123 protein-coding genes, 1 tRNA gene, 1 pseudogene and 1 riboswitch (2 of these 126 cut by a window edge) are annotated in these 109,071 nt (G+C 64.4%); of the genes and pseudogenes, 85 read left to right on the top strand and 40 right to left on the bottom strand.

Annotated features, from left to right (window positions below; genetic code table 11):
- Both ACZZZM_RS08180 and ACZZZM_RS08185 read right to left on the bottom strand, forming a co-directional pair.
- Positions 1-222 carry the start of a glycine zipper 2TM domain-containing protein gene (locus ACZZZM_RS08180; RefSeq protein WP_463594610.1) on the bottom strand. It extends 339 nt beyond the left edge of the window, so only the first 222 of its 561 coding nucleotides appear in the window; its start codon is at positions 220-222; the stop codon falls past the left edge of the window.
- Between the two features lie 100 nt (positions 223-322).
- Complete coding sequence (locus ACZZZM_RS08185; RefSeq protein ID WP_463594611.1) at positions 323-1,147, bottom strand: class I mannose-6-phosphate isomerase; 825 nt, start codon at positions 1,145-1,147, stop codon at positions 323-325.
- A 123-nt stretch (positions 1,148-1,270) separates the two neighbouring features.
- Between ACZZZM_RS08185 and ACZZZM_RS08190 the strand changes: the two genes are divergently transcribed.
- The 3 genes from ACZZZM_RS08190 to ACZZZM_RS08200 all read left to right on the top strand — a co-directional run bounded on the left by ACZZZM_RS08190 (position 1,271) and on the right by ACZZZM_RS08200 (position 4,320).
- Positions 1,271-2,071, top strand: a complete 801-nt coding sequence (locus ACZZZM_RS08190) for an outer membrane protein assembly factor BamD (protein WP_463594612.1) — start codon at positions 1,271-1,273, stop codon at positions 2,069-2,071.
- A 58-nt stretch (positions 2,072-2,129) separates the two neighbouring features.
- Positions 2,130-3,794, top strand: a complete 1,665-nt coding sequence (gene recN / locus ACZZZM_RS08195) for a DNA repair protein RecN (protein WP_463594613.1) — start codon at positions 2,130-2,132, stop codon at positions 3,792-3,794.
- Between the two features lie 139 nt (positions 3,795-3,933).
- Positions 3,934-4,320, top strand: coding sequence for a hypothetical protein (locus ACZZZM_RS08200; RefSeq protein ID WP_463594614.1), 387 nt, complete (start codon positions 3,934-3,936; stop codon positions 4,318-4,320).
- Positions 4,321-4,381: 61 nt separating this feature from the next.
- On the opposite strand, the gene ACZZZM_RS08205 is transcribed toward ACZZZM_RS08200, so the two are convergent.
- A complete protein-coding gene (locus ACZZZM_RS08205) occupies positions 4,382-5,380 on the bottom strand; it encodes a cell wall hydrolase (protein WP_463594615.1) in 999 nt (332 codons plus the stop codon).
- Between the two features lie 108 nt (positions 5,381-5,488).
- Positions 5,489-6,634, bottom strand: coding sequence for a tRNA guanosine(34) transglycosylase Tgt (gene tgt, locus ACZZZM_RS08210; protein ID WP_463594616.1), 1,146 nt, complete (start codon positions 6,632-6,634; stop codon positions 5,489-5,491).
- A 44-nt stretch (positions 6,635-6,678) separates the two neighbouring features.
- On the opposite strand from tgt, the gene ACZZZM_RS08215 reads away from it, so the two are divergent.
- Entirely contained in the window at positions 6,679-6,894 is a 216-nt protein-coding gene (locus ACZZZM_RS08215) for a hypothetical protein (RefSeq protein ID WP_463594617.1), read from the top strand.
- 219 nt (positions 6,895-7,113) lie between these two features.
- Positions 7,114-7,299, top strand: a complete 186-nt coding sequence (locus ACZZZM_RS08220) for a cupin domain-containing protein (RefSeq protein WP_463594618.1) — start codon at positions 7,114-7,116, stop codon at positions 7,297-7,299.
- A 227-nt stretch (positions 7,300-7,526) separates the two neighbouring features.
- On the opposite strand, the gene ACZZZM_RS08225 is transcribed toward ACZZZM_RS08220, so the two are convergent.
- The 8 genes and pseudogenes from ACZZZM_RS08225 to ACZZZM_RS08260 all read right to left on the bottom strand — a co-directional run bounded on the left by ACZZZM_RS08225 (position 7,527) and on the right by ACZZZM_RS08260 (position 13,184).
- Positions 7,527-8,195: an HAD hydrolase-like protein gene (locus ACZZZM_RS08225; protein ID WP_463594619.1), complete on the bottom strand. Its 669-nt coding sequence runs from the start codon at positions 8,193-8,195 to the stop codon at positions 7,527-7,529.
- Entirely contained in the window at positions 8,188-9,129 is a 942-nt protein-coding gene (locus tag ACZZZM_RS08230; RefSeq protein ID WP_463594620.1) for a cation diffusion facilitator family transporter, read from the bottom strand. Before ACZZZM_RS08230 ends, ACZZZM_RS08225 begins: the two co-directional genes overlap by 8 nt.
- A gap of 35 nt (positions 9,130-9,164) precedes the next feature.
- Positions 9,165-9,689, bottom strand: a complete 525-nt coding sequence (locus ACZZZM_RS08235) for an EF-hand domain-containing protein (RefSeq protein WP_463594621.1) — start codon at positions 9,687-9,689, stop codon at positions 9,165-9,167.
- Positions 9,690-9,699: 10 nt separating this feature from the next.
- Positions 9,700-10,723 (bottom strand): annotated as a pseudogene (gene queA / locus ACZZZM_RS08240) (tRNA preQ1(34) S-adenosylmethionine ribosyltransferase-isomerase QueA).
- Between the two features lie 19 nt (positions 10,724-10,742).
- Entirely contained in the window at positions 10,743-11,444 is a 702-nt protein-coding gene (locus ACZZZM_RS08245) for a peptidylprolyl isomerase (RefSeq protein WP_463594622.1), read from the bottom strand.
- A 71-nt stretch (positions 11,445-11,515) separates the two neighbouring features.
- Positions 11,516-12,019, bottom strand: a complete 504-nt coding sequence (gene coaD / locus ACZZZM_RS08250) for a pantetheine-phosphate adenylyltransferase (protein ID WP_463594623.1) — start codon at positions 12,017-12,019, stop codon at positions 11,516-11,518.
- 10 nt (positions 12,020-12,029) lie between these two features.
- The gene (locus ACZZZM_RS08255; protein ID WP_463594624.1) at positions 12,030-12,929 is read right to left on the bottom strand and encodes a polyprenyl synthetase family protein; all 900 of its coding nucleotides are present in this window, start codon (positions 12,927-12,929) and stop codon (positions 12,030-12,032) included.
- 9 nt (positions 12,930-12,938) lie between these two features.
- Positions 12,939-13,184, bottom strand: a complete 246-nt coding sequence (locus ACZZZM_RS08260) for an exodeoxyribonuclease VII small subunit (protein WP_463594625.1) — start codon at positions 13,182-13,184, stop codon at positions 12,939-12,941.
- A gap of 91 nt (positions 13,185-13,275) precedes the next feature.
- Between ACZZZM_RS08260 and ACZZZM_RS08265 the strand changes: the two genes are divergently transcribed.
- Entirely contained in the window at positions 13,276-14,661 is a 1,386-nt protein-coding gene (locus tag ACZZZM_RS08265; protein WP_463594626.1) for an NAD-dependent succinate-semialdehyde dehydrogenase, read from the top strand.
- A 107-nt stretch (positions 14,662-14,768) separates the two neighbouring features.
- The gene (locus ACZZZM_RS08270; protein ID WP_463594627.1) at positions 14,769-15,953 is read left to right on the top strand and encodes a tetratricopeptide repeat protein; all 1,185 of its coding nucleotides are present in this window, start codon (positions 14,769-14,771) and stop codon (positions 15,951-15,953) included.
- Between the two features lie 30 nt (positions 15,954-15,983).
- On the opposite strand, the gene ACZZZM_RS08275 is transcribed toward ACZZZM_RS08270, so the two are convergent.
- The 7 genes from ACZZZM_RS08275 to ACZZZM_RS08305 form a co-directional block, all read right to left on the bottom strand.
- Positions 15,984-16,817, bottom strand: coding sequence for a phosphatase PAP2 family protein (locus ACZZZM_RS08275; RefSeq protein WP_463594628.1), 834 nt, complete (start codon positions 16,815-16,817; stop codon positions 15,984-15,986).
- 232 nt (positions 16,818-17,049) lie between these two features.
- Positions 17,050-18,726, bottom strand: coding sequence for a long-chain-fatty-acid--CoA ligase (locus ACZZZM_RS08280; protein ID WP_463594629.1), 1,677 nt, complete (start codon positions 18,724-18,726; stop codon positions 17,050-17,052).
- A 31-nt stretch (positions 18,727-18,757) separates the two neighbouring features.
- Positions 18,758-18,961, bottom strand: coding sequence for a hypothetical protein (locus ACZZZM_RS08285; protein ID WP_463594630.1), 204 nt, complete (start codon positions 18,959-18,961; stop codon positions 18,758-18,760).
- 73 nt (positions 18,962-19,034) lie between these two features.
- Positions 19,035-20,723: a GGDEF domain-containing protein gene (locus ACZZZM_RS08290; protein WP_463594631.1), complete on the bottom strand. Its 1,689-nt coding sequence runs from the start codon at positions 20,721-20,723 to the stop codon at positions 19,035-19,037.
- 101 nt (positions 20,724-20,824) lie between these two features.
- Complete coding sequence (locus ACZZZM_RS08295; protein WP_463594632.1) at positions 20,825-22,039, bottom strand: hypothetical protein; 1,215 nt, start codon at positions 22,037-22,039, stop codon at positions 20,825-20,827.
- Positions 22,040-22,313: 274 nt separating this feature from the next.
- On the bottom strand, positions 22,314-24,641 hold the full coding sequence (gene clpA, locus ACZZZM_RS08300) for an ATP-dependent Clp protease ATP-binding subunit ClpA (RefSeq protein WP_463594633.1): 2,328 nt from the start codon (positions 24,639-24,641) through the stop codon (positions 22,314-22,316).
- A gap of 134 nt (positions 24,642-24,775) precedes the next feature.
- Positions 24,776-24,973 carry a DUF1192 domain-containing protein gene (locus ACZZZM_RS08305; protein ID WP_463594634.1) on the bottom strand — a complete coding sequence of 66 codons (198 nt, stop codon included), beginning with the start codon at positions 24,971-24,973 and terminating at the stop codon, positions 24,776-24,778.
- A 78-nt stretch (positions 24,974-25,051) separates the two neighbouring features.
- Between ACZZZM_RS08305 and ACZZZM_RS08310 the strand changes: the two genes are divergently transcribed.
- From ACZZZM_RS08310 to ACZZZM_RS08335, 6 genes are all read left to right on the top strand, one after another.
- A complete protein-coding gene (locus ACZZZM_RS08310; protein ID WP_463594635.1) occupies positions 25,052-26,053 on the top strand; it encodes an NAD(P)H-quinone oxidoreductase in 1,002 nt (333 codons plus the stop codon).
- Positions 26,054-26,180: 127 nt separating this feature from the next.
- Entirely contained in the window at positions 26,181-26,798 is a 618-nt protein-coding gene (locus ACZZZM_RS08315) for a glutathione S-transferase family protein (protein ID WP_463594636.1), read from the top strand.
- A complete protein-coding gene (locus tag ACZZZM_RS08320; protein WP_463594637.1) occupies positions 26,798-27,811 on the top strand; it encodes a glycosyltransferase family 4 protein in 1,014 nt (337 codons plus the stop codon). Before ACZZZM_RS08315 ends, ACZZZM_RS08320 begins: the two co-directional genes overlap by 1 nt.
- Before the next feature lie 99 nt (positions 27,812-27,910).
- A complete protein-coding gene (locus ACZZZM_RS08325; RefSeq protein ID WP_463594638.1) occupies positions 27,911-28,591 on the top strand; it encodes a cell cycle transcriptional regulator TrcR in 681 nt (226 codons plus the stop codon).
- Between the two features lie 161 nt (positions 28,592-28,752).
- Positions 28,753-29,610 (top strand): dienelactone hydrolase family protein, encoded by an 858-nt coding sequence (locus ACZZZM_RS08330; protein ID WP_463594639.1) that lies wholly within the window; start codon positions 28,753-28,755, stop codon positions 29,608-29,610.
- A 71-nt stretch (positions 29,611-29,681) separates the two neighbouring features.
- Positions 29,682-30,293, top strand: a complete 612-nt coding sequence (locus tag ACZZZM_RS08335) for a glutathione S-transferase family protein (protein WP_463594640.1) — start codon at positions 29,682-29,684, stop codon at positions 30,291-30,293.
- Here the strand turns inward: ACZZZM_RS08335 and ACZZZM_RS08340 are convergent.
- The 4 genes from ACZZZM_RS08340 to ACZZZM_RS08355 form a co-directional block, all read right to left on the bottom strand.
- A complete protein-coding gene (locus ACZZZM_RS08340) occupies positions 30,290-30,478 on the bottom strand; it encodes a DUF1289 domain-containing protein (RefSeq protein WP_463594641.1) in 189 nt (62 codons plus the stop codon). The genes ACZZZM_RS08335 and ACZZZM_RS08340 overlap by 4 nt on opposite strands.
- A complete protein-coding gene (locus ACZZZM_RS08345) occupies positions 30,475-30,990 on the bottom strand; it encodes a thioredoxin family protein (protein WP_463594642.1) in 516 nt (171 codons plus the stop codon). Before ACZZZM_RS08345 ends, ACZZZM_RS08340 begins: the two co-directional genes overlap by 4 nt.
- Entirely contained in the window at positions 30,987-32,522 is a 1,536-nt protein-coding gene (locus ACZZZM_RS08350; protein ID WP_463596409.1) for a DEAD/DEAH box helicase, read from the bottom strand. Before ACZZZM_RS08350 ends, ACZZZM_RS08345 begins: the two co-directional genes overlap by 4 nt.
- An 89-nt stretch (positions 32,523-32,611) precedes the next feature.
- A complete protein-coding gene (locus ACZZZM_RS08355; protein WP_463594643.1) occupies positions 32,612-33,067 on the bottom strand; it encodes a hypothetical protein in 456 nt (151 codons plus the stop codon).
- A gap of 87 nt (positions 33,068-33,154) precedes the next feature.
- Here ACZZZM_RS08355 and ACZZZM_RS08360 point away from each other — a divergent pair, with 87 nt between their 5' ends.
- From ACZZZM_RS08360 to ACZZZM_RS08370, 3 genes are all read left to right on the top strand, one after another.
- Entirely contained in the window at positions 33,155-34,603 is a 1,449-nt protein-coding gene (locus ACZZZM_RS08360) for an FAD-binding oxidoreductase (RefSeq protein WP_463594644.1), read from the top strand.
- Positions 34,604-34,664: 61 nt separating this feature from the next.
- Positions 34,665-35,447 (top strand): SapC family protein, encoded by a 783-nt coding sequence (locus tag ACZZZM_RS08365; RefSeq protein WP_463594645.1) that lies wholly within the window; start codon positions 34,665-34,667, stop codon positions 35,445-35,447.
- Positions 35,447-35,995: a cytochrome b gene (locus ACZZZM_RS08370; protein WP_463594646.1), complete on the top strand. Its 549-nt coding sequence runs from the start codon at positions 35,447-35,449 to the stop codon at positions 35,993-35,995. Before ACZZZM_RS08365 ends, ACZZZM_RS08370 begins: the two co-directional genes overlap by 1 nt.
- A 179-nt stretch (positions 35,996-36,174) precedes the next feature.
- Here ACZZZM_RS08370 and ACZZZM_RS08375 read toward each other — a convergent pair whose 3' ends face one another.
- Positions 36,175-37,020 (bottom strand): N-formylglutamate amidohydrolase, encoded by an 846-nt coding sequence (locus ACZZZM_RS08375; protein WP_463594647.1) that lies wholly within the window; start codon positions 37,018-37,020, stop codon positions 36,175-36,177.
- 117 nt (positions 37,021-37,137) lie between these two features.
- On the opposite strand from ACZZZM_RS08375, the gene cpdR reads away from it, so the two are divergent.
- Together cpdR and ACZZZM_RS08385 are read left to right on the top strand one after the other, a co-directional pair.
- Positions 37,138-37,512 carry a cell cycle two-component system response regulator CpdR gene (gene cpdR / locus ACZZZM_RS08380; RefSeq protein WP_463594648.1) on the top strand — a complete coding sequence of 125 codons (375 nt, stop codon included), beginning with the start codon at positions 37,138-37,140 and terminating at the stop codon, positions 37,510-37,512.
- A gap of 59 nt (positions 37,513-37,571) precedes the next feature.
- Positions 37,572-37,646: transfer RNA gene (locus ACZZZM_RS08385), tRNA-Val, on the top strand.
- Between the two features lie 128 nt (positions 37,647-37,774).
- Here the strand turns inward: ACZZZM_RS08385 and dld are convergent.
- Positions 37,775-39,445, bottom strand: coding sequence for a D-lactate dehydrogenase (gene dld, locus ACZZZM_RS08390; protein ID WP_463594649.1), 1,671 nt, complete (start codon positions 39,443-39,445; stop codon positions 37,775-37,777).
- A 4-nt stretch (positions 39,446-39,449) separates the two neighbouring features.
- A complete protein-coding gene (locus ACZZZM_RS08395; protein WP_463594650.1) occupies positions 39,450-40,124 on the bottom strand; it encodes a nitroreductase in 675 nt (224 codons plus the stop codon).
- 142 nt (positions 40,125-40,266) lie between these two features.
- Here ACZZZM_RS08395 and ACZZZM_RS08400 point away from each other — a divergent pair, with 142 nt between their 5' ends.
- A complete protein-coding gene (locus ACZZZM_RS08400; RefSeq protein WP_463594651.1) occupies positions 40,267-41,175 on the top strand; it encodes a methyltransferase in 909 nt (302 codons plus the stop codon).
- Here ACZZZM_RS08400 and ACZZZM_RS08405 read toward each other — a convergent pair.
- The 3 genes from ACZZZM_RS08405 to ACZZZM_RS08415 are packed head-to-tail and all read right to left on the bottom strand — an operon-like array spanning position 41,165 to position 45,317.
- Complete coding sequence (locus ACZZZM_RS08405; RefSeq protein WP_463594652.1) at positions 41,165-42,919, bottom strand: response regulator; 1,755 nt, start codon at positions 42,917-42,919, stop codon at positions 41,165-41,167. The two genes, ACZZZM_RS08400 and ACZZZM_RS08405, sit on opposite strands and share 11 nt — an antisense overlap.
- The gene (locus ACZZZM_RS08410; RefSeq protein ID WP_463594653.1) at positions 42,916-43,410 is read right to left on the bottom strand and encodes a YfiR family protein; all 495 of its coding nucleotides are present in this window, start codon (positions 43,408-43,410) and stop codon (positions 42,916-42,918) included. The genes ACZZZM_RS08405 and ACZZZM_RS08410 overlap by 4 nt, the downstream gene beginning before the upstream one ends.
- 44 nt (positions 43,411-43,454) lie before the next feature.
- Entirely contained in the window at positions 43,455-45,317 is a 1,863-nt protein-coding gene (locus tag ACZZZM_RS08415) for a TonB-dependent receptor plug domain-containing protein (RefSeq protein ID WP_463594654.1), read from the bottom strand.
- A 181-nt stretch (positions 45,318-45,498) separates the two neighbouring features.
- Positions 45,499-45,686, top strand: a riboswitch (cobalamin riboswitch).
- Positions 45,687-45,804: 118 nt separating this feature from the next.
- Here ACZZZM_RS08415 and ACZZZM_RS08420 point away from each other — a divergent pair.
- The 13 genes from ACZZZM_RS08420 (at position 45,805) to ACZZZM_RS08480 (ending at position 59,879) form a co-directional block, all read left to right on the top strand.
- Complete coding sequence (locus ACZZZM_RS08420; protein ID WP_463594655.1) at positions 45,805-47,676, top strand: TonB-dependent receptor plug domain-containing protein; 1,872 nt, start codon at positions 45,805-45,807, stop codon at positions 47,674-47,676.
- Positions 47,673-48,512: an ABC transporter substrate-binding protein gene (locus tag ACZZZM_RS08425; protein WP_463594656.1), complete on the top strand. Its 840-nt coding sequence runs from the start codon at positions 47,673-47,675 to the stop codon at positions 48,510-48,512. The genes ACZZZM_RS08420 and ACZZZM_RS08425 overlap by 4 nt, the downstream gene beginning before the upstream one ends.
- The gene (locus ACZZZM_RS08430) at positions 48,512-49,483 is read left to right on the top strand and encodes a FecCD family ABC transporter permease (RefSeq protein ID WP_463594657.1); all 972 of its coding nucleotides are present in this window, start codon (positions 48,512-48,514) and stop codon (positions 49,481-49,483) included. Before ACZZZM_RS08425 ends, ACZZZM_RS08430 begins: the two co-directional genes overlap by 1 nt.
- Positions 49,474-50,241 (top strand): ABC transporter ATP-binding protein, encoded by a 768-nt coding sequence (locus tag ACZZZM_RS08435; RefSeq protein WP_463594658.1) that lies wholly within the window; start codon positions 49,474-49,476, stop codon positions 50,239-50,241. The genes ACZZZM_RS08430 and ACZZZM_RS08435 overlap by 10 nt, the downstream gene beginning before the upstream one ends.
- Positions 50,242-50,319: 78 nt before the next feature.
- Complete coding sequence (locus ACZZZM_RS08440; RefSeq protein WP_463594659.1) at positions 50,320-51,819, top strand: CoA-acylating methylmalonate-semialdehyde dehydrogenase; 1,500 nt, start codon at positions 50,320-50,322, stop codon at positions 51,817-51,819.
- 4 nt (positions 51,820-51,823) lie between these two features.
- The gene (locus ACZZZM_RS08445; RefSeq protein ID WP_463594660.1) at positions 51,824-52,804 is read left to right on the top strand and encodes a polysaccharide deacetylase family protein; all 981 of its coding nucleotides are present in this window, start codon (positions 51,824-51,826) and stop codon (positions 52,802-52,804) included.
- Positions 52,801-53,142 carry a hypothetical protein gene (locus tag ACZZZM_RS08450; RefSeq protein ID WP_463594661.1) on the top strand — a complete coding sequence of 114 codons (342 nt, stop codon included), beginning with the start codon at positions 52,801-52,803 and terminating at the stop codon, positions 53,140-53,142. Before ACZZZM_RS08445 ends, ACZZZM_RS08450 begins: the two co-directional genes overlap by 4 nt.
- A complete protein-coding gene (locus ACZZZM_RS08455; RefSeq protein ID WP_463594662.1) occupies positions 53,139-54,281 on the top strand; it encodes an acyl-CoA dehydrogenase family protein in 1,143 nt (380 codons plus the stop codon). The genes ACZZZM_RS08450 and ACZZZM_RS08455 overlap by 4 nt, the downstream gene beginning before the upstream one ends.
- An 8-nt stretch (positions 54,282-54,289) precedes the next feature.
- On the top strand, positions 54,290-55,942 hold the full coding sequence (locus ACZZZM_RS08460) for a PHA/PHB synthase family protein (protein ID WP_463594663.1): 1,653 nt from the start codon (positions 54,290-54,292) through the stop codon (positions 55,940-55,942).
- Between the two features lie 8 nt (positions 55,943-55,950).
- Entirely contained in the window at positions 55,951-56,976 is a 1,026-nt protein-coding gene (locus ACZZZM_RS08465; RefSeq protein ID WP_463596410.1) for an enoyl-CoA hydratase/isomerase family protein, read from the top strand.
- Between the two features lie 113 nt (positions 56,977-57,089).
- Positions 57,090-57,866, top strand: coding sequence for an enoyl-CoA hydratase (locus ACZZZM_RS08470; RefSeq protein ID WP_463594664.1), 777 nt, complete (start codon positions 57,090-57,092; stop codon positions 57,864-57,866).
- A gap of 114 nt (positions 57,867-57,980) precedes the next feature.
- Positions 57,981-58,856: a 3-hydroxyisobutyrate dehydrogenase gene (gene mmsB / locus ACZZZM_RS08475; RefSeq protein WP_463594665.1), complete on the top strand. Its 876-nt coding sequence runs from the start codon at positions 57,981-57,983 to the stop codon at positions 58,854-58,856.
- A gap of 99 nt (positions 58,857-58,955) precedes the next feature.
- Complete coding sequence (locus ACZZZM_RS08480) at positions 58,956-59,879, top strand: right-handed parallel beta-helix repeat-containing protein (RefSeq protein ID WP_463594666.1); 924 nt, start codon at positions 58,956-58,958, stop codon at positions 59,877-59,879.
- 28 nt (positions 59,880-59,907) lie between these two features.
- Here ACZZZM_RS08480 and ACZZZM_RS08485 read toward each other — a convergent pair whose 3' ends face one another.
- Positions 59,908-61,530: an alkaline phosphatase family protein gene (locus ACZZZM_RS08485; RefSeq protein ID WP_463594667.1), complete on the bottom strand. Its 1,623-nt coding sequence runs from the start codon at positions 61,528-61,530 to the stop codon at positions 59,908-59,910.
- A gap of 81 nt (positions 61,531-61,611) precedes the next feature.
- Here ACZZZM_RS08485 and ACZZZM_RS08490 point away from each other — a divergent pair, with 81 nt between their 5' ends.
- The 4 genes from ACZZZM_RS08490 to ACZZZM_RS08505 all read left to right on the top strand — a co-directional run bounded on the left by ACZZZM_RS08490 (position 61,612) and on the right by ACZZZM_RS08505 (position 66,912).
- Positions 61,612-63,618 (top strand): protein-disulfide reductase DsbD family protein, encoded by a 2,007-nt coding sequence (locus tag ACZZZM_RS08490; RefSeq protein WP_463594668.1) that lies wholly within the window; start codon positions 61,612-61,614, stop codon positions 63,616-63,618.
- 68 nt (positions 63,619-63,686) lie between these two features.
- The gene (locus ACZZZM_RS08495; RefSeq protein WP_463594669.1) at positions 63,687-65,159 is read left to right on the top strand and encodes a circularly permuted type 2 ATP-grasp protein; all 1,473 of its coding nucleotides are present in this window, start codon (positions 63,687-63,689) and stop codon (positions 65,157-65,159) included.
- An 8-nt stretch (positions 65,160-65,167) separates the two neighbouring features.
- Positions 65,168-66,103 (top strand): alpha-E domain-containing protein, encoded by a 936-nt coding sequence (locus ACZZZM_RS08500; RefSeq protein ID WP_463596411.1) that lies wholly within the window; start codon positions 65,168-65,170, stop codon positions 66,101-66,103.
- A complete protein-coding gene (locus ACZZZM_RS08505; RefSeq protein ID WP_463594670.1) occupies positions 66,103-66,912 on the top strand; it encodes a transglutaminase family protein in 810 nt (269 codons plus the stop codon). The genes ACZZZM_RS08500 and ACZZZM_RS08505 overlap by 1 nt, the downstream gene beginning before the upstream one ends.
- 4 nt (positions 66,913-66,916) lie before the next feature.
- Here ACZZZM_RS08505 and ACZZZM_RS08510 read toward each other — a convergent pair whose 3' ends face one another.
- Positions 66,917-67,705 carry an arginyltransferase gene (locus ACZZZM_RS08510; protein ID WP_463594671.1) on the bottom strand — a complete coding sequence of 263 codons (789 nt, stop codon included), beginning with the start codon at positions 67,703-67,705 and terminating at the stop codon, positions 66,917-66,919.
- 269 nt (positions 67,706-67,974) lie between these two features.
- The gene (locus tag ACZZZM_RS08515) at positions 67,975-69,219 is read right to left on the bottom strand and encodes a threonine ammonia-lyase (RefSeq protein ID WP_463594672.1); all 1,245 of its coding nucleotides are present in this window, start codon (positions 69,217-69,219) and stop codon (positions 67,975-67,977) included.
- Between the two features lie 55 nt (positions 69,220-69,274).
- Between ACZZZM_RS08515 and ACZZZM_RS08520 the strand changes: the two genes are divergently transcribed.
- Positions 69,275-70,927 carry an amidohydrolase gene (locus tag ACZZZM_RS08520; protein ID WP_463594673.1) on the top strand — a complete coding sequence of 551 codons (1,653 nt, stop codon included), beginning with the start codon at positions 69,275-69,277 and terminating at the stop codon, positions 70,925-70,927.
- A 31-nt stretch (positions 70,928-70,958) separates the two neighbouring features.
- Here the strand turns inward: ACZZZM_RS08520 and ACZZZM_RS08525 are convergent, their stop codons facing one another.
- The 3 genes from ACZZZM_RS08525 to ACZZZM_RS08535 all read right to left on the bottom strand — a co-directional run bounded on the left by ACZZZM_RS08525 (position 70,959) and on the right by ACZZZM_RS08535 (position 73,017).
- Complete coding sequence (locus tag ACZZZM_RS08525; RefSeq protein WP_463594674.1) at positions 70,959-71,315, bottom strand: argininosuccinate lyase; 357 nt, start codon at positions 71,313-71,315, stop codon at positions 70,959-70,961.
- Positions 71,316-71,516: 201 nt separating this feature from the next.
- Entirely contained in the window at positions 71,517-72,080 is a 564-nt protein-coding gene (locus ACZZZM_RS08530; protein WP_463594675.1) for an OsmC family protein, read from the bottom strand.
- A 22-nt stretch (positions 72,081-72,102) separates the two neighbouring features.
- Complete coding sequence (locus ACZZZM_RS08535) at positions 72,103-73,017, bottom strand: diiron oxygenase (RefSeq protein WP_463594676.1); 915 nt, start codon at positions 73,015-73,017, stop codon at positions 72,103-72,105.
- Between the two features lie 245 nt (positions 73,018-73,262).
- On the opposite strand from ACZZZM_RS08535, the gene ACZZZM_RS08540 reads away from it, so the two are divergent.
- On the top strand, positions 73,263-74,213 hold the full coding sequence (locus ACZZZM_RS08540) for an AraC family transcriptional regulator (RefSeq protein WP_463594677.1): 951 nt from the start codon (positions 73,263-73,265) through the stop codon (positions 74,211-74,213).
- Positions 74,214-74,282: 69 nt separating this feature from the next.
- Here ACZZZM_RS08540 and ctrA read toward each other — a convergent pair whose 3' ends face one another.
- Both ctrA and ACZZZM_RS08550 read right to left on the bottom strand, forming a co-directional pair.
- On the bottom strand, positions 74,283-74,990 hold the full coding sequence (gene ctrA, locus ACZZZM_RS08545; protein WP_463594678.1) for a response regulator transcription factor CtrA: 708 nt from the start codon (positions 74,988-74,990) through the stop codon (positions 74,283-74,285).
- 174 nt (positions 74,991-75,164) lie between these two features.
- Positions 75,165-76,076 (bottom strand): LysR family transcriptional regulator, encoded by a 912-nt coding sequence (locus ACZZZM_RS08550; protein WP_463594679.1) that lies wholly within the window; start codon positions 76,074-76,076, stop codon positions 75,165-75,167.
- Positions 76,077-76,156: 80 nt separating this feature from the next.
- Here ACZZZM_RS08550 and ACZZZM_RS08555 point away from each other — a divergent pair, with 80 nt between their 5' ends.
- The 8 genes from ACZZZM_RS08555 to ACZZZM_RS08590 all read left to right on the top strand — a co-directional run bounded on the left by ACZZZM_RS08555 (position 76,157) and on the right by ACZZZM_RS08590 (position 82,776).
- The gene (locus tag ACZZZM_RS08555; protein ID WP_463594680.1) at positions 76,157-76,867 is read left to right on the top strand and encodes a pirin family protein; all 711 of its coding nucleotides are present in this window, start codon (positions 76,157-76,159) and stop codon (positions 76,865-76,867) included.
- A 64-nt stretch (positions 76,868-76,931) separates the two neighbouring features.
- A complete protein-coding gene (wrbA, locus tag ACZZZM_RS08560) occupies positions 76,932-77,534 on the top strand; it encodes an NAD(P)H:quinone oxidoreductase (RefSeq protein WP_463594681.1) in 603 nt (200 codons plus the stop codon).
- Positions 77,535-77,653: 119 nt separating this feature from the next.
- On the top strand, positions 77,654-78,445 hold the full coding sequence (locus ACZZZM_RS08565) for a mannan-binding protein (RefSeq protein WP_463594682.1): 792 nt from the start codon (positions 77,654-77,656) through the stop codon (positions 78,443-78,445).
- 37 nt (positions 78,446-78,482) lie between these two features.
- Complete coding sequence (locus ACZZZM_RS08570; protein ID WP_463594683.1) at positions 78,483-79,133, top strand: RluA family pseudouridine synthase; 651 nt, start codon at positions 78,483-78,485, stop codon at positions 79,131-79,133.
- Positions 79,126-79,527, top strand: coding sequence for an alternative ribosome rescue aminoacyl-tRNA hydrolase ArfB (arfB, locus tag ACZZZM_RS08575; protein ID WP_463594684.1), 402 nt, complete (start codon positions 79,126-79,128; stop codon positions 79,525-79,527). Before ACZZZM_RS08570 ends, arfB begins: the two co-directional genes overlap by 8 nt.
- Positions 79,528-79,588: 61 nt before the next feature.
- Positions 79,589-81,193 carry a M28 family peptidase gene (locus tag ACZZZM_RS08580; protein WP_463594685.1) on the top strand — a complete coding sequence of 535 codons (1,605 nt, stop codon included), beginning with the start codon at positions 79,589-79,591 and terminating at the stop codon, positions 81,191-81,193.
- Between the two features lie 23 nt (positions 81,194-81,216).
- Positions 81,217-81,705 carry a GAF domain-containing protein gene (locus ACZZZM_RS08585; RefSeq protein ID WP_463594686.1) on the top strand — a complete coding sequence of 163 codons (489 nt, stop codon included), beginning with the start codon at positions 81,217-81,219 and terminating at the stop codon, positions 81,703-81,705.
- 114 nt (positions 81,706-81,819) lie between these two features.
- Positions 81,820-82,776: an RcnB family protein gene (locus tag ACZZZM_RS08590; RefSeq protein WP_463594687.1), complete on the top strand. Its 957-nt coding sequence runs from the start codon at positions 81,820-81,822 to the stop codon at positions 82,774-82,776.
- 4 nt (positions 82,777-82,780) lie between these two features.
- Here the strand turns inward: ACZZZM_RS08590 and ACZZZM_RS08595 are convergent, their stop codons facing one another.
- Positions 82,781-83,236: a universal stress protein gene (locus ACZZZM_RS08595; protein ID WP_463594688.1), complete on the bottom strand. Its 456-nt coding sequence runs from the start codon at positions 83,234-83,236 to the stop codon at positions 82,781-82,783.
- Positions 83,237-83,352: 116 nt separating this feature from the next.
- Here ACZZZM_RS08595 and ACZZZM_RS08600 point away from each other — a divergent pair, with 116 nt between their 5' ends.
- The 9 genes from ACZZZM_RS08600 to ACZZZM_RS08640 all read left to right on the top strand — a co-directional run bounded on the left by ACZZZM_RS08600 (position 83,353) and on the right by ACZZZM_RS08640 (position 89,098).
- On the top strand, positions 83,353-84,657 hold the full coding sequence (locus ACZZZM_RS08600) for a pyruvate dehydrogenase complex dihydrolipoamide acetyltransferase (protein WP_463594689.1): 1,305 nt from the start codon (positions 83,353-83,355) through the stop codon (positions 84,655-84,657).
- 13 nt (positions 84,658-84,670) lie between these two features.
- Positions 84,671-84,889, top strand: coding sequence for a hypothetical protein (locus tag ACZZZM_RS08605; protein WP_463594690.1), 219 nt, complete (start codon positions 84,671-84,673; stop codon positions 84,887-84,889).
- Positions 84,882-85,262, top strand: a complete 381-nt coding sequence (locus ACZZZM_RS08610) for an acyl-CoA thioesterase (protein WP_463594691.1) — start codon at positions 84,882-84,884, stop codon at positions 85,260-85,262. Before ACZZZM_RS08605 ends, ACZZZM_RS08610 begins: the two co-directional genes overlap by 8 nt.
- Positions 85,263-85,276: 14 nt before the next feature.
- The gene (lpdA, locus tag ACZZZM_RS08615; protein WP_463594692.1) at positions 85,277-86,677 is read left to right on the top strand and encodes a dihydrolipoyl dehydrogenase; all 1,401 of its coding nucleotides are present in this window, start codon (positions 85,277-85,279) and stop codon (positions 86,675-86,677) included.
- Between the two features lie 135 nt (positions 86,678-86,812).
- On the top strand, positions 86,813-87,433 hold the full coding sequence (locus ACZZZM_RS08620) for a hypothetical protein (protein WP_463594693.1): 621 nt from the start codon (positions 86,813-86,815) through the stop codon (positions 87,431-87,433).
- A 14-nt stretch (positions 87,434-87,447) separates the two neighbouring features.
- On the top strand, positions 87,448-87,690 hold the full coding sequence (locus ACZZZM_RS08625; protein WP_463594694.1) for a hypothetical protein: 243 nt from the start codon (positions 87,448-87,450) through the stop codon (positions 87,688-87,690).
- Positions 87,687-87,956 (top strand): hypothetical protein, encoded by a 270-nt coding sequence (locus ACZZZM_RS08630; RefSeq protein ID WP_463594695.1) that lies wholly within the window; start codon positions 87,687-87,689, stop codon positions 87,954-87,956. The genes ACZZZM_RS08625 and ACZZZM_RS08630 overlap by 4 nt, the downstream gene beginning before the upstream one ends.
- Before the next feature lie 91 nt (positions 87,957-88,047).
- Positions 88,048-88,395, top strand: coding sequence for a DUF3140 domain-containing protein (locus ACZZZM_RS08635; protein ID WP_463594696.1), 348 nt, complete (start codon positions 88,048-88,050; stop codon positions 88,393-88,395).
- A gap of 112 nt (positions 88,396-88,507) precedes the next feature.
- Positions 88,508-89,098 (top strand): DUF4142 domain-containing protein, encoded by a 591-nt coding sequence (locus ACZZZM_RS08640; protein ID WP_463594697.1) that lies wholly within the window; start codon positions 88,508-88,510, stop codon positions 89,096-89,098.
- Positions 89,099-89,175: 77 nt separating this feature from the next.
- On the opposite strand, the gene ACZZZM_RS08645 is transcribed toward ACZZZM_RS08640, so the two are convergent.
- A complete protein-coding gene (locus ACZZZM_RS08645; RefSeq protein WP_463594698.1) occupies positions 89,176-89,655 on the bottom strand; it encodes a bactofilin family protein in 480 nt (159 codons plus the stop codon).
- Positions 89,655-90,248, bottom strand: coding sequence for a hypothetical protein (locus ACZZZM_RS08650; RefSeq protein WP_463594699.1), 594 nt, complete (start codon positions 90,246-90,248; stop codon positions 89,655-89,657). The genes ACZZZM_RS08645 and ACZZZM_RS08650 overlap by 1 nt, the downstream gene beginning before the upstream one ends.
- Before the next feature lie 279 nt (positions 90,249-90,527).
- On the opposite strand from ACZZZM_RS08650, the gene rpsL reads away from it, so the two are divergent.
- From rpsL to rpsM, 30 genes are all read left to right on the top strand, one after another.
- On the top strand, positions 90,528-90,899 hold the full coding sequence (rpsL, locus tag ACZZZM_RS08655) for a 30S ribosomal protein S12 (RefSeq protein WP_029936467.1): 372 nt from the start codon (positions 90,528-90,530) through the stop codon (positions 90,897-90,899).
- A 58-nt stretch (positions 90,900-90,957) separates the two neighbouring features.
- The gene (gene rpsG, locus ACZZZM_RS08660; protein WP_463594700.1) at positions 90,958-91,428 is read left to right on the top strand and encodes a 30S ribosomal protein S7; all 471 of its coding nucleotides are present in this window, start codon (positions 90,958-90,960) and stop codon (positions 91,426-91,428) included.
- A 65-nt stretch (positions 91,429-91,493) separates the two neighbouring features.
- On the top strand, positions 91,494-93,590 hold the full coding sequence (gene fusA, locus ACZZZM_RS08665; protein WP_463594701.1) for an elongation factor G: 2,097 nt from the start codon (positions 91,494-91,496) through the stop codon (positions 93,588-93,590).
- Positions 93,591-93,669: 79 nt separating this feature from the next.
- A complete protein-coding gene (gene tuf, locus ACZZZM_RS08670; RefSeq protein WP_463594702.1) occupies positions 93,670-94,866 on the top strand; it encodes an elongation factor Tu in 1,197 nt (398 codons plus the stop codon).
- Between the two features lie 126 nt (positions 94,867-94,992).
- The gene (locus ACZZZM_RS08675; RefSeq protein ID WP_463594703.1) at positions 94,993-95,325 is read left to right on the top strand and encodes a hypothetical protein; all 333 of its coding nucleotides are present in this window, start codon (positions 94,993-94,995) and stop codon (positions 95,323-95,325) included.
- Positions 95,326-95,628: 303 nt separating this feature from the next.
- Entirely contained in the window at positions 95,629-95,940 is a 312-nt protein-coding gene (rpsJ, locus tag ACZZZM_RS08680; protein ID WP_010545719.1) for a 30S ribosomal protein S10, read from the top strand.
- A gap of 338 nt (positions 95,941-96,278) precedes the next feature.
- Complete coding sequence (gene rplC, locus ACZZZM_RS08685) at positions 96,279-97,142, top strand: 50S ribosomal protein L3 (protein WP_463594704.1); 864 nt, start codon at positions 96,279-96,281, stop codon at positions 97,140-97,142.
- A gap of 2 nt (positions 97,143-97,144) precedes the next feature.
- Positions 97,145-97,774: a 50S ribosomal protein L4 gene (gene rplD / locus ACZZZM_RS08690; protein WP_463594705.1), complete on the top strand. Its 630-nt coding sequence runs from the start codon at positions 97,145-97,147 to the stop codon at positions 97,772-97,774.
- Positions 97,767-98,084, top strand: coding sequence for a 50S ribosomal protein L23 (locus ACZZZM_RS08695; RefSeq protein ID WP_463594706.1), 318 nt, complete (start codon positions 97,767-97,769; stop codon positions 98,082-98,084). Before rplD ends, ACZZZM_RS08695 begins: the two co-directional genes overlap by 8 nt.
- Positions 98,085-98,086: 2 nt before the next feature.
- Positions 98,087-98,941 carry a 50S ribosomal protein L2 gene (rplB, locus tag ACZZZM_RS08700; RefSeq protein WP_463594707.1) on the top strand — a complete coding sequence of 285 codons (855 nt, stop codon included), beginning with the start codon at positions 98,087-98,089 and terminating at the stop codon, positions 98,939-98,941.
- 1 nt (position 98,942) lies between these two features.
- On the top strand, positions 98,943-99,218 hold the full coding sequence (rpsS, locus tag ACZZZM_RS08705; protein WP_463594708.1) for a 30S ribosomal protein S19: 276 nt from the start codon (positions 98,943-98,945) through the stop codon (positions 99,216-99,218).
- Entirely contained in the window at positions 99,218-99,595 is a 378-nt protein-coding gene (rplV, locus tag ACZZZM_RS08710) for a 50S ribosomal protein L22 (protein WP_463594709.1), read from the top strand. The genes rpsS and rplV overlap by 1 nt, the downstream gene beginning before the upstream one ends.
- The gene (rpsC, locus tag ACZZZM_RS08715) at positions 99,595-100,302 is read left to right on the top strand and encodes a 30S ribosomal protein S3 (RefSeq protein ID WP_463594710.1); all 708 of its coding nucleotides are present in this window, start codon (positions 99,595-99,597) and stop codon (positions 100,300-100,302) included. Before rplV ends, rpsC begins: the two co-directional genes overlap by 1 nt.
- Before the next feature lie 15 nt (positions 100,303-100,317).
- Positions 100,318-100,749, top strand: a complete 432-nt coding sequence (gene rplP / locus ACZZZM_RS08720) for a 50S ribosomal protein L16 (protein WP_463594711.1) — start codon at positions 100,318-100,320, stop codon at positions 100,747-100,749.
- A gap of 5 nt (positions 100,750-100,754) precedes the next feature.
- Positions 100,755-100,958 (top strand): 50S ribosomal protein L29, encoded by a 204-nt coding sequence (rpmC, locus tag ACZZZM_RS08725; RefSeq protein WP_463594712.1) that lies wholly within the window; start codon positions 100,755-100,757, stop codon positions 100,956-100,958.
- A gap of 11 nt (positions 100,959-100,969) precedes the next feature.
- Positions 100,970-101,239 (top strand): 30S ribosomal protein S17, encoded by a 270-nt coding sequence (gene rpsQ / locus ACZZZM_RS08730; protein ID WP_463594713.1) that lies wholly within the window; start codon positions 100,970-100,972, stop codon positions 101,237-101,239.
- An 81-nt stretch (positions 101,240-101,320) separates the two neighbouring features.
- Entirely contained in the window at positions 101,321-101,689 is a 369-nt protein-coding gene (gene rplN / locus ACZZZM_RS08735) for a 50S ribosomal protein L14 (RefSeq protein ID WP_463594714.1), read from the top strand.
- Position 101,690: 1 nt separating this feature from the next.
- Positions 101,691-102,008 (top strand): 50S ribosomal protein L24, encoded by a 318-nt coding sequence (rplX, locus tag ACZZZM_RS08740; RefSeq protein ID WP_463594715.1) that lies wholly within the window; start codon positions 101,691-101,693, stop codon positions 102,006-102,008.
- Positions 102,001-102,582, top strand: coding sequence for a 50S ribosomal protein L5 (rplE, locus tag ACZZZM_RS08745; protein WP_463594716.1), 582 nt, complete (start codon positions 102,001-102,003; stop codon positions 102,580-102,582). The genes rplX and rplE overlap by 8 nt, the downstream gene beginning before the upstream one ends.
- 18 nt (positions 102,583-102,600) lie before the next feature.
- Complete coding sequence (gene rpsN, locus ACZZZM_RS08750; protein ID WP_463594717.1) at positions 102,601-102,906, top strand: 30S ribosomal protein S14; 306 nt, start codon at positions 102,601-102,603, stop codon at positions 102,904-102,906.
- 12 nt (positions 102,907-102,918) lie between these two features.
- A complete protein-coding gene (gene rpsH / locus ACZZZM_RS08755; protein WP_463594718.1) occupies positions 102,919-103,314 on the top strand; it encodes a 30S ribosomal protein S8 in 396 nt (131 codons plus the stop codon).
- Between the two features lies 1 nt (position 103,315).
- Positions 103,316-103,849: a 50S ribosomal protein L6 gene (gene rplF, locus ACZZZM_RS08760; RefSeq protein WP_463594719.1), complete on the top strand. Its 534-nt coding sequence runs from the start codon at positions 103,316-103,318 to the stop codon at positions 103,847-103,849.
- Positions 103,849-104,205 (top strand): 50S ribosomal protein L18, encoded by a 357-nt coding sequence (rplR, locus tag ACZZZM_RS08765; RefSeq protein WP_463594720.1) that lies wholly within the window; start codon positions 103,849-103,851, stop codon positions 104,203-104,205. Before rplF ends, rplR begins: the two co-directional genes overlap by 1 nt.
- A gap of 2 nt (positions 104,206-104,207) precedes the next feature.
- Complete coding sequence (gene rpsE, locus ACZZZM_RS08770; protein WP_463594721.1) at positions 104,208-104,951, top strand: 30S ribosomal protein S5; 744 nt, start codon at positions 104,208-104,210, stop codon at positions 104,949-104,951.
- A gap of 5 nt (positions 104,952-104,956) precedes the next feature.
- Positions 104,957-105,133 carry a 50S ribosomal protein L30 gene (rpmD, locus tag ACZZZM_RS08775; RefSeq protein WP_112381138.1) on the top strand — a complete coding sequence of 59 codons (177 nt, stop codon included), beginning with the start codon at positions 104,957-104,959 and terminating at the stop codon, positions 105,131-105,133.
- 105 nt (positions 105,134-105,238) lie between these two features.
- Positions 105,239-105,784 carry a 50S ribosomal protein L15 gene (rplO, locus tag ACZZZM_RS08780; RefSeq protein WP_463594722.1) on the top strand — a complete coding sequence of 182 codons (546 nt, stop codon included), beginning with the start codon at positions 105,239-105,241 and terminating at the stop codon, positions 105,782-105,784.
- Between the two features lie 177 nt (positions 105,785-105,961).
- The gene (gene secY / locus ACZZZM_RS08785; protein ID WP_463594723.1) at positions 105,962-107,323 is read left to right on the top strand and encodes a preprotein translocase subunit SecY; all 1,362 of its coding nucleotides are present in this window, start codon (positions 105,962-105,964) and stop codon (positions 107,321-107,323) included.
- A gap of 31 nt (positions 107,324-107,354) precedes the next feature.
- Complete coding sequence (locus ACZZZM_RS08790) at positions 107,355-108,005, top strand: adenylate kinase (RefSeq protein WP_463594724.1); 651 nt, start codon at positions 107,355-107,357, stop codon at positions 108,003-108,005.
- Between the two features lie 69 nt (positions 108,006-108,074).
- On the top strand, positions 108,075-108,386 hold the full coding sequence (locus ACZZZM_RS08795) for a hypothetical protein (protein WP_463594725.1): 312 nt from the start codon (positions 108,075-108,077) through the stop codon (positions 108,384-108,386).
- Positions 108,387-108,708: 322 nt separating this feature from the next.
- On the top strand, positions 108,709-109,071 hold the 5' portion of the coding sequence (rpsM, locus tag ACZZZM_RS08800; protein WP_463594726.1) for a 30S ribosomal protein S13. It continues 6 nt past the right edge of the window; the window shows 363 of its 369 coding nt (coding positions 1-363); it begins with the start codon at positions 108,709-108,711; the stop codon falls past the right edge of the window.

The raw sequence follows: 109,071 nt of genomic DNA on the forward strand, positions 1-109,071 counted from the left end.
ACGATTGTTGTTCTGGCGCATGTCGCGACGATCGTCCTGACGTGCTTCGCGGATGTCTTCGCGGCAATCGCGGGCTTCACGCCGCACTTCGCGGCGGGTGTCGGCATTGCGCAGGTCACGCGCGCAATCGGCGCGGGCTGCACGTTCATTGTGGTTCTGGGCCATCGCCGGCAAGGCCGGGATGGTGACCGCCGCGATGGCCGCGGCAATAAGGATACGCATGGAAACTCTCCTGTTCGTTTCAGGTGCGGTTCTAACGTACCGACGCGGGACGAAGTTGCGTGAACCCGAAACTACATCCCGTTCATCGTGCCGCCATGCATCAGATTCGTGCGTCTCCGGGATAGGCGAACAGCAAGTCGCTGCCGGCCTCGGCCACCAGCTTCGCCGAGCCCTGAACGGTCAGGCATTGCCCCGCCTCGAACGCGACCCCGTCGATGCTGCCGGCGCCAGCCAGCGGCACCAGCCATGCCGTGACCCCTTCGGCAAGCACGATATCGCGCTTTCCCGCACCCCAGCGTTCGAGCACGAACTTGGGGCCCTCGACCAGGATCGTCCGTCCCTCGCCGACCTTGCCCGGCATCGGATGCGGCACGAAGGGCACCGGCTCGGAAACTGCGACGCCGTCCTCCAGATGCAATTCGCGCGGGCGGCCATAATCATAGAGCCGATAGGTGGTCTCGCTATTCTGCTGGACCTCGACCAGTGTGATACCCGCACCGATCGCGTGGATCGTGCCCGAGCCCGAATAAAAGAAATCGCCGGCCTTTACCGGCTTCCAGTCGAGCAGGTCCTCGATCGATCCGTCGAGCGCCGCCTCGCGCAGCGTTTCGCGGTCGGTGGGGAATTTGGTGCCCAGCGCGATCGTCGAATCGGGCTCGGCATCCAGGATCACCCAACATTCGTCCTTGCCACGCGGCAGCCCGGCGGCGTGCGCCTGCTCGTCGTTCGGATGGACCTGGACCGACAATTTCTCGCTTGTGAACAGATATTTGATCAGCAGATCCGGCGTGCTGTCCCCCGGCGTCTGGAACCAGATTTCGCCCACCGGCTCACCGTCGGGCGAGGGGTCCTCAAATCCCGGCCACAGCTTGTGGCGGCCCCAGGGCTTTTCGACGCGGTGGGTGGCGAGAAGCGTAGCAGTCACTCGGAATCCCTCATCTCGATTGGTGTTTCCTGGGCAACGCGCATAGCGCGCAAGCGCTCCCGCCCCAATCCCGCCGCGAAAAGGATTGTTTGAAGCCATGCGCCCGGTCTAAGACCACCCCATATGCGTACATCATTCCGTCGCGCCCTCGCGCTCGCCATCGTTCCCGTGCTCGCTTTCTCGGTCGCCGGGTGCGCCAAGAAGGGCAAGACCGATCTCCCCTATGTCGCGCGCGACGTGGGCACGCTCTACAGCACGGGCAAGGAAAAGCTCGACCAGCATCAATACAAGCTGGCCGCCGCCCTGTTCGACGAAGTCGAGCGCCAGCATCCCTATTCGATCTGGGCGCGCCGCGCGCAGCTGATGGGTGCGTTCAGCTATTATCTGAACCAGGATTACACCGACGCGATCGCCTCGGCGCAGCGCTTCCTGGCGGTCCATCCCGGCAACCGCGACGCGCCTTATGCCTATTATCTGATTGCGGTCAGCTATTACGAGCAGATCAGCGATGTCACGCGCGATCAGAAGATCACGCAGCAGGCGCTCGATTCGCTGGGCGAACTGACTCGCCGCTATCCGACCTCGCGCTACGCATCCGACGCGCGCCTGAAGATCGACCTTGTCCGCGACCATCTCGCCGGCAAGGAAATGGAGATCGGACGTTTCTATGAAACGCGCGGCCAGTGGCTCGCGGCGTCGCTGCGCTTCCGCGCCGTGGTCGACAATTACGAGACGACGACGCACGTTCCCGAAGCGCTGCTCCGCCTGACCGAAGTCTATCTCGCGCTCGGCGTGCCTGCAGAGGCGCAGAAATCGGCCGCGGTGCTCGGCGCCAACTATCCCGGCACGGACTGGTATGAGCGCGCCTTCAAGCTGATGCAGCAGAATCAGGACAAGCTCGCCAAGGCGACGCCGACAAGCTGATCGCGAAGTGGTTGATACCACTTCCGTTCTTCCTGTGTTCCTGCGATAGGCTGCGCCCATGCTGACGGCGCTTTCCATCCGCGACGTAGTGCTGATCGAGGCGCTCGACCTCGAGTTCGGCCATGGGCTCGGCGTGCTCACGGGCGAGACGGGGGCGGGCAAGTCGATCCTGCTCGACGCGCTGGGCCTTGCATTGGGCGCGCGCGGCGAGACCGGGCTGGTCCGCCAGGGCGCAGCACAGGCCGTGGTCACCGCGACTTTCGATACGCCGAATGCCGAAGGCGAGGTCGCCAATATCTTCGCCCAGAACGGGCTTGAGCTTGAGCCCGTTGAACCATTGATCGTGCGCCGCATCGTCAAGTCGGATGGGGGCAGCCGGGCGTTCCTCAACGATCAGCCGGCATCCGCCGGACTGCTTCGCGAGCTGGCGCCGCATCTCGTCGAGATCCATGGCCAGCACGACGATCGTGGGCTGCTCAACGCGCGCGGCCACCGTGCGCTGCTCGATGCTTTCGGGCGGTGCGATTCGGGGCCGGTGGCGATTGCGCATCGCGCGTGGCGCGATGCCGAGGGTGCGCTGGCCGCCGCGCTTGCCGAGCAGGATATCGCCGAGCGCGACCGCGAATGGCTCGAACATGCCGTCGCTGAACTGCGCACGCTCGCGCCCGAACCGGGCGAAGAGGAAAGCCTGGCCGAGCGCCGGGCGGCGATGCAGCGCGGCGAGAAGATCGCCGGCGAGTTGCAATCGATCGCTGACCTGCTCGAAGGCTCCGATGGCGGCCTCACCAAATTGCGCCAGGCCGCACGCGTCCTCGACCGGATCGGCGAGGATCATCCGCTGCTCGGTGAAGCGCTGACTGCGCTTGATGCCGCGATCAACAATGCTGCCGAGACGCAGGACAAGGTCGATGCCGCGGCGGAGGCGCTGGCCTTCGATCCGGCTGCGCTGGAAGCCGACGAGACCCGGTTGTTCGATCTGCGCGGAGTTGCGCGCAAGCACCGCGTCCAGCCCGATGATCTCGCCGCCTTGCTCGACGAGCTGTCGGCCAAGCTCGAACGGCTCGAGAGCGGCGGCGCCGGAATTGGAGCGCTCGAAATGGCGGCGCAGGAGGCGCATCGCGTCTATCGCGACGCCGCGCAGGCGCTGTCCCGGGCGCGGACCGATGCGGCGTCGCGGCTCGACCTCGCCGTGGAAGGCGAACTCAGGCCCCTCAAGCTCGATGCCGCGCGCTTCCAGACCCGAATCGAGCCGCTCGAAGAAGGGCTATGGTCGTCCTCGGGCATGGACCGTGTCGAATTCCTCGTCTCGACCAACCCCGGCGCCCCCTTCGCGCCGTTGATCAAGATCGCATCTGGCGGCGAGCTTTCGCGCTTCATCCTCGCATTGAAGGTGGCGCTCGCCGAAGAGGGTGGGGCGCACACGCTGATTTTCGACGAAATCGACCGCGGCGTCGGCGGTGCAGTGGCGAGCGCGATTGGCGACCGGCTGGCCCGCCTCGCAGGCACTGCGCAGGTGCTGGTGGTCACGCACAGTCCCCAAGTAGCGGCGCGAGGCAGCCGGCATTTGCTTATCGCCAAGTCGCATGATGGAACGGTCACCCGCACGGGCGTCACGCCGCTGAACGATACCGAGCGCCGGGAGGAGATCGCGCGCATGCTCTCGGGGGCCGAGATCACCGACGAGGCCCGCGCCCAGGCCGAGCGGCTGCTGGAGCCCGCCTGAGCTTCCTGAACGAACCCGCCGGACTTGCGACAAATCGTGACACAAAAGCCGGGTGCCCGGTACATCCTGGCGACAGGGTGCCTCCATATATGTCCACAGGCCGCTGAGGCGGTCAGGATTTGAAAAGAGGAGTACAGTCATGAAGAAGATCACGCTTATGCTCGCCGGCCTTGGCATCGCTGCCGCGGCTCTTCCCGCCACTGCGATCGCCGCTGCGCCGCAGCCGAACGCACCTAGCTTGCAGCGTGGTGGTGCATGGCAGAACATCAACGCTCGCCAGAACCGTATCGAGGCGAAGATCAATCAGGGCATCCGCTCCGGCGCGCTCACCCGCGGCGAGGCAGTTCGCCTCCGCGCAGAGTTCCGCCAGATCGAGCGTCTCGAAGCCAGCTATCGCCGCTCGCGGCCCGGCCTGACTGCCGGCGAGCGTCTGGACCTCGATCGCCGCTTCGATCGCCTGGAACGCAGCATCCGCGTCCAGAAGAACGACCGCGATGACCGCCGCGGCGGCGGTCGCCGCTACTAACAGAGCTCCCCACGGGGGGTGAGGACGGGCTCCGCCGAAAGGCGGGGCCCGTTTCCTTCTGTCAGCGAAGCGGCTTGCCGCTGTCTTTCCACTTGTCGAGGATTTGCGACTCCGCATCCTCGCGCCGCGCCTGCGGACCCATCGGCGTCCCGCTCTGCGCATAGGCCGGCTGGACCGCCGGGATCGGCGTGGGCACTGCCATCAGTTTGCCTTCCGGAACCGCGGTAACCGGTGCCGATGCATTGACTGCCGCGACGGCGCTCGGATGCGGACCGGGGAAGGGTTCGTTACCGCGATAGACCGAACGAAACGCGTCGGCAGTGCCCCAATAGCCCTTCCACCGATGGAAGAAATGCGCGCCATAAACGCCGGTCATCACCAGGCTGCGATTCCACGAAGGCGTCACCGCATAAGTATGGTAATGCGTCGCCATGCCGACAGGCGCGAAGACGCTGCCGCTCAGCGCATCCGCGGCCACTCGTGCTGCCCGGATCCAGGCGTCACGCGCCGGCTGGCCGCGGCTCATTGCCCCGTCACAGGCGAAGCTGAACTGACAGCCGCGCTTCTCTGAACCCTGAAACACGACGCCGCACACCGTCGATGGGAAGGTGGGATGGCGCACGCGGTTGAGCACAACCTGCGCAACTGCGCGCTGGCCATCATCCGGCTCGCGCGCGGCTTCGTAATAGATCGCAGTCGTCAGGCATTGCAGCGCACGCGCCTTGTCGTTTGGCGTTCCGGCAAGCCTGAAGGGCGAAGCAGGCTGGATCGAGCCATCTACCACCGCATTTTCGGGCACTGGCATGTCGGGCAAGTCGACCGTGCCCGTGGTCCCCGCCATCGATTCCTGCGCGGCGGCCTGATCCTCATCGATCGCAGTGTAATAAGCGGCGCCGGGGAAATGATCATCGGCGTCATAGCCGGCGGGTGCAGCGACTGCGACGGGCTCGGGAAGTTCAGGGCCGATCGCCTGCGCCGAGAATCCGGCGCCGATCAGTGAGACAAACGCCGCCGCCGCTATCCCTCGTGCTTGTACCTTGGTGAAACGCCGCCAGAACACTGCCTAAACCTCACTCGCCGAGCAGAGAATATAGCTGCAAAAGCTAATGCTTTCGCCCTCGATTTCGGACGCGTCCCGCGGCGAAACACTTGATGGTTAAGGTAATTCTTAGCCGTTCTTGGAGGTGACGTAGGCGGCCCGGAAAGCGCTGGCGAACTCCGCCAGCTGTCCACTCGCAATCGCCGCGCGCAGATCGCTCATCAGCACCTGGTAAAACCACAGATTATGCTCGGTCATCAGCATCGCGCCGAGAATCTCGCCGGCGCGCACCAGATGGTGGAGATAGGCGCGGCTGAAGCTGTGGCAGGTGGGGCAGGGGCATTCCGGATCGAGCGGCCCCATGTCTTCGCCGAACTTGGCGTTGCGGATGTTGATCGGACCCGTCCGCGTGAACGCCTGGCCTGTGCGGCCGCTTCGCGTGGGCAGCACGCAATCGAACATGTCGATGCCGCGTTCGACGGCGCCGACGATATCGTCGGGCTTGCCGACGCCCATCAGATAGCGCGGCTTGCTCGCGTCGAGTTGCCCCGGCGCATAATCGAGCACGTTGAACATTGCTTCCTGGCCTTCGCCAACCGCAAGTCCGCCCACGGCATAGCCATCGAACCCGATGTCGAGCAGTGCATCCGCCGAGGATTTGCGTAAGAATTCGTCAAGCGCGCCCTGCTGGATGCCGAAAATCGCGTTGTCGGCAGCATGCTCCTCCGCGGCGAAAAATGCGTGCCGCGAGCGCTTGGCCCAGCGCATCGAGCGCTCCATTGCCGCGGCCTGCACTTCGCGGGTCGAAGTCGTCGGCACCAGCTCGTCGAACGCCATGGTGATGTTCGAGCCGAGCAATCGCTGGATTTCCATCGATCGTTCGGGGCTGATCAGATGTTTGCTGCCGTCGAGATGCGATTTGAATGCCACCCCCTCTTCGCTGCGCGTCGTCAGCTCGGACAGGCTCATCACCTGATAGCCACCCGAATCGGTGAGGATCGGCCGATCCCAGCCCATGAACTTGTGCAGTCCACCCAGCCGCGCGACCCGCTCGGCGCCGGGGCGGAGCATCAGGTGATAGGTGTTGCCGAGGAGGATATCCGCGCCGGATGCACGCACATCGGCGGGTTTCATCGCCTTGACGGTCGCGGCGGTCCCCACCGGCATGAACGCCGGCGTGCGTATCTCGCCGCCGCGCATTGCGATGGTGCCGGCGCGCGCCTTGCCGTCGGTCGCGTGGATCGTAAACTCGAAGCGGGGAGCAGTTGCAGTCATGGCGCGTTGCCCTACGCAAGTTGCCGCGCAACTGTCGAGGGAACATGCCCAACGAGACGACCGAAAAGCTTCGCGAGATGGCTACGCACCGCGGGCTCAAGCTTATCGCCTCTCGCCGTCGCAAGGAGGGCGGCGACTTCGGCAAATACGGGCTGTCCGACGCAGACGGGAAGCAGGTGTTCGGCTTCGAGGGCGACGCCCTGAGCGCCAGCGCGGATGAGATCGAAACCCATTTGCGCGGCGCAGCGAGCAGTGCTTAGGGCAGTTCGGCCAAGGCGATCAAGGCCAAGCCTCTCCCTAAGCCGAAACCCCTGCCCAAGCCCAAACCCAAGCCGCGCTTCAAGCCCAGGATCGAGAACCTCCTGGGAAAGCTCCCCGCCGCCAAGCGCGCCGAGGCCTTTACCGAACTCCTAGCCCGCCCCCGCATCCGCATCGAACGCATCGTCTCGCGCGGGCAGGCAACGCCCGAGGATGCGCCGATGGTGCAGGAGCAGGACGAATGGGTGCTGCTGCTCGAAGGCGCGGCGCGGATGCGAATCGAGGATTCAGCCGAAGTGACGCTGGCGCCTGGGGACCACTTGCTGATCGTGGCGCGTCAGAAACATTGGGTAACCTGGACCGCAAAGGACCGTCCGACCGTTTGGCTCGCAGTCCATCTGCGCTGAAAGGAGCCGATCATGCCCGACCAGATCAATCCTGGTGACGATGCCCCTCCCGGCACGCCGGGAACGGGCGAGAATATCTGCCCGCGCTGTGCTGGCTCTGGCGAGGCTAGTGGCAGGGAGTGCCCGGAATGCGGGGGAACGGGAAAGGTCATCGAAGGAATTGGGGGAGGGTAATCCCGCCAATCTTCGCGAGCGCGGGGCCAGAATTGCCCAGGCCCCGCTACTAATCACCCGCGATGCGCCGCCACATAATCGAGGATGTCTTGCGGTGCGCGGAACAGCGCATCGGGCTTGGTCGCGGCGAGGGCCTGTTCATGGGCATAGCCCCACAGCACCGATCCCGCCTGCATCCCCACTTCGCGCGCGGCATCCACGTCTCGCGTCTCGTCGCCGATCGCCAGCGTCTCCCGCGCCGGCACGGCCAGACGCTTGAGCACGCGGCGGAACTTGGGCGCCTTTCCGAACAAGGATGAGCCGCAAGCGAAAAAGGATATCTGAGCCGCGTTCTCGGGGCCGAGGATTCGCCGAGCATTGTCCTCCGAATTGGAAGTCACCAATGCGATCTGCACGCCCATCGAATTGATCTGCTGGAGCAGGTCGGGGGTCCCTGGAAACAGCTCGATCTGCCCCACGTTGCGCCCCACCAGGCGGCGGACATACCAAGCGATGAAGGGCAGCTTCCAGCGCGCGATCTGGAGGTATTTGATCACTTCGCGCGAGCTCTTGTGCCGCAGCATCTCGATCTCGTCGCCCTTGACCGTGCGGAAATGGAAGATGCCCGCCAGATGGTCGATCACCGAGATGAACCAATCGCCGCTATCCGAAAGCGTCCCGTCGAAATCAAAGATCACCAGCCGGACCGGATCGCGCGCGGGCGCAGTGGGCGCCTCAGTCATGCGCGTGACCGTTTCCATGCATGCGGCATTCCGCTCCGTCGCCCAGTTCGATCTGAACTGTGGTGTGGTCGATGCCATGATCGTGCTCCAGTCGATGCTGAAGGTCCATCAGGAATGCGTCACCCGGATGACCATCGGGCATAATCAGGTGCGCAGTGAGCGCAGTCTCGGTAGTGCTCATCGGCCAGATGTGGAGATCGTGGACGCGCGTCACGCCGGGCAGGGCAGCAAGGCTGCGCTCGACTGCGCCGGCATCGACGCCCTTGGGTACTGCCTGGAGGAGCATGGTGAGCGATTCGGCGAACAGACCCCAGGTGCTCCACAGGATCACGCCGACGATGATCAGGCTGATGGCCGGATCGACCCATGTCGCGCCGGTGAACAGGATCACCGCTCCGCCAATGACCACGCCGGCAGAGACCGCCGCATCGACCGCCATGTGGAGAAAGGCGCCGCGAATGTTGATGTCGCCCTTGCGCCCACGGGCGAAAAGCATCGCAGTGCCGAGATTGACGGCGATTCCCACGCTTGCGACGATCATCACGATGCCGCCCGGCACCGGGGCTGGTTCGGACAGACGCTGGATCGTCTCGAGCAGGATCGCGCCCACCGCGACGAACAAGAGCACTGCATTCGCAAGCGCCGCGAGGATCGAGGAGCCGCGTAGGCCATACGTGAAGCGGGCGGAGGCAGGGCGCTTGGCAAGCTCCGCGCCGCCCCAGGCAATCAGCAGCCCCAGTACGTCCGAGAGGTTGTGCCCGGCGTCGGCCAGCAGCGCTACTGAATTGGTCCACAGCCCGGCCCCGCCCTCAACGATTACGAAAGCGAGGTTGAGCGCAGTTCCGATTGCAAAAGCGCGGCCGAAATCCGCCGGGACATGATGGTACCCGCCGTGCTGATGCCCGATATGCTCGTGATCGTGATGCGCAGCCATTCAGACGGTTCTTAGCCGCGTGCGGGCATGAGATACTAGCGCTTGCGGCGCTGCCTGCCGAAGTTCTGAGCGGGCATCTGCGGGCGAATGGTGACCAGCTCACTGCGCGTCAGGACGCCATCCTTGTCCGCATCGAAGCGTGCGAACAGCAGGTCGAAGCGTGCCGCCAGCTCGTCCAAGCTGATCTTCTCGTCACCATCGCGGTCGGTCTCGAACGGGCTGGGCAGGGTGTTGCGATCGCCGAGCCAGCGTTCGGACCAGTCGGAAAAGCCGATATAGCCGATCAGGCCGTCGCGCGGCCTGGCGCTATCGAAGCTGTCGCGCAGCCCGGCGGCAAACTCCGCCCGGGTCACGCGGGCGTCGCCGTCGCTGTCGAACGCGGCGATCATCATCGCCACGGGTTCGACGATCACGGTGGCGGCGGGCTGCGTCGTGGTGCTGCTGCCGATCGGACTGCTGGTATCGCGCTCGCCAGTGGGGATCGCCGTGCGCTCCGGCCGCGGCTGCGCGATGGCCGGCGCGGCGGCGGAAAGCGCGAGCAGCAGGAGGATCAGGCGCATCGTGAACCTTTCAGGGAAGCAGCAGCGAAGCATCGCCATAGCTGTAGAAACGGTAGCCGGTCTGGATCGCATGCGCGTAGGCTGCCTGCATCGTATCCAGCCCCGCCAATGCACTGACCAACATGAACAAAGTCGAACGCGGCAAGTGGAAGTTGGTGATCAGGCCGTCGAACTCCCCGGAAGCGGTAACCAGGAGTGATGAAGATCGCGGTGTCGCCTTCGAAGGGCTGGATCTGGCCGTCTTCGCATGCGCTCTCGATCAAGCGCAGGCTGGTGGTGCCGACTGCGATCACGCGGCCGCCTTTTGCGCGCACGGCATTGAGGCGCTCGGCGGTCTGCGCGTCGATACGGCCCCATTCGGCGTGCATCCTGTGCGCGTCGGTATCCTCGGCCTTGACCGGCAGGAAGGTCCCCGCGCCGACATGCAGGGTTAGGGTGGCATGCCCGATTCCAGCTGCTTCGAGCGCAGCGATCAGATCGGGTGTGAAGTGCAGTGCCGCGGTCGGCGCAGCGACGGCGCCGGGCTCGCTCGCGAACATCGTCTGGTAATCATCCGCGTCGCGCGCATCGGTGGGGCGCTTGGAAGCGATATAGGGCGGCAGCGGCATGCGGCCACAGCGCTCGATCAGCAGTTCGACCGGCTCGTCTCCGGCAAAGTCGAGCGCGAAGCTGCCGTCCTCGCCGCGGTCCGACGCCAGCGCCGTCACGCCCGCGCCGAAATCGACGGTTTCGCCTTCGCGCAACTTCTTGGCGTTGCGGATGAAGGCGCGCCAGCGCCGGGGGCCTTCGCGCTTGTGCAGCGTCGCGCCGATCTTGGCCGCGCCGCGCATGCCTTCGAGCTGCGCCGGGATCACGCGCGTGTCATTGAACACCAGGCAATCGCCGGGGCGCAGCGCTGCGGGCAAGTCGCTGACCAGGGCATCGCGCATTGCGCCGCGCTCGACGACCAGCATCCGCGCCGAATCACGCGGCGAAGCGGGCCTGAGCGCGATCCGCTCGGCCGGCAGTTCAAAATCGAAGAGATCGACGTTCATGGGTCACCCGCCGAAGCGGTCAGGGTACCAGGGTCGCGGGCTTTTCGCCTGCGGGCAGAGCCTTGGGGGCGTCGGCCTGGGGAGCCTGATAGGCCGGGGGATTGTCGGCGAGAACATAGGCATGAAGGATCTTGGTAGGGTTTGCAGGCGGCTCGCCGCGTTCGATCTTGTCGACCCATTCCATGCCGCCGATGACGCGGCCGAACACCGTGTATTTCTGATCGAAGCCAAGCCGCGGGCCGAACATCAGGAAGAACTGGCTGTTGGCGCTGTTGATGTCCTGCGTGCGCGCAGCGGAGACCGCACCGCGGACGTGCGGCAGCGAATTGAACTCTGCAGGAACGTTGGGAAGGTCAGAATTGCCCGTGCCGGTGCCGGTCGGATCGCCGGCCTGCGCCATATTCTCTTCGCCTTCGATGACGCGGTGGAAGATCACGCCGTCATAGAATTTCTTGCGGGTGAGCGTCTTGACCTGCTCGACCATCTTCGGCGCCGCATCGGGGCGCAGGCGGATCAGCACGCGGCCGCCGGTCGAGAGATCGAGCACCCAGGTGTTCTCAGGATCGGCCGGGACCACGGCGGGCAACGGCTTGGCATCGGCTGCATCGGCCGCGACGCCGCGAAACGGTTCGGCCGCGGGCTTTGGCTTCCCGCCTTGCGCCAGTGCGGGAGAGACTGTCAGCGTCGCCGCCACGGCGGCCAGAATTGCCAGAAAACGCATCACATCCCCACTCGATCGGAAAATTGTTCGGCGCACGTCTAAAGCAAAGCGGCACGCGCGCAAAGCCGGGTTCAACTGCCCTTGCGGCCAATCGAATTGACGCGATCGACCACCTCGACCTCGACCTGTGTAGGCACGAATTTGCGGATGTCGCCGCCATAGAGCGCGATTTCCTTGACCAGCCGGCTCGCGATCGGCTGGAGCGAGACGTCGGCCATCAGGAAGACCGTCTCGATCCGGTCGTTCAGCTGCTGGTTCATTCCCGCCATCTGATATTCATATTCGAAATCGGCGACGGCCCGCAGGCCGCGCACGATCACGCTGGCGCCGCAGCGCTCGGCGAAGTCCATCAGCAGCGAATCGAAGCTGACCACTTCGATGCCGTCGATATCCGCGGTTTCGCGCACGACCATCGCCATCCGCTCCTCGACCGTGAACATCGGCGATTTGCTGGGATTGGTGGTGACGCCGATGACCAGCCGATCGACCAGCTTCGCGCCGCGGCGGATGATGTCCATATGGCCGAGCGTGAGCGGATCGAAGGTGCCGGGATAGACGCCGGTGCGGTCGGTCATTCGGGTTCCCCTATCTGTCGCGTTCGAGCGTGTAGCGCGCAATATCGCGCAGCAGATCAGCCTCGGGGCCGTAGGATTTGAGATGCGCGATCGCCCGATCGACGAGCAGCGTGGCCTGTTCGCGCGCGCGCGCCGGGCCGAGCAGGCTCAGGAAGGTCTCCTTGCCGGCCTGGCCATCCTTGCGAAGCTTCTTGCCGGCCACTTCCTCGTCGCCCTCGGCATCGAGCAAGTCGTCGGCAATCTGGAAGGCTAGGCCAACGTCGCGGGCATAGCCGCGCAGCCCGGTGCGGCCCTCGGGAGGCAGCTTGGCAAGGATCGCCCCGCTCTCGACCGAGCAGGCAATCAGCGCACCGGTCTTCATTGCCTGGAGCCGCGTCACGGTCGGCAAGTCGAAACTGGCTTTCTCGGCCTGCAAATCCATCATCTGCCCGCCTGCCATGCCCGAGGGCCCCGAGCTAAGGGCCAAGCACCCTACCAACTCGATGCGGACGAAGGGATCGGGATGCGTCACTTCGTCGGCGAGGATCTCGAAGGCGAGCGCATGGAGGCAGTCCCCAGCCAGGATCGCAGTCGCTTCGTCGAAAGCGCGGTGCACGGTCGGCTTGCCGCGGCGAACGTCGTCATCGTCCATCGCCGGCAGATCGTCATGAATCAGCGAATAGACGTGGATGCACTCGAGCGCGGTCGCGACGCGCGCTGCGCAATCCTTGTCGACACCGAACAATTGCGCGGTGGCAGTAACCAGCAGTGGGCGGAGGCGCTTGCCGCCGCCGATCGTCGCGTGGCGCATCGCGCGATACAGGCTCTCACGCGGGTCGCCGGGAATGGCGAGCAGCCGATCGAACTGCTTGTCGATTTCCGCGGACACCTGCCGCAGCGCGGTCTGCAGCGCGAGGCTGGCTTCGGCCACCGCCGCTACTCAGTTCGCAGCGAAGGGAGCGGTGCCGGCCGCCCGGCCCTCGGCGTCGGTGCGGATCGCCTCGATCTTGGCCTGCGCCGCGTCGAGCCGCGCGGCGCATTGCCGGCGAAGCTGGTCGCCGCGCTCGTATAAGTCGATCGCCTCCTGCAGCTGCGCCTCGCCGCTTTCGAGCCGGCCCACGATCCGCTCCAGTTCCTTGAGTGCTTCCTCGAACGAAAGCCCCGCGATATCCGCTTCTTCTGCCATGGCAGCGCTATGCGGCAGGCAAGCGGGGGATTGCAACCTGGCATGCGCGACACATCTTGTGCGAGCGACGCGAGACGAAAGGCCAGTCCCAATGTTCACCAGTATCAATCCCGCCACCGGCGAAACCGCCGGCACGCACGAGGAACTGGATAGCGAGGGGATCGAACTGGCGCTGACTCGTGCGGCTACTGCGTTCAAGGCGTGGCGCAATTCCTCGCTGGATCAGCGCACCGAACTGCTCACCAAGATTGCGGACCAGTGGGAGGCGAACAAGCAGCACCTCGCCGAAATGGCAGTGAAGGAAATGGGCAAGCCGGTCAGCGGAGCGATCGCCGAGGTCGAGAAATGCATTCTCGGCTTCCGGCACTATGCCGAGCATGGCCCGTCCTATCTGGAGCCGGTGCGCGTGGAGACGCCGGGCGGCGGGCATGCCGATGCGCGCTGGTTGCCGATGGGGGCGGTGCTCGCGGTGATGCCGTGGAACTTCCCCTATTGGCAGGTCGTGCGCTTCCTCGCGCCGACGATCATGGCGGGCAATGTCGCGCTGCTGAAGCATGCTTCGAACGTCCAGGGCTGCGCTACGCTGATCCAGCAGCTGGCAAGCGCCGCGGGCGCGCCCGACGGTCTGTTCCAGAACCTCGCGATCAAGTCCGACAAGGTCGCCGACATCATCGCCGACAAGCGCGTCGTCGCGGTGACGCTCACCGGCAGCGAAGGCGCGGGCGCCAAGGTCGCGCAGGCGGCAGGCAAGGCGCTCAAGAAAGTGGTGCTCGAGCTTGGTGGGTCGGACCCGTTCATCGTCATGCCCTCGGCCGATCTTGATGCCGCGGCGAAGACAGCGGTGACCGGGCGCATCCAGAATGGCGGGCAAAGCTGCATCTGCTCGAAACGAATGATCGTCCATGCCGAGGTCTATGACGCGTTCATGGAGCGCTTCGAGGCGGGTATGAAGGCAGTCAGGATCGGCGATCCGACCGACAAGGCCAGCGAGATGGGCCCGCTATCGAGCGTCCAGCAGCGCGATACCGTGCTGGAGCAAGTCGAGCGCGCCCAGGCCGAGGGCGCCACCCTGTTGTTCGGCGCGGAGAAGATCGAGCGCGAGGGGGCGTGGATGACTCCCGGTGTCCTCGTGGGAGTCGATCCCGAAAGCGATGTCGCGAAGGAGGAGATTTTCGGGCCTGTCGCGGCGGTCTACAAGGTCGCCGACTTGGACGAGGCGATCGCGCTGGCCAACGACGTGCCCTACGGGCTGGGCTCGTCGGTCTGGACCAAGGACGATGCCGAGGTCGAGCGCTTCGCCCGAGACATCGAAGCGGGCATGACCGCAGTCAATTCGCTGGTCTCTTCGACTCCCGCCGCGCCGTTCGGTGGGGTCAAGCTGTCCGGCCATGGCCGCGAACTCGGTCCGTGGGGGATGCATGAATTCATGAACCTCAAGGCGGTGATGTTCAGCGCGCCCGCGATCGTCGGCGATTGATCCAGGGCAAAGATTACAAATCCTGTCGCAAATCGCCTCGCGCTTGACGGCACCTGGCACCTCCCAGCAGTTTGCGGGCGACTGCTTGCTGCTTGTTGGAGGGCGCGATGAAACTAATGGTCTTGGCCGCCGCGTCGCTCGCGCTTTCTGTGCAGGACGCCGATCTCGCCGCGCTCGTCGCCAAAGGGGAGGGCTGGGGGACCTCGGCAATAACCAGCAGCGAGATCATGCGCTGCTGGACGACGTGGAGCTACCTCCGCGAACAGGTCGCAGCGAATGGGCGCACGAGCTTCCCCGCCGACTATAGCGTCGCCAATCTGGACAAGCGGATTGCGGATTGGGACCGCGCAGTGACGGCGGCCTATGCCGAGGATCCCCCTTATTATCGGACCGATGCCGCAAAGAAGGCATTCGGCAAGGTCCGCGCCGACGGCCTCGCGACCAACGCGGAATGGTCCGGAGCATGCAAGAAGCTGCCGAAAGGAATCGCTTCGTCGGTGGCCAATGTCGTCACGGCGGTGACCCCTGCGGCATCGGCGGCTGGGGAAAACCCGGCGGCGTGGCGCACACGGGGCAGGGCGTTTTCGAAAGGCGAGGGCGTTGCCAAGAACCCTGCTCAAGCTTTGTTGTGGACGCGCAAGGCGGCGGAGGCAGGCCATGCCGGCGCGCAATATGATCTCTCGACCTATTATTATCAGGGCATCAATGGCGTGCCCGAGGATGCGGCCGAGTTCATCCGCTGGACCAAGGCTGCCGCCAACGGAGGGGATGCAGCGGCGCAGTATAATCTCGGCCTCGCTTATTATCAGGGCAGCAATGGCGTGAGCCAGGATCTGCCCGAATCGGTGCGCTGGTTCCGCCTCTCGGCGGAGAATGGCGATCCCGATGGGCAGAGCGATTACGGCTCGAGCCTGTGGTGGGGCAAAGGAGTAGCGGTAAACTATCCGGAGGCAGTGCGCTGGTTCCGCAAGTCCGCGGAGCAGGGCCATGCCGATGGGCAATTCTGGCTTGGCAATGCCTATCGCCGCGGGCTGGGCGTGGAGTTCGACATCGCCCAGGCCCGCTATTGGCTCGGCAAAGCCAAGGCGCAGGGGCATGAAAACGCGCCCGGCATGCTGGCCTTCATGGATCAGGTCGATCGCGAATTTGCCCAGCGGGGCCCCGCGGCGCAGCGCGAGACGCGCGACGGCAATTCGCTGTGGAAGCAATATTCGGAAACGATGGAGCGGCAGCGTCGCGAGAATTGCGCCGCGGCCGCGCAGGGCCGCAACCGCGTGTGTGACCAGTGGTGACGGCAGGATGCCGGGTCTATTCCGATAGGCCTAAGCCGGGATGGCCTCCGCACCCTGCGGCGCCATCGGCTGCTCCTGGACGTCATGGGAAGGCAACCTCCCGTTCAGCCAGTGCGCCAGCCAGATCGACATGGCGGCCAGCGCGATGCCGATCGGCAGATCCACGATATAGTGGAATCGATTGGCGATCGCGCCCACCAGGATGAAGGCGAAGAGCGGCACATAGACGGGCAGGAGCACCCGGCAATGCCGGTATGCGAACCATAGGAACAGATAGCCGCCGGCGGCATGAAGCGAGGGCATCGCACCGAGCGGCGCCACGAACTCGCGGCCGCCATTTGCGACAAGCCATTCCCTGCCGCCCGCGATCGTCGCCTCGCGAACCGCGAGCATATGGGCCTGCGCATCGCTCAGCATCGGATTGGCGCCGGCTTCGTACAGGAACGGCCCGATCGCCGGAAACAGCAGATAGGAGATTCCGCCAAGACCCTGAAGCAGCAGCGTTGCCAGGAAAAGCACCCGGAACTGCTCCGGCGTCTTCATCGAATGGACGATGAAGCTGCAATAGAAGAGCAGCATGAAGCCGTTCATGTAGAGGCTGTCGATCCCCGGCACCCAGGCCAGCGAGCGCCGGATGGCGAGGCAGGCATCGACGATGAAGCGCATTTGCTCATCCATCGCCCAGAATTGCGCGTCATAGCTGATCGGATTGATGAAGGGCGCCCATGCCTTGATATTGAAATGCAGCCACAGCACGAAGGCGTAGCAGGGCAGGGCGATCAGCGCGTAGTGATAGGATTTGCCCCGCATCCCGACAAAACCGATCAGCGCCAGCAACCCGATCAGGGGGACGAGATAATGCACACCCACAAAGGTCGCGCTATATGCCGATGGCAAAATGAAGGGCAGCTGGTACGTCCAGGCCAGGAGCAGGCACACAACTAGTAAAAGCGCGGTAAACCCTATTTCGTTCGCGCCTGTCTTGATCACGCCCGCCCCCCAAATCTAACTGGGACGTTATTGGGCCTCAGGTTAAGCGAAGATTATCGCCGCATAGAAATACGATTTCCGGAATGTTTCCCTCCAGGAAATATTATTAGGCGGCCTGGACTTCCAGCAATAAATCCTTGCGGCTAAGCTTGCCGATCATCGTTTTCGGCAGATTTTCACGAACGATCACTTCCGCAACGCGCTCATGCTTGCCTAATTGCGGATTGAGCCAGCGGCAAAGCTCGTCGCCGGTCGGCTCCGCGCCCTCGTCCAGCGTCACATAGGCGTGGGGCAGTTCGCCATGATAGGAATCGGGCAACCCGATCACGAGCGCCTCCTTCACGGCGGGATGCTTGTAGAGCACGGCTTCGATCTGGCTCGGAAAGACCTTGAAGCCGCCGACTGCGATCATGTCCTTGAGCCGATCGACGATGCGGATGAAGCCGTCTTCATCGATGGTGCCGACATCGCCGGTGCGCAGCCAATGGCCATCGACAAAGGTTTCCGCGTCGGTATCCGGCCGGTTCCAGTAGCCGCGCATGATCTGCGGACCGGAGACGACGATCTCACCGGGCTCGCCTGCAGGAGGCGGGCGCGTCGGGTCTTCCTTGTCGACCAGCCGTACGCGGGTGCCGATCATGGGCTGGCCGATCGTCCCGGTCTTGTTGAGCCCCTCATAGGGATTGCACGACACCACGCCCGAGCTCTCGGACAGACCATAGCCTTCGATCACGCGGGCGCCGGTGGTCTGTTCCCATTCGGTCTTGAGCGTTTCGGGCAAGGGCGCGCCGCCCGAGATGCAGAACTGGACCGACTTGAAGTCGCCCGGCTTCATCCCCTTCGCATCGAGCAGCGCCTGATACATGGTGGGAACGCCCGGCAGCGAGCGCGGGTGCGTCCGGCGCAGCGCCGCCAGTGCCTGCTCGGCATTGAAGCGCGGCAGCATCACGATCTCGCCCCCGGTCAGCACGGTGCGGTTGAGCACGCAGGTGTTGGCGAAGACGTGGAAGAAAGGGAGGATGCCGAGGATCGTGTCCTTCGACTGCCCCATATGCGGATCGAGCCGGGCGACCTGGCGGGCATTGGCCGACAGGTTCTGGTGGCTGAGCATCGCGCCCTTGGGAACACCGGTGGTGCCGCCGGTATATTGGATCAGCGCAAGATCGGACTCGGGATCGATCACCGGCGCATCGAAGACGCCCGGATTGGCGATCAGTTGGGAAAACGCCTGGACGCGCGAATCTTCCGGCCGCGGCGTGACTTCGCCGCCCTTGAACAGCCGGTAGAAGAGCGACTTGGCCGGCGGCAGTGCGCCGGCCACCGATCCGACGACGAGGCGCTCGAGCTTGCTCTGCTCGAGCACCTTGAGCGCGGTCGGCAGCAATGCCCTGGCGGAGATGGTGAAGAGCAGCCGCGTGCCCGAATCCTCGACTTGAGCGGCGAGTTCTTCGACCGAATAAAGCGGCGAAAAATTGACGACCGTCGCGCCGAGCTTGAGCACGCCATAATAAGCCGCGACGTAATGCGGTACGTTGGGCAGGAAGAGCCCGATCCGGTCACCCTTGCCATAGCCCAGGGCCTGCAGCCCCGCGGCGACGCGGTTGGCGCCGTCTAGCGTCTCGCCATAGCTGTATTTGCGGCCGAGAAAGTCGAGGAGGTTGGCGTCGGGATGCGCAGCGGCGCTGGTCTCGAACAATTCAACCATCGAGAGGGGCGGGAGATCGTCGTCCCATCGGCCGGGGTGGCGGAAAGCGGTTCGCCAGACATACTCGGGATCGTTCATTTACATTAGTGTAAGCAAGGTCCGGAGCCGGTCAATAGGTGAGACGCTTGCTCCACGTCACCAGCACCGAAACTGCGATCACGCCGAGATCGACTGCGGCTTCAACCTTTTGCGGCGCGAGATCGCCAGGGCGCTGCATCGCGACGGTGATGCCCGCGCGGCGATCGGGGGCAAGCGACATCAGCAGCAGCGCAGCTACTCCGAGAGCCAGGATGATACGGTTGCGCTTGACCATGACCATGTTTTGATACGCGAGCAGAATGAGCGCCGCAATCCGATAGCGCCATTTGCGACGAAAAATCGACGGATCAGGCGGCTTGGCGTATCGTGCTGCGGGCGCGATCACGCCCCGCGGACTTGGCCTCGAACAATGCCGCATCGGCGCCGCGATACAGCGCCTTCCATTCGACATCGCTGGTAAGTGGCCCACGGCAACCGCCGATGCTTGCAGTCACGAGCAGATCGAATGGCATCCGCGTCTGGCGGAGCCTGGCGAGCAGTGCATCGGGCTCGACCGGCTCGGAGACGGAAGAAAGAATCGCGAATTCCTCGCCACCCATTCGCGCCACCAGGGCGCCGGCAGGGACATGCGTGCGCAGCAGACGCGCGAACAGCCGCAGCACTTCGTCGCCACCATCATGGCCCAGCGTCTCGTTGACGCGTTTGAAGTGATCGAGATCGGCGACGAGCAATTGCTGATCGCCCGCGCGCCCGATCGCCTGGTGGAGGAACGCGCGGCGGTTAAGCAGGCCGGTCAACGGATCGGTATCGGCCAGCCGGCGCGCCATCACTTCGCTCGCGATCGCCCAGTCGCGCTCATCGCGCAGCAGCTTGATCCGATAGGCGATAGCCAGGCTCGACATCAGCGCCTCGACCACCATCGAGAGCATCGTCGAATTATCGAGCCAGAAATTCCAGGGAATGAAGTGCAGGCCCGCCAGGGTGCGCAGGATCGCAGTGAGGATCGGGACACCCCAGCCGATCGCAAACAGCCAGAGGAAGTTGCTCCGCTTGCGCCATGCCTGCCACAAGGTCGGGCCGACCACCGTCGCGAGGCCGAGGAACACCATGGTGAACACCGAATCGGCAGTGCGGACGGAGAAGGGGGCGGAGACGAAGAAGAGGATTCCGGCGCCGGCCATCGCTGTGGCCACGACGGCCGTGTACTTGCCGAGCCAGCCGGCAAAGACGCGCTCCTCGAAGAAGCTGCGCGCGAAGACCAATGCCGAGGCGCCGGTTAGGCCGAGCAGCAGATAATTGACGCGCAGCCGATCGTTATTGGCGATCTCCGGCATCACCCAGGCGAGCACGCCCGAGGAGGAGAAGGTGTAGCCCAGCAGGGCGGCGACCATCGCGCAGTAATAAAGCTGGAAACGGTGCCGCAGCGCACCCCACAGCGCGAGATTATAGATGATCAGTGCGATACAGAGCCCGGCGAAACCGGCATAGATCGCGGCCATCGTCAGATTGGCGCGCGAGCTCTCTTCGGCGGTGGCCAGGCGGGGCGCGAGCACGATCCCGCGCGCATTCGCCGATCCCTGGACGTGCCATAGCAATCTGACGATCTCGGCCTGCATGCGCGGCAGCGGATATTCGACGAGGGCGCCAAGCTGGATCAGCGGCGTCACCCCGCGCGCGTCGGTCGGCATATCGACCATCTTCCCGTCCGCGTAGAGGACGTGCAGCGCCAGCTTTTCCTGCCAGACGCTGGCGGTGCGGGCTGACAGCGGCTCACGCGAACGCGAGCGCTGGTTGATATCCTTCGAGATCACCCAATAGTCGCCCGAGCCGAATTCGTGCTGATCGGTGGTGCAATCGAAGCGTTCGGGATGCCGGATCAGCTCGGCTGCGTTCATCCCGCCAGTGTCACGCAAGACGCAGACTTCCAGCGGGCGCCCGGTGATTGCGGACTGGGCGTTTGCTGGGGCAGGAAGCGATAGAAAGCCCATGCACGCGATCAGCGCCGCGATCATGCGGTAAAGATGGGCCCGTAACATCGATCCTTGCTACGCCGGCATGACGAACAACCGGTTAAAGATGCCGGGAAAACAGTGCCTTTGCTTACCTCCCTCGCTTGGCGAGGGAGGTAAGGCCAGAGCTAGCAGGCGCCGCCGCCGGTCAACGCGCCGCGGAGCATTCCGCCCAGGCCGGGCTTGCACTGCTTGGCGCGCGGCTGGGGGCGGCTCGGACGGTAATTATCGTCACCATCGTCACCGCCGCGCATTCCGCTCATGTCGGGCATATCGGGCATGCCGGTCATGAAATTCGCGATCGAGCGATAGCGCACCTTGGCGGTCCATTTCGGCTTCCATGGCGTCTTGGGGTTCACCGGGCGCGCCGGGAAAGCGAAGTTCGCTTCAGGGCCATAGGCATAGACGAAGCCCATCATGTGCTCGCCGGCGATCTTCTTGACCTCGGCAGGAACGGTGCAACTCGTCTGGGTGCTCGGCATCACGACCTTCTGGCCGATCAGCCGGTTGACGGTCCCCGGCGACAGCCAGTTCCACAGCCCGCCGCCGAACTCCTGGCTAGCCGAGGACGACCACCAGACCATGTCGCTGCCCCCGTTCCTGCCGGCGCCGGCGCTGCCGCCCATGTCCTGGCCGCCCATCGCCCAGGCATAATAGCCCGTGGCGTTGTTCAATCCGTTCCAGCTGAGTGCAGTCGAGCCCATGCCGCCGTTCGATGCGCGGACCTTGAGGCCGGCCATGAAATCCTGATCGAGACCGAAAGCGATTTCGGGGCTGTAATTGCCGGCAATGCGGTGCTGGCCGAGCAAAGAGCTTTGGGGGCTGATGCTCTTGCCGGTCATCCCGTTTGGCCAAGTGCCGTAGCTGCGGCTGTTTTCCGGCATCGGGCCGTTTTCCCTCGGCACCTTGGTCGAGAAGAGATTGGCGGGCATCTGGCCCTTGGCGAGCTTCGCGAAGTCGATCACGACCGGCTGGCCGGGGCCCGCGCGCTCGCCGCAGCCCCAATAGAGCAATAGCCGACCCTTGGGACGCTGGAACTGACCGGTATAGTCGGCGCCCGTGCTGCGCAGCGGCGATTCGAGCGGCACCGAAGCGCCGAGCCGCGCGCCCTGGGGCATGAAATGGTCGGCCTTGGGCGCACCGCTGGCGGTCACGCGCGAGCCGAGCCGCAGCGTCAGCTCGTGGCTGCTCGGCTGGCCCATGAAGCCGCCGATGGTGCCCGCATCCATCACGTAGCGCGCCTCGGGCTGGGCATCGTCACCGGCTGCCAGAGCGGCAGTGCCGCTGACGATGCACAGGGTCGCGATACCCGCGGCGAGCGCCGCCTTGCGATCGAGCGACATGCTCAGATTCCGGCCAGGCTCTGCGTGAGCAGGGCAGTGCCGGAGAGGATGAAGAGCGTTGCGAAACTCGCGGCAACCGCCGCCTTGCTATGGAGTGACATTTCCCTGAACCTTTCGAATATTTCTTATGGAAATGCCGATAGCGGGGGGCGAGATCGATCCCAGCGTTACGAGACAAGGGCGACCAGTGTGCGACGGAAGCGGCGACGAGCGGGCACGCAAAAAGGGCCGGAACTTGCGCTCCGGCCCCTTGTGGTTCGATGAAACCGGTTAGTTACTTCGCCTTGGCGGTCACCGCCTTCTTGCCGCCCTTGCCCTTTGGCTTGGGCGCGGCCGGGATGGTCTCGAACACCAATGCCCCGTCCTTGAGCTTCACATTGACTTCGCCGCCATGGATCAGCTTGCCGAACAACAGCTCTTCGGCGAGCGGCTGCTTGATCTTCTCCTGGATCAGGCGACCCATCGGGCGCGCGCCATAGAGCTTGTCGTAACCGCGCTCGGTGAGCCAGGCCTTGCTCTCATCGTCGAGCTGAATGTGGACGCCTCGGTCCGCCAGCTGCAATTCGAGCTGGAGGATGAACTTGTCCACCACCCGCGCAACGACTTCGCTCGGCAGATAATCGAACGGCACGATCGCATCCAGGCGATTGCGGAATTCGGGGGTGAAGAGCTTCTTCACGGCCTCTTCCTGCACGTCCTCGCGCCCGCCCATGTCGCCGAAGCCGACGCTTTCGCGTGCCATGTCGGACGCGCCGGCATTGGTGGTCATGATCAGGATAACGTTGCGGAAATCCACCGATTTGCCGTGCTGATCGGTCAGGCGGCCATTATCCATCACCTGGAGCAGGATGTTGAACAGGTCCGGATGCGCCTTCTCGATCTCATCGAGCAGCAGCACGCAATGCGGCTGCTGGTCTACGGCATCGGTGAGCAGACCGCCCTGGTCGAACCCGACATAGCCGGGAGGGGCACCGATCAGGCGCGACACGCTGTGGCGCTCCATATATTCGGACATGTCGAAGCGCTGGAGCGGAATGCCGAGCAATTCGGCGAGCTGCTTGGCCACTTCGGTCTTGCCGACGCCGGTCGGGCCCGAGAAGAGGTAATTGCCGATCGGCTTCTCGGGATCGCGCAGCCCGGCACGGCTGAGCTTGATCGCCGAGCTCAGCACTTCGATCGCCTTGTCCTGGCCGAACACGACGCGCTTCAGGTCCTGCTCGATATTGGCGAGCACGCGCGTGTCGTCGGTCGAGACCGTCTTTGGCGGGATGCGCGCCATCGTTGCGATGACCTGCTCGATCTCACGGCTGGTGATGGTCTTCTTGCGCTTCGAGGGCGGCACCAGCATCTGCATCGCGCCGACTTCGTCGATCACGTCGATCGCCTTGTCGGGCAGCTTGCGATCGTTGATGTAGCGCGCGCTCAGCTCGACCGCGGACTTGATCGCGTCGGGCGTATACTTGACCTTGTGATGGTCCTCGAACGCAGTGCGCAGGCCCGCGAGGATCTTGATCGTGTCCTCCACCGTCGGCTCGTTGACATCGATCTTCTGGAAGCGCCGGAGCAGCGCCCGGTCCTTCTCGAAGTGGTTGCGGAACTCCTTGTAGGTGGTCGAGCCGATGCAACGGATCGTGCCGCCGGACAGCGCCGGCTTGAGCAGGTTAGAGGCGTCCATCGCGCCGCCGCTGGTCGCCCCGGCGCCGATCACCGTGTGAATCTCGTCGATGAACAGCACTGCGTGGGGCAGTTTCTCGAGCTCGTTGACGACTTGCTTGAGGCGCTCCTCGAAATCGCCGCGATAACGCGTGCCGGCGAGCAGCGCGCCCATGTCGAGCGAATAGATCACCGCTTCCTTGAGCACTTCGGGCACTTCGCCCTCAACGATCTTGCGCGCGAGGCCCTCGGCAATCGCAGTCTTGCCGACGCCCGGATCGCCCACATAAAGCGGATTGTTCTTCGAACGGCGGCAAAGGATCTGGACCGTGCGGTCCACCTCGGGCCCGCGGCCGATCAGCGGATCGACCTTGCCGGCCTTGGCCTTCTCGTTGAGATCGACGGTGAACTGCTTGAGCGCGCTTTCGCCCTTGCCGCTCTTCGCCTCGGACTTGGTCGCGGCCTTTTCTTCCTCGGCGCCCTTGGGCGTCGAAGTGTCGCTGGGGCTGCTGCCCTTGCCGACGCCGTGGCTGATGAAGCTCACTGCATCGAGGCGGCTCATGTCCTGCTGCTGAAGGAAATAGACCGCATAGCTCTCACGCTCGCTGAACAAGGCGACCAGGACGTTGGCTCCGGTGACTTCGTCGCGGCCTGAAGACTGAACGTGGAGAATGGCACGCTGGACGACCCGCTGGAAGCCGCTGGTGGGCGAGGGGTCAGTCGCCGCATCGACCTTGAGTGCTTCGAGTTCGGTATCGAGATAATTGGCGACGGTGCTGCGCAGATCATCGATCTCGACGCCGCACGCGCTCATTACCTTGCTGGCATGCTCGTCGTCGACGAGGGCGAGCAGCAGATGCTCGAGCGTCGCATATTCGTGGCGACGCGCGCTGGCGGCTTCGAGGGCCTTGTGAAGAGTTGATTCGAGCGCTGAGGCAAAACTAGGCATTCAGGTAACTCCAGTCGGGCCAGTGAGATACGCGGCCCGGTTTCCCATTATGTCGGGATGCAGGACCCTCGCATCAAGCGGGGCGGCCCAACACCGGAGTTTGTGGCTTGTCGCCCCAGTCTCCGGTGCAACGCTCATCGCTTGAATAGGGCGTCGGCGCTTGCGCGATGGTTAACGGCGCGTTGCATTTTCATATTCGTGCGCGCGATTTCTGCTTCGAGAAGCTGAATGCGCTCCTGAAGCTCCTCGACCGACAAGGGATCCAGATCCTCTCGGCCGAGTTGCGTCGCAAGATCGTGCTTGCGGCGCGGAAGATTTTCGTCTGCGTCCATCGCAATCCTAACGTTGACCGGCACCCACGCGATGTCAATAAACGCCCGCACTCCTGCTTGCCCGAAAGCGACGAGCCGATGACCGTCCCCGAAACGATGCGCGCGATCGATCCCGAAGCTCCCGGCGGCCCGGAGGTGCTCGTGCTTGTCGAGCGCCCGGTGCCCCAGCCAGGCGACGGCGAAGTGCTGATCAAGGTTGCCGCGGCGGGGATAAACCGCCCCGAAGTAATGCAGCGCAAGGGGCTGTATCCGCCGCCGCCCGGCGCGCCCAGGATCTTCGGGCTCGAGCTTTCGGGCACGATCGTGGCGCTAGGGGAGGGCGTGCCGCGTGAAATGCTCGGCCAGCCGGTCTGCGCGCTGGTCGCGGGCGGCGCGCAGGCGGAATATGCAGTCGCGCCGGTGGGCACGTGCCTGCCGGTTCCCGAGGCGCTCAGCATGATAGAGGCCGCGGCGATGCCCGAGACGCTGTTCACCGTGTGGACCAACTTGTTCGAGCGAGCCTATGCCGTGGAGGGCGACGTGGTGCTGGTCCATGGCGGGACCTCGGGCATCGGCACGATGGCGATCGCGCTGTGCAAGCTGTTTGGCGTCGAGACGATCGTCACTGCCGGCTCGGACGAGAAATGCGCCGCGGCGCTCGCGTTGGGGGCGGGACATGCGATCAATTACAAGTCCGAGGATTTCATAGCGCGGGTGAAGGAAATCACCGGCGGCAGGGGCGTCAACATCGTCCTCGACATGGTCGGCGGCGATTATGTTCCGCGCAATCTGCAATGCCTGGCCGAGGACGGGCGCCACGTGTCGATCGCGGTGCAGGGCGGAATGATGGCAACGGTGCCGCTGTTCGAGATCATGCGCAAGCGGCTGACCCTGACCGGCTCGACGCTGCGCCCTCGCTCGGTCGAGTTCAAGACGCTGCTGGCGGATGAGATTCACCGTAACGTCTGGCCTTTCGCGGCAGCGGGTCAGCTCAAGCCGGTGATCGACATGACTTTCCCGCTGGCAGAAGCCGCCGACGCGCACCGGCGGATGGAAGCTGGCGACCATGTTGGGAAGATCGTGCTGGTGGTGGAGGAATGACGTCCACGTCACCCCGGACTTGTTCCGGGGTCCAGGATGCCGATAGGGTAGCGCAATACTTCGGGGCCGTTACCAAGCTGCTAGGTGGACCCCGGAACAAGTCCGGGGTGACGGGAAGGGGGATCCGGTGACCACGCTTATACTCCACGAATACGCCGCCTCGGGGAATTGCTACAAGATCCGCCTCGCTGCCGCGCATGCGGGCGTGACCCTGGAGCGGCGCGAATACGACATCATGGCGGGCGCCACGCGCACGGCCGAGTTCCTCGGTCAGGTCAATGCCAACGGCCGCATCCCGGTGCTCCAGGCAGGGCCGGACTTCCTCCCCGAGAGCAACGCCGCCGCCTTCTACGTCGCCGACGGCACTGCGCTTATTCCTGCGGGCCACTTCGAGCGCGCCGACATGCTGCGCTGGATGTTCTGGGAGCAGTATAATCACGAGCCCAACATCGCGACGGTGCGCTTCTGGAACACCTTGGTAGGGTTCGAGAACCTCACCGACCTCCAACGCGCCAATCTTCCCGCCAAGCAGGCCGGAGGCGAGGCGGCGCTGGCTTTGATGGACGAGCACCTCGCCAGCCGCGATTGGCTGGTTGGCGATGGGCTGACGCTCGCCGATATCTGCCTCTACGCCTATACCCATGTCGCGGAGGAGGGCGGGTTTGGCCTTTCGCCTTATCCCAATGTTTGCGCCTGGCTCGCCCGCGTCGCCGCCACGCCCGGCCACATTCCGATCACTGCCTGATGAAGGCTCAGCGGATCGCGATCGTCACCGATGCCTGGGAGCCCCAGGTCAACGGCGTCGTGCGCTCGATCCAGGCAGTCAACGCCGTGCTCGAGCGCGAAGGGCACGAGATCGCCGTGATCTCGCCTGATCTGTTCCACTCGCTGCCCTGCCCGACCTATCCCGAGATCCGGCTCGCGCTGACCCGCGTCGCAACCGTGGGCGCGATGCTGGAGGATTTTGCGCCCGATGCGATCCACCTCGCCACCGAAGGGCCGCTGTGCATCGCCGCGCGGCGCTGGTGCATGCGCCACAAGCGCGCCTTCACCACGGCTTATCACACCCAATTTCCCGATTACGTCTCCGCCCGCACCCGACTGCCGGCCGAATGGTTCTGGCGGTACATCCGCTGGTTCCACGCCCCCGCCGCCGCGATCCTCGCCGCGACCCCTTCGATCCGCGAATTGCTCGCGGCGCATGGACTGACCAACGTTCGCCACTGGGGCAGGGGAGTCGATCTCGCCAATTTTCGCGAGGGGCTGGCGCCGCATCCGGAGATGGTGGGGCTGGAAGGCCCAGTGCAGCTCTATGTCGGCCGCGTCGCGATCGAGAAGAATCTCGAAGCCTTTCTCAAGACCGGGCATGCGGGGACCAAGGTGATCGTCGGCGACGGCCCTGCGCGCGCGCAACTTGAAGGGCGCTATCCGGAAGCCAAATTCCTCGGCGCCATGTTCGGCGCGGAGCTGGCCTCGGCTTATGCCGCAGCCGATGTCTTCGTCTTCCCCAGCCGCACCGATACGTTCGGGCTCGTGATGGTCGAGGCCCTGGCATGCGGCGTGCCAGTCGCGGCCTATCCGGTGACCGGACCGGTCGATGTGCTCACCGCCGAAGTGGGGGTGATGGACGAGGATCTGGAGGCGGCAATCGCCCAGGCGCTCATGCGGGATCGCTCCGCCTGCGCCGCTTATGCCCGCCAATTCACCTGGGAAGCGAGCGCGCATCAGTTCCTGGAGGCGGCCACCGCTGTACCCTGAGCGGTGAATGAGTGTTGCCCTTGCCGCCACCACGCAGTAAGCCGTCCCCCATACCGGCCGCCCGTGATGGGCGGCCCTTTCTATTTCTGGAGACAAAAAGTGGCCCAGCCGCTGATGCCGCATGCGACCGCTTCCTGGATGGTCGACAACACCGCGCTCTCGTTCGAGCAGATCGCCGAGTTCTGTGGCCTCCACATCCTCGAGGTCCAGGCGATCGCCGACGACACCGCCACCGCCAAGGTGATGGGCCGCGATCCCGTCCGCGCGCATGAGCTGACCATGGAAGAAATCGAGAAGGGCCAGGCCGATCCCGATTACTCGCTCAAGATGCTCAAGGGCCCCGAACAGGTCCGCCGCACTAAGGGCCCGCGCTACACGCCGGTTTCGAAGCGCCAGGACAAGCCGGACGGCATCGCCTGGATCCTTCGCCATCATCCGGAGATTTCGGACGGCGCGATCGGCAAGCTGATCGGCACGACCCGCACCACGATCACGGCGATCCGCGACCGCAGCCACTGGAACATCGCCAACATCACGCCGAAGGATCCGGTGACGCTCGGCCTCACCACCCAGCGCGAGCTGGATGCGCTGGTCGCCAAGGCCGCCAAGGCTGCGGGCATCGAGGCGCCGGTCGACAATCGTCTCGAAGGCGACCGAGAGGCGCTGATCGAGCAGCTCCGCGCCGAGCGCGTTGCCGCCGCCCATGCTGCCGACGCCGCCGAGAATGGCGAAGTCGCGGCACCTGCGGAGCACACTGCCGAGAGCCTGTTCAAGAGCTGAAACGCAGGTCACCCTCACCCTTCCGGCGCTTTGCGCCTCCCTTCCCTCTCCCGACGGGAGAGGGAAGGGCCGGCCGCTGAAGGCGGTGGGAAGGGTGAGGGTGACCCGAGCGCCCCATTTCATTAGGCTCCCGGAACGCCAAGCGACTCGGGAGCCTTTTGATGTGTGACGAACATACCGACGCAGACAACCGCGCGCTCCTGGGCGGCATCACGCGCCGCGACTTTGCCGCCGGCGGCGCAGTCGCCGGGCTCGCCGCGATGCTGCCGATCCCTGCCAATGCCAGGGCGGTGAAGGGCCGCGACGTCTCGATCGTCACGCCCGACGGCACTTGCGACGCGCATTTCGTTGCGCCGGACAAGGGCAAGCACCCTGCGGTCATCGTCTGGCCCGATATCTTCGGCCCGCGTCCGGCTTTCCGCCAGATGGCCGAGCGGCTTGCGCAATCGGGTTATGCGGTGCTGACGGTCAATCCGTTCTACCGCTCGACCAAGGCGCCGTTCACGACACCGGGCCAGCCCTTTGACGACGCGCTTCGCACCAAGGTCGGGCCATGGCGCGCGGAGCTGACCCCGGAGGCGGCGGCGCGGGATGCCAAGGCGTTCGTGGCGTTCGCCGATGCGCAGAACGAAGTCGATACCAAGCGCGGCGTGGGCACGACCGGCTATTGCATGGGCGGGCCGCTGGTGATGCAGACTGCCGCGGCGGTGCCGTCGCGCGTGCGTGCCGGCGGGAGCTTCCATGGTGGCGGGCTCGCTACCGATGCGATGCTCGCGCTGATCCCGGGAATGAAGGCGAGCTTCCTGATCGCTATCGCCGAAAATGACGACGCCCGCGCCCCCGAGGACAAAAACAAGCTGCGCACGGCGTTCGACGCGGCCAACCTGCCTGCCGAGATCGAAGTCTATAAGGGCGCGATGCACGGCTGGTGCCCGCCCGACAGCCAGGTCTACAATCAGGCCCAGGCCGACCGCGCCTGGGAGCGGCTGCTGGCGCTGTTCGGGAAGGCGCTGGCGTAGCGCTTGCGCCACTATGCATTGTTCGCTATTTGTTCCGATAATGCAATGATATGTCTTGGGGGAGAGATGCGATGGCTGCCGACCTGATTTTCTATACCAATCCGCAGTCGCGCGGCCGCATCGCGCGGTGGATGCTGGAAGAAGTGGGTGCACCTTATGAGACGGTGGTGCTCGATTACGCTTCTTCGATGAAGGGTGCCGAATATCTTGCGGTCAATCCGATGGGGAAGGTTCCGGCGATCGTGCACAAGGGCAAGGTAGTGACCGAGGGCGCGGCGATCTGCGCCTATCTGGCCGATGCCTTTCCCGACGCCGGGCTCGCGCCGAACGACGAAGAGCGCGCCGATTATTATCGCTGGCTGTTCTTCGCGGCAGGGCCGGTCGAGCAGGCGGTGACCAATAATTTCGCCAAGTTCGTGCCGAGTGCCGAGCAGGGCCGGATGTTCGGCTATGGCAGCTACGACCAGGCAGTCGATGTGCTCGAAAAGGCAGTGACGGCGCATGCGTTCATTGCCGGCGAACGGTTCACCGCGGCGGACGTCTATGTCGGCTCGGCGATCGGCTGGGGCACGATGTTTGGCACGCTCCCCAAGCGCGATGCCTTCGCGGCCTATTGGAACCGGCTGACTGCGCGCGAAGCGTATAAGCGCGCGGGCCAATTGGACGACGCGCTGGCGGGCTAGCCCTCCAGCTGGGCCATCCGCTGCGGCAGTTCGTCCATGATAGCAGCGCGAGTATGGGCATCGGTTTCGCCCCAGCCCGCGATTTCGTCGATCGTTCGGCCGCAGCCGAGGCACCAGCCGGTGTCGCCGTCCATCACGCAGATATCGACGCAGGGGCTTTCGATGATCGGGACATATTCGGTCACGGCTTGGCCCAGCGTGCTAGCCAGGCCGCCATCTGGGGCGGGGAGAGCAGAGATGCCTCGCCCAGCGCGAATATCTCGGCGCGGTTGAGCAGCTTGCCGGTGCGGGGATCGATCACGAAGATCGCCGGGACTGCGTCGAGCGAGACCCCGTAGCTGGCGGCAATGTCGAGATTGCGGTCAAACTGGCCGACATCGACCGTGACCAGTTCGAAATGCTGCGCGATCCAGCGCCGCACCTCGGGCAGTTCGGCAACGCTGGCGAAGACCCGGCAATCGATGCACCAGTTCGCGCCGAAATCGATCAGCAGACGCTTGCCCGATTTACGTGCCCGCGCTTTCGCAGCGGCGATCGCGGCGCGCGGACTAGCCGCCGCATCATAGGGTGCGGCCAACGGGCGGGGCAGTTGCGAGACGGTGCGCGCGGTGAGTTGCGGCGGCGCTATTTGTGCGAGTGCAGCGCCCGGCAGCGCAAAGGCCGCCAGCGCCAGCAGCCCGCCGAGCGCCCGGATCACTCGCCCAGCGTGAAGTTCAGGAAGTCCGGCATCGGGCCGTTCCAGCCGTCATCCGGACCGTCATCCTCGGCAGTGCGGCGCGGTTCGTCGCGGCGGCCCTGGTCGCGGGGCGGGCGAGTGTCACGTTCCGGACGCGGCGCCCGGGCGGGGCGCTCCTCGCGGGGCGCACGTTCTTCACGTGGTGCACGATCCTCACGGGGCGTACGTTCTTCGCGCGGTGCACGCTCCTCACGGGGGGCACGGTCTTCGCGGGGCGCGCGCGCCTCACGCGGCGGACGTGCTTCGCGGGCCGGACGCCCCTCGCGCTCGGGCTGCGCTTCGGCCTCGGGCTCAGCCTTGACGGGCTTGCCGCGACTGCGGCCGCGCTTGGGCGCTTCTTCCGACGAAGCCTCGTCACGCGCTTCGGCAGGCTTGCCGGCGGGTGCGCCGACGCGCTCGATCTTCATGCCGGTGAGCTTTTCGATTTCCGAGATGTTCTCGGCATCCTCGGGCGTCACCAGCGTGTAGGCGATGCCCGTCGCGCCCGCGCGGCCGGTGCGACCGATGCGGTGGACGTAATCGTCGGGATGCCAGGGTGCGTCGAAATTATAGACGTGGCTGACGCCCTTGATGTCGAGCCCGCGCGCGGCGACATCCGAGGCGACGAGGATATTGACGGTGCCGGCCTTGAACCGCTCAAGCTCGGCAATGCGCTGCGACTGTTCCATGTCGCCATGGATTTCCGTCGAGCGGAAGCCCGATTTCTGCAGGCTCTTGTTGAGGTCGCGGACCGTGGTCTTGCGATTGCAGAAGATGATCGCGGTGGTCACGTCTTCGCTGCGGAGAAGATCGCGGAGCACGCCACGCTTGTCCGAGGCGGCGACCGGGACCACCCATTGCTTAATGTTGACGTTGGCAGTCGCGGGCCGCGCGACTTCGACGCGCTTGGGATCGGTCAGGAACTTGTCGGCGAGCTTCTTGATCACCGGCGGCATCGTCGCCGAGAAAAGCAGGGTCTGGCGCTGCTTGGGCAGCTTGGTGCAGATTTCCTCGATATCGGGGATGAAGCCCATGTCGAGCATCCGATCGGCCTCGTCGATGACGAGCAGGCTGCAGCCGGTGAGCAGGATCTTGCCGCGCTGGAACAGGTCCATCAGGCGGCCCGGCGTGGCGATCAGCACGTCAACGCCCGATTGCAGCGCCTTGACCTGGTCGCCCATCTGCACGCCGCCGATGAGCAGCGCCATCGAGAGCTTGTGATTGACGCCGTATTTGTCGAAATTCTCGGCAACCTGCGCCGCGAGCTCGCGGGTCGGCTCGAGGATGAGGCTGCGTGGCATCAGCGCGCGGGTGCGCCCTTCGCCAAGGATATCGATCATCGGCAGCACGAAAGCCGCGGTCTTGCCGGTGCCGGTCTGAGCGATGCCGATCAGATCCTTACCCATCAGGACGGAAGGGATCGCCTGCTTCTGGATCGGCGTCGGCTCGGTATAGCCCGAGTTCGTGACTGCGCGCAGGAGTTCGTCGGAAAGGCCGAGATCGGCAAAGCTCATGAATTTGTCCGGAAATTTGGCATAGGAGGCCCATGCCGCCAAGCCTGCACGCGCTTGCGGATTTGCCTCAAAATGTCAAGGGAGAGGGGTTATTTGGTGGGAACGAGGCTGCGAAAACCCTCGACGCTGCACGACCTGCCCGAACGCGAGCGAAATGAGTCGCGACCCGCGCAGATTTTCCTGTCCTTGTTCGGCTTGACGTAGAAGCCCGAATAGAAGCCCAGCGCCGGGCAATTATCGCCAAGATTGACCCGCAGCAGCTTGCCGTCGTTCAACAAGAGATCGATGCTGTTGGTACGATTGACTGCGTAGCCGGCGATCCGCTCGATCTTTACGCAATCGTCGGCCTTCTTTTCCTTCATCGGCACCGGAACCGGCGAGCGCATGATGATCGTCGTCGTCATCGTCACGCGCGGCACATGGATGGTGACGTGCTGCTGCTGGAACATCTCGACAGCGCGCGCCCAATCCGGCGGCCCGGACGATGCGCCCGGGGCCACAAGGAACAGCAACAGGGAAGCGGCGGCAAACGGCGTGTTCAACATCTCGACTCTGGCTTGTACGGCAAAGTTTTGAACAGTGGATGAACTGTTGCGTGAATTGGGGCGGGCCGCGTGTTACCTGCCGCTGCCATGACGCCCGCGCAAGCCCAGCTCGTCGAGACCGTCCGCCAGCGCTTCGGCGACAAGGGCGTGACGGTGGATCCCGACACCATCGCCCCATGGCTGAGCGACTGGCGCGGTCGCTATTCAGGAAATTCTCCTGCCATGCTGATGCCGGCATCGCGCGATGAAGTGTCGGCGATGGTGGCGCTGGCCGCCGAAGCGCGCGTGGCGCTGGTGCCGCAAGGCGGAAATAGCGGGATGGTAGGTGGGGCGACGCCCCCCGCGGACGGATCGGCGCTGTTGCTGTCGCTGCGCCGGATGAACCGCATCCGGGCGATGAGCCCGGAATCCAACCTCGCAATCGCCGAGGCCGGCGTGATCCTGGCCGATTTTCGCGACGCGGCCGAGCAGGCCGGCCGCCGCTTTCCGCTCGACCTCGGCGCGCGCGGCAGCGCTACGATCGGCGGACTGGTCTCGACCAATGCAGGCGGCACTCAGGTACTGCGCTTCGGCAACATGCGCCAGTTGGTCGCGGGCGTCGAGGCCGTGCTGCCCGATGGATCGGTGCATGACGGGCTCGCGCCGCTCAAGAAGGACAATCGCGGCTATGATTTGAACCAACTGCTGATCGGTGCCGAGGGGACGCTGGGCATCGTCACCGCAGCGACGCTGAGGCTTGCGCCCGGCATGGTGTCGCGCGCAGTCGCCTGGGTTGGGCTCGAAAGCCCCGCCAGGGCGCTGGCACTGCTCCGCGCGATCGAGGCGAAGACCGACGCCGTCGAGAGTTTCGAGATTTTGCCGGGGGCAGTGCTCGATCTGGTGCTGGGGCATGTGCCGGCCACGCGCGCACCGCTCGAATCGCGCCACGCCTGGCATGTGTTGATCGAAGCGGTCGCCACCGATCCCGCTGCCGAGCCGCCCGCCGATCTGCTTGAGCGCCTGCTCGCCCCCGCGCTCGAATCCGGGCTTGCCGGAGACGCAGTGATAGCGGCGAGCGAAGCGCAGGCGGAGGGGTTCTGGAAGATTCGCCACTCGATCTCCGAATCCGAGCGCGCCGCGGGTCCCGCGGTCCAGCACGACATCTCGGTGCCGGTCGACGACATGCCGCGCTTCATGATCGACGGCGCCGCGGAGGCCGAGCGGCGCTTCCCGGGCACGCGCACGATCGCATATGGCCATCTCGGCGACGGCAATGTCCATTTCCACGTCCGTGCGCCCAAGGGGGCCGACCCTGCTGCCTTCTATGCCGGTGACGCTCCTGCGATCACGCGATTTGTCCACGACATGGTCGTAGCCGCAGGCGGGTCGATCTCGGCCGAGCATGGGATCGGCCAGATGAAGCGTGCCGAACTCGAACGGCTGGGCCCGCCGAGCCGGATCGCCGCGCTGAGGGCAATCAAGGGTGCGCTCGATCCGCTGGGGATTCTAAATCCAGGTAAACTCGTGACGCTTGCGCCGGACGCCGCCAAGCCATAGACCCCGCTTCCGCATTTCACGTCATTTGCAGATTTCCCGTTTCATTGTTCAGGAGAGTATGATGGCCACCGCGCCACAGCAGTCGCTTCCCTTGTTCTACAAAGAGCTCGAGCCGCTTTCGAGCCAGACCCATGGCGATTACAAGGTCCGCATCGCTGACAAGGCTCCGTTCCTTGTCAACCAGCATGCCGTCCCGGTCACGGTCGAGGAATTCCCGATCGTCCAGCGCCACATGCCGATCGTGTTTTCGGCCGGCGAGGATCCCGTTCCGCTCGCGCTGATGGGCCTGAACGAAGGTGCCAACGTCTTCATCAACGATGATGGCGGGCTGATCGAGCCCAATTTCTACGTTCCGGCCTACGTCCGCCGCTATCCCTATCTGCTGGCTCGCCTGCGTCCCGAAGCCGAAGAGCTGTCGCTCTGCTTCGATCCGACTTCGGACACGATCGGAAAGTTCGAAGACGGCGACGCGCTGTTCGAGAATGGCGAACCGAGCGAAGTGACCAAGAACATTCTCCAGTTCAACGAGCAGTTCGAGCAGGCCGGTCAGCGCACCAGCATGTTCATGAACGACTTGAAGGAACTCGGCCTGCTGACCGACGGCGAGACTTCGATCCAGCCCCAGGGCGCCGAGCAGCCCTTCGTCTATCGCGGCTTCCTGATGGTCGACGAAGCAAAGCTCAACGAGCTGCGCGGCGATCAGCTTCGCAAGATCGTGCAGAACGGCATGCTGCCGCTCATCTATGCGCATCTCTTCTCGCTGCAGCTGATGCGCGACATCTTTGCCAAGCAGGTCGCGCTGGGCAAGATGCCCGAGCCGCAGCTCGTGCCGCCGGCCGCGTGATGCAGTTCGAGCGCGGCGATCGCTACAGCCGGGGGGCCATCGCCTTTCACTGGGTGATCGCCGCGCTTGTCCTCTTCAATCTCTGGCTGGGCCTGTTCCACGATTCGCTGCCGCGCGAGTGGAAGGTGATGCCGGTGCACAAATCGGTGGGCATCACCGTGCTGGTGCTGACCCTGGGCCGGATCGCGTGGCGATTGACGCACAAGCCGCCGCATCTCCCTGATCATATGGCTGGCTGGGAAAAAGCCGTGGCCAAGGCCACACACTTCATTCTCTATGCCTTGCTGTTGATCATGCCGCTGAGCGGCTGGATCTGGTCGTCCAACCCCGAAAAGCCGCGCCCCTTCCAATGGTTTTTCACGTTCGACATACCGCTGCTGCCGTCGACGCCGTCACTAGCTAATGTAGCGCATGAAGCGCATGAAATCCTTGGCTGGACGATGGCGATCCTCGTCGCGCTGCATATCCTGGGGGCGTTGCGCCACCATTTCCTGCTGCGCGACCGCGTGCTGGCCCGGATGCTGCCCTGGGCCGGTCGCAACGGCTAATCGCCCTGCAGGCACGGTCCCCCGCAGCCCCTTGAACTATCTGGCCTGCCATCTATATTTGTCTTGTACGACCTTGTGTCCCCCCTTTCGCGAGGTCGTGCGGCACGCCTTCGGGCGTGTCTCCTCCCTGAACCTTGGCCACCTCGTGGGTAACCGCGAGGTGGTTTTTTATGCGCTGCTCATTCGGCGGCAAGCGCGGCCGGAAGTGCCTCGTCGGCAACCGCGTCGATGATCGAGCGCAGCAGCATGACTGTTGCGGCGAGGCCGGGGCCGGGCAAATCGAGCGCAGGATCGAGATAGAGCGTGCGATCGAATTCGAGCTGGACGGCATGCACGCCGCGCCGCGGATCGCCGTGGCGCTCAAGGATATACCCGCCCGAATAGGGCGCGTTGGCCGCGCAGGCGACGCCGTGCGCCCGGGCCACGCCTTCGATCCGCCCGATGAAGCGCGCCGCCGCCGATTTGCCGAAACGATCGCCGAGCACGAGGCGGGGTGCAGTGGCGGGATCGCCCAGCGGCGGCATCGAATGCACATCGATCAGCACTGCCACGCCAAAGCGCGCCCGGGCCGAAGCGAGCGCGGCGGACAGCGCGGCATGATAGGGGCGGTGATCGTCCCGGATCCGCGTATCGACTTCATCGCCAGACAATCGGCGCGACCAGATGTCGCCCGAATTGCTCACCCGGCGCGGCACCAGCCCCAAGCCACTGCGCAGCTTCGCCGATAGCGGCGGACCGCCGGAGCGGGCGCCATCGTCGAGCCGCGGATCACGCTCGTGCTCGCTGCGGTTCAGATCGATCCAGGCGCGCGGGCGTTCCGCCACGAACAGCGTCTCGATTTCGCGCGCGCGCAGCGCCAGCGCATCGGCATGTCGGTCCTCGAGCCCGCGGATCGCCGGCAGCGGCACCCGCAGCGCCGCGCGCAGCGGCAGCGGATAATCGCGCCCGGCATGCGGCACCGAGAGCACGACCGGGCTCTCGGGCTCGCGCGCGCCGTAAAGTTGGAACGGGGAGGGGGTAGTCACGCGGCAAAGCCTAGGCCCGGCGCAGGGCCGCGACAATGCGCACTGGCCCGCAATGGCTGGAAAATCTTAAGTCCTTAGCGCATAGGATACGGCCCGAGACTTTGGGGTGGGGACGAGATGATCCGGATTTTGCTGGCCGAGGACGATCGCGTCATGCGGGAATACCTCACCCGCGCGCTCGAGCGTTCGGGCTATGCCGTCAGCGCGGTCGACCGCGGGACCGAGGCGATTCCGCTGCTCGAAAACGAGCGCTTCGATTTGCTGCTGACCGACATCGTCATGCCCGAGATGGACGGGATCGAGCTTGCGCAAAAGGCCAGCGAGATGGCGCCGGACATGCGCGTGATGTTCATCACCGGCTTTGCGGCGGTTACGCTCAAGGCCGGCAAGCAGGTGCCGCAGGCGCGGATCCTCTCCAAGCCTTTCCATCTGCGCGACCTCGTGCTCGAGGTCGACCGGATGTTCGAGGCCGAGAATGCCAGCCTGAATTAAATAGCGTTTCGGGCGCTTGCGCGGGCCAGAAAGCCCCGCTAGAGGCGTCCGACCATTGGGGGCGTGTAGCTCAGTGGTAGAGCACTGTGTTGACATCGCAGGGGTCGCAAGTTCAATCCTTGCCACGCCCACCATCAAAAAACCTCGCCAACTCTGGTAGTTGGCGAGGTTTTTTATTTTGGTGCCCGACAGGTTGCTAGTCGCCGCTTGGGCGGTGTGAACAGGACGAAGGTTCGGCGGCCTCCATGGCCACGTCTAGCCGCTATGCCCAATGCTTGGCGCGTGAAGTTTTGCCGATGCCCGGATTGAGCCGGTTGGTGGGGTCGAGGTCGCGGTAATGCTCGGCGAGGGCGGGCTTGGCGGCATATTGATGCCCGACATTGTGCTCGGCGGGATATTCAGCGCGCCGGGCATCGAGCAAGGCCAGCATGTCTGCCTTAAGCGCGGCGACATTCGCGCCTTTCGCCACGACATAATCCTGATGGAAGACGTGGCAGAAGAAGTGCCCGTAATAGAGCTTGGCGACGATCTGGCAGTCGATCTCCGCCGGCAGTTGCTCGAACCAGTCGCGATCGTTGCGGGGCAGGGCGATGTCGAGCGCGAGAATGTCTTCGACTTGGGCGCGGTGGACTTCGCGGTAGCGCACCGCCGCGCCGGCGGCTGCGAAGCGATGAAGGAAGGCCTTGCGCGCTTCGTCTGCCGTGCATTCGAACCAGTCGCCCTGTGCGGTCGGAAAGCGGCGGGTGAGGAGCGCCCGCGCTTCGCCGATTCCGGGGCCGGCCATCTTCAAAAGCAAGTGATGCTCGAAGCGATCGCGCGACTCGCGCATGCGTGGCGGCAGATGCCCGGGCAGCAGATTGACGGCGCGCTGGAGCAGGCGGTCGGAGAAGCCCGGACGGCGGGCCAGCGCATCGAGCTTGTTCTTCATCGCGAACAGCCAGGGTAGCCGATCGGTGCCGAGCCGCTCGATCGCGACGAAGGTGTCCTTGCCGTAGCGCGCTGCGATGTCGAAGGCAGTGCGGTGGATATATTCGCCGGCGACCGGCAGGGCCTCGAATCCGCCGAGAATGTCGCGGCGCAGCTCGGCGAGTTCGGACGCGTCGTTGGTGCCGATATAGAAGGTGGCGGTGGCATCCTCGCGCGCGAAGGTGTCGAGCCGGACTGCGAAGAGCACCAGCTTGCCGGCGCTGCCGGAGGCTTCGAACAGACCGTTGGGATCGGCGTTGAAGCGCGCGGGGGTGTCTGCATCGACATCGCGGACGCGGGTGGCATATTCGGCGTCGGAAGCCACACGGGAGGGGTCGTGGGCGATGGCAGCGAAATCGCCGCGTTCCAGCCGATCGAGGATCGTCTCGGCCTCGCCGCCCAGCTCGATGCCGAGATGATTGACCAGTCGAACGCCGTCATCAGCGGCAATCTGCGCGTATAATGCAAGCTGGGTGAAGGCAGGGCCGCGCTGGACCAGCGCCCCACCCGAATTGTTGCAGACACCGCCGATCACCGATGCGCCGATGCACGACGATCCGATCACCGAATGCGGCTCGCGCCCGAGCGGCTTCAGCATGCGTTCGAGATCGTAGAGCGTCGATCCGGGGAGGCAGACGACCTGCTTGCCGCCGTCGAGTAAATGAATGCCCTTGAGCCGCCGGGTGCTGAGGATGATGACAGGCCGGTCATAGGCCCCGCACGGCGTCGATCCGCCGGTGAGGCCGGTATTGGCCGCCTGGAGGATCAGGATCGCATCGGCGGCTATGCATGCCTGCACCACGCGCCATTGCTCGACCAGCGAACCAGGGCTGACCACTGCCAGCGCACTGCCCTCCGCGGTTCGATAGCCGGTGCGGTAGCTCCGCGTCGCCGATGCGGAGGTCAGGACGTGGCGCGGCCCCACGATTGCTCGCAGGGTCTCGACCAGCGTCTGCTCGGAAGCCATCGCGCTAATGGAACTGCAGGAGGTCTTCGAGCGGCATGCGCTCGGGGCGGACCGTGGCGCTCGGGTCTTGCTCGTCCGCATAGCCGAACGAAATGCCCATCAGCAGCCGGCCCGCTTCCTCCAGTCCGAGCACGTCGCGGACGATGCCGGGATAGTCGCTGAGCGAACCCTGGGGGCAGGAGCCGATCCCGGCCGCGGCGAGCGCCAGCATGAAGGTCTGGGCGAATTTGCCGCAATCGGCTGCCTCGCGCAGACCGCCATCGGCGGGGATGAACAGGAAGGCCGCATGCGGCGCGTCGAAAAAGGCGTAGTTGCGCAGGAACGATGCCATCCGCGCCTGCTTGTCGTGCCGTTCGACTCCCTGCGCTGCGAACAGCCGCACCGCCGCATCGATCTGTCGGTCGCGATAGGCGCCGCGATAGGGCTGGGCATGGTCGACTTCGGGCTCGCGAGGGACGCCGGTGACGGCAGCTTCGACAAAGGCATCACGCAGCCGTGCGAGGATTTCACTCGAGGCGATGTGCAGCTTCCAGGGCTGGGTGTTGCAACTCGACGGCGCGGTACCCGCCGTGGCGACGGCACGCTCGATCAAAGCGCGATCCACCGGATCGGGAAGGAAGGCACGGACCGAACGGCGCCGGCGCGCAATCGCTTCGAAGGTATCGAGATCGGCCGCCATCGCGGGAACAGCTAAAGCGCCTCCGAGCGTTTCGGGCAAGCCTTTGCGACCAGCATCGCGGCGATGGCAGCCCCGGATTATTGTGGATTGGGCCTGCCCAATACTTTGACCTAGCGGGCTTTTTGATGTCTGGCTTCCGGCCATGAACCCGACCGACACCGCACTACTCACGCTTCTCCAATCGCTCGACGCCCGCGGCTATCATTTCATTACCCCCACGCCCGCCACGCATGCGCGAGTGTTGGCGAGGCCCGCGCGGGCGGAGGCGCGGTCGCTGGAGGATGTGCTGGGCTGGAGCCTGCCCTTCGCGCCCGGTCTTCTCGACAGCGACACATTGCGGCTGCTTCGCGAAGGCGATGCCGTCGAGCCGGCGGGGGAGGGGCTGCTGCGCGCCACGATCCGCGTCTCCTCACTCAAGGGCCGGCTCTATCTCCACTCTGCCTATCCGACCGAAGCCGAGGATTCGGTGTTCTTCGGACCGGACAGCTATCGCTTCGCCGATCTGATCGAGGCCGAATTGGGCGAAGGCGCGGGGCACATCGTCGATATCGGCACCGGTGCCGGTGTCGGCGCGATCGTCGCGGGGCGGCTGCGGCCCGGCGCCAAAGTCACGATGACCGACATCAATCCCAAGGCGCTGCGTCTCGCTGCGATCAATGCGCGGGCGTCTGGCGTCGCCGCGCAGGGAATTGAAGGTGCCGATCTGAGCGGCGTCGATGATCCGATCGATGTGGCGCTCGCCAATCCGCCTTACATCATCGACGAATCCGATCGGACCTATCGCAATGGCGGAGAGATGCTCGGCGCGCAGGTGTCGTTCGACATGGTGCGCATGGCGCTGGCGCGGCTGGTGCCCGGCGGACGCGTGATCCTTTATACCGGCAGTGCGATCGTGAATGGGCATGACGGCCTGCGAGAGGCGCTGGAAGGGCTGGGCGCAACGCTGCGATACCGCGAGATCGATCCCGACGTCTTCGGTGAAGAGCTGGAAGAGCCGGCCTATGCCGAAGCCGATCGTATCGCGCTCGTCGCAGCCATCCTCACGAGGTAATTTCGCTCCTGCCAGCCAGCGCGTCATCGAGTACCTTAGCGAGAGCTTCCAGCCGATAGGGCTTGAGCAACACTGGCCGGCCCCCCGCGCCTGAGCGCGCGATCTCGTCGCTATAGCCGGTGGTCAGCACGATCGGTGTGTCGGGATAGAGCCGGTCGAGCGCCTCCGCCAATTCCAGCCCGCTCATTGCCGGCATTACGACGTCGGTGAACACGACATCGAAGCGCGCCACCGCGGCGATATCCAGCGCTTCGCTGCCCGAGCGTGCGCGTGTCACCTGATGCCCCAGCTCGCGCAGCAGCGCCTCGGCGAATTCGCCGACTTCTTCATTGTCCTCGACCAGTAGCACCGCGCCTGTGCGGCTTGTTCGTCCAGGGCCATCGGGAGCGGTGGGGGCAATGACCTCCAGCCCGGAGCAGGGCAGCAAAATGGTCACGGTCGTTCCTTCGCCCGGCGTGCTGTCGATCCGCAGATCTCCGCCCGATTGCGTCGCGAAGCCATAGACCTGGCTGAGCCCAAGCCCGGTGCCCTTGCCCGCCGCCTTCGTAGTAAAGAACGGCTCCATCGCGCGTTCGATGGTGTCGGCGTCCATGCCGGTGCCTTCGTCATGCACGCAGACCGCAATCATCGGGCCGTCCTCGCCCTCATGCACCGCACTCGCGATCCTGAGCGTGCCGCCATCGGGCATGGCGTCGCGGCCGTTGACGGCGATGTTGAGGATTGCGGAAACCAGTTGGGCGCGGTCGGCCTCGACGGTGCAGACGCCTTCCGCCAGGTCGGTCTCGATCTTGACGCGCTCGCCCAGCGCCCGGTCGAGCAATTCGATCATGCCCTCGATCATCGCGTTGACGTCGATCACTTCGGGCTGGAGCGGCTGGCGGCGGGCAAAGGCCAGGAGTTGCCCGGTCAGCGCCGCGGCGCGCGCAGCTGCCTGGACGATGGCGTCGGCGAAGCGCTTGCGCCTGTCTTCGGCAAGGTTGGGCCGTTGCAGCATGTCCGCCGAGCCCTGGATCACGGTGAGCAGATTGTTGAAATCGTGGGCGATCCCGCCGGTCAGCTGGCCGAGCGCCTGCATCTTCTGGGCCTGGCGCAACTGGTCCTCGGCCTTGGTCCGCTCGGCGATCTGGTATGTGAGTTCGGCATTGGTCTCGGCCAGATCCGCGGCGCGCGCCTCGAGCTCCAGATTGGCGCGGCGCAGCATCGACTGGGCCATGCCGAGCACTGCAACCACGATCGCCGCCATCAGCACGACCAACGCAATCATCGAATAACGCCCGGCGCGGGTGTCGAGCGGCTGGCGATCGGTTGCCAGCCGGACAGTGCCGATCTGTTTGCCCCCGCTTATCACCGGAGCCTCGGCGACGATTCCGGGGCTGGCGAACGCACGCGATTCGGCGAGCGTGGCTTTTGGCACCTGCCCGTCGCGGCGATACCCCGCGACGCGGTTGCCGGCGCGGTCGTAAATACCGACGCCGCGGATCTGGCGATTCACCCGCATCGCTTCGGCCGCTTCCTGCGCGGCGACCGAATCGCCGAAATCGAGGGCTGCGACGATGCTCGCTGCCAGGATCTCACCTTGAACCCGCGTCTCTTCCTGCTTCTCCTGCTGATAGGAAGATTCGCTCTGGACGATGATCGCCGTGCCCGCCGCGAGAACCACGAGAGCGACCAGCCCGGCGGCCATTGCCGAGGGCAGGTTGCGCAGCCATGCGGCGCTGCGCCCGGCAATGCGGCGCAGCGTCACTGCGTCACCTCGACCGCTAAGGCGAGCAGTCGCGAACTGATCGCGATCCCGCGTGCCGTGGCGTTGCCCTGATCGATATGGAAGCGCACCCGCCCGCCGACCACAGCGAAGTGAACCATCCCGCGCGCCTTGCCCCACCGCCCGTCGGTCACGGTAAGGGTCGACTGGCGCCGCAGCACTGCCAGCATCTGCATCGTAACTGCGTCGCTGGGGCCCGAGACATAGGCGATGTGGCAACCTGCGACCGCGGCCGAATCGGTGCTGGCAAAGCGGCGCACCGCAACCGGATGCCCCTCGATCGTCTCGCTGCCCGCAGCCTTATCGACCATTGCCCGGAAGGGATCGCGGCCGATCAGGCAAAGATAATAAGGTTGGCCTTCGGGGGGACGTGCCGAGGGTGCGTCGATGTAGCGCGCGAATTTGGGCAGGAACGCCGCCTTCACTGCGTCCTCACTGGCCTGCGCATGCGCTGGCGAGGCGGCGATGGGCACCGCTGCGGCCAACGTAAAAAGTGTCCAGAAGAGCCGGGCGAGCATCAGAAGCGCAGCCGCGTCCCGGCGTAAACGCTACGCTCGATCCACTGCGTGCGATTGGCGTCATTGCTCTCCAGATGCCTGTCGTGGAGCAAATTCTCGCCCGCGACGAACAGCTCGACACTGTCAGACACGCTATAGGCAAGCCGGGCGTCGGCCTCGACATAGCCGGGGATCGCCGGGCTATCGAGCCCGTCCACGGCGCGGAGACCGACATCGAAGCGGATGTTGTGCGGCAGCGTCACCTGCGATCGCAGCGACAGCTGGTAGTTCGGGTCCTGGCCCAGCGATGCGCCCGCGGTGACGTCGATCCGGCCGGGTCGCACCGTAAAATCCTTCTCCAGCCAGGTCGCGCCGGCGGTAACGCGCCACCAGGGCAGGATTTGCTGGGTGATCGTCGCTTCCACCCCGTAGGTCTGGCCGCGCAGATCATTGGCGAGCTGGATCGGCAGGAGCACCGGGACCGGCCCGATGAAGCGGGCGCTGCGCAAGTCGCGATAACGATTGTAGAAAAGCGAGAGCGACAGCGACGTCGAAGACGCCGGCTGCCCGCGATAGCCGAGCTCGAACGCCGTCAGCTTCTCGGAGGCGAAGTCGGGTGCAGAGGCGAGGATGCCCGGGGCCATCAGATCGCGATCGATGCGCGAGGGCGTGCGGACGGCGCGTGAGACCGCGCCCCAGATCAGCGCACGCTCGCTCGGCTGCCATGCCACGCGCAGATTGGGAAGCACCTGCACTCCGGTATAGGACGAACCCTCGAGCTTGACGCCCGCGGTCACCGAAAGGGTCGGGGTCAGCGCGAACCGATCCTGCAAAAAGGCATTGCCGATCCACAGCCGCTGTCGCTGCGGATCGAGATTGAAGGCATTGAGCGTGTTAACGAACTTGTCGCGCGTCGTGCGCACGCCAGCGCCGGCAACCAAACTATGTGCGCCGCTGCTGAGGTTATACTGGACCTCGGCATCGACGGTTTCCAGCACGTCGACCGTGCGCAGCTCGTGCCGCTCGAAATAATCGTAATAGGCCTGAAACTGCAGCGAGGAATTATCGGAGAGGTCGCTCCGCCAGCGCCCGAGCAGATTATGCCCGCGATTGCCGTCGCCTGCCGTGAGGAAGCGGTCGCTGCCGAAAACGTCACCCTGGAGCGTGACCAGGCTGCTTTCGCCGCGAACATCGGCGCGGAAGCCCGCCTGCCAGCCGCGGATGCCATCGTCGATATTGCCGGGGCCAAGCGGGGACCCGGCCATATCGGCGCGGTCGTACCAATTGCCATAGACCCGCATCGCGGCATTCTCGCCAAGCTTGAAGCCGTATCGCGCGCCCGCGGTCTTGTCGTTGGCGCCGGCCGTCCCGCGCAGCAGCACGCCTTGTGCATCGAAGGCGCTCTTCGACAGGATGTTGATCACCCCGTTGACCGCGTTGGGTCCGTATAACGTGCCGCCGGGGCCGCTGATCACTTCGATCTGCTGGATGTCCTCCAGCAGCGGCGAGCGGAGATCCCAAAACACTCCCGAATGCAGCGTCGAATAGACGCTGCGCCCGTCGACCAGCACGAGGAGCTTGTTAGAGGGCTCGTAGCCACCGAACCCGCGCGCGCTGATCGCATATTGCGTCGCGTTGACGCGCTGGACGTCCAGCCCCGGCGCCTGGCGCAACACCTCAGGAATCGAAGTGGCGGCGGAGCGCGTAATGTCGTCGTTGGTGATCACATAGGCTGCGTTGGGAACCGAACTGAGCGGCTCTTCGCGCTTCGATGCCGCGCTGACCGGGATCTGCGCCAGCTCCTCGATCGACAGGTTCGAAAGGTCCTGCGGCTCCTGGTCGTTCGCCATCGCCGGCAGGGGCGTCAGCGCGATCAGGGACAACCACCATCGCTTTGCCATCGTTACCAAAACTCTCGCGTTGCGGCCCCCCGGCTGCAACGACCTAGGTAATTCGGCGCCCCGGGGTCAAGCACCCAGCAGGATACAATTTATCCCGCTACGCTTGCGTAACGACATGTGGCCGCAAAGGGTTCCCCGCTTGCTTCGCGAATAATGCCCGCCTAGAGGCGCCTTTGTGACAGGTTCCCCGGCAACGGGGATGAAAAGGGAACTCGGTTCGATACCGAGGCTGCCCCCGCAACTGTGACCGGCGAGCCGTTTCGCCAGACTGCCACTGGGCGAAATCCCGGGAAGGCGGCGGAGCGGCAATGACCCGGGAGCCAGGAGACCTGCCCGTCACAGTCGATTCCTTTGCGCGGGCGGGGTGCACCGGGCGAACGAGGGGCGAAACCCCTCGCGTGAGCGACACCGAACCGGGTCGCGCGCGCCTTTTTTCGGCAGGGCGGCCCTGAGCAAAGGGTGTCTTGTTATGAACTTCAGATTTCTTCTCTTCGCGTCGGTGGCCTTGTTGCCTGCCTTTCCGGCTTTCGCGCAGGACCGCGTGGATGACGACGATACGGTCGTAGTCACCGCAACCGGCGTGGCCCAGCCGATCGACCAGGTCGGCCAGGCAGTCACGGTGCTCGACGCCGACACGATCCGCACGCGCCAGGAAGTGAACGTCGCCGATTTGCTCGCGACCACGCCCGGCGTGCGCTTCAGCCGCAACGGTACCACCGGTTCGGTCACCGGCGTGTCGCTGCGCGGCGCTGAGACCAACCAGACGCTCGTGTTGGTGGATGGCGTGAAGGTCAACGATCCCAGCGCGATCGGCGACGGCTTCGATTTCGGCAATCTGCTGGTTGGCAATATCAGCCGGATCGAAGTGCTGCGCGGATCGAACTCGGTGGCCTATGGCAGCCAGGCGATCGGCGGCGTGGTGAATGTCACCACCGCCAGCCCGGTCGATGGCGTGGCAGCGAATGCGTCGGCCGATTACGGATATGCCAACACGGTCAACGGCAAGGCGAACGTCGCCGGCGGCAGCGGCATGTTTTCCGGCTCGGCGGGGATCGCCTATTTCGACACCGACGGGATTTCCTCCGCAGGGCGCGCGTTCGGAGCGACCGAGAAAGACGGCTATCGCAACCTCACCGGCAATGCGAAGTTGAAGGTCGCGTTCACCGAGGCGGTCAGCCTCGATCTGCGCGGCTATTATATCGATGCCGATCTCGATCTCGACAGCTTCTTCGGCGCGCCCACCGATACCCCCGACGTCAGCAAGTCGGAGCAATATGTCGGCTATGCGGGGCTCAACGCCGCCTTGTTCGGCGGGATGCTGAGCAATCGGCTGGCGGTCACCTATTTCAAGCACGACCGCGACTATTATTTCGTGCGCGGCACTGCGCCCGATTACGGCTATTCGGGCAAGACGCTCCGCTACGAATATCAGGGCGTGCTTCAGCCGGTGGACCAGGCCAAGCTGATCTTCGGCTATGAGCATGAGCGGCCCGAATATGATTTCTTCGGCTTCGGCTCGACCAGCACGGCGAAGGCGGATCTCGACAGCTTCTATGCGCTCGCGGTCGTCCAGCCGGTCGCCGGCCTCTCGGTCACCGGCGGCGTGCGCCGTGATGAGCATAGCCAGTTCGGCGGCGCGACTACGCTCGGCGCCAACGCCAATTACTCGCCCAATGGCGGCGCTACCAATCTCCGCCTGAGCTATGGCGAAGGTTTCAAGGCGCCGTCGCTGTATCAGCTCTATGACAGCTTCAGCGGCAATCGCGCGCTCCGGCCCGAGCGTTCGAAGAGCTACGATATCGGGCTCGACCAGAATCTGGGCGCGCGGGCCACGGCTTCGGTCACGCTGTTCAAGCGCGATACCCGCAGCCAGATCAATTACGACAACGCCACCTTCACCTACGGCAATATCGATCGCACCCAAGCCAAGGGTGCCGAAGTGTCGCTGGCGCTGCGCCCAACCGATGCGCTCAGCTTCACCGCCGCTTATTCGTATATCGACGCGCACGATCGCTCGGCGGGCATGCCCAATTTCGGCAAGCGCCTCGCGCGCCGCGCTGAACATGCAGTCAGCGTCTCGGCCGATTATGATTGGGGCTTCGGCCTTTCGACCGGCGTCACGCTAACGCATGTCGGCGACAGCTTTGACAATGCGGCGAACACCCTTCGGCTCCAGGGCTATGTTCTCACCGGGCTGCGGGCATCGCTGCCGATCGGCGAGAATTTCGAGATCTATGGCCGCGTCGATAATCTCTTCGACGAGCAATACAGCACCTCCTATGGCTTCGGCACCTATGGCCGTGCCGCTTACGGCGGCGTGCGCGTGAAGCTCGGCAAGTGAAGCCCACGATCCTACCGACCGCTCTTGGGCTCGCGCTCGCGCTTGCGGGCTGTGCCCAGCCGAAAGGCATGAGCGGCGGCGGGATCGTATCGACCAATCCGTGTGCGGACGCGATGCTGGTGGAACTGGTCCCGCCCCAGCGGATCGCCGCGCTCAGCCATTATTCGCGGGACCCGGTCTCGACTTCGATCCCGCTCGAAGTCGCGCGCCGCTTCCGCGTGACGCACGGCACGGCCGAGGAAGTCGTCGCGATGCGACCCGAACTGGTGATCGCGAGCGCTTTCACATCGCCCGCGACGCGCGAGGCCTATGCGCGCGCCGGGCTCCGGACACTCTACCTCGATTCGCCCGTCACGATCGAAGCGAGCAAGGCCCAGGTGACCGAGCTTGCCGCCGTTCTCGATGTGCCGGGGGCAGGGGAGACGATGAATGCGCGGATCGACCGCGCCGTGACGGCTGCCGCCTGGAGCGGCCCGCAAATCTCCGCGCTGATCTGGATCGGCGGCAACCTCGTCTCGGGCGGCGGGAATCTGCTTGATGAGATGATGACGCGGGCAGGCTTCTCCGATCACGCTGCGCATTACGGGCTGCAATTTACCGGCTATCTGCCGATCGAGCATGTCATCGTCGATCCGCCTAGGGTGATGCTGATCCCCGACGAGCCCGGCCGCGCAGCTTCCTCGCGCGCGGCGCAACTCCGCAGCAAGGCGCTCGCGCATCTCGGCGCGAAGGTCGAGGAAGCGCGGTTTCCGCGCGAGCTGGTCAATTGCGGTGGCCCGGTGATTGCGAAAGCAATGACGCGGTTGGCGGAAGTGCGGCGGAGTGTGGGGCGATGATGAAGCAATCCAGCCTCATCCTCGCGCTAAGCGTCCTGGTCGCCCTCCTCTTCGCCGCCTCGCTGATGGCCGGCAAGGCATGGGTACCCTTCAACGCCTGGCTCTCCGCCGACCCGCGCTGGTGGATCATCGCCGAACTTCGCCTGCCGCGCGCGATCCTCGGCCTCGGCATCGGCGCCGCGCTCGGCCTCACCGGGGCGGTGCTCCAGGGTTACCTCCGTAACCCGCTCGCCGATCCCGCGGTGGTCGGAGTCTCCTCCACCGCTGCGCTGGGCGCAGTCGCATCGATCGTCCTCCTCTCCGCCAGCGCGCCGCTCGTCATCTTCGGCAGCGCCATGCTTGCGGCCGGGGGTGGGATGGCGCTGCTCGCGGGCCTCGCCTGGCGCTCGCAAAGCTCGGTCGCATTCATCCTCGCCGGCACCGTGCTGGCCAGCCTCGCGGGCGCGCTGACTGCCTTCCTGATCTCGATCGCGCCCAACCCTTATGCCACCGCCGAGATCATCGACTGGATCATGGGTTCGCTCACCGATCGCAGCTTCACCGAAGTCCAGTTTGCAATTCCCTTCATCGTCGCCGGCTGCGTGGCCTTGCTCTTCACCGGGCGCGCGCTCGACGCGCTGACCCTCGGCGAGGATGCCGCCCGCTCGCTGGGCATGCGGCTCGAGCGCACCCAATTGCTGATCGTTCTCGGGGCGGGGCTGGCAGTCGGCGCCAGCGTCGCGGTGACCGGGGTAGTCGGGTTCGTCGGGCTGATCGTCCCGCATCTCCTGCGCCCCCTCACCGGCGCCAGGCCCTCAGCGCTGCTGCTGCCCTCGGCGCTTGGCGGCGCGGCGCTGGTTCTCGCCGCAGACAGCCTCGTCCGCCTCGGGCCCGGCGCGACCGAAATCCGGCTCGGAGTCGCGATGGCGCTGATCGGCACCCCGTTCTTCTTCGCGCTGCTCATCCGGATGCGGAGGTCGGCATGGATCTGATCATCGACCGCCTCTCGATCAGCCTCGGCAAGCGCCGAGTGCTCGAAGACGTCAGTGCCGTGCTCCGCCCCGGTCGGGTCACGGCGATCCTCGGCGCGAACGGTTCGGGCAAGACCACGTTGGTCAAGGCGCTGGCCGGGCTTCTCCCCGGCGAAATCCGCCTGGGCGATCGGCGCGTCGATACCCTCGACCTTCGCGAACGCGCACGGTCGATCGGCTATTTGCCCCAGGAAGGCGCCGTGCATTGGGACGTCACTGTAGAGAGCCTGGTCGCACTCGGCCGCCTGCCGCACCGGGCGCCCTTCTCCGGGCTCTCGCCCGATGACTGGCTCGCAATCGATCAAGCAATGACGGCGACCGAAACGCAAAGCTTGGTAGGTCGTCTCGTCGCCGAACTCTCCGGCGGCGAGCGCGCTCGCGTCCTCCTCGCCCGCGTCCTCGCTGGCCAGCCCGCATGGCTGCTCGCCGACGAACCGCTCGCAAGCCTCGATCCCGTCCACCAACTCGGCCTGCTCGAACGCCTTCGCGCGCTGGCCGCCGAAGGAATGGGTGTCGTCATCGTCCTCCACGACCTCATCCAGGCCGCCCGCGCCGCCGACGATGTCCTGCTCCTGCGCGAAGGCAAGGTCGTCGCTTTCGCGCCCGCGGCCGAAGCGCTTTCCTCCGAGCATCTCCGCACTGCCTTCGGTGTTGAAGTCATGCAGGTCCGCGACGAAGCGGGACGCATCCTCCCCGTGCCGATCGGCAGGAACCGCTGACAGAGCGGTTTCGCTGTGCCAAAGTAATTTAATTACAAACGCGAGTCGGGCAATCCGGCGCCGCGGCAGGAGAGCGTTTTGCGTATCATCGACCATGTCATCGCCGGCACCTCTGGTGGAGCCTCGGGCCGTTCGGGCGACGTCTTCAATCCCAATACCGGACAGGTTCAGGCGCGCGTGAACCTCGGCACTCAGGTCGATCTCGACCGTGCCGTCGCCGCCGCACAAGCCGCGCAGCCCGCCTGGGCCGCGACCAATCCGCAGCGCCGCGCGCGCGTGATGTTCAATTTCAAGGCTTTGGTCGAAGCCAATATGGACGAGCTGGCGCATCTGCTCTCCTCCGAGCACGGCAAGGTGATCGCGGATTCGAAGGGCGACATCCAGCGCGGCCTCGAAGTCATCGAATTCGCCTGCGGCATCCCGCACGTCCTCAAGGGCGAATACACGCAAGGGGCAGGCCCCGGCATCGATGTGTACAGCATGCGCCAGCCGCTCGGCATCGGCGCCGGTATCACCCCGTTCAACTTCCCGGCGATGATCCCGCTCTGGATGAGCGGCGTCGCCATCGCCTGCGGCAATGCCTTCATCCTCAAGCCCAGCGAGCGCGATCCTTCGGTGCCCGTCCGGCTCGGCGAGCTGTTCCTTGAGGCCGGTCTTCCGGAGGGCATCTTCCAGGTCGTCCATGGCGACAAGGAAATGGTCGACGCGATCCTCGATCACCCGGCGATCTCGGCAGTCAGCTTCGTCGGTTCGTCGGACATCGCCCATTACGTCTATCGCCGCGGCGTTGATGCCGGAAAGCGCGTCCAGGCGATGGGCGGTGCCAAGAATCACGGCATCGTCATGCCGGACGCCGATCTCGATCAGGTCGTCGCCGATCTCTCGGGCGCGGCCTTCGGCTCGGCGGGCGAGCGCTGCATGGCGCTTCCGGTCGTCGTCCCGGTCGGAGACAAGACCGCCGATGCGCTGCGCGAAAAGCTGATCCCCGCGATCGCCGCACTCCGCGTCGGCGTGAGCACCGACAATGACGCGCATTACGGCCCGGTCGTGAACGCCGCGCACAAGCAGCGCGTCGAGAATTGGATCCAGACCGGCGTCGACGAAGGCGCCGAGCTTGTCGTCGATGGCCGCGGCTTCACGCTGCAGGGCCACGAAGAGGGCTTCTTCATTGGCCCGTCGCTGTTCGATCGCGTCACGACCAGCATGGAGAGCTACAAGGAGGAGATCTTCGGGCCGGTCCTTCAGATGGTCCGCGCGCCGGACTTCGAAACCGCGCTCCGCCTCCCCAGCGAGCATCAGTACGGCAATGGCGTCGCGATCTTCACCCGTAATGGCCATGCCGCGCGCGAGTTCGCCGCGCGCGTCAATGTTGGCATGGTCGGCATCAACGTGCCGATCCCGGTGCCCGTCGCCTATCATTCCTTCGGCGGCTGGAAACGCTCCGCTTTCGGTGACACCAACCAGCACGGCATGGAAGGCGTCCGCTTCTGGACCAAGACCAAGACGATCACCCAGCGCTGGCCCGATGGCGGCGTCGGGGATGGCGCAAATGCCTTCGTGATCCCCACGATGGGCTGATGCAGTGATCCGTCTGCTCCTTTTTATCGTCGCCTTGATGTTCGTGGTCCGCGCAGAGCCGATCGCGACTGTCGATGCGTCGGTGTCGCGGGAGCAGAAGAAGCTGATCGCCTTGAGCTTCGACGATGTGCCGCGGATGCCCGGCGCGTTCCTTACGCCGCAGCAGCGCGGGGAAAAGCTGATAGCCGTGCTGAAGGAAAAGCAGGTCGATCAGGCGGCGTTCTTCCTCAATCCCGGTCAGCTTACCGAATATGGCACGACCAAGGGCGCAACCCAGCGGATCAAGGACTATGTCGCCGCAGGGCATGTGCTCGCCAATCACAGCTTCACGCACCCCCGGCTGCGGGGGACCAGCGCGGCGGACTATCTGTCGAATATCGACGCCGCCGAGCAATGGCTCAAGAAGCAGCCAGGTCACCGTCCCTGGTTCCGCTATCCGTTTCTCGACGAGGGCGGCAAGGACATGGCCAAGCGCGACGCCATCCGCGCCGGGCTCAAGAAGCGCGGGCTGCTCAATGCCTATGTCACCGTCGACGGGTCCGACTGGAATATGGAGGATCAGGCGCTCAAGGCCACGCGCGCCGGCAAGAAGATCGACATGGACGCGCTGCGCGATCTCTATGTCGAGACGCATGTCCAATCGGCCGACTTTTCCGACGCCCTGATGGTCCGCACGCTCGGCCGCAGTCCGCCGCACATGCTGCTGCTCCACGAAACCGACATGGCCGCGCTGTTCCTCGGCGACCTCATCGACGCGCTGCGCAAGCATGGCTGGGAAATCATCTCCGCCGACGGCGCCTTCGCCGATCCGATTTATCGTGAGGCCCCCGAAACTCCCTACGCTGCCGGCACGTTGGCCGAGGCACTGGCATGGGAAAAGGGCATCAAAGGCCCGCGCTGGTATGATCGCAACAACGTCAACATCGCCAACGCGCTCTTCGCCGAGCGCGTGCTGCATGAGGGCGGGAAGGCATCGCCTGAATGATCATTCTATCCCTGGCGCTGCTGCTGCAGGATGGGCAGCAGCGGATCGTAAAAGGGCCAGGCCTTGGCTGCGGACGAGCATTTGCGATCTGGCTCAAGGAAAGCGAGTCGCTGAGCTGGCAGGACAATGGAATGGATTTCATCGTCTATCGTTTCGGCCACGGGGATGAGACTACGACGATTTACGAAGGCAACTTTCCACAGGATGGCGGCGTAGTTCGCGAGACAGATCTTACTTGGCCCCGGAAAGTCGTCATCCACGACAGCGCAGAGATTGCTCAGCGCGTCGATACCAGCAAAAGCGCGCGGATTACGTGCGCGAACAAGGACAAAAAATGAGTCAGTTCGAACTCACAGACGAGCAGCTCCAGATTCAGGAAATGGCGCGCCAGTTCACGGCTGACGCCATCGCCCCGCATGCCGCGGAGTGGGACGAGACGAGCACTTTCCCGCGCGACACGATCAAGTCGGCCGCCGAGCTGGGCTTTGCCTCGATCTATGTCTCCGAGGAGTCGGGCGGGATCGGGCTGGGGAGGCTGGAGGCGGCGCTGATCATGGAGGCGATGGCCTATGGCTGCGTAGCCACCAGCGCGTTCATTTCGATCCACAATATGGCGACCTGGATGATCGACCGGTTCGGCTCGCAGGCAGTGAAGGACAAGTATCTCCCGTCGCTGATCTCGATGGAGCGGATGGCGAGCTATTGCCTGACCGAGCCGTCATCGGGTTCGGACGCCGCTGCGCTCAAGACCAAAGCGGTGCGTGACGGCGACCATTGGGTGGTCGATGGCTCGAAGCAGTTCATCTCGGGCGCGGGCGTCAACGACATCTACGTGACCATGGTGCGCACCGGCGTCGAAGGGCCTAAGGGCATCACCTGTCTGGTGATCGAGAAGGACATGCCGGGGGTGAGCTTCGGCGCCAAGGAACGCAAGCTAGGCTGGAACGCCAGCCCGACCGCGGGGGTAACCTTCGAGAACGTCCGCATCCCCGCCGAGAATATCGTCGGCGGCGAGGGCGAGGGCTTTCGCATTGCGATGATGGGGCTCGACGGCGGCCGGCTCAACATCGGCGCGACCTCGCTCGGCGGCGCCCAGCGCTGCCTCGACGAGGCGATCGCCTACACCAAGGAGCGCCAGCAATTCGGCAAGGCCATCGCCGATTTCCAGAACACCCAATTCACCCTCGCCGACATGGCCACCGAACTCGAAGCGGCCCGCGCATTGCTCTATCTCGCCGCCGCCAAGGTGACCGCCAACGCCCCCGACAAGACCAAGTTCGCGGCGATGGCCAAGCGCTTCGCCACCGACACCGCGAGCTCGGTGACCGATCGTGCGCTCCAGCTTCACGGCGGATACGGCTATCTCAAGGACTATCCGATCGAGCGCTTCTGGCGCGATCTCCGCGTCAATTCGATCCTCGAAGGCACCAACCAGGTGATGCGGATGATCGTCGGCCGGGAGCTTACCCGCCAGTGATCCCGGATATGACCAAGCGCCTGCAAAAGGCGATGGCGGCGATGCCCAAGGGGCAAACGCTACCCTTCGATCCGTTTGCTATCGCACAGGCGACCACCGAATTCGCGACCAGCCTCGCGATGAAGCCCAGCGACCTGCTCGAAGTCCAGCTTCAGGCAGCGCAGCAATGGGGCGAGTTCTGGACCCGCGCGATCAATCCGATGGCGCCAGCGACCGACAAGCCGCGCGACCGCCGCTTTTCCGCGCCCGAATGGCAGGACGATCCCTATTATCGGAACATCCGCGACGCCTATCTGCTCGCTTCCGATCAGCTACGCGGCTTGGTCGCCAAGGGGGAAGGCGGGGCCATGGTCCGCTTCATGCTGGATCAATATCTCAACGCGATCGCACCCAGCAATTTCGCCGCGACGAACCCTGAAGTCGTTGCGCGAGTCTCCGAAACCGGCGGCGCGAACCTCCTAAATGGCTTCGCGAACCTCCTGGAAGACGTATCAAATGGTCAAGGCATCGTCCGCCGCCGCACCGATCCCAACGCGTTCGTCAAGGGCGAGACCATCGCCGCGACCCCCGGCCAAGTGGCCTATCAGAACGAGCTGTTCCAGCTGATCCAATACGATCCCGCCACCCCGGATGTCGCCGCCGAGCCGTTACTCTACGTGCCGCCGCTGGTGAACCGGTTCTACATGATCGACCTCGTGCCCAAGTCGAGCTTGGTCAAATGGCTGGTCGATCAGGGCCGCACGGTGTTCGTCGTCTCCTGGGTCAACCCCACCGAGGCGCACCGCGACAAGGGCGTGCAGGACTATGTGCTGGAAGGCGTAGTCGAAGCGATCCAAGTCGTCGCCAAGCGCACCAGGGCCAAACCAGATCTCTTCGCCTTCTGCCTGGGCGGCACCCTCGTCGCGATCGCGCTGGCATATCTCGCCGCAAAGGGCCGCGCTGACGAAGTTAATTCGGCTACCCTCATCGGCTCGATGGTCGATTTCGCCGATATGCGCGACTGGTCAGCCTTCGTGCACGAGGGGCATCTGACCGCACTTGAGGATCATCTTGAAGCCCAAGGCTTCATCGATAGCTTGGAGCTTCAGCGCCTGTTCGCGGCGATGCGCGCCAACGATTTGATCTGGTCGTCGGTGGTGAACCATTATCTGCTCGACAAGCCCGCACCGCCAAGTGACCTGCTCTACTGGTTCGAGGACGGCGCGCGTATCCCGGCAACGTTCCTGAAGTCGTACAACCGCGACATTCTGTTCGAGAACAAGCTGACCTCGGCCGGTTTCGTCGTCGACGATACCCCGATCGATCTAACGGCGATCAACACCCCGATGCTGGTGATCGCGCTCAAGGACGATCACGTCTCGGCCTGGTCCGCTGTCTATGACGGCGCGCGCCTGCTGGATGCCGATTATATCCTTGGCGGCTCGGGCCATAATGCCGGCGTCATCAACCCGCCCGCCGCCAACAAGCATGGCTATTGGACGAGCGAGGCCAAACCCGCGACGGCGGCGGAATGGCTGGAGAGCGCGACCAGGCATGAGGGTTCGTGGTGGCCGCACTGGCAGCAATGGCTGGCCACGCACGGCTCGAACGAGCGGGTACCCGCGCGAAAGATTAAGGATGGGCTTGAACCCGCCCCCGGTTCCTACGCTAAGGCCGGCTGATGACTGCAATGTACGACGAAGTCCGCGCCCATACAGACGGGCAGGCCGGCCGCCTGCGCCTCAATCGCCCGCGCGCGCTGCATTCGCTCGATCGTTCCATGGTCCAGGCGATGACCAGCGCGCTGCTCGAATGGCGCGATGATCCGCAAGTCCGCATCGTGTTGATCGATCATGCCGAGGGCAGGGGCTTCTGCGCCGGCGGCGATGTCGTCGGCATCGCCAACAGCGTCGAAGGCCATGAAGAGGCCGCCCGCGCCTTCTTCTTCGACGAATATCGCCTCAACCATTTGATGTACACGTACCCCAAGCCGGGCGTGGCCTTCATGGACGGCGTGACGATGGGCGGCGGCGTCGGCATCTCGTGCCCCTGCCGCTATCGGGTCGCGACCGAGCGTACCGTCTTCGCGATGCCAGAGACGACGATTGGCATCTTTCCCGACGTTGGCGGCGGGCGCTATCTCTCGCGGCTGCGCGGCCGCCTAGCGCAATATCTCGCGCTTACCGGCGCGCGCCTCAACGGCGCCGAGTGCAAGGCATTGCGGCTGGCGACGCATTATATCCCCTCCGAACGCCTCGAAGCGGTCAAGGAGCGCATCGCCGCCGACCCTTTCCGCGTGGAAGCGATCCTCGACGAGGCGACGGACTACGAAGTCCCACCCGCGCCGATCACGGCCAGGCTGCCGCTGATCGACCGCTGCTTCGCTTCGGACGATCTCGACCAGATCCTCGCCTGCCTCGATGCCGAGCAGGACAAATGGGCCGCCGAGACCGCCGCGACGATCCGCGCCAAATCGCCCACCGCCTGCAAGGTGTCGCTGCGCATGCTGGTCGAGAGCCCCAAGCAGCCGCACTTCGTCGACGAGATGCGGATGGAATATGGCCTGATGGTCCGCATGATCCGCTTTCCCGATTTCCGCGAAGGCGTCCGCGCACTGCTGATCGACAAGGACAATACGCCGAACTGGGCGCCCGCCGCCGACGTGGCACAATTCTTCGAACCGCTCCCCGCCGATGAGGTGTGGAGCCCGCTATAATTACTTCGTCATGCTGAACTTGTTTCAGCATCCAGGGTGCGTCAAGCGGCACCATCGCCCGCGGAGGGTTGGACCCTGAAACAAGTTCAGGGTGACGGTTTTGGGAGAAGACGATGTCGAATTACGAAACCATCCTCGTCGAGCAGCGCGACGCCGTCACGCTCGTCACGCTCAACCGGCCCCAGGCGCTCAACGCGCTCAACAGCCAGATCCTTTCCGAATTGCTCGACGCGATGGCCGCGTTCGACAAGGACCCAACCCAGGGCTGCGCCGTCATCACCGGCAGCGAAAAGGCGTTCGCTGCGGGTGCCGACATCAAGGAAATGCAGGCCCAGGGCTTTGCCGAGGTGTACGGCCATGATTTCTTCGCCGGCTGGGACGCGTTCACGCGCACTCGCAAGCCGATCATCGCGGCGGTCTCGGGCTATGCGCTCGGCGGGGGCTGCGAGCTGGCGATGATGTGCGACTTCATCCTTGCCGGCGACAACGCCAAGTTCGGCCAGCCCGAGATCAAGCTGGCGGTCTCTCCCGGAATGGGCGGCTCGCAGCGCCTTACGCGCGCGGTCGGCAAGGCGAAGGCAATGGAGATGTGCCTCACTGGCCGGATGATGGACGCCGCCGAAGCCGAGCGCGCCGGGCTGGTTTCGCGCATCCTCCCTGCCGCCGACCTAGTCGAGGATGCGATCAAGACCGCCGAGCTGATCGCTTCGATGGCGCCGCTTTCGATCCTCGCGAACAAGGAAATGGTCAACGCCGCGTTTGAGACCGGCCTGTCGCAGGGCGTCGCTTTCGAGCGCCGGCTGTTCCACGCTTTGTTCGGCACGGCGGATCAAAAGGAAGGCATGAGCGCCTTTGTCGAGAAGCGCCCGGGCAACTGGACGGGGAAGTAACTTCTTCTCCCCTCCCGCTTGCGGGAGGGGTCGGGGGAGGGCTTGTATTGGGAGCGTGCCGACAGGCCCTCCCCTAACCCCTCCCGCAAGCGGGAGGGGAATAAGGAAGAAAGAATGGCACGCGTAGCATTTATCGGCCTGGGCAATATGGGCGGCGGCATGGCCGCGAACCTCGCAAAGAACGGCCACGACGTCCGCGCCTTCGATCTCAGCCAGGGCGCGCTCGACCGCGCCAAGGCCGCGGGCTGCCTGCCTGTCGCTTCCGCCGCCGAGGCGGTCGCCGGCGCGGAGGCAGTTGTCACGATGCTCCCCGCGGGCAAGCACGTCGAGGCCGTCTATAACGACACTGTCTTCGACGCAGCGGACGCGGGCGCGATCCTGATCGATTGCTCGACGATCGACGTCGACACTGCCCGCCGAGTCGCCGAAGCCGCCCAAGCACGCGGGCTCACTGCAGTCGACGCCCCCGTGTCGGGCGGCATCGCCGCAGCCAATGCCGGCACGCTCACCTTCATGGTCGGCGGCAGCGCCGCGGGTTTCGAACGCGCAGAGATTTTCCTGTCCGACATGGGCAAGGCCGTGATTCATGCGGGGGCAATGGGAGCCGGCCAGGCCGCCAAGATCTGCAATAACATGCTTCTTGGCGCGACGATGATCGCTACGTGCGAGGCATTCGCGTTGGCCGAAAAGCTCGGGCTCGACCTTCAGAATTTCTATGACATCGCCTCGGTAAGCTCCGGGCAAAGCTGGTCGATGACGAGCTATTGCCCGGTTCCCGGCGTGGGCCCGGAGACGCCCGCCGATCGCGATTACACGGGCGGTTTCGCGGCACCCTTGATGCTCAAGGACCTCCGCCTCGCGATGGAGGCCGCGGCGAGCACAGGCGCGGACACGCCGATGGGCAAGCGCGCCGCCGAACTCTACGAGGCCTATGTCGCGGGCGAAGGTGCCGACAAGGATTTCTCAGGTATTATCCAGACGCTGCGCTAGTCGTCACCCCAGCGAAAGCTGGGGTCTCTGGGGCCGCACAACATCCCAGCTTTCGCTGGGATGACGATACGTTAACCCGGCGCAGCGCATATTCCCCTCATGCGCCCGCTCATCCTCCTCCTCGCCCTCGCTACCCCCGCCGCTGCGCAGCAAGCGCGCGCGCCTTTCACCATCGCCGAGACCGGCCAGGGCTTCGCCACGCTCGACGAAGCTGTCACCGCGGTTCGCGATAACGACGCGACGATCCTCATCGCGCCGGGCACCTATCGCCAATGCACCGTCCAGCAGGGTGGCCGCATCACCTTCAAGGCCGTCCAGCCCGGCACCGCAATCTTCGAAAGCGAAACCTGCGAAGACAAAGCCGCCTTCGTGCTCCGCGGCCGCGGCTCCGCGGTCGATGGTATCGTCTTCCGCGGATACAGCGTGAACGATGGTAACGGCGCGGGCATCCGCATCGAAATGGGAGACCTGCTCGTCACCAATTCGATGTTTCTCGACAGCCAGGAAGGCATTCTCGGCGGCGGGCACGAAACGGTGCGCAACATCACGATCGATCGCACCACCTTCTCGGGCCTCGGCCAGTGCGAGACCGAGAATTGCAGCCACTCGATCTATCTGGGGCTGCAGGGCAAGGTCATCGTGCGCAATTCGCGCTTCGAGCGGGGCACCGGCGGGCATTACGTCAAGATCCGCGCGCCGCAGGTCGAGATCGTCGACAACAGCTTCGACGATAGCCGCGGCAAGGGTACCAATTACATGATCGACTTGTCCGAAGGCGGGGCAGGGCTCATCAGCCGCAACACCTTCGTCCAGGGGCCGAACAAGGAAAACAGCTCCGGCCTGATCGTCGTCGCGGCGGAGGCCAAGACCTATGGCTCGAACGGGCTGACCGTGACCGACAATGTCGCCAGCATGGGCCCCGGTGCGCCGGGCAACCCTGCCTTCGTGGCGGATTTGAGCCGCTCGAACATCGTCCTTCAGGGCAACCGCCTGACTGGCATGCGCGAGTTCGAGCGGCGGTAGTTTTCTCCCTCTCCCGATGGGAGAGGAATTATTTGCAGCTATCTCCCGGCCCTGAATCGAGATCCAGGCACTTGCCGTCCACTTCCACAGGCACCGGGATCCGCAACAGCGCCGCGAGCGTCGGCGCAATGTCGACCGTCTCCACAGCAAGCGGCTGCTCGAACCCCGTCATGCCCTTGCGCCAGAACAGGATCGGCACGCGGCGGTCGTAATCCCATGCGCTGCCGTGCGTGGCGACGGCGCTCTTGCTCGGGTCGACGATCGGCGTGATCCGCGGCTTGAGCACGACCAGAAGATCGCCCGAGCGCTCGGGATCGAAAGACTGGCTCAGTTCCTCGATCAGCGTCCAGTTGTCGGGCGGTCCCTTGGGCTTGGCAACCGCGGCGACCTGCGCCTTGGTGAAGACCGCCTGCACTTGGGGGTGGGCGGTATAGCGTGCCGTAGCCTCGGCCAGTACCGCCTTGCGCTGGGCCGGGGTTAGCTTGGGGTCGACATAGATGTCGCCGAAAGATCCGCCGTGGAGCACGGGCGCGGTCAGCCCCAGCTTGGCCGCGATTTCCTTGCCCATATTGCCGGCGATCAGCCCGGCATCGACGCGCGCGCCGCCTGCCGAACCCATCTCGCCGCTGCGTTCCGGCAAATCGAGACCGCCATGATCGGCGGTGAGCACCACGGCATAGTCCACCCCCGTCTTGTCCAGCGCAGCAAAGAACTGTCCGAGCGCGTGATCGAGCGCGAGCAATTGCAGGCACATCTCGCTGCCGCGCGTGCCGAGATTGTGGCCGACATAATCGGTGGCCGATGCCCCCACGATCAGCAGATCGGTGGAATCGCCTTGGCCGAGCTTCATGTCGGCGGCGAGCCCGGCGCCCAACGCCAGGATCGATTCGTCATATTCGGGCGAGTTTCGGAACTTGCTCCACTCACCGGCGGCGCGGGCGAAGCGGCCGTCGCCCACGGTCTTGCCTCCACCTACTGCGATTGCTCGGCTACGAGCCTGGCAAAAGGCGGGCAGTTCCATGGGCTCCTGCGCCTGGCCGACACGCTGGGCCACGCCGGCGTTCATTCGCGTCACCATCGGCGGCGCGGCGAGCCCGGGATAGGAAGTGAATTCCTTGCCTGCGAACCACCAGATCTCATCGGTCTTGTGCCCTCCCATCATCACCGCCGCCCGGTCCTTGCCGGCGACGGAGACGACGCGGCTCGCGGGATTGGCGAGTTTCATCCACTCGCCAAGGGTTGGCACCTTCAGCGTCTTGGCCGACACAACATAGCCGCCTGGCACCGCCGGGGTCGCACTGGCGTCCTCGGCGCAATAGATCGTCTTGTCTGTGCGCCCGACACTGAAATCGATCCAGTCATTGGCGATGATTCCAGTGCGGGCGGGGCGCGCGCCGGTCAGGATCGTCGAGTGGCCGGGGCAAGTCTCGGTCGCGGCATGGCTCTGATAACCCGAGGGGAATACTGCGCCCGACAATAGCCGCGCAAAGCCCTCGCGGAACTGTCCGCGATATTCGGCGAACAGGTCGGCCGAGAATTGATCGACCGATACCACGACCACCAGCTTGGGCGGGGGAGCTGCTGCTGGTGTAACCTGCGCCATTGCGGGCGCCGCGAGCAAGGCGAGAGCGGCAGTAAGAATTCGCTTCATGGGCTTGGGCAACCTTCCGGCGTGGTCAAACGGGGCGGGGCCGCTATTGTCGATAAGCGACGGGCACGGCAAGGACGCGTGATGAAGGCTTGGTGTTTCATCCTTGTGTCGCTCATGCTCGCTTTGTTCGGCGCGCCCGTGGCCGCACAGCCGGTGGGGCCAGGGCCGCATGTCCGCATCGAACTGATCGCCGAGACCGACCGCCCGGCACCGGGCAGCGAAGTGACGCTGGCCTTTGCCTCGCGGCCCGATCCGGGCTGGCATGCCTATTGGGCGAACCCGGGCGACGCCGGCTACCCCGCGACCGCCGCATGGACTTTGCCCCAGGGCGTGATCGCCGGCCCGATCCGCTTCCCCGTGCCGCAGCGGCTGATCATCGCGGGGCTGATGAACTATGTCTATGAAGGCCCCTTCGCGCAGCTCGTCACGCTCAAGGTGCCCGCGGATGCCCGCGGAGAAATTCCGGTCGCAGTCACGCTCAGCTATTTGGTCTGCACCGACGCGATCTGCGTCCCCGAAAAGGCGGAGCTGTCCATGCGGCTGACGGTAGGGGATGGCGCAATCCTCGCCGATCGCCGCGCGCGCTTCGACCAGTGGCGAAAGGCGCTGCCCAAGCCGCTTGGTTCGCAGGGGACCTACCAGATCGAGGGTGGCCGCATCCGTATCGCAATCCCCTATCCGGCGGATGCGCCGGGGGGCGACGCCTATTTCTATCCCCTCACGCAAAACAATCTCGACCACGCCGCGCCGCAGACAGCCGCCCGCGATGGCGACAGGTTGGTGATCGAGACCGCCGCCAAGGGCAATCTCGCCGCGCTCGAAGGCGTGTTGGCGGTGGGCGGGCAGGGGTTCATCGTCTCGGCGAGGCCGGGCACGGTGCCGCTTGCTAATACCAGCTTCCCCTGGGCTGCGGCGCTGACGGCGTTCTTCGGCGCAGTGCTCGGCGGGCTTTTGCTCAACGTCATGCCCTGCGTTTTCCCTATCCTCAGCCTCAAGGCGCTGAGCCTTGCCAAGGCCAATGACGGCGCGGGCAATCCGCGCGGTGAGGCGTTGGCCTATACCGCGGGCGTGGTGCTGGTCTGCCTCGCGCTGGGCGGCATGCTGCTGGCGTTGCGCGCAAGCGGCGCGACGCTCGGCTGGGCGTTTCAGCTCCAGGATCCGCGCGTCATCCTCATCCTGTTGCTCCTGGTCACCGGCATCGCGCTCAATCTGGCGGGGCTGTTCGAGATTTCGGCTCCGCGCTTCGTCAATCGCGCCGCCTCGCGCGGCACCGGAGGCGCTTTCGCGACCGGCGCACTTGCGGCCTTCGTCGCGACGCCGTGCACCGGCCCGTTCATGGGCGCGGCACTCGGCGCGGCGCTGATCCTGCCCTGGCCTGCGGCGCTCGCCGTGTTCGGCGGCCTGGGCCTCGGCATCGCGATTCCCTTCCTGGCGCTCGGCTTCATTCCTGCACTCCGCCGCCGGCTGCCGAAGCCTGGCGCCTGGATGGAGCGGCTGCGGCATATCCTGTCGATCCCGATGTTCCTGACTGCGCTAGCGCTCGGCTGGGTGCTCTGGCGGCAGTCCGGCGAGACGGGGCTGGCGATTGGCCTCGGCGCCACGTTGATCGCCGCAATCGGGCTCTGGCTGACCGGTCGCGCCCAGCGCCGCGGTCGCGAGCGCGCCTGGCTCCTCAGCCTTCCGCTGCTTGTCGCCGCACTTTCAGCGGTCGCCTTCATCCGCCCCGCCGTCCACGCGCAATCGCTGGCCTATGGCGAACCATTCAGCGAAACGCGCCTCGCTCAGCTCCGCGCCGAAGGCCGGCCCGTCTTCGCCTATTTCACTGCAGACTGGTGCCTCACCTGCAAGGTCAACGAAAAGGCAGTGATCGAGACCGCCGCGGTCGAAGACGCGTTGGAGAAGGGGAATGTCGCGGTTCTGGTCGGCGACTGGACCGATGGCAATCCCGAACTCGGTCGCTTCATCGAGCGGCACAATCGCGCGGGCGTGCCGCTCTATCTCTGGTACCAGCCGGGCGCGTCCGAGCCGCAAATTCTGCCCCAGATCCTCACGCAATCCACGATGACCGAACTAGCCGCCGCCCGCTAATCTACTTGTGCGCTGCAGCAAACCGTTGCAGCATGGAACCAGTCGGCTTTTCGGCACTTTGGGGGCGCATGGCAGCGAACGGGGCGTTTGACGAAATCTGGGGGCATGGCGGGCCGGAACGCCCGCGCGCGGAATTTGCAGCGCTGTCGCAATGGGTCGCGGACACGCCGGCTTCCGAATTGCAGCGCCGTCAGCAGGCCGCCGAGACGGCCTTCCGCCAGCTCGGGATCACCTTTGCCGTCTATGGCGACAGCGATGCTGCCGAGCGCATCATTCCGTTCGACATCGTCCCGCGCATTTTCCTCCAGAGCGAATGGCAGCGGCTGTCCGAAGGGCTCATCCAGCGCGTCGAGGCGATCAACGCCTTCCTCGAAGACATCTATTGCGACCGCCGCATCCTTGCCGAGGGGATAATCCCGCCCGAGCTGGTGCTGATGAACGATCAGTTCCGCCCAGAAGTCGCCGGGATCCGGCCGCCGCATGGGGTCTGGGCGCATATCTGCGGGATCGATCTGGTCCGCACCGGCCCCGACGAATTCTACGTGCTCGAGGACAATGCCCGCACGCCTTCGGGCGTTTCGTACATGCTCGAAAACCGCGAGGCGATGCTGCGGCTGTGCCCTGAGCTTTTTCGCGACTTCCGCGTAGCGGCCGTCGATAGCTATCCCGACATGCTGCTCGAGACGATGCGCTCGGTGTCGCCCGGCAGCAAATCGAACCCCGTTTGCGTCGTGCTCACGCCAGGTCATTTCAATTCGGCCTATTACGAGCATAGCTTCCTTGCCGATGCGATGGGCGTTGAGCTGGTCGAGCCAGCCGATCTGGTGGTGGACGACGATTTCGTCTGGATGCGCACCATCGGCGGGCGCGTCCGCGTCGATGTGATCTATCGCCGGATCGACGACGATTATCTCGATCCGCTCGCTTTCCGTCCCGATTCACTGCTCGGCGTGCCCGGGCTGATCGCCGCCTACCGTGCGGGCAATGTCGCGATCCTCAACGCGCCGGGGAATGGGATTTCGGACGATAAGGCGATCTACAGCTACATGCCCGAGATCGTTCGCTTCTATTCAGGGGGCGAAGCCAAGCTCCCCAATGTCGAGACTTTCCGCTGCCGCGAGCCCGAGGCGCTCAAATATGTACTCGATCATTTGCCCGAACTGGTCGTGAAGCTGGTCGATGGATCGGGCGGCTACGGCATGCTGGTCGGCCCCACTGCGAGCCGCACCCAGATCGAGGAATTCCGCGCCGCATTGATCGCCGAGCCGCACCGCTACATCGCCCAGCCCACACTGGCGCTGTCGACGGTGCCGACCTTGGTCGATGCCGGACTCGCGCCGCGCCATGTCGATTTCCGGCCGTTCGTGCTGACCGGAAGCAAGGGCGTCCAGGTCGTCCCCGGCGGCCTTACTCGCGTGGCCTTGCGTGAAGGTTCGCTGGTGGTGAATTCGAGTCAGGGCGGCGGGACCAAGGACAGCTTCGTGCTGATGGACGACGGGGCAGGTGCGCGCCAGTCGCAGTCGCAGAGCCAGGGAGCGTAGCCATGCTGATGCTCTCCCGCACCGCGTCGGCGCTCTATTGGCTCGGCCGCTATATCGAGCGTGCCGATTTCATCGCACGCCTCGTCGAAGCCACGGTCCGCCTCGACGCCCTCTCGGCGCGCCCGGCGGGCGAAGCGGCGTGGAAGAGCGCGCTCGCGGTCAGCTACACCGACGAAGCCTTCGCAGCGACCGGCAACCCGTTGACGCAAGCGCATGTCGCGCGCTTCCTCACGCTCGACCCCAACAATCCCGGCTCGATCGTCCGTTGCCTCGAAATGGCGCGCAACAATGCCCGCGCTGTCCGCACTGCGCTCACGCGCGAGGCCTGGACCGCGATCAACCGCGCTTGGCTGCATTTCCAGAACCGCGCCTCGACCGGCGGCACCACCGCGACGCTCAATTTGGTCGAACAGGTCAAGGGCGAGACCCGCGGTTTCGAAGGCGCGATCCACCGGATGATGCGCAACGAGCCGACGCTGCTGATCCAGCTCGGCTCGGCAGTCGAGCGCGCGGACAACACTGCGCGGCTGGTCGATGTAAAATACCATCTGTTGCTCCCCAAGGGCGAACCGGTTGGCGGCGTGGTCGATCGCGATCAATGGACGACGATCCTCCAGACCGTCTCGGCCGTGAACGCCTATCGCTGGGTGTATAATGACGGGCTCCAGCCGCGGAACGTCATCGATTTGCTGGTCAGCCGCGCGGAGCTTCCGCGCAGCCTTGCCGCCTGTGTCGAGGAGACTGTCGACTTGCTCAGCGCGCTCGCCAAGCGCACCGGGCTCCAGGGGGAGGCCGATCGCATGGCCCGCGCGCGCATGGCCCGGCTGCAAAAGACCAAGACCTCGCAGATCATCGTCAGCGGCCTTCACGAATATCTGAAGGCGTTTATCGCCGAGAACGCGATGCTCGACGCCGCCATCGCCCGCCAGTTCCGGTTCGCCTGATGCGCATCGCGATCGAACACCGCACGCACTATCGCTTCAGCGAGCCTCAGGCGCGGCTCGTCCAGATGCTGCGCCTCACCCCCTGCGACACCCAGGACCAGACCGTGGTCAGCTGGCATATCGGCGTGGATTGCGATGCCCGGTTGCGCGACGCCGTAGATGGCTATGGCAACGCGATCACCATGCTCTACGCCGAGGGGCCGATCGAGGCGATCGACATCACGGTGACCGGCGAAGTGCTGACCAACGAGGCGACTGGCGTGATTCGCGACGCGGTCGAGCCACTGCCGCCCTTATTCTATCGCCGCGTCACTGCGCGGACGCTTGCCGACATCGACTTGATCGACTTCACCGCGCAGAGCGCGGGCAGCGGCGATCCGCTCGACCGGATGCACCGCCTCAACAGCGCGCTTCATAGACGCTTTCCAAGCGCTCCCGATGCCCCGGATACCGGCGCCTCTGCAGTGGAGGCATTTGCTCGCAAGACTGCCACTTCGCGCGATGTCGCCCAGATGTTCATCGCCAGCGCGCGCAGCCTGCATATCCCGGCGCGTTACGTCTCGGGCTATCGCAGCGACGGCGAAGCCAATCACAGCGCGCCGCATGCCTGGGCCGAAGCGCATATCGATCGCATCGGCTGGATCGGCTTCGATCCTGCGACCGGCCTTTCGCCCGACGCGAGCTATGTCCGGGTAGCCGTCGGCCTTGATGCGCTGGGCGCAGCATCGATCGCCGGAATGCGGGTGGGACCGGGCAAGGAAGAGCTCGACGTGGACCTTCACGTCGATCGAGTGGGCGGCGAGGAATAAACGCCTAGGCCGCCGCAGCCGCCATTCGCGTCGGCATCGGCATCGCAATCGTCTGGTCCTCGTCGGCCAGCACCGTCCAGCCGTTCGGCCCCAGAACTTCGATCGGGCGATAGCGCGTCTTGTACGCCATCCGCTCGCTGCCCTTCACCCAATAGCCGAGATAGACATAAGGGAGCCCAGCGGCGCAACTGCGCATGATGTGTTCCATGATGATGAAATTGCCCAGCCCCGGCCGGGTCGCTTCGTCGGCATCGAAGAAGCTGTAAATCATCGACAGGCCATCGGCCTGCTGATCGGTGATGCAGGCGCCGACCAGCTTGCCGGGTTCGCCGTCCACCGAGGGCTCGCGATATTCGATCACATAGGAGCTGACCGGCGATTGCTCGACCATGTCGGCATAATCGTTCTCGTCCATCGCAGCCATGCCGCCTCCCGGATGACGTTTCGCGAGATAGCGCTGCAGCAAGGCGAACTGCTCTTCGGTAGCCCAGGGCTTGCAGGCCGTGATCTCGAGGTCCGCATGCCGCCGGATCAGCTTGCGCTGCGTCGAATTGGGGATGAACTCGCCCGCGACGACGCGGACCGAGACGCAGGCCGTGCATCCAGCGCAGCTCGGGCGGTACGCTACTGATTGGCTGCGGCGGAACCCGATGCGGCCGAGCGCATCGTTCAATTCACCCGCATGCTGGCCGGTGAGCTCGGTAAAGATCTTCCGTTCCTGCTTGCCCGGCAGATACGGGCAAGGGCTGGGGCTCGTCACAAAGAACCTTGGAAAACGGGAAAGTGCGGTCACCGCGTATACGCCCCTATGCTCATCCGAACCGCCCCCAGACCGGCTCGTTGAACGCGACTATGCTGCGGAAGAAAGAGGATGAAAAGCGGCTTTACCATGAAAGAGAGTTAACGCCGCCGCTCTGAGGAAATGGCCCCCGGCGTTAAGCATTTGGCGGCAGCTGGACGTGCGCGAAACGATCCCCGGAAAAGCGATACTACGCCCAATTGGGCTCGCTGTGAATCGACCGGCGACTCGCTTCGCCGCATCTGCGATTCCATTCGGCGCTATCAGGCGAGTTCGACCTGGCTCACTTCATATTGCGCGCGGCGCAGCGCCACGATCAGCCGATCGAGGTGCGCCCGGTCGCGTGTTTCGCACTCGACATCGGTGATCAGCCCCTTGGCCGGCAACGTCGTAAACACGCGCTGGTGATACACTTCGATGATGTTCACGCCCTGATCGTGGAAGATTCGCGCGACGTTGAACAAGGCGCCCGGCCGGTCCTGCAACACGATCCGCAGCCGCGCGAGACGGCCCGAACGCGCCAGATCGCGCAGCAGCACGTTGGCAAGCAGCCGGGTGTCGATATTGCCACCGCACAGGATCGTGCCGACCTTCTTGCCCTTGAAGCGCTCGGGCTCGGAAAGCAGCGCGGAGAGTCCCGCGGCGCCGGCGCCCTCGACCACGGTCTTCTCGATCTGGAGGAGCAGGCTGACCGCTTCTTCGAGCCGGCGTTCGCTGACCAGCACGATATCGTCGACCAGCGCCTCGACCATCGCGCTGGTGATGCCACCCGGCTCCTTGACCGCGATGCCCTCGGCCAGCGTATCGCCTGCGCAGGGCATGTCGGTGTGATTGATGCGGTTGTACATCGAAGGATAAAGCTCGGCCTCGACGCCGATCACCTGGAGATTGCGCCCTTCCGATTTCGCCACGACTGCGCAGCCCGAGATCAACCCGCCGCCGCCGATCGGGATCACGAGGCAATCCAAATCGGGGACATCCTCGAGCATCTCGATTGCCGTCGTGCCTTGTCCTGCGATGATCCGCTCGTCGTCGAAAGGATGGACGAAGGTGTAGCCATGCTCGGCCTCGAGCTTGCGGGCGTGCGCGTGCGCAGCATCGAAGGTTTCGCCCTCCAGGATCACCGTCGCGCCGTGGCCCTCGGTCTGGGTGATCTTCACTGTCGGCGTGTTCTTAGGCATCACGATCGTGCTGGGGATGCCCAGCCGCGTCGCGTGATAGGCGAGGCCCTGTGCGTGGTTGCCCGCCGATGCCGCGATCACGCCCTTCGAGCGTGCCTCCTCATCCAGCTGGAGCAAAGTGTTGAGCGCGCCGCGTTCCTTATAGGCCGCAGTGAATTGGAGGTTCTCGAACTTGAGATAGACGGTGGCGCCGGTCAGGTCGGACAGCGTCTTGCTCACCAGCGTCGGGGTGCGGACGATTGCGTCGGCGATGCGGCCGTGCGCGGTGCGGACATCGTCGATGGTGACGGGAAGCTGCGCGCCTGCGCTGATCGTCTTGGTTGCCATGGCACGCGCCTAGACCATCTGGCGCGGCGGGGAAACTGCCCCTATCGCTTGGGGCATGACCAAGCTTCTCCTCCGCCTGATCGCGGCCGCCGCCCTGTTCCTCGCGCCAGCGGCCCATGCCGACGGGCTGGTCGATAACGTCAACGGGATCACCCTTGACGAGAAGGGTGAAGTCGTCCGCTTCACGGGCATCCTGTTCAATCGCGAAGGCAAGATCAGCCTGCTGCTCAAGCGCGGCGACCGCCGGCCCAAAAAACCCGAGTGGAAGATCGACATGGGCGGAAAGACGCTCGTGCCCGGCATGATCGACGGCCACGGGCATGTGATGGGGCTTGGCGATCAGCTGCTCCGCCTCGATCTTTCCGCCACCAATTCGCTCGACGAAGCACTGGGCAAGATCCGCACCTATGCCGCGGCGAACCCGACCAAGTGGATTCTCGGCAGCGGCTGGAACCAGGAGAAATGGGGCCTTGGCCGTTTCCCGACCGCCGCAGAGCTGGACAGTGCCGTCGCCGATCGTCCGGTCTGGCTCGATCGCGTCGATGGCCATGCCGGCTGGGCGAACAGCCGTGCGCTCGAACTCGCTGGGGTAAGTGCGGCGACCAAGGATCCAAATGGCGGCCGGATCGAGCGCGATGCCAAGGGCGCGCCTTCGGGCGTGTTCGTCGATGGCGCAATGGAACTGCTGACCAAGGCGATCCCGCAGGCCACCCCGCGCGAGCGCAACGCTGCCTTCCTCGCTGCGCAGGAACGCCTGTTGTCGCTGGGTATCACTGCCTCGGCGGACATGGGCACAACGGTCCAGGACTGGCTGACCTATCGCCGCATGGGCGATCTCGGCCTGCTCAAGATCCGCATCATGTCTTATGCCGGCGGCGTCGAGACTGCGTTGACTGTGGGCGGGCAGGGACCGACGCCTTGGCTCTATGGCGATCGGCTGCGGATGGGCGGGATCAAGCTCTATGTCGACGGCGCCCTCGGCAGCCGCGGTGCGTGGCTCAAGGCCGATTATGCCGATGCGCCGGGGCAGAAGGGGCTGGGCTTCCTCTCCGACGATCAATTGCTCAACAGCATGATCCGCGGCGCGATGGATGGCTTTCAGCTCGCCGTCCACGCAATCGGCGACCGCGCCAACAATCAGGTGCTGAACGCGATCGAAGTTTTGTCAGACACCTACAAGAACGATCGCCGCTGGCGGATCGAGCACGCCCAGATCGTCGATCCCAAGGATCTGTCGCGCTTCGGCAAGTTCGGCACGATCGCCTCGATGCAGCCCGTCCACCAGACCAGCGACCGCGTGATGGCCGAGGCGCGGTTGGGTCCGGATCGCATGCAGGGCGCCTATGCCTGGCGCTCGATGCTGCAGAACGGCTCGCGCCTAGCATTCGGCTCCGATTATCCGGTCGAGAGCCCCGATCCCTGGGCGGGCTGGGCAACATCGTTCACGCGGATGGACGCGGCGGGGCAGCCATTCGGCGGGTGGCGTCCGGAGGAAGCAGTGACGCGCGAACAGGGCTGGGCGGGCTTCACCACCGGCGCTGCCTATGCCGGGTTTGCCGAAGACAAGATCGGGCGCCTGGCGGCCGGCATGCGCGCGGACTTCCTGGTCCTCGATCGCGATCCGCTGCTGGCATCGCCCGCCGATCTGCGCGGCACCCAGGTGCTGGAGACCTGGATCGGCGGCGAGCGGGTCTGGCAGAAGAAGTAGCGGGCCCGGCCGCGGCCGGGCCCGAACCGGATCATTCGTACTTGGCGCTCGTGACGTTCGTGTTCGCATTGTAGAACATCGTGATCGTCGAGATATTGCAGAGATCGATATTTTTCCAGACCGCGTTGGTGCCGTCGTCGTAAACGGCCTTCAGATCCCATTTGCAGGTGTCTTCCGACTTGCTGAAGTCGATGTCCACGCTGCTGTTGGGCTCGAGCGAGTCCTGGCCAAGAATGTCCTCTTCCCAATTGTCGGTCGAGGTCGGCGCGATATAGACTTCGGAGATGGTGTAGCCGGTGCGATTGTTCAGGTGCAGCGTCTCGTCGCCGGCGAGTGCCGGCGCGGCCGTCATGGCGAGCAGCAGTGATGCTGCGAAAAGCGACTTCATAAGGACCCCCCTTGAGTGCTCGAGGATCGAGCGAGCGCCTTTTGACAGCTTTTCCGCGAAATACGACGAATTTTTATAGGATTGCAGGTCTTTGCCCGGGCCCTGCGATCCTCGACGAAAGGCCGCGGTTCTCTCGAAACCGGGCCGCGCGCTGGAGGAGCGGCCGCGCCCAATGGGAGGGAGGCGCGGCCGCGGGCATACTCAGCCGACGGTGAGCGTACCGTTCATCCGGACGGGCCGGGCGATGTTGAAGTAATTGGGCGAGGTCGTCATCACGTTGCGGTGGATCGCCTCGAACTGTTCCTTCGAGCCGTTCCCGACAATCCGCACGACATAGTCGAGCTGCTCATATCCGGGCGCGATCGAGTCATCGAGGCCCAGGAACCCGCGCAAATCGAGCTGCCCCGTGGTTTCGATCTCGAGACTTTCGAGCGTGATCCCCTCCATTGCCGCGCCGGCGACATAGCCGACCGTCATGCAGGCATTGACTGCCGCCATCAGCAGTTCCTGCGGGTTGGGCGCCTGGTTCTGCCCGAGCAGCTCCTCGGGCTCATCCGCCACGATCTCGAAATCGCGCGCGATCTTCTCGCCGCCGAGCAAGATCTGGGTCACTTTCGAACGGCTTCCGACTTGTCCAGTCCAGCGCGTTGCCACGGCGAAGCGTACCAGCGCCTTGCTGGCGTCCTTGCCGATCTCACCCACCACCGCGTGCAGTGCGTCGAGGTCGAGGCCGTTCACGACATTGCGTTCCATCACGTTATTCATCGTCTTTCTCCTTGGTTGAAGCTTACGAAAAGGCCGGCGCCACGGCGTCGATGCGCTCGAGTGCGGTGGGCGACATGGCGGCAAGCGCCTTGCGGAATTCGGGGTGGACCATCCCGCTACCGAGATAAGTGAAGCGCGCCGCCTGGTGCTGCTGCGCGATCAGCGCCTCGCGCGCCGTCGCATCCAGTGTCCGCCCCGCGGCAATTTCGAAAGCCGCGAGATTCATTTCGGTCTGGCTCTTCAGCCCGCCATCGAGGAACATCCCGATTTCGAGATATCCGTCGATCGCAGCCTGGATGCCGGCCTCGTCGCGACCCTCGGCCAACGCCTCGACCATCAATGCATCGAGCTTGGCGTGCTGCGCTTCCTCGATCCAATGGTGCTTGAGCAGGCTCTTGAAGAGCGGGTCGATCCCGGTGTTGTCGCGGACGCTGTCGAGATAATGCGACTGCGTCATCCATTCGATCTGGAGGATGACCAATGCGACGCTGAGTGGATCGTGCCGCAGCACTTCCGCGGCGATCGCCTCGGACGGGCCGATCACGCCGCAATCCATGCCGAAGCCCGCGACGAAGGTTTCGTGGAAACGCTTGAACAAGTGGATGTGCTTGGCTTCTTCGCCGGCGAACTGGAGCAGCGCGCGCACCCGGTGATCGTCGTCGCGAAGCATCGGCCGGATGTGATCGAGCACGAAGGGTAGGATGAATTCCTCGACCAGCCCGAAGATGCACAGATATTCGTGGCCGCGGATCTGGTTGAGGAGCACGCGCTCGTCCTTGCTCAGCGCATCCAGCGCCGCAGTGCGTGCGAGCGCCTCTGGCATGAAGCAGCGTGTGAAATCGAGCGTGGCGCCGGGCGCGATCACATCGTCGATCTGCCAGGCGGCGGCGCGGCTCGAAGTCGCGAGCACGCTTGGATAGGTAAAACTATGGAACATCATCGATCTCCTGGGTGAAGTTGATAGTCAGGCGATGAGCAGGCTGGTGAAGCCGAGCACCATCCAGCTACTCAGGCAGGCGCAGAGCAAAGCAGTCAGCCGCCCACGAAGTTGGTTCGAATTGGAAAACACGGTTCGTCTCCGTCTATTCTTGGTCGATGGAGAGCTAGTTCACGCATCCCGGCGCCGATATGACCCAGCCAACGGAAGACTTGATCGGTCGACCGTACCTTTGGGGAGGTCGCATGGATGTGCTCACTGAGATGCTGCGATCGCTGCGCCTGTCGGGCGGGGTGTTCGTCGATGGCGAGTTCAGCGCGCCCTGGTCGGCGCCTGCGCAGATGCGACCCGAAGATTGCGCGCCCTTCTTTCCGATGCCGCAGCAGCTCATCTGCTATCATTTCGTCCGCTCGGGTTCGCTGACCTGCCAGATCGGCGACGGCCCCGCGGTCGAGGTTAGCGCGGGCGAAGTGGTGCTGCTCCCGCAAAACGTGCCGCATTGCCTCCACGGCCCCGGACCGCGGCCGACGCCGCTCGATACGCACGGGATGATGCGCAAGGTCGGCCCCGATCCGATGATCCGGATGCGTGGTGGCGGCAGCGGCGCGCGCACGGCGATCTATTGCGGCTATCTGGGCACCGACATGCCCGACAATATGATGCTGCAGAACTTGCCGGCGATGATGGTGATCGGCGCGGATGCGGCGGATGGCGACTGGTTCGCCCGTTCGATCGAATTCGCGGCCGAGGGGCTATGCGGCCATTCGCCCGAGATGGTCGGCAAGCTTGCCGAGGGGCTCTTCGCGGAAGCGGTGAAGCGCTATGTCGCCGCGCTGCCCGAGAATGAGCGCGGCTGGCTGGCCGGGCTGCGCGACCCGGCAGTGGGCAAGGCGCTGGCGCTGATCCACGGCCGCTTCGCCGAGACTTGGACGGTCGACGATCTGGCGCGCGAAGCGGGCGTCTCCAAGACCGTGCTGACCGATCGCTTCCGCGCGCTCATCGACGAATCGCCGATGCAATATTGCGCGCGCTGGCGGATGAAGGTCGCCGCGGACCTGCTCCGCGACAATCGCCAGAATGCGTGCAGCGTCGCTTATTCGGTCGGGTTCAATTCCGAAGCGGCGTTCAACCGCGCGTTCAAGCGCGAATATGGCACCCCGCCCGGCGCGTGGCAGCGCGAGGCCATGGCGGCCTGAAACGCCAAGGGCCGCGGCTCTTTCGAACCGCGGCCCCGACAGCCCCCGCTGGGCTCGTAAACGCGTCGGTCAGGCGACCTGGGTGATCGCCTCTTCGCCGCCCTCGGGCTCGCGCAGCACATAGCCGCGGCCCCAGACGGTCTCGATGTAATTCTCGCCTTCGCACGCCATGCTGAGCTTCTTGCGCAGCTTGCAGATGAAGACGTCGATGATCTTGAGCTCGGGCTCGTCCATCCCGCCATACAGGTGGTTGAGGAACATTTCCTTGGTGAGCGTGGTGCCCTTGCGGAGCGAAAGCAGCTCCAGCATCGCATATTCCTTGCCGGTCAGATGGACGCGGGCGCCATCGACTTCGACGGTCTTGGCATCGAGATTGACTGCCAGCTTGCCAGTGCGGATGACCGACTGCGAGTGACCCTTCGAGCGGCGGACCACGGCGTGAATGCGCGCGACCAGCTCTTCGCGGTGGAAGGGCTTGGTGACGTAGTCGTCGGCGCCGAAGCCGAAGCTGCGCACCTTGGAATCCATTTCGTTGATGCCCGAGAGGATCAGCACCGGCGTCTGCACGCGGGCGACACGAACCTTCTTCAGAACGTCATACCCGTGCATGTCGGGCAGGTTCAGATCGAGCAGGATGATATCGTAATCATAGAGCTTGGCGAGGTCCAAGCCCTCTTCGCCCAGGTCCGTCGTATAGACGTTGAAGCCTTCGGTCGTGAGCATCAGTTCGATCGCCTTGGCGGTCGTCGGCTCGTCCTCGATCAGCAGCACGCGCATGCCAGTTCCCCTTGCCCACCGGGCGCCGCCACCCTCGTGGTGGAGCATCCTGAGCGATTTATTAACTAAAGCGGGTCTGAAGGCAAAAGGTTAATTTCTCGCTAACCCGCATAAATCCACGAGTCGCGTAAATCTACGTAGGACGTGGACTCGTTTCGGGCCCGGAGTCGAGTCTCAATGCGCTTCGCCGCACATCCGCCTGAGCCGATCCGAGAGGAATTCGATCAGCGCCTCGACGCGCGCCGGGCGGAGTGTGCCCGGGGGAGTCATCAGGTGCAGCGCCGCCGCGCTCACCGACCAGTCTGCAAGCACGCCCTCCAGTGTGCCCTTTGCCAAATCCTCGCTTACGAGGAAGCCAGGCAGGCGGGCCACGCCCAGCCCTGCGCGGAGGGCCGGCAGCATCGCGTCGCCGCTATCGGTGCGCATCGGCCCTTCCACGCGGACGACCGCCTCCTCGCCGCCGGCCTTGCGGAAGCGCCAGACGTCGGGATTGGCGGTGTTGGTATATGTGAAGCAAGCATGCCGGGCGAGATCTGCGGGATGTGCCGGGCGCCCGGCCTGCTCGAAATAAGCGGGCGAGCCTACGATATGCGTCGTCACGGCGCCGAGCCGGCGTGCGCGAAGCGAACTGTCGGGCAATTCGGCGATGCGCAAGGCGATATCGATCCCGTCGCCGACGATATCGACGAACGCATCGGAAAGGCGGAGATCGATCTTGATCCCCGGGTGCAGCGCCATGAAGTCGCCAAGCGCCGGCGCGACTGCCTGGATCCCGAAGGTCAGCGGGGCAGCGATGCGCACCAGCCCGGCAGGCGCACTTGCCGATTCAAACGCCGCTTCCTCTGCCGCTTCGCCTTCGCTTCGGATGCGCTGGGCATGCTCGGCCAGCGCTCGCCCGCTATCGGTTAGCGTCAGGCGGCGCGAAGTGCGGTGAAACAGCGTCGTGCCCAGCCGTGTCTCGAGCCGGCTGATCGCCTTGGAGACGGTGGCTTTGGACACGCTTAACATGTCGGCCGCGGCGCTGAACGACCGGTGCTCGACGACTGCGGCGAATATCGCCCAAGCTTCAAAATCCGGTAGCTTCATTTGAAACAATCCGTTTCCAACGTTTCCATTTACGCGCTGATACAGCTTCCTATCTTGGGGTTCAAGAACAGGAGGTCATCATGATCGACACCAAGCAGATCGACCGGCGCCCCTTCGAGACCCTCGGCCATGCTAATCACGGCTGGCTCAACGCGCGCCACCATTTTAGCTTCGCCAGCTATCACGATCCCGACCGCATGGGCTGGGGCGCGATCCGCGTGTGGAACGACGACGAGATCGCCGGCAACAACGGCTTCCCGCCGCATCCGCACCAGGACATGGAAATCATCACCTATGTCCGATCGGGCGCGATCACCCATCAGGATTCGATGGGCAATAAAGGCCGCACCGGCGCAGGCGACGTCCAGGTGATGAGCGCCGGAACCGGGGTTCGCCACGCCGAATATAATCTCGAGCCCGAGACGACGACGCTGTTCCAGATCTGGGTCATTCCGCGGGAGCGGGGCGGTCAGCCGAGCTGGGGCGCCAAGCCCTTCCCCAAGGGCGATCGCTCGGGGCGGTTCGTGACGCTGGCTTCGGGCTTTGCCGAGGACAGGGATGCGCTGCCGATCCGCGCCGATGCCCGGGTGCTCGGCGCAACGCTCGAGGCCGGCCAGACCGTGACCTATGAAGTGGGCGAGGGGCGGCACGCCTATCTCGTCCCGGCAGTCGGTGCGATCGAGATGAACGGCGAGCGTCTCGATGCGCGCGACGGCGCAGCGCTTTCAGGCGGCGCCTACACGATCACTGCGATCGAGAATGCGGAAATCGTCCTGGTCGACGCCGAATAGTCCCTCGTTTGCTACGCCTTTCCCGAGGCGTGGCGGACACCCCATTTTTCCCAAGGAACTCGAAATGCCCAAGGTCCTCGTTCTCTATTACTCGTCCTACGGTCACATGGAGCAGATGGCCGACGCGGTCGCCGAGGGCGCGCGCGCTGCAGGCGCCGAAGTCGATATCCGCCGCGTTCCCGAAACCGCGCCGCCCGAAGTGGTCGCCGCTGCCGGCTTTAAGGCCGACACGCTCCACCCAGTCATCGAAGGCCCGGACGCTCTCAAGGGTTATGATGCGATCATCGTCGGTGCTCCGACGCGCTTCGGCCGGATGGCAAGCCAGATGGCGAGCTTTTGGGACACCGCCGGCGGTCTCTGGGCGACCGGCGCGTTGAACGGCAAGGTCGGCGGCGCCTTCACGTCCACCGCTACTCAGCATGGCGGGCAGGAGACAACGCTGTTCTCGATCATCACTAACCTGCTGCACTTCGGCCTGACCATTGTCGGTCTTGATTATGGGCATGGCGAGCAGGGCCGCATCGACGAGATCGTCGGCGGTGCGCCGTATGGCGCAACCACCATTGCCGGCAGCGATGGCAGCAGGCAGCCGAGCGAAAGCGACTTGAACGGCGCGCGCTATCAGGGCCGCCGCATTGCCGAGGTTGCCACCAAGCTGGCCGCGTAATCCCCCTGACGCGGCTGGCGAGGCGGCGGCTGGGTGTGCCCCCCGGCCGCCGCCTCTTTCGTTGCGAACCCGTATCGATTGCGGCATGAGGTGCTCGACCATATTTAGGAGGGGCACGCATGTTCTCACCGATCCGGGGCACCGTTTGTGCCCTTGCCGCGATTGCCTGCGCCGCACCCGCGCTGATTGCACCGGCCGTCCAGGCAGCGGTCCAGCGCGGCGTTGATGGCAACAATGTCAATTTCGTCCGCGTCGAGCGCGGCGCCACCTTCGTGGAAACCTCGCCTGGCCGCTGGAACCAGTATGAGCCCAACGGGAATCTCTGGTCGCGGCTGGAAGAGACGCGCCGCGATTCAACGACGGTATTGCTCAAGGACCGCGGCCGCGGCGTCGAAGTGCTGCTCGATCTTCGCGCCCGCGAGGTTCGCGGCACAGATCCCGGCACCAGGCGCTGGCGCCGGTTCTATTCGATCCTCGATGTCGAGGCGAGGGGTGGGGGCGGTGACAATTGGCGGGATGACCGGCGCGGCGACCGCTGGGATGGGGGTGACCGCCGGGATCGCGGCGGCGCTCGCGATATCGAAGTCGGCCCGATCTGGAACCAGGCGGATGCCGAACGCAAATGCCGTGACAAGGCCCGCGACCTGCGCGGCGAGTGGAACGGTAATTGGCATACGACGCAGCCCGGCCGCATGTCGGTCTGCGCGATCGAAACCGGTGGGCGCGCCGGCAACGGACGCTGGCGAGACGGTGGCGATACCCGCGACATCGACGTTGGCCCGATCTGGAACCAGTCCGACGCCGAGACGAAATGCCGCAACAAGGCGCGCGAGATGCGTGGGGAATGGACCGGCCAGTGGCGCACCACCGTGCAGGGTCGCATGTCGGTCTGCGAGATCCGCTTCCGCTGACCTCGCGCATTCCGTCCGAAAGTGTATAGGGCGGGCCATGTTCAAGGACCGCGTACTCTTCATCGACGGCGAAGCGCTGGTGATCGACAAGCCTGCCGGGCTGCCTGTCGATCGACCGCGCGATCGCTCGCAAAGCCTGGAGGACATGCTCGGCGAGCTGACCTTCGGCTTCCAGCGCCTGCCGCTTCCCGTCCATCGGCTCGACCGCGACACCAGCGGCTGCCTGCTGCTCGCGCGCAATCCCAAGGCGCACAAGCGCTTCGGCCAGGCGTTCGAGGCCGGGCTCGTCACTAAGCGCTATGTCGCGATCCTCGAAGGCGAGCCCGCGGAGGATGAAGGCGCGATCGACATGCCGCTGATCAAGATTTCCTCGGAAGAGGAAGGCTGGCGGATGACCGGCGCCAATAACGGCAAGTCCGCACGAACGCGCTGGCAGGTCCTCGAGCGCAAGGGCGGTCGCGCGATGCTCGCATTCTTCCCGGAGACCGGCCGCACGCACCAGATCCGCGTCCATGCTGCAGAAGGGCTGGGGATGCCGATCGTCGGCGATCCGGTGTACGGCAAGGGCGGCCCCGCCGTGATGCTCCATGCCGCCGAGCTGACGATCCCGCGCGAAGGCAAGCCCGACGTCCACGCCGAGGCGCCCTTGCCGCTGCGCTTCCACAATATCGGGTTCGGGCGTGGCTGAACTGCCGGAGGAGGCGATCGTCGAGGAGAAATTCCTCGCAGCCTCGGGTCCTGGCGGACAGAACGTCAACAAGGTGGCGACAGCCGTTCAGCTGCGCGTGGACGTGTTCCGGCTGGGGCTCCCGCCTTATGCCTATCAGCAGCTCAAGACGCTGGCCGGCACCAAGATGACGAGCGGCGGCGAACTGGTGATCACCGCGCGGAAATTTCGGACTCAGGATGCCAACCGCGCGGATGCCCGCGAACGAGTGGCGGAGCTGATCGAGAAGTCGCTGGAGCGCCAAGCGCGCCGCCGCCCCACCAAGCCGAGCAAGGCCGCCAAGGCGCGCCGGGTGGACGAAAAGAAGGGCCGCTCGACGATCAAGGCGGGGCGGGGGAAGGTCTCGTTCGATTGATACCTTGCGCCGTGCCCCGACTGGCGGCACCTTTGCGCAAATACTTACGGAGAAACGAAAGATGACGAGAACGGCGCGCATGCTCGTGACCGCGGGGCTGATGATGGCGCCGCTACCGGCTTTGGCCCAGCAGGCGCTTTCCGCCGAGCAGGAAGCGATCCGGGCGCATATCGCCTATCTCGCATCGGACGAACTGCGCGGGCGCGAAGCCGGTACGCCGGATTACGATCGCGCGGCGGAATATGTCGTCAAGCAGATGCAGGCGGTGGGCCTGAAGCCCGCGGCAAAGCAAGGCTGGCTGCAGCCCGTGCCATTGCTGAGCGCCAAGCTCGCCGAGCCGCCGGTGATGTCCCTGACCATCGCCGGCAAGGCCGTGCCGCTGGCGTTCGGCACCGATTTCACGGCAACGCGCGCGACGCCGGGTCCGGCCCATATCAATGCCAATGCCGGCGTGGTGTTCGCCGGTTATGGCGTGGTCGATCCCGCTTCGGGCATCGATGATTACCGGGGGCTGGACGTGCGCGGGAAGATCGTCGCGCTCGTCTCTGCGGCGCCGCATGGGCTGAACAGCGAAGTTTCCGCGCATCTCAGCCACCCGATCGTGCGCGCCCGAGAGGCAGCGGCGCGTGGCGCGATCGGCGTGGTGACGATCCACACGACGCGAAGCCGAATGCCGTTCGCAACCTCAGCGCGCAGCTGGGACGTGACCGCAATGATTTGGGTCGGACCCGACGGCAAGCCGCGTGACGGCGGCGCGCCGGCGCTTGGCTTGCTCAGCGATGTCGGCGCCGCCAAATTGTTCGAGGGCGCACCGTTTTCCTATGCCGACGTTGTCGCGGCAGACAAAGGCGGGCAGAAGCTGCCCTCCGGGCCGCTTGCCGCGACGATGCAGGTCTCGCAGCATTACACGGTCGCGCCGGTGAAAAGCGCCAATGTCGTCGGTGTGCTGCCCGGATCCGATCCCAAGCTGCGCGGCGAATATGTCGTGCTGTCGGCGCATCTCGACCACATCGGCATCACCGCGCCGGTCAATGGCGATTCGATCAACAACGGCGCGATGGACAATGCCAGCGGCATCGCCTCGATGATCGAGGCGGCGAAGCTGCTGGCAAAGGGCAGGCGGCCGAAGCGCTCCATTCTTTTCGTTGCGGTGACCGCTGAGGAGAAGGGGCTGGTCGGCTCGGACTATTACGCAGCGTTCCCGACCGTGGCCAAGTCCAGCCTGGTGGCCAACGTCAATCTCGACATGCCGATCCTGACCTATCGCTTCGAGGATCTGGTGGCGTTCGGCGCTGATCGCTCGGACGTCGGACCCCACGTCGCTGCAGCCGCAAAGTCGCTCGGCTTCGTGCTGTCCCCGGATCCTGCGCCGGAGCAGGCTTCGTTCGTGCGCACCGATCACTACAGCTTCGTCAAGCAGGGCGTACCGTCGGTCACGCTCGCGCCGGGCGCGAAGGGGCCGGGGCTGGCGGCACTCACGGCGTTCCGCAAGAATTATCATCAGCCATCGGACCAGATCGATCAGCCATTCGACTGGACAGCGGCGGCGAGCTTCGTCGCGGTCAATGCGGCGCTCGCGCGGGGGATTGCCGATGCGCCGGAGCGGCCGCGCTGGGTGAAAGGCGATTATTTCGGAACGCTGTTCAAGGGGCCGGTGGCGAAATAGCCGCCGCGTCCTACATCCCGCAAATGTACGATTTCACCGTCACCGCCGCGTCCAAATCCGAGCTCTATCGCGATCTCGCCGCCGCGCTTGATTCGCTTACTGCCGAGGAGCCCGATGCCGTTGCCAACATGGCCAATGTCTCGGCGCTGATCTGGCAATATCTCCCCGATCTCAATTGGGCTGGTTTTTATCGCAATATAGGCGGTGAGCTCGTTCTCGGCCCGTTCCAGGGCAAGGCGGCCTGCATCCGCATCCCCTTCGGCAAGGGCGTATGCGGCGCCGCGGCTTCGACGCTGGAGACCCAACTTGTCGAGGATGTTCACGCCTTTCCCGGCCACATTGCCTGCGACGCCGCGAGTCGCTCCGAACTCGTTGTGCCGATCGTCCATCAGGGCGAATTGCTGGGTGTGCTGGATCTCGACAGCCCTAACCCGGCGCGCTTCGATGCGGGGGACGCAGCCGGCTGCGAGGCGCTCGTCCGTATCCTCGCGCCTAGGCTTGCGCGGGACTGATCCCGGATCGGGACGCCGTTAAGCAAACCTCGTCATGGCTGTGATGCAACCAACGCGGTAATCTTTCGTCAACCATCCTGAGCGGGGCGGCTCGGTGGGCGAAGGAGTTTTGTAATGCGTTACCTGTTGATGGCAGCCATTTCGGCAGTGGCGCTGGGCGCCGCGGGGCCGGCTGCGGCCCAGGTCTATGGCGCGCCGATTCCGGCGCCGGGCGGCCAGGTCTATGCGCAGCCTTATGGCGGGCAGGTCAGCGTCCAGCCGCCGTACGCCGCGCAAGGACCTCAAGTGCCAAGCGCGGGTCCGCGCGTCTGGCAGAACGGGCGCTGGATGGCGTTGCCGCCTAGCCAGAACATCGCACGGCAGAACGATCCGAACCGCTGGGGCTATGACAATCACGGCCGGTGGGATGCCGGATCGCGCGCGCCGGGCGGCTGGGGTGCCTATCGCCGCCTCGGCCGCGGCCATCGCATGCCGCAATATTGGCTCGGCGGTTCGTTCTGGATCAACGACTATCTGAACTTCGGCCTGGCCGCGCCGCCCCAGGGCTATCGCTGGATGCGTTACTATGACGATGCGGTGCTGATCGATTATCAGGGCCAGGTCTGGGATTCGGTAGGCGGCATCGCCTGGGCTGGTGCGGGCGGCTATGCGGGCGGCGGCCACTCCAATTCGAGCAGCTACAGCTATTCGAGCAGCGGCGCTTCGATCCAGCCGGTCGATCCCAATGCCTATTATGAGCAGCAGCAATACCCGGGGGGGTATGCACCGTCGGTGGCCTATGCGCCGCCGGCGGCGCAGTATGGCTCGGGCCATGGTGCGCAATATGGATCGAGCTATCAGCAGGGCAGCTATTATTACGGCGCGCCGACCAGCTCGACCGTGTCGAGCGTGGTGATCATCCCGACTACCACGACCACCACGATCGTGGAGGAAGAGATCATCGAGGAATCGGTGGTAACGACTTCCTATGTGCGGGCCACACCGCGCCGCATCGTCCGCCGCGCTGCTCCGAAGCCGCGCCCCTATCGTCCGCGGGCAAAGCCGGCGTGCTGCCGCTGCGTCTGCCGCTGATCCATTAGCTGAGGCGGTCGATCGCTTCCACGTCGAGCGAGCCGGGGATGATCATCACCGGCACGCTCAACGTGCCGGCATCGGCGCCCGAGAAATGCGCGACCAGCGGTCCCGGTGGGCCGCTGGCAGCTGCGCCGAGCACCAAAGCGGCGATCTCGCGATTGGCCGAGATCATCTCGCGAACGACTCCGGCGCCATCGCCTTCGCGCAGCGTAATCGACGGCGAGATTCCCGATTCGGTCAGCAAAGTGCCTGCCGCGCGCGCGACCAGTGCCTCGGCGCGCTGACGCGCTTCTTCCTCGATCGTCGCCATCACGCCGCCCCAGGCGACGAACTCCTGCGGCGGGAGCAGCGCCAGTATCTCGACATTTCCGCCGGTCTTCACGGCCCGCCGCGCCGCAAACCGCAATGCGATCTCGGCTTCCGGGCTTTCGTCGATCACCACCAGATACGTACGCATGGGCTTGATCCCCTCCGTGGGAATGAGTGCCGCGCGATTGCTTGTCCTGCAAGTGGCTTGACCCTGCGGCAGGGCGGGGCGAAAGGGCATGGCTCAGCCTGAACACGGGAAGCCCCATGGGAATCGAAATCAAGATGCCGGCACTTTCTCCGACGATGGAGGAGGGCACGCTCGCCAAGTGGTTGGTGAAGGAAGGCGATACAGTGAAGTCGGGCGACTTGCTCGCCGAGATCGAGACCGACAAGGCGACGATGGAATTCGAAGCCGTCGACGAAGGCGTGATCGGCAAGATCACCGTCGCCGAGGGAACCGACAATGTGAAGGTCGGCACCGTCATTGCGGTGATGGCAGGCGAGGGTGGCGAGACCGCCGCTGCCGCCCCAGCACCTACCGAGGCGCCCAAGGCCGAGGCTTCCAAGGCGGAAGCACCCGCACCCGCACCCGCACCCGCACCCACACCCACGCCCGCGCCCGCCGCAGCGCCGAAAGCCGAGGGTGACCGCGTCAAGGCGAGCCCGCTCGCCAAGCGCCTTGCCGCCGAAAAGGGCCTCGACCTGTCCGGCGTGACCGGCTCCGGCCCCAATGGCCGCATCGTCAAAGCCGACCTCGAAGGCGCGAAGCCCGGCGCAGCGCCGGCCGCCCCAGCGGCTGCCCCGACTCCGTCTGCGGCTCCCGCTGCGGCGACGACGCCCGCTCCCGCCGAAGCCAAGGCCGTCTGGTACGACGAGTCGATCCCGCACGAGGAAGAGAAGCTCTCCAACATTCGCAAGACGATCGCGCGGCGCCTCACCGAATCGAAGCAGACGATCCCGCATATCTATCTCACGGTCGATATTCGCCTCGACGCGTTGCTCAAGCTGCGCGGCGAGCTCAACAAGGCGCTCGAAGGCCGCGGCGTGAAGCTCTCGGTCAACGATCTGCTGATCAAGGCGCTCGGCGTCGCGCTGATTCAGACGCCCAAGTGCAACGTCACCTACACCGGCGACAAATTGATCAAGTATAGCCGCGCCGATGTTTCCGTAGCGGTTTCGACCCCCACAGGCCTGATCACGCCGATCATCCGCGATGCCGCAGGCGTGAGCGTCTCGTCCATCTCCACGCAGATGAAGGACCTCGCCGGCCGCGCCAAGGAAGGCAAGCTCCAGCCCGCCGAATATCAGGGTGGCACCGCCAGCCTCTCCAACATGGGCATGTTCGGCATCAAGCAGTTCGAGGCAGTGATCAATCCGCCCCAGGGTATGATCATGGCGATCGGCGCCGGCGAGAAGCGGCCTTATGTGATCGACGATGCGCTAGGCGTGGCCACGATCATGTCGGCGACCGGCAGCTTCGATCACCGCGCGATCGACGGCGCCGACGGTGCCGAGCTGATGAAGGTCTTCAAGGAGCTGGTCGAAGCGCCGTTCGGAATGATCGCCTGAGGGAGCGGGGCCGATGCGCGTGCTGATCGAAGTGCTGCACATCGTGGTCGGGCTGCTCGCAGCGCTGCTGATCGCCGCGCTTGCCGCCTGGTCCTATCCGCTCGCCAGGCACGATATCTGGCTGGTGACTTATGTGGCGATGGCGGCGGTGGTGCTGATGGGAATCGGCCCGATCCGCCGCGCTTTTGCCGAGGACAAGGCCCGGATGCACGGCACACCCCTCGATGGCTGATACCCCGCCCACCGGTCAACCGGCGATCCGCGTCAGTGCGATGCCGGCCGATGCCAACGCTTATGGCGACATCTTCGGCGGCTGGCTGATCGGCCAGATGGATCTTGCCGCAGGCTTGGTTGCCGCGCGCAAGGCAAAGGGCAGGGCGGTCACCATCGCCATGGACGGGATGCAGTTCCACGCGCCGGTCCATGTCGGCGACGAAGTCTCGGTCTATGCCGATCTGGTCAAGGTCGGCCGCACCTCGATGACGATCGCGGTAGAGGCATGGAGCCGCTGCCGCCACGGCGAGGAGATGGAGAAGGTGACCGAGGCCAGCTTCATCTTCGTGGCGATCGATGAAAACAGAAAACCCCGCCCGGTAGTGGCGTGAAGAAGGAATGACCCGTGGCTGAATCCTACGATCTCATCGTCCTCGGCTCGGGCCCCGGCGGCTATGTCGCGGCGATCCGCGCGGCGCAGCTGGGCCTCAAGACCGCGATCGTCGAGCGCGAGAATCTGGGCGGCATCTGCCTCAACTGGGGCTGCATCCCCACCAAAGCGCTCCTGCGCTCGGCGGAGATCTTCCACTATATGCAGCACGCTAAGGATTACGGTCTCGCCGCCGAAAAGATCAGCGCGGACTTGGATGCCGTGGTCAAGCGCTCGCGCGGTGTTGCCAAGCAGCTCAACCAGGGCGTCACGCACCTGATGAAGAAGAACAAGATCGCCGTGCACATGGGCACGGGCAAGCTCACCGGCAAAGGCAAGCTGAGCGTCACTGACAAGGACGGCAAGGCGACCGAGCTTATCGCCAAGAACATCATCGTCGCGACCGGCGCGCGTGCCCGCGATCTTCCCAACCTCCCGGCCGACGGCAAGCGCGTCTGGACCTATCGCCACGCAATGACGCCGAGCGAAATGCCGACAAAGCTGCTCGTCATCGGATCGGGCGCGATCGGGATCGAATTCGCCAGCTTCTATAACGACATGGGGTCCGAGGTGACCGTGGTCGAGATGATGGACCGCATCGTGCCGGTAGAGGATGCCGACGTTTCGGTTTTCTTGGAGAAGTCGCTGACCAAGCAGGGCATGAAAATCATGACCTCGGCCAAGATCGACAAGATCGCCGCCGACGCCAATGGCGTGAGGGCGACGATCACTGCCAAGGACGGGAAGGCCGAGGCAAGCGAGTTCAGCCACGTCATCGTCGCGATCGGCATCGTGCCCAACACCGAGGATCTCGGCCTCAAGGAACTCGGCGTCGCAATAGACGAGCGCGGTTTCCTCAAGACCGATCCCGCCTGCAAGACCAATGTCGATGGGCTGTACGCCATCGGCGACATCACCGCGCCGCCCTGGCTCGCCCACAAGGCCAGTCATGAGGGCGTGATCGCGGTCGAGGCGATCGCCGGCAATCACCCGCACGCGATGGACCCGCGCAACATACCTGGCTGTACCTACTGCCACCCCCAGATCGCCAGCGTCGGTCTGACCGAAGCCAAGGCCAAGGAAGCCGGCTACACGGTCAAGGTCGGCAACTTCCCCTTCATCGGCAACGGCAAGGCCATCGCACTCGGCGAGGCCGAAGGCTTCATCAAGACCGTGTTCGACGCCAAGACCGGCGAGCTGCTCGGTGCGCACATGATCGGCGCCGAAGTCACCGAACTGATCCAGGGCTATACCATCGGCAAGACCCTCGAGACCACCGAGGCGGAGCTGATGGAAACGGTCTTCCCGCATCCGACGCTCAGCGAAATGATGCATGAAAGCGTGCTCGGCGCATATGGCAAGGCACTACATATCTAGCTGGCTTCGTCCGTTTCGGCGCGATCTTCTCTATTGTTACTAAGCGGTTTCGATATCCTGGTCTGAATAGATCGGGGGATCGGAATGACGTCGACACTAAAGTTTCTGCCGCTTGTAGTTGTAAGCGCTGTATCTTTGTCTGCATGCGCGTCGTTCGATGGCGCGATCGAGTCGACCGTGCCGACCGAGACGAAGATAGCGGAAGCCCATGCCGGAAATTACGGTGAGGCGGCTGCGCCGGTCTATATGGCTAAGCTTACGACCGATGCCGATAAGAAAGAATTCCGGAACCTCTATGTGCGCATGCATATGCGGGCGCATGATGCGCGCTACGAGGATTATAAGCGCAGCCTCTCGCGTCAGATGAAGGGCAGCGGTTTCGGATTCGAGACCGCGATATTAGCGCTCACCGGGATTGGATCGGTCGCGACGGGCGATGCGCCCAATTATTTGTCCGCCGCCGCCGCCGGGCTGACCGGCACCAAAGCGGCGCTGTATCGCGAAGTCTATTTCCAGCAGACTTTCCCCGCCTTGATGCTTAGCATGGACGCCAAGCGCTTGAGCGCGAAAACCGCGATCCTGCAGAAATTGCGGATAAAGTCGGTTACCGAATATCCGCTCTCTGAGGCGATGATCGATCTTGACGGCTATGAGGCCGTTGGCAGCCTCACGGAGGCGATGAGCGAAGCGGTGGGCAAGGTCACGACGATGCGACGATCGATAAGGCGGCCGCGACCCAGGCATACGAGAACCTGATCGAAGCATGCACGGTGGAGGCCGGAACACCAGTCATCTGGGCGAATATCGCCGGCGGCCTGAATGCCTTGTCCCCCGCCACCGACGAGCCCCTTCTCGATGAGGTCAGCGATGTGCTGGGCACCGATAAATCCGGCACATTTGCGGACCAAAAGGATGCAGTCCTGACCAAGCTCGGCACTTCCTATTGTTCGAAGACGGCGGCCGAGACGCTGCTGTCCATGCTCCGCCTCAAAACAAAGTTGGTGCTCCAATGATCCGAAACGGAAAATTCCCGGCGTCCTATTCGCTCGCCGAGCTCGCAACGCAGCTCGACGCCTTCGAGATCATCTGGGGAGGCGTGACGGAGATCGGCAATCAAGATGCGTCGACCATTGCAGTGTTCGACAGCACCAAGTCGGGAGCCGGCACTCTCATATTGCGACCCGGGGAAGGACCGCCACAGGCGGGCGAGACGAAGGTCGATTCCGGAATGGTGTTCGTGACCGGGCAGAAACAGACCGTCACGCTGTTTCGCAAATAGATCGAAATTCAGCGCGCCGAGGCACGCTAACGCGGATGGTGGTAAGGCTCGAATGGCTTTGGTGCCGTAACGCGCTTATGGCCGGCCGGCCATGCCTGCGCAAAAAAACGATCACGACACAGTCTATAAGAACTTTCACGATGCCGTGAACATGACGGCGGCCGAGATAGAGGAATGGCTCGAAACCGAAGAAAGCACGAAAGTCGGCTTCAGGAAACCGGGCGCCAGCGAGAGCATAGGTCATGCGTCAGGGCGGCGTATCGTGCAGATCCTTCGCACGCGGAAGCCGGCGCTCGACGGCGGGGATTACGCGCATATGCGCAAAGTTGTCGGCTATGTGAGGCGCCACCGCGCACAGGGGCCGCACGACGAGTTTCGGATTCCCACTTCGCGCTGGCGCTATTCGCTGATGAATTGGGGTCACGACCCGCTGAAATGAGCCGCTCAGCCTAATCCATGTTTGCTTTCAAAGGTTTATTCCACGTCAGTAACGGCCAACGCGGAACAGCGCGGGCAATTCGACGTTTGGGGTCGCACAGGAGGATTCCCACATGAACAAGCATTTGATGGCCCTTGGCCTCGTTTCCACTCTCGCGCTCGCAGCGTGCGCCGGCAATGGCGATAACACCACCGCCCCGGTCGATAACACCGCGCTCGACACGACGATGTCGGCAGACAATGCGATGATGGGCGACAATGCCATGATGAGCGGCGTTCCCGCATCGCCCGGCCAGGCCTTTGCCAATACGGTAGGGGCGAGCGACTATTACGAAGTCGAGGCCGGCAAGCTTGCGCAGGAAAAGGCCACGACCCCGGCGCTCAAGGATTTCGGGGCGATGATGGTCAAGCATCACAACGAATCGACCGAGAAGCTCAAGGCCGCGGGCGGCAAGGCCAATCCGCAGATCGTGCCGGATCCGGCGCTCACCGCCGAGCAGGAAGCCAATCTGGCGGCACTTCGCACCGCCGAAGGGACAGCCTTCGACACCGCCTACAAGGCGCAGCAGGTAGCGGCGCATCAGAAGACGCTGGCTGCAGTGAAGGACTATGCCGCCAATGGCGACGTGCCCGAGCTCAAGGCCTTCGCGGCGGACGCCAGCAAGATCGTTCAAATGCACCTGGACAAGATCAAAGGCATGTAAGCTCGCGGGTATCCGCAAGCAAAAAAGGCCGCGTTCCCCCCGGGGACCGCGGCCTTTTTGATCGGTCGAGTCTCGCCTCAGGCAGCGTGCTCGTTCGCTGCAGCCAGATGCGGCGGCGCAACTTCGACCGGGCGCGGCCCGGCCGGCGCGGCGGCCGGCTGCGGTACAGTGCTCATATGCTTGAGGCGCCCGTCGATATGGCCGCCATTTTCGATGGTGATGTTCTCATATTCGACATCGCCGCTGATCTTGGCCGAACGCTCGATCGTGAGCTGGCGAACGCGGACCGTGCCTTCGATCGCGCCGGCCAGGCGTGCGCTCTCGGCGGTCACGCTGCCGAAGATCTGGCTGTCGGCGCCCTGTGCCAGGCTGCCGCAATTGACGTCGCCCTCGACACGGCCGTCGATGTGCAGGTCGGCGCTGGCCGTGACGTTACCGGTGACGATCACATCGGGTCCGAGCACCGAGAACATGCCACGCTTGGTTCCACCCGGCTGGGGCGGCGGCGCCGGCGGCATTGCAGGACGTTCGTCGCGATTACGATTGCCATTGAACATTACGCTACTCCCCAAGACCCGGATTCGGAATTCCCTCTCCCTTGGATTGTAGCATAGCCTGCATGGAGGTGCAGAGACCAGATTTCTTCGAGACGTTCCATTGAGGGATTGTCGTTCGCGGCGATGAGCGCCGACCCCCGCAGCGATAGCCATGCAGCCGCCGGGATCATCGCGCAGGCAAATGCCCCCAGCAGCGGACTACCAGCGGCCGCGAAAAGCGCCAGCGCGCCGCTCAGCACTGCCAGCGCCGCGTGCCGCTGCTCCGAGTCGCGCGCCGCGCACCAGATCGCCAGCCCGCACGGCACGATCAGCGCTGCTATACCTATGGATGGTATCGCCAGCGCGAGCATCGCGGCGGGCAGGGCGGTGCCGGCCAGTCCCGACGCGCCCGCCGGCGTCACGCTCAGCCGCGCCAGATGCCAAGCAAGCATCCCCGCGCATCCCGCCAGCAGCAGCCCGAGCCCGCCCCAGCCGAACAGCGGCACCACCCCAGGCAGCGCCGGACCCGCCAGCCCGAGCGCTAGCGTGCATGCCAGTGCGCCAAGCGCAGCCAGGGGACGCCGCCAGCGGCCGAGGGGGTTGCATATCATCATCCTCTGCTGCTTAGCCGCGCGGGAGTTGACGCATCCTTAGCCCGCGGCAGATTCCATGGGGCAGGGCGGTTGACCGGATCGGGCCCCACCGCTATAGGCGCGACCGTCTCGAACCGGGCCGGCCAAGGCCAATCGCCCATCGGGACAAGAGCTGAACGTTGCTGGAGACGCAATGGCCCGGGGGGTCGAGAGACACCCGGGGCCTTTTCGTATTCTCAAATTCAGGGCTCCAGCAAAAGTAACCGCCGGATATCCGGTAACGAAAAGGTGAAGGGCTTCATGCCGACGATCAACCAGCTGGTCCGCAAGGGCCGCGAACCGCAGAAGGCCAAGTCCAAGGTCCCTGCGATGGAGCAGAACCCGCAGAAGCGCGGTGTTTGCACTCGCGTTTATACGACGACTCCGAAGAAGCCGAACTCGGCACTCCGCAAGGTTGCCAAGGTCCGCCTGACCAACCAGCGCGAAGTCATCAGCTACATTCCGGGCGAAGGTCACAACCTTCAGGAGCACTCGGTCGTGCTGATCCGCGGCGGCCGCGTCCGCGATCTTCCCGGCGTTCGCTATCACGTCCTGCGCGGCGTGCTCGATACGCAGGGCGTCAAGGATCGCCGTCAGTCGCGTTCGAAGTACGGCGCCAAGCGTCCGAAGTAAGCCAAAGTAAGCCCCGGACAGGTTCCGGATCGGCTGAAGATTAGAAGGAATTCAAAAAATGGCACGTCGTCGTCGCCCAGAAAAGCGCATCATCCTTCCTGATCCCGTTTACGGTGATGAGGTTCTCTCGAAGTTCATGAATTCGGTCATGTTGGACGGCAAGAAGTCCGTCGCCGAGAACATCGTCTATTCGGCGATGGAAACCGTCGAGCAGCGCGCCAAGCGCGAGCCGATCGGCGTGTTCCATGATGCGCTGAACAACATCAAGCCGGGCATCGAAGTCCGTTCGCGCCGCGTTGGTGGTGCGACCTATCAGGTTCCCGTCGAAGTGCGTCCCGAGCGCGCCCAGGCGCTGGCGATCCGCTGGCTGATCACGTCGGCCCGCAATCGCAGCGAGCACACCATGTCGGCGCGTCTTTCTGGCGAGCTGCTGGATGCAGCCAACAACCGCGGCAACGCGGTCAAGAAGCGCGAAGACACCCACCGTATGGCCGAGGCGAACCGCGCCTTCAGCCACTACCGCTGGTAAAAACACTACCTATATCCTGGGGAGCCGCTTCAAACGGCTCCCCAAATCGCTAAGGAATAACGATCATGGCCCGCAGCCATCCGCTCGAGCGCTATCGCAATATCGGCATCATGGCGCACATCGACGCCGGCAAGACGACGACGACCGAGCGTATCCTCTATTACACCGGCAAGTCCTACAAGATCGGCGAAGTGCATGAAGGCACCGCGACGATGGACTGGATGGAGCAGGAGCAGGAGCGCGGGATCACGATCACGTCCGCCGCAACGACGTGCAAGTGGCGCGCCGAAGAGGGCAAGGGCGAAGAGCATCTGATCAACATCATCGACACCCCCGGGCACGTCGACTTCACCATCGAAGTCGAGCGTTCGCTGCGCGTGCTCGACGGTGCCGTGGCTTGCTTCGATGGCGTTGCCGGCGTCGAACCGCAGTCCGAGACCGTGTGGCGTCAGGCCGACAAGTATGGCGTGCCGCGCATGTGCTTCGTCAACAAGCTCGACCGCACCGGCGCCGATTTCTATTTCTGCGTCAATTCGATCATCGATCGCCTCGGCGCGCGTCCGGCGGTGCTGTATCTTCCGATCGGCATCGAAGGCGGCTTCAAGGGCCTCGTCGATCTCGTCGAGAACCGCGCGATTATCTGGCTCGAAGAGTCGCTCGGCGCGAAGTTCGAATATCAGGATATCCCTGCGGACCTCGCCGACAAGGCAGCCAAGTATCGCAGCGATCTGATCGAGATGGCCGTCGAGCAGGACGACGATCTGATGGAGGCGTATCTCGAGGGCAACGAGCCGTCGGTCGCCGACCTCAAGAAGCTGATCCGCAAGGGTACGCTCAACATGTCGTTCGTGCCGGTGGTTTGCGGCTCGGCGTTCAAGAACAAGGGCGTCCAGCCCCTGCTCGACGCCGTCGTCGATTATCTGCCTTCGCCGCTCGACGTTCCGGCCATTAAGGGCGTGCTGCTCGATGGTGAGACCGCGGACGAGCGTCAGTCTTCGGACGACGTGCCGTTCTCGGCGCTGGCGTTCAAGATCATGAACGATCCCTTCGTCGGCACCCTGACCTTTGCCCGCATCTATTCGGGCAAGCTGGAGACCGCTTCGCAGGTCACCAATTCGGTCAAGGACAAGAAGGAAAAGGTCGGCCGCATGCTGCTCATGCATGCGAACGAGCGCGAGGACATCCAGGTGGCCTATGCCGGCGACATCGTCGCTCTGGCGGGTCTCAAGGACACCACGACCGGTGATACGCTTTGCGCCATCAGCGCTCCGATCATTCTCGAGCGGATGGAATTCCCCGAGCCGGTGATCGAGCTGTCGGTGGAGCCGAAGACCAAGGCCGACCAGGAGAAGATGGGCGTCGCCCTCAATCGCCTGGCGCGCGAAGATCCGTCGTTCCGCGTGTCCTCGGATGCAGAGAGCGGCCAGACCATCATCAAGGGCATGGGCGAGCTCCATCTCGAGATCCTGGTCGATCGCATGAAGCGCGAGTTCAAGGTCGAGGCCAATGTCGGCGCTCCGCAGGTCGCGTATCGCGAGTATCTGAAGAAGCCCGTCGATATCGACTACACCCACAAGAAGCAGTCGGGCGGCACCGGCCAGTTCGGCCGCGTCAAGGTCAAGCTGACCCCCGGCGAGCGCGGTTCGGGCTTCGTCTTCAAGGACGAGATCAAGGGCGGTAATATTCCCAAGGAATATATCCCCGCGATCGAGAAGGGCTTCCGCGAGACCGCTGAAACCGGTTCGCTGGTCGGCTTCCCGATCATCGATTTCGAAGTCCTGCTGTATGACGGCGCATACCACGACGTCGATTCGTCGGCGCTGGCGTTCGAAATCTGTGCCCGCGGCGCAATGCGCGAAGCGGCTCAGAAGTCGGGCATCACGCTGCTCGAGCCGGTCATGAAGGTCGAAGTCGTTACCCCCGAGGATTATCTCGGCGACGTCATCGGCGACATGAACAGCCGTCGTGGTCAGATCCAGGGCACCGACAGCCGCGGCAACGCGCAGGTGGTCGAGGCTATGGTCCCGCTGGCGAACATGTTCGGCTATGTGAACTCGCTCCGCTCGTTCACGCAGGGCCGCGCACAGTACAGCATGCAGTTCAGCCATTACGACGAAGTGCCGCAGAATGTGGCCGATGAAGTCAAAGCTAAGCTAGCGTAACTCGAAATAGGTCGCTAAGGGGCCGCGTTCGCGTGGCGCCCTGAAGGCCGCGAATCAGAATCCAGAAGGTAGGAATCCAATGGCGAAGGCAAAGTTTGAGCGGAACAAGCCGCATCTCAACATCGGCACCATCGGTCACGTCGATCACGGCAAGACCTCGCTGACCGCAGCGATCACCAAGATCCTGGCAGAGAACGTCGCCGGCAACGCCGCTGTCGACTTCGCCAACATCGATAAGGCTCCGGAAGAGCGCGAGCGCGGCATCACCATCTCGACTGCGCACGTCGAGTATGAGACCGAAGCACGCCATTACGCCCACGTCGATTGCCCGGGCCACGCCGATTATGTGAAGAACATGATCACCGGCGCAGCCCAGATGGACGGCGCGATCCTCGTGGTTGCCGCGACCGACGGCCCGATGCCGCAGACCAAGGAGCACATCCTGCTCGCCAAGCAGGTCGGCGTGCCGACCATGGTGGTCTTCCTCAATAAGGTCGATCTGGTCGACGACGAGGAAATCCTCGAGCTGGTCGAAATGGAAATCCGCGAGGAGCTCTCCAAGCGCGAATTCGACGGCGACAACATTCCGATCATCCGTGGTTCGGCGACTGCCGCGCTTTCGGGTTCGGATGACGTCCTCGGCAAGCAGGCGATCCTGGCTCTCATGGCAGCGGTCGACGAGTCGATCCCGCAGCCCGAGCGTCCGCTCGACAAGCCGTTCATGATGCCGATCGAGGACGTGTTCTCGATCTCGGGTCGCGGCACGGTCGTCACCGGCCGCGTCGAGACCGGCATCGTCAAGGTTGGCGAGGAAGTCGAGATCGTCGGCATCCAGGAAGCAGTCCGCAAGACCACCGTCACGGGCGTCGAAATGTTCCGCAAGCTGCTCGATCAGGGCCAGGCTGGCGACAACATCGGCGCGCTGATCCGCGGCGTTGGCCGTGAGGAAGTCGAGCGCGGCCAGGTTCTCTGCAAGCCGGGTTCGATCAAGCCGCACACCGACTTCCAGTCGTCGGTCTACGTGCTGTCGAAGGACGAGGGCGGCCGTCACACGCCGTTCTTCGCGAACTATCGTCCGCAGTTCTACTTCCGCACCACCGACGTGACCGGCACGATCACGCTGCCGGAAGGCACCGAGATGGTCATGCCGGGTGACGAAGTCGCGCTGGGCGTCACGCTCATCGCGCCGATCGCCATGGACGTCGGCCAGCGCTTCACGATCCGCGAAGGTGGCCGCACCGTCGGTGCAGGCGTCGTCGCAGAGATCTCGAAGTAATTTCCACCCTTTGGGGTTGAGATGAAGAAGGCCCGGTTCCCATAAGGGAGCCGGGCCTTTCTTTGTTCGAACGAGACTCCAGCCGCGCTGCTGCTATGAGCAGTGCCAGGCAATCCAGGCAGACCCATGGCCCGCAAGAAACACGATCCGTACGATCACCTGCCGCGCGACGACGAGGCTGCCGAGCCGGCGCCCTTGTGCTGGCTGTGCGGCCGCCCGACCGGCAAGACCATCGTATGGCATCACCCGGTGCCCAAGAGCCGCGGAGGGCGCGATGTCGTGCCGATGCACCCGATCTGCCAGCAGACTCTGATGGCCAACTTCACCAATTCCGAACTCCAGCGCCACGGGCTGGATGTCGAGGCGCTTCTGGCCAATCCCAACATCCGCAAGTTCGTCGATTGGGTCGCCAAGAAGGAGCCCGACTTCACCGCGGCGATCACGAAGAAGCAGCGCTGACTATGGTGGGGTCCCTCAGCGGATAAGGCTTCCCCTAAGCCCGCCACCTCGTCATCCCCGCGCAAGCGGGGACTCAGGGTCACAAGCGACCCTATTTTTGGCTCTGGGTCCCCGCTTCCGCGGGGATGACGGACAGGCATATTCGAAACTCAGCAAAATCCCCGTCTCAAGCCCGCCAAATAATCCCCACGTCCGGGGTTGATTATCTCCGGCCTTCCGAGTAGTGGCCCGCCTTCAGTTTTTAGAGTTCAACAGCAAGAGCCTCGGTCACGGGGCCCGCTCTTTCGCATCGGCAGGAAAACCATGGAAACGCAGAATATCCGCATCCGCCTGAAGGCATTCGATCATCGCGTGCTTGATCAGGCAGCCGGCGACATCGCCGACACCGCACGCCGCACTGGCGCGCTTATCCGTGGTCCGATCCCCCTTCCGACGCACATCGACAAGTTCACGGTCAACCGTGGCCCGCACATCGACAAGAAGAGCCGCGAGCAGTTCGAGACGCGCACCTACAAGCGCATGCTCGATATCGTGCAGCCGACCCCGCAGACCGTGGATGCGCTGATGAAGCTCGATCTTGCCGCCGGCGTCGATGTCGAGATCAAACTGGCATAAGTGCCAGTTTGTCGCTCCCGCTACGGCGGGGGTGGACAGGGAAGCGTTGCTGACGTAAAGGCGCGCCTCCACACGAGATTCGCGGTTCTCTTCAAGAGATTCGCGCAGTTCCTCAACCGGATCGATCCCGATCCAACGCCAGGAACGGTAAGGGCGCCAAGTGCGCACTGACCAACGAGATAGGGATACCGCCGGCCTCTTCGGAGTGCTGGGTCTGCGTCCCCCGTCCTCCGCTTCGGCGGGGCTCAGCCCAGACGGGGGCTCGCATCATATTTGGGGCTGAAGCACGCACCCGAGGGAATGGTCCCGAGGGTGCCTCTGTATGGGAGCATTTGATCATGCGCACTGGCGTGATCGCGAAGAAGTTGGGGATGACCCGCCTGTTCCAGGACGACGGCCGCCACGTGCCGGTAACCGTCCTGAGCCTCGAAGGGCTGCAGGTTGTCTCCATCCGCGAACAAGATCGTGACGGCTATACCGCCGTCCAGCTCGGCGCCGGTTCGGCGAAGAGCAAGAACCTTTCCAAGCCGCAGCGCGGCCATTTCGGCAAGGCCGAAGTGGAGCCCAAGGCTGTGGTCCATGAATTCCGCGTCGATGCCGACGGTCTACTCGAAGTGGGCGCTGAAATCTCGGCTGCGCATTACGTCGCCGGCCAGTTCGTCGATATCCAGGGCAAGACCCAGGGTAAGGGCTTCCAGGGCGGTATGAAGCGCTGGGGCTTTGGCGGTCTGCGCGCCACCCACGGCGTCTCGGTCTCGCACCGTTCGCTCGGTTCGACCGGTCAGCGCCAGGATCCGGGCAAGGTCTTCAAGAACAAGAAGATGGCCGGTCACATGGGTGACAAGTTCCGCACTCAGCAGAATCTCGAGATCGTCGGCACCGACGTCGAGCGCGGCCTGATCTTCGTCAAGGGTTCGGTCCCTGGCTCGAAGGGTGGCTGGCTGTTCGTCAAGGATTCGATCAAGATCGATCGTCATGCCGATGCGCCGTTCCCCGCCGGGATCCGCGATCCAAAGCATGCTGGCGAAGAGCATCACATCGCTGAGATCGAAGAGGGTGCCGTGCATCCGATCGAAGCTTCGCCGAGCGCAGAAGAAGTTGCAGCAGGCGTTGCCACTGCCGACGCCCATGGCGCCGGTCAGAGCGATGCCGAGATCAGCGCCGCCACCGATGGCGACGCCACCACCGGCCAGGAGGGCTGAACGTGAAGGTCAAGGTTCAATCCCTCGACGGCAGCGCTGCAAAGGGCGCCGAGCTCGAGCTCAATGATGCGATCTTCGCCATTGAGCCGCGCGCGGACATCCTGCACCGTGTCGTCACCTGGCAGCTCGAGAAGCGTCGGGCCACGGCACGCGGCACGCGTGAGCGCGCCGATGTCGCTCGCACCGGCAAGAAGTTCGGTCGCCAGAAGGGCGGCGGTACGGCTCGTCACGGCGATCGCCGCGCTCCGGTGTTCATCGGCGGCGGTAAGGCGCACGGCGCTCGCGTTCGCGACTTCAATCCGTCGCTGAACAAGAAGATTCGTGCGCTCGGCCTGAAGATGGCGCTGAGCACCCATGCCAAGGCCGGCTCGCTGGTCGTCATGGACAGCCTCACGGTCGAGAACAACAAGACCAAGACGCTGGCGGGTAACCTCGCTTCGCTGAACTTCGGCAAGACGCTCGTCATCGACGGCGACATGGTCGAGAACAGTTTTGCGCTGGCAGCGGGCAATTTGCACACGGTGAACGTGCTCCCAGCCCAAGGCGCCAACGTCTATGACATCCTAAAGCACGACACGCTGGTCCTGACCCGCGCTGCCGTCGAAATGCTGGAGGCGCGCTTCAATGGCTAAGAAGCAGAAGGCCGCGATCGACAATCGTCATTATGACGTGATCGTCGCGCCGCACATCACCGAAAAAGCGACGATGATGTCGGAGCACAATGCGGTGGTGTTTAAGGTGGCGGGTGACGCGACCAAGCCCGAGATCAAGGCTGCCGTCGAGGCGCTGTTCTCGGTCAAGGTCACCGGCGTCAACACGCTCGTCCAGAAGGGCAAGACCAAGAAGTGGAAGGGCAAGCCCTACACGCGGTCTGACATGAAGAAGGCCATCGTGACGCTCGCCGACGGCGATCAGATCGATGTGACCGCGGGGGTCAACTAACCATGGCACTCAAGAATTATAATCCGACGTCGCCCGGCGTCCGCGGCCTGATCCTGGTCGACCGTTCGGGCCTTCACAAGGGCGGGCCGATCAAGGCCCTCACGGAAGGCAAGCGCAAGACCGGTGGCCGTAACAACAAGGGTCATGTGACATCGCGCGGCATCGCCGGCGGCCACAAGCAGCGTTATCGCATCGTCGATTTCAAGCGCCGCCTGTGGGATGCCGAGGGCACCGTCGAGCGGATCGAATATGATCCCAACCGGACCGCCTTCATCGCGCTCGTGAATTACGGCGCCGACGAAGCCGGCAAGGATCGTCTGGCCTATATCATCGCTCCGCAGCGTCTCGCTGTCGGCGACAAGGTGATCGCGGGCAAGAAGACTGACGTGAAGCCGGGCAATGCCATGGAGCTCGCATCGATGCCGGTCGGCACCATCGTCCACAATGTGGAGATGAAGCCGGGCAAGGGCGGTCAGATCGCACGCTCAGCAGGCACCTATGTGCAGGTCGTTGGTCGTGATCGCGGGATGGTGATCGTTCGCCTGAACTCGGGTGAGCAGCGTTACATCCACGGCAATTGCATGGCGACGGTCGGTGCGGTGTCCAACCCGGACAACCAGAACACCAACCTCGGCAAAGCAGGCCGTAACCGCTGGAAGGGCATCCGCCCGCTGACCCGCGGTGTTGCAAAAAACCCGGTCGACCATCCGCACGGCGGTGGTGAAGGCCGGACCTCGGGCGGCCGCCATCCGGTTACGCCGTGGGGCAAGCCGACCAAGGGTGCTCGCACTCGTCACAACAAGTCGACCGACAAGATGATCATCCGGTCGCGTCATTCGACCAAGAGGAAGGGCTAACATGGCTCGCTCAGTCTGGAAGGGTCCGTTTGTGGACCTCCATCTGTTGAAGAAGGCGCAGACCGCGCAGGAAACCAACGCGCGTTCGCCGATCAAGACCTGGTCGCGCCGCTCGACGATCCTGCCCGATTTCGTCGGTCTGACCTTCAATGTCTATAACGGCCGCAAGTTCGTGCCGGTGTCGGTGAATGAAGACATGGTTGGCATGAAGCTCGGCGAGTTCGCTCCCACCCGCTTCTTCCCCGGCCACGCAGCCGACAAGAAGGGTAAGCGCTAATGTCTAAGCCCAAGGCTCCCCGTCGCGTCGCCGACAACGAGGCTCTCTCGGTCGGCACGCAGATCCGCGGTTCGGCGCAGAAGCTCAACCTGGTTGCGGGCCTGATCCGCGGCCGCAAGGTTGGCGATGCGATGAACATTCTTCAGTTCTCGACCAAGGCAATGGCCGTGGACGCGCGCAAGGTTCTCGCCTCGGCGATCGCCAATGCAGAGAATAACCATAACCTCGACGTCGACGCACTCGTCGTCGCCGAGGCGTCGGTCGGCAAGTCGATCACGATGAAGCGCTTCGCGACCCGCGGCCGTGGCAAGTCCACCCGCATCCTGAAGCCGTTCAGCCGTCTTCGCATCGTCGTCCGCGAGCAGGAAGAAGCATAATGGGTCACAAGAGCAATCCGATCGGCCTGCGCCTGCAGATTAACCGTACCTGGGATAGCCGCTGGTTCGCAGAAGGCGCCGACTATGGCCGCCTGCTGATCGAGGATCTGAAGATCCGCAAGTACATCATCAAGACGCTGCCCCAGGCTGCGATCTCGAAGGTGGTAATCGAGCGTCCGGCCAAGCTTTGCCGCATTTCGATCTACGCTGCCCGCCCCGGTGTTATCATCGGCAAGAAGGGCACGGACATCGAGAAGCTACGCAAGACGCTCGGCGAGATGACCAGCTCGGACGTGAGCCTGAATATTGTCGAGATCCGCAAGCCGGAGGTCGACGCAAAGCTCGTGGCCCAGGGCATTGCCGATCAGCTCGAGCGCCGTATTGCTTTCCGTCGCGCCATGAAGCGCGCGGTCCAGTCGGCCATGCGTCTTGGTGCAGAGGGCATCCGGATCAATTGCGGTGGCCGTCTCGGCGGCGCCGAGATCGCGCGTTCGGAATGGTATCGCGAGGGCCGCGTTCCGCTCCACACGCTGCGTGCGAACATCGATCATGCCGAGGCCGAAGCCCACACCGCTTATGGCGTGTGCGGCGTCAAGGTCTGGATCTTCAAGGGCGAGATCCTTGGCCACGATCCGATGGCGACCGATCGTCTCAACATGGAATCGCAGACTTCGGGCGTTCGCCCGCAGCGCGACGACCGTCGCTAAGGCTAGGACAGAGCAATGTTGCAACCGAAGAAGTTTGCGCACCGCAAGCAGTTCAAGGGCCGCATCCATGGCGACGCCAAGGGTGGCACGACGCTGAACTTCGGGTCCTATGGCCTGAAGGCGATGGAGCCGGAGCGGATCACCGCACGCCAGATCGAAGCGGCCCGCCGCGCGATCACGCGTCACATCAAGCGCCAGGGGCGTTTGTGGATCCGCATTTTTCCGGACGTTCCGGTTTCGTCGAAGCCTGCCGAAGTCCGCATGGGCTCGGGTAAGGGCGCGCCGGAATATTGGGCCGCTCGCGTCAAGCCCGGCCGCATCCTATTCGAGCTGGACGGTGTGCCCGGCCCGCTTGCGGCAGAAGCGTTCTCGCGTGCAGCGATGAAGCTGCCGATCAAGGTCAAGGTCGTTGCCCGTCTCGGCGACACCTCGCACCTGGAGGGTTGATAAGAATGACCAAGGCTAACGATCTTCGTGCGAAGACCGAGGACCAGCTGGGCGAAGAGCTCGGCAATTTGAAGCGCGAGGCATTCAACCTCCGCTTTCAGGCCGCGACCAGCCAGCTCGAGAAGTCGAGCCGGGTTCGCGAAGTCCGCCGTGACATCGCCCGCATCAAGACGCTGCAGAACGAGCGCTCGCGCTCGACTGCCAAGTAAGGACAAGAGACATGCCGAAGCGCGTGCTGACCGGGCAGATCGTGTCCGACAAGGGCGACAAGACGGTGGTCGTGAACGTGGAGCGCAAGGTTAAGCACGCGCTCTACGGCAAGATCATCCGTCGCTCGAAGAAGTATCACGCCCATGACGAGGGCAATGAATACAAGGCCGGCGAGACTGTGCGGATCGAAGAGACCGCGCCGATCTCGAAGCTGAAGACCTGGAAGGTGATCGATCGGGTGAACACCCATGCGACGCCCGAAAAGGCCGACAACGCCTGAACGCCATTCGGCCCCAGGGCCGTGTTTTAGTGGAACCCCCGGGACGTGTCCCGGTAGGCCAAGAGAGAAGGAACCGGATCGATGATCCAGATGCAGTCCAATCTCGACGTCGCTGATAATAGCGGCGCGAAGCGGGTGCAGTGCATCAAGGTGCTGGGCGGCTCGAAGCGTCGCGTGGCCGGTGTGGGCGACGTCATCGTCGTCAGCATCAAGGAAGCAGCACCCCGCGGCAAGGTGAAGAAGGGTGACGTGCATCGCGCCGTCATCGTCCGCACCGCCAAGGACATCCGCCGCGCCGATGGCACGGTCATTCGCTTCGACGGCAATGCTGCTGTCCTGGTCAACAAGAACGAGGAGCCGATCGGCACTCGTATCTTCGGGCCGGTGGTTCGTGAGCTCCGCAACAAGGGCTTCATGAAGATCATCAGCCTCGCGCCGGAGGTGCTGTAAAATGGCGACCGCCAAGATCAAGAAGGGTGACAAGGTCATCGTCCTGTCCGGCAAGGACAAGGGCCGTACCGGCGAAGTCACCCAGTCGATGCCCAAGGACGGCAAGGTCGTCGTTGCCGGCGTCAATGTCGCCGTGCGTCACCGCAAGGCCTCGCAGGCCAACCCGCAGGGTGGCCTCGAGCGTTCGGAAGCGCCGCTGCATGTCTCGAAGGTCGCGCATGTGACTGCCGACGGCAAGGCGACCCGCGTCCGCTTCGAAGAGCGCGACGGCAAGAAGGTTCGCGTCGCCGTCAAGACCGGGGAGGTCATCAATGGCTGATAAGTATACGCCGCGTCTCAAGAAGATGTACGACGACTCGATCGCCAAGGCGATGACCGAGAAGTTCGGCTACAAGAACGTCATGGAAGTTCCGCAGATCGACAAGATCGTGCTGAACATGGGCGTTGGCGAAGCCACCCAGGACAAGAAGAAGGTCGAGCAGGCCGCTTCTGAAATGGAGCTGATCGCAGGCCAGAAGCCGGTGATCACCAAGGCGAAGAAGTCGATCGCGCAGTTCAAGCTGCGTGAGGGCATGCCGATCGGCGTGAAGGTCACCCTTCGCCGCGAGCGCATGTACGAGTTCCTCGACCGCTTCGTCACGATCGCGCTTCCGCGCGTTCGCGACTTCCGTGGGCTGAACCCGAAGAGCTTCGATGGCCGTGGCAACTATGCGTGCGGCCTGAAGGAGCAGCTCGTGTTCCCCGAGATCAACTATGACCGCATCGACAAGGTGCGCGGCATGGATGTGATCGTCACCACCACTGCGAAGACCGACGACGAGGCTCGCGAGCTTCTCCGTCTCTTCGGCTTCCCGTTCCCGCTCGACGCGGACGGCGAAGCGCAGGCAGCGTAACAAAGAGAGCTTAAGTCCATGGCGAAACTGAGTTCGATCAACAAGAACGAGAAGCGCAAGCAGCTGGTGAAGAAGTACGCCAGCAAGTACGCGAAGCTCAAGGCGACGGCGAACGACAAGTCGCTCGACGATACCGAGCGCCTGATTGCGCGTCTGAAGATGGCCGAGATTCCCCGCAATGGGAATCCAACCCGCATCCGCAACCGTTGCGAGATGACCGGCCGTCCGCGCGCTTATTACCGCAAGTTCCGTCTCGCTCGCGTGATGCTCCGCGATCTGGCCAATAAGGGCCTGATCCCCGGCGTCACCAAGTCGAGCTGGTAAGGATAGAGATCGATGGCATTGACCGATCCCCTGGGTGATATGCTCACCCGCATCCGCAACGGCCAGCGTGCGCGCAAGGACTTCGTCCTGACGCCCGCGTCGAAGCTGCGTGCGCGCGTTCTCGATGTGCTCCAGCGCGAAGGCTACATTCGTGGCTATTCGCAGGAGCAGATGGGCCCCGCCGCCGGCATCCGTATCGAACTGAAATATTTCGAGGGCCAGCCTGCGATCAAGCATGTCGCACGCGTCTCGAAGCCGGGCCGCCGCGTCTATTCGGGCAGCCAGGAGCTGCCGCGGGTCCGCAACGGCCTCGGCATCACCATTGTCTCGACGCCTCGCGGCGTTCTGTCGGACGCGGAAGCGCGCGAGCAGAATGTCGGTGGCGAAGTGCTGGCGGAGGTGTTCTGATATGAGCCGCATCGGCAAGAAGCCGGTCTCCGTACCGGCAGGCGTCACCGCTTCGATCGAAGGCCGCGTCATGAGCGTAAAGGGTCCCAAGGGCACCCTGACGTTGCAGATGCGCGACGAGATCAGCTACGAGGTCGAAGGCGACGGCATCACCGTCAAGCCTGCGAACGAGACCAAGCAGGCACGCGCCTTTTGGGGCATGCAGCGCACCCTCGTTCAGAACCTGATCACCGGCGTGACCGAGGGCTTCTCCAAGAAGCTCCTGATCACCGGCGTCGGCTATCGTGCGGCTTCGCAGGGCAAGGTGCTCAAGCTCCAGCTCGGCTATTCGCACGACGTCAATTTCGACATCCCCGAGGGTATCGAGATCAAGACGCCGGATCAGACCACCGTCGAGATCTCCGGCATCGACAAGCAGAAGGTCGGCCAAGTGGCCGCGGAAATTCGTCGCTGGCGCAAGCCCGAGCCGTATAAGGGCAAGGGCATCAAGTACGACGGCGAGTTCATCTTCCGCAAGGAAGGGAAGAAGAAGTAATGACCAAGGGTCTCTCCCTCTTCGCGAAGCGGCGCCGCCGCAATCGCACCTCGCTCAAGGCACGTTCGGGGGGCCGCCCGCGGCTCTCGATCCATCGCTCGGGGCGTCATATCTACGCTCAGGTGATCGACGATGCCGCCGGCAAGACCGTTGCTTCGGCTTCGACGCTCGAGAAGGACGTGCGCGGCCAGGCCGGCGCGACCGTCGCGGCAGCTCAGGAAGTCGGCAAGCGCGTTGCCGAGGCAGCGAAGGCTGCCGGCGTGACGCAGGTCGTCTTCGACCGCGGTGGCTTCCTCTATCATGGCCGCGTCAAGGCGCTGGCCGATGCCGCTCGTGAGAGCGGACTGGAGTTCTAAGAATGGCCGACGAAATCAACACGAACGGCGCTCCGGCCGAGGCGCAGGACGCTGGTCAGCCGGCTCCCGATCAGCAGCAGCCCCGTGGCCGTGGCGGCCCTGGCGGCGGCCGTGGTCGTGGTGGTCCTGGTGGCGGCGGTCAGAACCGTGGCGGCCGTGACAATCGCGGTGGTCGCGACAATCGTGGCCGTGGCGGCCCCGGTTCGGACGATGGCGGCGAAGAGCTGATCGAGAAGCTGGTTCACATCAACCGCGTCTCGAAGACGGTGAAGGGCGGCAAGCGCTTCGGCTTCGCGGCACTCGTCGTCGTCGGCGATGGCAAGGGCCGTGTCGGCTTCGGTCATGGCAAAGCGCGCGAAGTGCCGGAAGCCATTTCGAAGGCGACTGCTGCTGCCAAGAAGACGATGGTCCGCATTCCCCTCAAGGAGGGCCGTACGCTGCATCATGACGGCAACGGCCATTTCGGCGCCGGCAAGGTGACGCTGCGTTCGGCTCCGGCCGGCACCGGCATCATCGCGGGTGGCCCGATGCGTGCCATCTTCGAATCGCTGGGCGTGGCTGACGTCGTGACCAAGTCGGTCGGCACGTCGAACCCCTACAACATGATCCGCGCCACCTTCGAGGCGCTGAACGAGCAGACTTCGCCGAAGTCGGTCGCTCAGCGGCGCGGCAAGAAGATCGCCGACCTGCTCGGCCGGGGTGGTTCCGCAACCGCCGAGGCCGATGCCGCAGCGATCGCGGAGTAAGCGACATGGCAACCATCAAGATCAAGCAGACCGGCTCGCCGATCCGCCGCACCAAGGATCAGCGCGCAACGCTGATCGGCCTGGGCCTGAACAAGATGCATCGCGTCAGCGAGCTCGAGGACAGTCCCGAAGTCCGCGGAATGATCCGCAAGGTGCAGCACATGGTCGAGGTGCAGGGCTAAGCCCTCACTTAACCAGTGACAGACAGAGGGGAGGGGGCTAATGGCCCCCTTCCTATTTTACACCAGTCAACTTTGGCGCGACAAAAGCGAAAGCGAGTGCACGACATGAAATTGAACGATCTCCGCGACAATGAAGGTTCGCGTAAGAGCAAGATGCGCGTCGGACGCGGCATTGGCTCGGGCAAGGGCAAGACCGCAGGCCGCGGCCAGAAGGGCCAGACGAGCCGCTCGGGTGTCTCGATCAACGGCTTCGAAGGCGGCCAGATGCCGCTCCACATGCGTCTGCCTAAGCGCGGCTTCAACAACATCTTCGCCAAGGATTATGCCGAGGTGAACCTAGGCGCGATCCAGAAGGCAGTCGATGCCGGCAAGCTCGATGGCTCGGCGACGATCGATCAGGCAGCGCTCAACGCCGCGGGCCTCACCCGCGGTGGCAAGGACGGCGTGCGCCTCCTCGCCAAGGGTGAATTCTCGGCCAAGCTAGCGTTTGACGTTGCCGGCGCATCGAAGACCGCCAAGGAAGCGGTCGAGAAGGCTGGCGGCTCGGTGAACATTCCTGAGATCGTTCCTGCCGCCGAGAAGCATGCTGCGAAGCATCGTTCGGTGCAGAAGGTCATCGCCGCCAAGAAGGCCGGCGGCAAGCCCGCCTGATTGCTGTTCCCCGGCCGCGCAGGCCGGGGCCAGCATCGGGCCGCTCGACGCTGGATCCCGGAGATACCGGGGGACAAATTGCTCGTCAGGTTAGACAACCGGACGAGCGTGCCTATATGAGCGGCGGGGGCGTGTTCAGCGTCTGCCGCCGTTTCTGTTTCCGGGACCAATAAACTCATGGCATCCGCATCTGATGCGCTCGCATCCAACATCAGCCTGAGCAAATTCGCGCAAGCTACCGATCTCAAGAAGCGTCTGTGGTTTACGCTGGGCGCGCTGATCATCTTTCGCATGCTCAGCTATGTGCCGCTGCCGGGTGTCGATCCCACGCAGCTCAATCTGCTCGCCGAGCAGACCCAGGGCGGCGTGCTCGATTTCTTCAACAATTTCACCGGCGGCGCGCTCAGCCGCATGTCGGTCGTCGCGTTAGGCGTGATGCCTTACATCACGGCCTCGATCGTGGTGCAGCTCGCGACTTCGCTGAGCCCCCAGCTTAACGCCATCAAGAAGGAAGGCGAAAGCGGGCGTAAGCGCCTCAACCAATATACCCGCTACGGCACGGTCGGCCTGACTGCCGTCCAGGGCTATTTCATTGCGGTCGGGCTTGAGAGCTTCGGCGCGACGCAGGGCCTTCAGGCCGTGATCGAGCCCGGAATGCTGTTCCGCGTCGGCGCAGTGATCAGTCTTGTCGGCGGTACCTTGTTCCTGATGTGGATCGGTGAGCAGATCACCAGCCGCGGCATCGGCAACGGCATTTCGCTGATCATCATGGCCGGGATCGTCGCGCGCTTGCCGCAGACGATGGTCCAGCTGTTCGAGAGCGGTCGTCAGGGCACGATTGATCCGCTGCGCTTGATCATGATCCTGATCGGCGTCGTCGGCCTCGTGCTGTTTATCTGCTTCATGGAGCGCGCCCAGCGCCGCATCCTGATCCAATACCCCAAGCGTCAGACGGCGCGTGGGGTCCAGGCCGAGCGCAGCCATCTGCCGCTCAAGCTCAACACTGCGGGCGTGATCCCTCCGATCTTTGCGTCGTCGCTGCTGCTGCTGCCGCTGACGATCACGCAGTTCGCCGGCAACATGACCGCGGGCGAGAGCGCGTGGGGCGATTTCATCATCAGCATGAACACCTGGCTGCGTCACGGTTCCCCGCTGTACATGACGCTCTACGGGCTCGGCATCCTGTTCTTCACCTTCTTCTACACCGCGGTTGTATTCAATCCGGAAGAGACGGCGGAGAATCTCAAGAAATATGGCGGGTTTATCCCGGGCATCCGTCCGGGCAAGCACACCGAGAAATATTTCGATTACGTGCTCAGCCGCATTACTGTGATCGGCGCGATCTATCTAACCTTCATCTGTTTGGTGCCGGAGTATCTGATCGCGAACATGGGCGTGCAGTTCCTGATGGGGGGCACCAGCCTGCTCATTGTCGTCAACGTGACGATGGACACGGTCACGCAGATCCAGTCGCATCTGCTGGCGCATCAGTATGGCGATCTGATCAAGAAGGCGAAGCTCAAGGGCCGCACGCGCTAAGCGCGGCGATATCAAACAGGGAGAGCGTCGCGTGAACATCATCCTGTTGGGCCCGCCGGGCGCAGGCAAGGGTACCCAGGCGAGCCGACTTGAGGCGACGCGCGGCATGGTTCAGCTCTCGACGGGCGACATGCTGCGCGCGGCGGTCAAGGCCGGGACGCCGGTGGGCCTCCAGGCCAAGTCGGTGATGGATTCAGGTGGCCTGGTCTCGGATGAGATCGTCTCGGGCATTATCGGCGAGCGGCTCGACATGCCGGATACGCAGAAGGGTGCGATCTTCGACGGCTATCCGCGTACCGCCGCGCAGGCCGAGGCGCTCGACGCGCTGCTCGTCGAGCGCGGCCGCAAGCTCGACCATGTTATCGAGCTCGCAGTAAACGAAGATGCGCTGGTCGAGCGTATCACCGGCCGTTTTTCATGCGCGCAGTGCGGCGCGAATTATCACGACACGTTTAAGCAGCCGAAGGCCGCGGACACCTGCGATGTTTGCGGTGAGCACGAATTCAAGCGCCGCCCCGACGACAACGAAGCCACCGTCCGCACCCGGATGGAGGAATATCGCGCCAAGACCGCGCCGATCCTGCCGATCTACGACGCCCGCGGTCTCGTCCACCGCATCGACGGCATGGCCGACATGGACCATGTCACCGCCGCGATCGAGGCGATTCTCGATGGGCGCTGATCTGCAATAAAGCGGACATCGGCGCTAACCCGCGTTTAAGCCGGGCATGGCAAATTGCGCGCTATGTCTATGAAGAGAAGCTTGCTGACCGCTGCATCGCTGACGGGCCTGTCCCGGCTCGCCCGTCAGGCGACGGCGCGGCAGCTCCGCATTCTCTGCTATCATGGGCTTTGGCTCGGCGCCGACAAACCCTTCGGAAACTGCCTGTTTATGCGTCCCGAGATGTTCGAGAGCCGCATGGCGCGGCTCCGTAAATCGGGTCGTCCAATACTCGGGCTGGGTGAGGCAGTGGAACGGCTCGCCGCCAATGATCTTCCGGCAGCGGCGGTCGTCATCACGATCGATGACCGACGGGCATCGACGCAATCGCATTCGCCTTGAAGCGCCGCGTCGCGCCGCTGCCGCGTCGAGCATGCTGCTCTGCGCCGTTTGACGTGTCGCCGGTGCTTTCCTGAAACGAGATGCCGTCTGAGAGCGGCGCTTGGCGACGGAAGCATCATGGTGTATGCATCCGGTCCCGACGAAAGCAACCCGCAGCGCTTGACAGTGCCTATGCGGCTGCATATGTCGCGCATCTTCCGAAACAGCGGTTTCACCGGCAGCGCTTTAACGCGCATGCCGCGCAACTGCATTTTCGGAGCAACGCTGAGAGATGGGGTGCGCGCTGCCATGCAGCACCCTGTGGAGCTGGGAGAAATGCATCATGGCACGTATTGCGGGGGTTAATATCCCGACTAATAAGCGCGTGGTTATCGCGCTTCAGTATATTCACGGTATCGGGCCGGCCAAGGCCAAGGAAATCACCGAGAAACTCGGCATCGCCGTCGAGCGTCGCGTGCAGGACCTTTCGGACCAGGAAGTGCTCCAGATCCGCGAGACCATCGACGCAGGCTATGCCGTGGAAGGCGATCTTCGCCGCGAAGTCGCCATGAACATCAAGCGCCTGATGGACCTCGCTTGCTATCGCGGTCTTCGTCATCGCAAGGGCCTCCCGGTCCGTGGCCAGCGCACGCATACCAATGCGCGCACCCGCAAGGGCAAAGCCAAGCCGATCGCCGGCAAGAAG

It is taken from the genome of Sphingomonas sp. AC522 (genome assembly GCF_979258125.1).

Bases quoted from the DNA above. Each gene is read 5' to 3' on its own strand.
- ACZZZM_RS08495 (WP_463594669.1), top strand. From the start codon at position 63,687: ATGGCAGCGAACGGGGCGTTTGACGAAATCTGGGGGCATGGCGGGCCG.
- ACZZZM_RS08585 (WP_463594686.1), top strand. From the start codon at position 81,217: ATGTACGATTTCACCGTCACCGCCGCGTCCAAATCCGAGCTCTATCGC.
- ACZZZM_RS08400 (WP_463594651.1), top strand. From the start codon at position 40,267: ATGAACCCGACCGACACCGCACTACTCACGCTTCTCCAATCGCTCGAC.
- ACZZZM_RS08430 (WP_463594657.1), top strand. From the start codon at position 48,512: ATGAAGCAATCCAGCCTCATCCTCGCGCTAAGCGTCCTGGTCGCCCTC.
- secY (WP_463594723.1), top strand. From the start codon at position 105,962: ATGGCATCCGCATCTGATGCGCTCGCATCCAACATCAGCCTGAGCAAA.
- cpdR (WP_463594648.1), top strand. From the start codon at position 37,138: ATGATCCGGATTTTGCTGGCCGAGGACGATCGCGTCATGCGGGAATAC.
- rpsL (WP_029936467.1), top strand. From the start codon at position 90,528: ATGCCGACGATCAACCAGCTGGTCCGCAAGGGCCGCGAACCGCAGAAG.
- ACZZZM_RS08635 (WP_463594696.1), top strand. From the start codon at position 88,048: ATGCCTGCGCAAAAAAACGATCACGACACAGTCTATAAGAACTTTCAC.
- ACZZZM_RS08630 (WP_463594695.1), top strand. From the start codon at position 87,687: ATGATCCGAAACGGAAAATTCCCGGCGTCCTATTCGCTCGCCGAGCTC.
- ACZZZM_RS08540 (WP_463594677.1), top strand. From the start codon at position 73,263: ATGGATGTGCTCACTGAGATGCTGCGATCGCTGCGCCTGTCGGGCGGG.
- ACZZZM_RS08230 (WP_463594620.1), bottom strand. From the start codon at position 9,129: ATGGCTGCGCATCACGATCACGAGCATATCGGGCATCAGCACGGCGGG.
- ACZZZM_RS08215 (WP_463594617.1), top strand. From the start codon at position 6,679: ATGCCCAACGAGACGACCGAAAAGCTTCGCGAGATGGCTACGCACCGC.
- ACZZZM_RS08435 (WP_463594658.1), top strand. From the start codon at position 49,474: ATGGATCTGATCATCGACCGCCTCTCGATCAGCCTCGGCAAGCGCCGA.
- ACZZZM_RS08565 (WP_463594682.1), top strand. From the start codon at position 77,654: ATGTTCTCACCGATCCGGGGCACCGTTTGTGCCCTTGCCGCGATTGCC.
- ACZZZM_RS08265 (WP_463594626.1), top strand. From the start codon at position 13,276: ATGTTCACCAGTATCAATCCCGCCACCGGCGAAACCGCCGGCACGCAC.
- ACZZZM_RS08190 (WP_463594612.1), top strand. From the start codon at position 1,271: ATGCGTACATCATTCCGTCGCGCCCTCGCGCTCGCCATCGTTCCCGTG.
- ACZZZM_RS08675 (WP_463594703.1), top strand. From the start codon at position 94,993: ATGGCCCGCAAGAAACACGATCCGTACGATCACCTGCCGCGCGACGAC.
- rplV (WP_463594709.1), top strand. From the start codon at position 99,218: ATGTCTAAGCCCAAGGCTCCCCGTCGCGTCGCCGACAACGAGGCTCTC.
- ACZZZM_RS08480 (WP_463594666.1), top strand. From the start codon at position 58,956: ATGCGCCCGCTCATCCTCCTCCTCGCCCTCGCTACCCCCGCCGCTGCG.
- tuf (WP_463594702.1), top strand. From the start codon at position 93,670: ATGGCGAAGGCAAAGTTTGAGCGGAACAAGCCGCATCTCAACATCGGC.
- rplF (WP_463594719.1), top strand. From the start codon at position 103,316: ATGAGCCGCATCGGCAAGAAGCCGGTCTCCGTACCGGCAGGCGTCACC.
- rpsQ (WP_463594713.1), top strand. From the start codon at position 100,970: ATGCCGAAGCGCGTGCTGACCGGGCAGATCGTGTCCGACAAGGGCGAC.
- ACZZZM_RS08295 (WP_463594632.1), bottom strand. From the start codon at position 22,039: ATGTCGCTCGATCGCAAGGCGGCGCTCGCCGCGGGTATCGCGACCCTG.
- ACZZZM_RS08550 (WP_463594679.1), bottom strand. From the start codon at position 76,076: ATGAAGCTACCGGATTTTGAAGCTTGGGCGATATTCGCCGCAGTCGTC.
- recN (WP_463594613.1), top strand. From the start codon at position 2,130: ATGCTGACGGCGCTTTCCATCCGCGACGTAGTGCTGATCGAGGCGCTC.
- rplP (WP_463594711.1), top strand. From the start codon at position 100,318: ATGTTGCAACCGAAGAAGTTTGCGCACCGCAAGCAGTTCAAGGGCCGC.
- ACZZZM_RS08350 (WP_463596409.1), bottom strand. From the start codon at position 32,522: ATGAGCTTTGCCGATCTCGGCCTTTCCGACGAACTCCTGCGCGCAGTC.
- ACZZZM_RS08355 (WP_463594643.1), bottom strand. From the start codon at position 33,067: ATGTTGAACACGCCGTTTGCCGCCGCTTCCCTGTTGCTGTTCCTTGTG.
- ACZZZM_RS08505 (WP_463594670.1), top strand. From the start codon at position 66,103: ATGCGCATCGCGATCGAACACCGCACGCACTATCGCTTCAGCGAGCCT.
- ACZZZM_RS08555 (WP_463594680.1), top strand. From the start codon at position 76,157: ATGATCGACACCAAGCAGATCGACCGGCGCCCCTTCGAGACCCTCGGC.
- rpsJ (WP_010545719.1), top strand. From the start codon at position 95,629: ATGGAAACGCAGAATATCCGCATCCGCCTGAAGGCATTCGATCATCGC.
- rpsE (WP_463594721.1), top strand. From the start codon at position 104,208: ATGGCCGACGAAATCAACACGAACGGCGCTCCGGCCGAGGCGCAGGAC.
- ACZZZM_RS08490 (WP_463594668.1), top strand. From the start codon at position 61,612: ATGAAGGCTTGGTGTTTCATCCTTGTGTCGCTCATGCTCGCTTTGTTC.
- rplN (WP_463594714.1), top strand. From the start codon at position 101,321: ATGATCCAGATGCAGTCCAATCTCGACGTCGCTGATAATAGCGGCGCG.
- ACZZZM_RS08320 (WP_463594637.1), top strand. From the start codon at position 26,798: ATGAAGGCTCAGCGGATCGCGATCGTCACCGATGCCTGGGAGCCCCAG.
- ACZZZM_RS08470 (WP_463594664.1), top strand. From the start codon at position 57,090: ATGTCGAATTACGAAACCATCCTCGTCGAGCAGCGCGACGCCGTCACG.
- rpsC (WP_463594710.1), top strand. From the start codon at position 99,595: ATGGGTCACAAGAGCAATCCGATCGGCCTGCGCCTGCAGATTAACCGT.
- ACZZZM_RS08220 (WP_463594618.1), top strand. From the start codon at position 7,114: ATGGTGCAGGAGCAGGACGAATGGGTGCTGCTGCTCGAAGGCGCGGCG.
- ACZZZM_RS08525 (WP_463594674.1), bottom strand. From the start codon at position 71,315: ATGAAGTCGCTTTTCGCAGCATCACTGCTGCTCGCCATGACGGCCGCG.
- ACZZZM_RS08365 (WP_463594645.1), top strand. From the start codon at position 34,665: ATGGCCACCGCGCCACAGCAGTCGCTTCCCTTGTTCTACAAAGAGCTC.
- ACZZZM_RS08600 (WP_463594689.1), top strand. From the start codon at position 83,353: ATGGGAATCGAAATCAAGATGCCGGCACTTTCTCCGACGATGGAGGAG.
- ACZZZM_RS08500 (WP_463596411.1), top strand. From the start codon at position 65,168: ATGCTCTCCCGCACCGCGTCGGCGCTCTATTGGCTCGGCCGCTATATC.
- ACZZZM_RS08370 (WP_463594646.1), top strand. From the start codon at position 35,447: ATGCAGTTCGAGCGCGGCGATCGCTACAGCCGGGGGGCCATCGCCTTT.
- ACZZZM_RS08645 (WP_463594698.1), bottom strand. From the start codon at position 89,655: ATGTTCAATGGCAATCGTAATCGCGACGAACGTCCTGCAATGCCGCCG.
- rplR (WP_463594720.1), top strand. From the start codon at position 103,849: ATGACCAAGGGTCTCTCCCTCTTCGCGAAGCGGCGCCGCCGCAATCGC.
- rpsG (WP_463594700.1), top strand. From the start codon at position 90,958: ATGGCACGTCGTCGTCGCCCAGAAAAGCGCATCATCCTTCCTGATCCC.
- ACZZZM_RS08695 (WP_463594706.1), top strand. From the start codon at position 97,767: ATGGCTAAGAAGCAGAAGGCCGCGATCGACAATCGTCATTATGACGTG.
- ACZZZM_RS08460 (WP_463594663.1), top strand. From the start codon at position 54,290: ATGACCAAGCGCCTGCAAAAGGCGATGGCGGCGATGCCCAAGGGGCAA.
- ACZZZM_RS08260 (WP_463594625.1), bottom strand. From the start codon at position 13,184: ATGGCAGAAGAAGCGGATATCGCGGGGCTTTCGTTCGAGGAAGCACTC.
- wrbA (WP_463594681.1), top strand. From the start codon at position 76,932: ATGCCCAAGGTCCTCGTTCTCTATTACTCGTCCTACGGTCACATGGAG.
- ACZZZM_RS08330 (WP_463594639.1), top strand. From the start codon at position 28,753: ATGTGTGACGAACATACCGACGCAGACAACCGCGCGCTCCTGGGCGGC.
- ACZZZM_RS08290 (WP_463594631.1), bottom strand. From the start codon at position 20,723: ATGTTACGGGCCCATCTTTACCGCATGATCGCGGCGCTGATCGCGTGC.
- ACZZZM_RS08280 (WP_463594629.1), bottom strand. From the start codon at position 18,726: ATGAACGATCCCGAGTATGTCTGGCGAACCGCTTTCCGCCACCCCGGC.
- dld (WP_463594649.1), bottom strand. From the start codon at position 39,445: ATGGCTTCCGAGCAGACGCTGGTCGAGACCCTGCGAGCAATCGTGGGG.
- ACZZZM_RS08520 (WP_463594673.1), top strand. From the start codon at position 69,275: ATGACCAAGCTTCTCCTCCGCCTGATCGCGGCCGCCGCCCTGTTCCTC.
- mmsB (WP_463594665.1), top strand. From the start codon at position 57,981: ATGGCACGCGTAGCATTTATCGGCCTGGGCAATATGGGCGGCGGCATG.
- ACZZZM_RS08640 (WP_463594697.1), top strand. From the start codon at position 88,508: ATGAACAAGCATTTGATGGCCCTTGGCCTCGTTTCCACTCTCGCGCTC.
- ACZZZM_RS08305 (WP_463594634.1), bottom strand. From the start codon at position 24,973: ATGGACGCAGACGAAAATCTTCCGCGCCGCAAGCACGATCTTGCGACG.
- ACZZZM_RS08515 (WP_463594672.1), bottom strand. From the start codon at position 69,219: ATGGCAACCAAGACGATCAGCGCAGGCGCGCAGCTTCCCGTCACCATC.
- ACZZZM_RS08360 (WP_463594644.1), top strand. From the start codon at position 33,155: ATGACGCCCGCGCAAGCCCAGCTCGTCGAGACCGTCCGCCAGCGCTTC.
- clpA (WP_463594633.1), bottom strand. From the start codon at position 24,641: ATGCCTAGTTTTGCCTCAGCGCTCGAATCAACTCTTCACAAGGCCCTC.
- ACZZZM_RS08650 (WP_463594699.1), bottom strand. From the start codon at position 90,248: ATGATGATATGCAACCCCCTCGGCCGCTGGCGGCGTCCCCTGGCTGCG.
- rplX (WP_463594715.1), top strand. From the start codon at position 101,691: ATGGCGACCGCCAAGATCAAGAAGGGTGACAAGGTCATCGTCCTGTCC.
- ACZZZM_RS08535 (WP_463594676.1), bottom strand. From the start codon at position 73,017: ATGTTCCATAGTTTTACCTATCCAAGCGTGCTCGCGACTTCGAGCCGC.
- ACZZZM_RS08530 (WP_463594675.1), bottom strand. From the start codon at position 72,080: ATGAATAACGTGATGGAACGCAATGTCGTGAACGGCCTCGACCTCGAC.
- ACZZZM_RS08310 (WP_463594635.1), top strand. From the start codon at position 25,052: ATGACCGTCCCCGAAACGATGCGCGCGATCGATCCCGAAGCTCCCGGC.
- rpsN (WP_463594717.1), top strand. From the start codon at position 102,601: ATGGCGAAACTGAGTTCGATCAACAAGAACGAGAAGCGCAAGCAGCTG.
- ACZZZM_RS08200 (WP_463594614.1), top strand. From the start codon at position 3,934: ATGAAGAAGATCACGCTTATGCTCGCCGGCCTTGGCATCGCTGCCGCG.
- ACZZZM_RS08570 (WP_463594683.1), top strand. From the start codon at position 78,483: ATGTTCAAGGACCGCGTACTCTTCATCGACGGCGAAGCGCTGGTGATC.
- ACZZZM_RS08270 (WP_463594627.1), top strand. From the start codon at position 14,769: ATGAAACTAATGGTCTTGGCCGCCGCGTCGCTCGCGCTTTCTGTGCAG.
- rpsH (WP_463594718.1), top strand. From the start codon at position 102,919: ATGGCATTGACCGATCCCCTGGGTGATATGCTCACCCGCATCCGCAAC.
- ACZZZM_RS08610 (WP_463594691.1), top strand. From the start codon at position 84,882: ATGGCTGATACCCCGCCCACCGGTCAACCGGCGATCCGCGTCAGTGCG.
- ACZZZM_RS08450 (WP_463594661.1), top strand. From the start codon at position 52,801: ATGATCATTCTATCCCTGGCGCTGCTGCTGCAGGATGGGCAGCAGCGG.
- rpmD (WP_112381138.1), top strand. From the start codon at position 104,957: ATGGCAACCATCAAGATCAAGCAGACCGGCTCGCCGATCCGCCGCACC.
- ACZZZM_RS08235 (WP_463594621.1), bottom strand. From the start codon at position 9,689: ATGCGCCTGATCCTCCTGCTGCTCGCGCTTTCCGCCGCCGCGCCGGCC.
- ACZZZM_RS08395 (WP_463594650.1), bottom strand. From the start codon at position 40,124: ATGGCGGCCGATCTCGATACCTTCGAAGCGATTGCGCGCCGGCGCCGT.
- ACZZZM_RS08420 (WP_463594655.1), top strand. From the start codon at position 45,805: ATGAACTTCAGATTTCTTCTCTTCGCGTCGGTGGCCTTGTTGCCTGCC.
- fusA (WP_463594701.1), top strand. From the start codon at position 91,494: ATGGCCCGCAGCCATCCGCTCGAGCGCTATCGCAATATCGGCATCATG.
- ACZZZM_RS08465 (WP_463596410.1), top strand. From the start codon at position 55,951: ATGTACGACGAAGTCCGCGCCCATACAGACGGGCAGGCCGGCCGCCTG.
- rplO (WP_463594722.1), top strand. From the start codon at position 105,239: ATGAAATTGAACGATCTCCGCGACAATGAAGGTTCGCGTAAGAGCAAG.
- ACZZZM_RS08590 (WP_463594687.1), top strand. From the start codon at position 81,820: ATGCGTTACCTGTTGATGGCAGCCATTTCGGCAGTGGCGCTGGGCGCC.
- ctrA (WP_463594678.1), bottom strand. From the start codon at position 74,990: ATGCGCGTGCTGCTGATCGAGGACGAGCCGACGACCGCCAAGGCGATC.
- rpmC (WP_463594712.1), top strand. From the start codon at position 100,755: ATGACCAAGGCTAACGATCTTCGTGCGAAGACCGAGGACCAGCTGGGC.
- rpsS (WP_463594708.1), top strand. From the start codon at position 98,943: ATGGCTCGCTCAGTCTGGAAGGGTCCGTTTGTGGACCTCCATCTGTTG.
- coaD (WP_463594623.1), bottom strand. From the start codon at position 12,019: ATGACCGACCGCACCGGCGTCTATCCCGGCACCTTCGATCCGCTCACG.
- ACZZZM_RS08605 (WP_463594690.1), top strand. From the start codon at position 84,671: ATGCGCGTGCTGATCGAAGTGCTGCACATCGTGGTCGGGCTGCTCGCA.
- rplE (WP_463594716.1), top strand. From the start codon at position 102,001: ATGGCTGATAAGTATACGCCGCGTCTCAAGAAGATGTACGACGACTCG.
- ACZZZM_RS08245 (WP_463594622.1), bottom strand. From the start codon at position 11,444: ATGCGTTTTCTGGCAATTCTGGCCGCCGTGGCGGCGACGCTGACAGTC.
- ACZZZM_RS08485 (WP_463594667.1), bottom strand. From the start codon at position 61,530: ATGAAGCGAATTCTTACTGCCGCTCTCGCCTTGCTCGCGGCGCCCGCA.
- ACZZZM_RS08225 (WP_463594619.1), bottom strand. From the start codon at position 8,195: ATGACTGAGGCGCCCACTGCGCCCGCGCGCGATCCGGTCCGGCTGGTG.
- ACZZZM_RS08285 (WP_463594630.1), bottom strand. From the start codon at position 18,961: ATGGTCAAGCGCAACCGTATCATCCTGGCTCTCGGAGTAGCTGCGCTG.
- ACZZZM_RS08335 (WP_463594640.1), top strand. From the start codon at position 29,682: ATGGCTGCCGACCTGATTTTCTATACCAATCCGCAGTCGCGCGGCCGC.
- rplC (WP_463594704.1), top strand. From the start codon at position 96,279: ATGCGCACTGGCGTGATCGCGAAGAAGTTGGGGATGACCCGCCTGTTC.
- ACZZZM_RS08580 (WP_463594685.1), top strand. From the start codon at position 79,589: ATGACGAGAACGGCGCGCATGCTCGTGACCGCGGGGCTGATGATGGCG.
- ACZZZM_RS08595 (WP_463594688.1), bottom strand. From the start codon at position 83,236: ATGCGTACGTATCTGGTGGTGATCGACGAAAGCCCGGAAGCCGAGATC.
- tgt (WP_463594616.1), bottom strand. From the start codon at position 6,634: ATGACTGCAACTGCTCCCCGCTTCGAGTTTACGATCCACGCGACCGAC.
- ACZZZM_RS08795 (WP_463594725.1), top strand. From the start codon at position 108,075: ATGAAGAGAAGCTTGCTGACCGCTGCATCGCTGACGGGCCTGTCCCGG.
- rplB (WP_463594707.1), top strand. From the start codon at position 98,087: ATGGCACTCAAGAATTATAATCCGACGTCGCCCGGCGTCCGCGGCCTG.
- ACZZZM_RS08455 (WP_463594662.1), top strand. From the start codon at position 53,139: ATGAGTCAGTTCGAACTCACAGACGAGCAGCTCCAGATTCAGGAAATG.